Genomic DNA, 113,309 nt, shown 5'->3' with positions numbered 1-113,309 from the left:
GCGGGCTATCTCGGCGGCTGGACCGATCGCATCCTGATGCGGCTGACCGATGTCATGCTGTCGATCCCGGCGCTGCCGCTGGTGCTGGTCATCGCCGGACTGGTGCGGCCGGCGCCGCTGCTGCTGGTGATGATCATCGCCGGGCTGATCTGGACGGCGCCGGCGCGGCTGGTGCGCGCCGAGGTCCGCAGCCTGAAGCAGCGCGACTATATCGCCGCGGCGCGCGTCCTCGGTGCCGGCCCGCTGCGCATCATCGCCCGTCATGTCGTGCCCAACACGCTGGGCGCCGTCGCGGTCTCGGCCACGCTGGCGGTGGGCGGCGCCATCATGCTCGAATCGGCACTGTCGTTTTTGGGCTTCGGCGTCCAGCCGCCGATCCCGACCTGGGGCAATCTCCTCAACAAGGCCGGGCCCTGGCTGGTCAGCGCGCCCTGGCTGTCGATCCCGCCGGGCGTGCTGATCCTCGTCACCATCCTCGCCGTCAACATGGTCGGCGAGGGGCTGCAGCGGCGGCGCTAACCCCGCGCCATCGCCTCCCGCACCAGCCCGATGCGGTCCTGGCCGAAATACATGTCGTCGCCGCCGACATAGAATGTCGGCGTGCCGAAGCCGCCGCGGGCGATGATCTCGTCGGTGTTGGCGCGCAGCCGGGTCTTCAATTCGGGGCTGTCGGCGGCTTCGAGCGTCGCGGCCGGGTCGAGCCCGCCGGCGCTGCACGCCTCCGCCAGCACGCCCGGATCGGCGATGTCGCGGTCCTCGCTCCAGTAGAGCTGGAAGATGCGGCGGGCGACGGGCTCGCAGCTGCCGGCGTCGGCGGCGAGCAGGCAGACCCGCATGGCGCGGGCCGAATTGATCGGGAAGATGCTCGGCGGGAATTTGATGGCGAGGCCCGAGCGGGCGATCCAGTCCTGCATGTCCTTCCAGAAATAGCGGGTCTTGGGCGAGTGGACGGCGGCCCGCGCCTCGTAGACGCTGGGGTTGACGGTGTTGAAGACGCCGCCGACGAGGAATGGCCGGAAACACACGTCGAAGCCATCCTCGCGCGCCGCGACGCACAACGCCTCGAAGCCCAGGTACGTCCAGGGGCTGGAGCAATCGAAGAAGAATTCCACCGCGGCCATGCGCCTCTCCCGGCCCTGCTTGTTCTCGGGCGTTCTGCCGCTACCATGGCAGCATGAACAGGCAGACACGAGCATGAACCGACGCTGGTTGGCGGCCCCCGCCCAGGCGACCGCCGCGACGATGATCGCCCTGCTGCTCATCGCCGCGGCGCCGCTGGCGCCCGCCGACATCGAAACCCAGCTGCGCGGCGCCGCGGCGCTGTACGACAGCGGCAAGGCCGCCGACGCGCTGCCGATCCTCGACGCACTGCTCGCCCAGGCCGAGCTGCCCGCCGACCGCGGTCGCATCCAGCAGCTGCGGTTCTTCGTGCTGGCCCGGATGGACAAGATCCCGGAGGCGCGCGCCGCGATCGAAGTCGCGGTCGCCAACACCGCGACGCCGACGCCGGCGCTGCTGGCGGCGCTGTTCAAGATCCGCGCCTTCATGGGCGATACCGATGCCGCCGCCGAGACGTTGCTGCTGGTCGCCGCCACCGATGCGGCGGCGCTGAACACGCTGCCGTCGGAACTGGTATCGAACGTCATGCGCGCCGTCGGCAAGGACAAGAACCGCGCCTTCGACCTCGATTTCGCGCTGAATGCCGCCGGCTGGCAGCCGACCGATGCCACATTGGGCGATGTCGACTGGCTGCGGGTGCGGCTGGTCGCGGCGCTGGTGGCGCGCGATCGCAGCGGGGAAGCCCGCGCCGTCATCGATGCCATCCTCAACCCGGTGCACCTCGTCCGCATCGGCATCGACCGCCGCTACCAGATGTTCTGGCCGCAGGTCGAAAAACGGCTGGGCCCGGGCGCCGATGTCGCCGACGCCGCCTATCTCGCCGCCACCAAGGCGCGGTTCGACGCGGCGCCGACCTCGCTGATCGCGCGGCTGGGCTATGCCGAGGCGCTGAACGTCGCCTCGCGGGAGCCCGAGGCGATGGCGCTGGCCGATGTCGCGAAGACGCCCGCCGAGCTGGCGGCGCTGACCGAGCGCGAGATCTGGCTTGTCAATCTTCACGCCAGCCTGCTCGCCGACGCCGGCCAGATCGACGCGGCGCTGGCGCGGCTGGCGGCGCTCAACGCCTCGCCCCTTGCCGGGCGGCCGGCGCTGGTCAACACGATGATCAACCAGGCGCTGCTCGCCGCCAGCGTCGACCGGCCGCAGGAGGCGCTGGCCGCCGCCGATGCCGTCGATGCGAAAAAGGGGATGATCAGCAGTTTCGGCGCGCTGTTCATCGCCACCGCGCGCGCCTGTGCACTCTCCCAGCTCGGCAAGGCTTCCGAAGCCGCCATCGTCGCGGCGCCCCTGGTGTCGAAGCCCGACGCCAACGACGACGCCTATCTGGGCGCGATGATCTGCCTCGGCCGCAACGATGCCGCCGCCGCCGCGATCATCCGGCGGCTGGCCGGCGAGGCCACCCGCACCGACATGCTGTTCAATCTGCAGCCGTTCCTGATCAACCGCGACGATACAGTGCGCGACGTGAAGGAACGCGCGGCGCTGCGCGGGCTGAAGGCCCGGCCGGACGTGAAGGCGGCCTATCTGAAGGCCGGGCGCGACATGCCGGCGGCGGTGGCGCCGCCGCGATAGCGTGCCCTAGATGCCGCCGGCGATGACCAGCGCCGCGGCGATAAAGGCGAACAGCGCCTCGAGATAGGAGCGCACGGCGAGCCCGGCGGCGCGCAGCGTCGAGCAGCCGAGGCTGGCGCGGAACTGTTGCGTCTGGATGGCGAGATACCAGCCGGTGGCGGCGACGGCCAAAAGCTCGGCGGCGATGGCGATGGTGCCGGGATGAAGCTTTGCCGTGCTGATGGCGCCCGACAGCAGCAGCGCATAGACGGCGGCAAGATAGCATTGGCCGTTGAACGGCGGCCGCAGGTTCTTGCGGTCGAGCGGCCGGCCGCTGGCGCTGACATAGCGCCAGGCGGCGAACAGCGGCAGCAGCGCGAACAGCACCGACCGCGCGATGATCAGGTTTTCATCGGACGCCGTGATAGCGCGGGCGATGGCGGTGCTGGCGGGGAGCGCATAGGTGCCGAAGGCGAGCTCCAGCCAGTGCAGCAGCGCGATGGTGACGAGGAGGAACAGCGGCGGGCTGAGCGTGTCGGTGTAGCGTTCCTTCAGCGCCTCGGTTTCCTCGTGGTTCGAATAGCGCAGCATCTCCAGCGGGCGGGTGATGACGCGCCACAGCGTCAACGGGTAATAAATCACCCACGACAGCAGCTCGAACAGCAGGTCCTCGAACGATCGCAGCAGCTTGAGGAAGTCCATGGGCGTTTGCTAAGCCGTTTCGGCGGCAAGGCCAAGCGCGGTCTTGCAGACGATTCGCGGCCGGAACCAGTCGATCGGGCGGGTCGTTGAACCCGGTGCTGGACCGGCGAGGAGTGGACGATGCGGATGGCAATGGCCGCGGTGGCGCTGTCGATGACACAGCTTCCGGTGGCGGCGTTGGCCCAGGATACGCCGCCCGGCCTCAAGGATCTGGTCGGCGCGCGGGCCGGCCAGGCTGAAGGCGAGCTCGGCCGCCGCGGCTATGACCTCGTCCGCACCGAGACCGGTGACGATCGCAAATGGACCTACTGGTTCAACGCCACCTATGGCCGTTGCGTGTCGATCGCGACGATGGACGGCCGCTACAATTCGATCGTCGAGACGCCGGTGGCGGATTGCCAGGACGGCGGCGGTGCACCGGCCGACAATCGCGGCGCGGCGCCGCCGGCTTCGGGCGCACGCTATGCGGTCGATGGCCAGCCGGTGGACCTGGGGTTGGTCTGCTATGGCGAGGGGCAGCACCCGTCGCTGGCCAATCGCGACGACTGGGTGTGGAATTCGCGCACCAACCGCTATGATTTCGGCAACCGCGTCGAACTGACGTCGGAGGCTTTCGATGCCTCGGTGACGATGCAGCTATGGGACAATGGCGGCCGCATCCGGCTGCCAAAATCGCTGGTGCCGCCGCTGCATTCGGGCGGCAACGACGGCTGGTGGCCGCTCGACAATGTCGTGGCGACACCCGACCAGATTACCGCCAGCTATCGACTCAACGGCTTGAACAAGCCGCGCGTGGTTGTCGACCGGCGCGCCGGCCGGATTTCGATCACCGGCCTGTCGCCCTATGGTTTTCGCGGCCAGTGCGACCTGATCGACGGCGAAGACCACCGCCGCTTCTGAACGGGCACCGCTATCGTGGCGTCGGGCCCAGCCAGCCCCGGCGCCGGACGGTCTCGGCAACGACGACAAGGACGGCGGCGACGACCAGCACGGCCAGGCCCAGCGGGATCGAGGCGTGGCGGCTGTAGAGGAACACCCAGCCCCAGTTGACGACGACCGCGACCAGCGAGACCCACAGCAGCACCGGCGCCCAGGGCCGCAGCAATGAGAGGCCGAGCGCCCCCACGGCACCGGCGAACACCCCGATGGCAAAGGCCGCGGTGATGGCGGTGGGCATGGCCGGGCCGGGCGGGCCGGTGATGCCGACCTGGGCAAGGTAGCCCGCGATGCCGATGAAGTTCCAGGCGAGGGCGACAAGGGCGATCCACCGGGTCGTGCGACGGGTCAGCATGGTCAGGCTCCCTTCGTTGCCTGCGCCGATCATAGCCGTTTCGCCGCCGACGCGAAACGCGGCCCGGTTCAGGCGAAAACCCGGTCGAAGATCGTGTCGACGTGCTTCAGGTGATAGCCGAGGTCGAACAGGCTTTCGAGCTCGGCACGCGGCAGCAGCGCGGTCACATCGGCATCGGCGAGCAGCAGGTCGAGCAGCTGCAGCTGGCCGTCCGATTCCCAGACCTGCATCGCGTTGCGCTGGACCATGCGATAGCTGTCCTCGCGGCTGGCGCCGGCCTGGGTCAGCGCCAGCAGGATGCGCTGCGAATGGATGAGGCCGCCCATCTTGTTGAGGTTCTTCAGCATGCGTTCGGGGTAGACGAGCAGCTTGTCGATGACGCCGGTCAGCCGGAACAGCGCGAAATCGAGCGTCACCGTCGCGTCGGGGCCGATCATGCGCTCGACGGACGAATGCGAGATATCGCGCTCGTGCCAGAGCGCGACATTTTCCAGCGCCGGGGTGACATAGCCGCGGACGAGGCGGGCGAGGCCGGTCAGGTTCTCGGTCAGCACCGGGTTGCGCTTGTGCGGCATGGCGCTGCTGCCCTTTTGCCCCGGCGCGAAATATTCCTCGGCCTCCAGCACTTCGGTGCGCTGCAGGTGGCGGATTTCGGTGGCGAGGCGCTCGACGCTGCCGGCGACGACGCCCAATGTGGCAAAGAACATCGCGTGGCGGTCGCGCGGGATCACCTGCGTCGACACAGGCTCCACCGCCAGCCCCATTGCCTTGGCGACATGGCTTTCGACATAGGGGTCGATGTTGGCGAAGGTGCCGACGGCGCCGGAGATGGCGCAGGTGGCGATCTCCTCCCGCGCCATGACCAGCCGGGCGCGGCAGCGGGTGAACTCGGCATGGGCCTGTGCGAGTTTCAGCCCGAAGGTCGTCGGCTCGGCGTGGATGCCGTGGCTGCGGCCCATTGTCGGGGTGTGGCGATATTCGAAGGCGCGCTTTTTCAAAGCGACCAGCAGCGCATCGGTGTCGGCGATCAGGATATCGGCGGCCCGCGCCAACTGCACCGACAGGCAGGTGTCGAGCACGTCGGAGCTGGTCATGCCCTGGTGGACGAAGCGCGCTTCCGGCCCGACATGTTCGGCGAGGTTGGTCAGGAAGGCGATGACGTCGTGTTTCGTCTCGCGCTCGATCTCGTCGATGCGGTCGACTTCGAACTTGCCCCGCTCCCAGACCGCTTTGGCCGCATCCCTGGGCACGACGCCGAGTTCCGCCAGCGCGTCCATCGCGTGCGCCTCGATCTCGAACCAGATGCGGAAACGGGTTTCGGGTTCCCAGATGGCAACCATCTCGGGGCGGGAATAGCGTGGGATCATGCGCGCGGCGTTAGCACCGGGGGGGCGTGATGGCAAAGCGGTAGCGCATCGCCCGTCGCGACCCTAAGTCGGGGGAGTGACTCCCCCCGCTTCCGTCCGTGTCGTCGTCTTTCAGCATGGGCTGGGTGCGCTCGACTATGCCGTGCCGCCGGGCCTTGCCCTGGCGCCCGGCGATGCGGTCAGCGTGCCGCTCGGGCCGCGGACGATCACCGGGGTGGTGTGGGACCGCGACCGGCTGGAGGGCCGCGAGGTCGAGGCGAAGCGCCTGCGGCCGGTCACGGCGCGCATCGACATTCCGCCGATCGCCGCGCCGCTGCGCCGGCTGTGCGAATGGGTGGCGGATTATTATGTCGCGCCACTGGCCGGCGTCATCCGCATGGTCTGGCCGTCGGTGGCGTTCCTGGGCGATCGCGAGGTGACCGAATATCGCACCGGCGGCCCCCTGCCCGACCGCATGACCCCGGCGCGGACGCAGGCGCTCGAAAAGCTCGACGGCCGGCAGGGCAGCGTGCGCGACCTGACGCGCATCGCCGACGTGTCCGACGCCGTCATCCGCGGACTGATCGCCGCCGGCACGCTGCAGCCGCTGACCGTCAGCGCCGACCGCGCGCCCGATGTGCCCGACCCCGACCATGCGCCGCCCCGGCTGGAGGCGGCGCAGGCCGAGGCGGCGACCATCATGGCCGACAGCGTGGCAGCGGGCGGCTTTGCGCCGTTCCTGCTCGAAGGCGTCACCGGGTCGGGCAAGACCGAGGTCTATTTCGAGGCGGTGGCGGCGGCATTGCGGACCGGCGGCCAGGCGCTGGTGCTGGTGCCGGAAATCGCGCTGACCGCACCGTGGCTTGCCCGCTTCGCGGTGCGTTTCGGCTGCGCGCCGGTGTCGTGGCATAGCGACCTGAAGGCCAGCGAGCGCCGCGCCGCCTGGGCCACCATCGCCGACGGCCGGGCGAAAGTCGTCGTCGGGGCGCGGTCGGCACTGTTCCTGCCGTTCAAGGATCTGCGCGTCACCATCGTCGACGAAGCGCACGAGACCAGTTTCAAGCAGGAGGAGGGCGTCCACTACCACGCCCGCGACGTGGCGGTGATGCGCGGGCAGGAGGAGGGTGCGACGGTTGTCCTCGCCACCGCCACCCCGGCGATCGAGACCCAGGTGCAGGCCGCCAAGGGCACCTATCGCCACCTGAAGCTGCCGGCGCGCTTCGGCGGGGCGCAGATGCCCGACATCCGGCTCGTCGACCTGCGGCGCACCCCGCCGGCGCGCGGCTCGTGGCTCAGCCCGCCGCTGGTCGCCGGCGTCACCGCGACGCTGGAAAAAGGCGAGCAGGCGCTGCTGTTCCTCAATCGCCGCGGCTATGCCCCGCTGACATTGTGCCGGACCTGCGGCACGCGGATCCAGTGCCCGAACTGCACCGCCTGGATGGTCGAGCACCGCCTGTCGCGCCGCCTCGCCTGCCACCATTGCGGCCACCAGACGCCGGTGCCCGATGCCTGCCCCGAATGCGGGGAGGCCGATTCGCTGGTCGCCTGCGGCCCCGGCGTGGAGCGCATCGCCGAGGAGGTGCGGCGCACCTGGCCGCAGGCGCGGGTGGCGCTGGTCACGTCGGACACGATCAATTCCCCGGCGCGCGCCGCCGAGCTGGTGCGCAGCGTCGATGCGCGTGAGGTCGATGTGCTGATCGGCACGCAGATGGTCACCAAGGGCTATCATTTCCCCGAACTGACGCTGGTCGGCGTCGTCGATGCCGATCTCGGCCTGTCGGGCGGCGACCTGCGCGCTGGCGAACGCACCTTCCAGCAGGTGGCGCAGGTCGCGGGGCGTGCCGGGCGCGGCGCCAAGCCCGGCACGGTGCTGATCCAGACCCACCAGCCCGAGGCGCGGCTGATGCAGGCGCTCGTCGCCGGCGACCCGGCGGCGTTCTACGAGGCGGAGACCGAGGCGCGGCGCGACCTGGGGCTGCCCCCCTTTGGCCGCCTCGCGGCGATCATCGTGTCGAGCGAGGATGCGGCGGCGGCGCTGGCGGCGGCGCGGGCGATCGGTGCCGCGGCACCATCGGCGGAGGGCCTGTCGGTGCTCGGCCCCGCCGCGGCGCCACTCGCCATGCTGCGCGGCCGGCATCGCCAGCGCCTGCTGGTGCAGGCGCGGCGGACGCTGCCGCTGCAGCGCGTACTGCGTGACTGGCTCGGCAGCGTCGCGGTGCCGACCAATGTGCGCGTGGTGATCGACGTCGACCCGTACAGCTTCGTCTGACAGGCCGGGCCGGGTGGTCCCGGCCCCGGCTTCGTCAGGCGGCGACGGTGGTCCGGCGCCGGCGCATGGCGGCCCCGACAAGACCGAAACCGGCGATCAGCATCGCCCAGCTGGCGGGTTCCGGAACCGCTGCGCCGGCCAGGCCACCACTGAAGATGACATCGCTGGAGCTGGTAAAGGTCAGCGCCCCGGCGGTCGTCGCCACGTCGGTGAACTGGTTGAGGGCGAAAACACCTGTGCCGGTCACCGGGCCGAACGCCGCGCCGATGTCGACGGGGCCCGACAGGAAGAAGTCGAACAGGTCGCTGCCGCCGCTGCGCGAGAAGAACACGATCGTGCCGCTGCCGGCGGTGCCGAGGCGCGTGGCGATCGAAAGCGTGCCGGAGCTGCCGCCGATGACGAAGCTCGCCGATACCAGCGGATCGAGCGCGACGGTGCCAGGGCCGATCGGGGCGATATTGGCGGTGTCGCCAACCAGCGTCAGCACGAACGGCGAGGCGTCGAAGCCGACGCCGCCGAGCGAGCCCGAGCCGGTGCCCGAAATCGTATAGGTCTGGATCGCGGCCGCGGCAGGCGCCGAAAAGGCGATGGTCGACATGGTCAGCAATGCGGCGACGGCAATCTTGATCATGGGTTCCCCCTCGACGGCTCGGTTGGATTGCAGGGCGACATGCAAACATCGTACCAATTTGGCTCGCTGCGGAGTTGCCAGCGATTTCAATAATTACAGCGATGGTCCCCCGAAGCGTTGTTACGCATGTGTAAGATTTACCGACACCGGAGCCGCGAAATCCGCTCGCGCAATCGGCATGAACGACAATATTCCCGGCGATCTACAGACGCTGAAGATGCAATATGAAGGACGTCGCCGGGTGCAGGCGCGGCGGCTGGAAACCCGCCTGCATCAGTGCGGCCCCCGACAGGACGGCGCCGTCGCGGAGCGCGTCGAACAGCGGTGATTCGGCGCGCAGGCCCGTCGGCCAGGCCAGCGTTACCCTGTAATCGGCGGCGGCATCGAGGCCGGCGAACCGCAGCGGCACCGGAAAATAGCCGCGCTGTTCCTCGACCATCGTGTACGACAGCAGCGCCTCGCCGCGATCGGCGGCGACGATGGCGAAGGCGTTGACGCCGGCGGCCGTGTCGAGCCGGACGAGGCCACCGCCGTGGATGAGTGCGCGGTGCTGCTTGTGGAGGGCGACGCCGGCGGTGAGGATTGCCGTCTCCTCGGCGTCCATCTCGCGCAGGTCCATCTCCATGCCCATATGGCCGAACAGGGCGGTGGCGACGCGCAGCGCCATCGGCAGCACGCGGCCGCTGATGTGGCAGCGGCGCGGGCCGACATGGCTGCCCATCAGCTCGGCGGGAAAGAAGTGCGAGAAGCCGCGCTGGATGCCGAGGCGATCGATCGAGTCGTTGGAATCGCTCGTCCAGATGCGGTCGGTGCGGGCGAGGATGGCATAGTCGGCGCGGCCGCCGCCCGAGGCGCAGCTTTCGATCTCCACGCCGGGATGCGTGGCGCGCAGGCGGTCGAGGACGTCGTAGAGCCCGAGGACATGCGCCCTGGCACCCGCACGGCCATCGGCACCGCCGGGGTGGCTGATGTCGCGGTTCATGTCCCATTTGAGATAGGCGATCGGGTGATCGCGCAGCAGCGCGTCGACGGCGCCGAACAGATGCTCGCGGACATCGGCACGGCCGAAATCGAGCACCAGCTGGTGGCGGAAATCGAGCTGCGGCGCCGGCGGGGTGGCGAGCACCCAGTCGGGATGGGCGCGGTAAAGGTCGCTGTCGGGATTGACCATCTCGGGCTCGACCCAGAGGCCGAACTCCATGCCGAGGTCGCGGACGTGGGCGATGATCGGGCCGAGGCCATCGGGCCAGACCGCCGGATCGACGGTCCAGTCGCCCAAACCGGCGCGGTCGCTGCGCCGGCCCTTGAACCAGCCGTCGTCGAGGACGAAGCGTTCGGCGCCGACGGCGGCTGCGCGGCTGGCAAGGTCGGCGAGCACGGCGGGATCATGGTCGAAATAGACCGCTTCCCAGCTGTTGTAATGGACCGGGCGGGGCTTGGCGCGGAGGCGGGCGTGTTCGGGCCGGGCGCGCAGGTGGCGGTGGAAGGCCTGCGACAGCCCGGACAGGCCGGCAGCGCTGGCGGCGGCGTAGAGGGTGGGCGAGCCAAGGCTTTCGCCGGTGGCGAGGCGGACTTCGCCGGGCAGCAGCAGCTCCTCCATCATGACGAGGCCGCGGCCGTCGGACAGCGTGTCCACGGCCAGGCGGTGGTTGCCGCTCCAGCCGAGGTGCCAGCCCCAGGCGAGGCCCCGGCTTTCGTTCGCCCCGGCCTCGGCGAGGATGACGCCAGGGAAAGCGTCGTGGCTGGTGCGGCCGCGGCGGTTCTCGCGCAGCCAGGTGCCGATGTGGCGCGGCATCTCCACCGTCTGGAACTCGCCGGCCCAGCGGCCTTCGAAACCGATGATGCGGTCGGCAAGGCCCGGCACCGGCAGCACCGGCGCGGCGAGGTGATCGACCGTCAACGGCAGGTCACCGCGATTGGTCAGCGTCGTCGTCGCCACCAGCACGTCGCTGTCGAGGCGCAGGTCATGGACCAGCGCCAGGCCGTTGGCGGGGTCGACGCTGGTGAAGACGGCGCGATCGGGCGAGGCCTCGACGCCGTCGAGCAGCGCGTAGCTCGCCCAGCCGCGGCCGTCGCGATGCGCCGCCAGCCCCGGCCGGCCGGGCCAGCCCTGCCCCGCCTGCGGCGTCAGCGCCAGCGGTGCCGCAACCCGCGGCGAGGCATTGGCCTCGGCCCGCCCACCGAGCAGCGCCAGCCCGGCCGGGTCGAGCGCCGGCAACAGCGGCCCCCAGTAGAGCACGACCGGCACCCCCGCCGTGGTGTCGATAACAAGCGTGACGGCATCGCCATCGAGGCGGACGAAATCGGGAAATGCCGTTGCCATGCCGAATTCCTTGCGCCGGTGCGCGCCTCGGTCGCCGGGCTACGGGACCGCCGCAGCGCGATCGAGCACCCTTATTGTCTGATAATTGCGGTATAGCGTTGCTGTCGGCTGCTTGTCATCCGCGGTGATGCTGTTGCGCGCCGGCATCGGCGCCGCATCCGAAGCGTCGGGGGCCAGCGCGACCCGGGATCAGGTCGCGTAGTTGGCGATGATCAGCAATGCGCACAGGCTCACCAGCACGACCAGAATAAGGCCATTTTTGCGCGCAGCCGACGATCTGGCGTGCTTGTCCTCGCCGAACAAGCCCTTCAATCGCGCGTCCTTGGGTTCGAGCGAAGACTTCTTGCCGCGATTGAGATCGGCAAGTTTCGACCGACGCGCCTCCTGATAATAATCGCGATCTTCCAGGCTCATTGCATCCCCCCGTTCCCTCGTCCCAGCATATCAGGCCGACAGGCGGCATCAACCCACAAGTAAGGTGCCGCCCGCTCCCTTGAGCCCGACACCTCTGTGCAGATCAATGAGTTATCACTGCAACCCAAGAATCGGCGTGCTCCCGATGCCCCCGCCCTAGCCCGTCACCGCCACGACATTGTCGTCGGAATTGCGGTCGATATACTTGTTGTAGGGGTCGATGCCGGCAAAGGCCGGGCGGCGGCGAGTGACGATGCGAAGGACCTGGCTGCCCGACACGACGGGGCGGCGTTCCATCAGGATGACGTCCTTGGCGGCAAAGGCGCCATATTCGGGTTTCTGGTCGAACAGACCGATGTCGATGGCGTTGGCGAGCGGCGTCGACGTCTCCTTGCCGGTGCCGCTGGCGTAGAACTTCGCCGCATCGACGGTCAGCAGCGTTTCGAAAGTGCCGCTGGGCAGCGCCTTCACCTGCGCCGCCTTGGCCTTCAGGTCGTAGATAGTGATGCGATCGAGCAGGTCGAGCACCAGCTGGCGTTCTTCCGGCGTGCGGGCTAGCCCCAGGAAGCCGTTCACCAGGTCGAGCGAGCGGGCATAGGGCTGGCTTTTGAAACGATATTTGTCGAGCAGCGTGCGCAGCATGGCGTTGACGCGGGTTTCGCCCAGCCGGTCCTGCAGCAGGTACAGGGCCAGCGCGCCCTTGCGATAATGGATGTAGGGCTGGTCCTCGACACGATCGAGCGGCAGTTCCTCGATGCGTTCGGACCCGCGGGCGCGCAAATAGCTGTCGAGCTCGAATTTCAGGAAGCGCCGGATCTTGTCCTCGCCATAGAGCTGCTTCATCACCATCAGCGCCGAATATTGCGCCATGGTTTCGACGAGCATGGTGCCGCCCTGCATGTCAGCGCTGATCAGCTGATGGGCCCAATATTGGTGGCCGACCTCGTGCGCGGTGACATAGGTGACATAGTCGATCTTGTCGGGCGCATTGGTGTCGGCGAGGAAGCCGATGCGTTCCGAATAGGGAATGGTGCCGGCAAAGGCCTGGGCAAAGGTCGCATAGCCCGGGAATTCGATGATGCGGGCATAGTCGAACTGGTACGGCCCGAAGGCGGTGCGGTAATAGCCGAGCGACGCCTTCATCGCCGCCAGCATGCGATCGACGTTATAGCCGTGCTTGGGATCGTGGAACACCGACAGCTTCACCCCATCGGCGTCGGCGCTTTTCTCCGCATAGGCGGCGGACTGGACCGAGAAAAAGGCCAGGATCGGCGCCGGTGACACGAAGCGCGCGGTGCGGCGGCCGCCGGTGGTGGTGTCGGATACCCTGCGGCCGGGCGCCAGCGGGGTCTGCCCGGCGTCGGTGGTGACGGTGATGTCGGCATTCACCCAGTCGGCATCGGCGATATAGTTGCGGCGCTGGGCGGACACGTCCTCGAGCTTCGCCTTGCGCAGTTCGGGCGCCAGGCCGTATTTGCGGCGCTTGACGCGATCGGTGAGCAGGCCGTCGCGGGTCATGCCGATCTGCGGCGCGAACTGCAGGTTGTTGAGGAAGCTGCCGTTCGCCACCAGCTGGGTATCGTCGCCGTTGGCGCGCAGGCCGACGACCTGGCGCCGGGTGCGGAAATCGAGCGTGCCGGCGGCACCGGGCGCCAGCGGCACGGCGAAACGGTAGATGCGGTACTGCATGTCGGCATCATCCATCGCCAGCGTCGCGCCGGGGATGGTGATCGCGGCGATTTCGGTGTCGATGTCGGGCAGGCGCACATGGAGGTCACGCACCGGCGCGCCGGTATCGTTGACGAAGCGGTAGCGGCCGTTTGCCTCCATCCGGCGTTCGGCCGGGAACAGCGCGACGTCGAGCTTGAAATCGGTCGTCGAAGGCTGGCGCAGGGTTTCGTATTTCAGGTACTTCTTCTCGTAATTCGCCATCCGCAACTCGCCATCGTCGCGGGTGCGATAGGTGTTGAGGATGTTCATCTGCCAGAACAGCCAGCCGCCGGTGGCCGCGGCGACGGCGACACCCGCCAGCAGCACGGCGCCGGCGGGGCCCTTCAGCCGGGCCGGCAGCTGGCGCAGGCGCGGGCGCAGCCGGGTTTCGGTGCCGCGCCGCCACAGCAGATGGGCGATGACGGCCAGCACCAGCGCGACGCCGCCCCAATAGAGCCGCAGCCACCAGGCGCGCGCGCCGCCGATCTGGCTGCCGTTCATGTCCGACAGGCGGATGTCGCCGTTGCTGCCGTAATTGTAGAGCGGGTGTTCGAAGCCGATGTTGACGAGGGTGATGGTGCCGACAAGGTAGATCACCATGATCCCCCAGCCGATGTACTTGTTGGGGCTGAGCGCCTGGACGAACACCGACAGGATCGCCAGCAGGATCGTGTCGACCGTCATCGGCAGCAAATACCAGGCGAGATATTGCCCGAGTTCGAGCGCGGTGACGCCGCGGGCCAGCTGGACCGCCATGGCGCCGAGCGCCGAGATCACCACCGTGGCGAACAGCACGCCCGACACGGCGAGCACCTTGGGCACGATATAGGCCCAGTTCGGCAGCGAGGTCGCGTCGATGATCTCGTGCATGCGGCGCTCGCGATCGCGCCACATGACTTCGCCGCCGTAATAGATGGCGATGATGAGCGGGAAGAGCCCGAAGGCGCCGATCAGCGTGCCGATGGTGGCAAAGGTCAGCGGCCGCGCCGGGGTGCCGTAGAGTTCATCGGCAAAGATCAGCCCGCCGAGCGCGTTGAACAATCCGATGAGCAGCAGCACGAGAAAGGCCGGGCTGCGGAACACTAGCCCCATTTCGAAGCGGCTGCGCAGCCACAGCCGCGCCCAGGTCGACGCCGCGGGCCGCAGCGACGGCAGCGTGTCGACACGCAGCGGCGCGACCGCCGCCAGCCTGTCCTGCTGGCGCTGCTGGCGGCGGAGCTGGCGCGACGAGGCGCTGCGTTCGGAAAAACTGAAGCGGGCATGGGCAAAGGCCAGCGCGCCGGCGGTGACGCCGAGCCAGATCAGCCGGTTCCACACCAGAGTGCCGGCAAAGGCCGGCAGATGGGCATTGGATTCGCTGGCGGTGAAATAGCGGGTGGCGTTGCCCAGCGCGCCGAGGCCGAAGGGTTCGATGAAGCCGCCGAGCTCCCGCAGTTCGGGTTTCGACCGGATCACCGTGTTGAGGACAACGTAGAAGACCAAGAAGACAACGACGCCGAGATAGGAATACATCATCGAGCGCGTCATCGTGGCGACGGCAAAGAAGATCGCCGCGGTCAGCAGCAGATTGGGCAGCGCCAGCAGGCCATAGGCGTAGAGATAGTCGCCGAGCCGGTTGGGCCCGAGGGTGTCGGGATCGACCCAGGGCATCAGCGAGCCGACCCAGATCGCCAGCGGCACGGCGAGGAAGGTGATCGCGGCGGCGACAAAGGCGCCGAGGAAGCGCCCCATCAGATAGTCGAACTTGCTGACCCGGGTGGAGCGGACCATCGGCCCGAAGCCGCTTTCGTCGTCGCGGACGATGACATTGGCGACAAAGGCGGTCGTCACGAACATGTAGAACAGGCTCATGATGAGCAGGATCTGGGCGATGGCGACGGGGGCGTTCTTGTGGATGTTGCCGCCGCTGCCGATCTGGATCTGCTCCGTCGTCATGGCGCCGAAGGGCAGCAGGAAGAACAGCCCCGACACCACCCAGAACACCGGGTTGCGGAACTGGTAGCCGAGCTCGAAGCGCGCGATCGGGCCGAACATGGCGGACCCTCAGGCAGTCGCGAGGGTGCGGGCGGTGGCGGCATCGGCGGCGCGGGACCGCGACAACGTGGCGAAATAGACGTCCTCCAGACTGCCGGTGACGGGCGCAAAGCCGTCACCGGGGTCGCTGTCGGCGAGGATGTTGATGATGGTGCGCCCGGCGAACAGGCGGTTCGAGATGACCTTCATCGTCTCGGTATAGCGGGGCAGCTCGTCGCGGGTGATGGTCTTGGCCCAGACGGTGCCGCGCGATGCCTCGATCAGGTCCTGCGGCGCGCCTTCGAGCTGGATGCGGCCGCCGGCGAGCACCGCCATGCGCGGGCACAGGTCGGCGACGTCCTCGACGATATGGGTCGACAGGATGATGACGACATTCTCGCCGATTTCGGCAAGCAGGTTGAGGAAGCGGTTGCGTTCCTCCGGATCGAGGCCGGCGGTCGGTTCGTCGACGATGATGAGCTCGGGGTTGCCGATCAGCGCCTGGGCGATGCCGAAGCGCTGGCGCATGCCGCCCGAAAAGCCGGCGATGGCCTTCTTGCGGACCGACCAGAGGTTGGTCTGGTTGAGCAGCGTCTCGACGGTTTCCTTGCGTTCCCGCGCCGAGGCGACGCCTTTGAGCACCGCCATGTGATCGAGCATGTCATAGGCCGAAACCCGCGGATAGACGCCGAAATCCTGCGGCAGATAGCCGAGCCGTTCGCGCAGCCGGTCGGGGGTGGCGAGGATGTCGATGTCGCCGAAGCGGATGCTGCCCGACGTCGGCGCCTGCAGCGTGGCGACGGTGCGCATCAGCGTCGACTTGCCGGCGCCGTTGGGCCCCAGCAGCCCGAACATCCCCTTGGGCACCGACAGCGACACATCGTCGAGCGCGCGGGTGCCGTTGCCATAGATATGGGTGACGTTGTTCAGCTCGAGCATGCCGGCGGTTCCCCCTGGGACACCCCGACCTTATAGCGAACCGTATTACTTAGCTAGAGCGGCAAGATGGTGCCGTGCGGGGACGCAACGTCGGCAAGATGCCCGACGGGCCTTGCCGGCATTGCGCCCCTGCGGCGGGTGTCAGCGCCGCCAGTGCAGCGTCACCAGCGCGCTGTGAGCGGTGAAATCGCCACCCAGCCGGCCGCGATAGGTGGCGCCGATCCCCCAGCCGCCGCCCAGCGCGACATCGCCGGTAATGCTCGCCTTGACGGCATTGTCGCCGCCGCCGGGCGAGCGCACCAGATAGGCGTTCCCCGGGGCCCCGGCCAGCGCCAGCCGGGTTTCGGTGAAATCCCCGTCGGCGCGATCATAGGCGACACTGACATCGATGCGGCCGCTGCCCGACACCCAGTTGGCAAAGCCGCCGACGCCCCATGACGTCAGGCTGTCGCTGTCGTCGGCGCCGATGATGCCGAGGCTGGCGGCGCCGGTTTCGGCAAAGCCGTCGCGGCTGACCCGGGCGTGGGCGACATTGGCGATCGGGCCGATGCTGAAGCCGGTGCCGACGCCGAAGCCATAGCGCGCCTCGCCGGCGAGCGTGGTGGTCTTGAGCGTATAGCGCGACATCGCGGTGCGGTTGATGGTGTTGACGGCGATCTGCCGCGTCACATCGGCGTCGCCCGACGACCAGGCGAAGCTGCCGGCCAGCGTCAGCCCGGTGCGGCCGGTGCCGATGCGGCCATAGGCGCCGAGATGCCAGCTATCGAGCTCGGCCCGCGAGCGGCGCGCGCCGGACGTGACGTCGCCGCTCGACCAGCCGCCGGCGATGCCGACCAGCGTGCCCGTTGCCGCATCGGCGAAATCGATGCCGCCGGTGATGCCGCGCCGGCTGCCATCGAGGCGGGCGCCGTTGCCGTCGCCCTGCACGCGGCCATCGATGAGGCCGCCCGACAGCCAGGCGCCGAGCGCGAGCCCGGCCGCGCCGCCGGTGCCGCCGCCGGTGGCGCGGACCCGGTTGTGCATGGCGTCGGTGAGAATTTCTCCCTGGTGAACGCCGGCGGCGAGCACCGAGGCGTGGATTTCACCCGACATGGTGTCGAAGCCGGTCAGCGCCTGGTCGGTGGAGGCGAAGACCAGCGCATTGATGACGGTGCGCGTGTCGCCGGTCGCGGTGGCCTCGACCGCATCGAAGACGCCGGCGACCTGACGCTGGTTGAAGGTCCGCGCCACGCTCGCGAAGGCGACGGGGGTTGGTGTGGGGGTGGGGGTGGGGGTCGGCGTTGGCGTTGGCGTTGGCGTTGGCGTTGGCGTTGGAGTGGGGGTTGGCGTCGGCGTCGGAGTGGGAGTCGGGGTCGGAGTTGGCGTCGGTGTCGGGGTCGGAGTGGGTGTGGGTGTCGGAGTGGGCGTCGGCGTCGGCGTTGGAGTCGGTGTCGGCGTGGGCGTCGGTGTCGGCGTGGGCGTCGGCGTCGGCGTGGGCGTGGGCGTCGGCGTCGGCGTCGGAGTAGGTGTCGGCGTCACTGCGCGCGTTGCCGTCAGCTGCACGTCATTGGCATTGTGGACCAGCCCCAATGTCAGGAACGGCAGGTCGACCTCGGACACCCCGGCAAAGGTGCCGGTCACGCCGCCGGTCGCCGACAGGATGGTGAACGACGTGCTGCCGGAAAAGCCCGACTCCGGCGTCACCGACCGGACCACGACGTTGCCGCCGCCGAGCGTCGCCGCCCCGGTCACCGCCACGCGGTCGCTGGTGCCGTTGCCGAGCACATCGACGAGATAGCGGCTGCCCGCCGCGGTCGAGAAGGTGCCCAGCACGTTCGCCGTCGCGATGGTGCCGGTGCCGCCCGGCGACAGGTCGCCGGCCACGCTCAGGTTGCGGATGCTGCCGCCGAGGTTGAACAGCGTCCCCGCGCTCGTCGCCACGTCGACGGCGGCAAGCGTCGCACCCAGGTTGAGCCGGCCTTCGCGCAGTTCATAGCGCGTCGCCAGCGGCGCCGTGCCGTCGATCGTCACCGTCGCGTCGCCGAACTGGGCGATGGTTTCGACATTGCTGACGACGAGGCCGCCGATATCGGGCACGACGATGGTCGCGCCGGCGGCGAGGTTGAGGTTGATGGTGTCGTTGCCGGCGCCGCCGTCGACGCTGTCGATGGCCAGGATGTCGGCCAGCGTCGGCGTCTGGAAGGTCAGCACATCGTCGCCGGCACCCAGCGCCACTGTCCCCGACAGCGTGCCGTTGACGACGGTGACGCTGTCGTTGCCGGCGCCGAAATCGACGTTGCCGACGAGCCGGCTGCCCGCTTCGAAGGCGAGCACGTCGTTGCCGCCGCCAAAGCGCAGGTCGCCGGTGACGACGCTGGCGTTGCGGGCGACAAAGGTCGTCGCGACATCGCCGTCGACGAGCAGCGCCGCGGAGCCTGCCGCCACCGTCACATCGGCGGCATCGATCGTCACGGCCGCCGTCGATGCGGTGCCGGCGACGACGATGGCATTGGAATTGCTGCCGCCGGCGATGACATCGCCCGTCGTCGTGAAGCGCATCACCGAACTGGCGCCGCTGCCGACCAGCCCGACGACATCGGATGCCGCCCCGGTGGTGCGCAGCGTCCCGCTGTTTTCCACCGTCACGTCATCGGCAAAGCTGATGATCGCGGTGCCCTGCGCCAGCGTGATGTCGCCGCTGTTGCGGATCGTCGCGATACCGGGGTTGTCGCCGCTGCCGGCGCCATCGAGGTTGACCGAGATGCCGACCGAATTGATCGTGTTCGATGCCAGCCCGCGGATGGTGCCCGAATTGACCAGCGTGACGTTGACCGTGTCGTCGCGGGTGGCGAAGGCGGTGATGCCCTGGGCGAACAGCGTGCCGAGCTCGATGGCGCCGCTGTTGTCGATGTTCATCGTGTAGTTGCCGTTGGCCGGGGCGCCGCTCGACGACACCGCGATGCCGCGGCTCGATGCGCCCGAGACCGAGGTCAGCGCGGCGTCGTTGTCGACGGTCAGCGTGCCGGTGCGGGCCTGGTTGAGCACCAGGAAGCCGTTGCTGTTGATGGCGTTGGTCATGCGCACCGTGCCGGCGGCGCCGTTGACCACCGTCAGGTCGACGCCCTCGCCGCGGCCTTGCGCGAACAGGCCGTTGTTGTCGGCGCCGCTGATCGCGATGGTGCCGCTGTTCTCGATCCGCGCGAAGGTGCCGGCGCCGCCGGTGTTGCCGGCGGCAAAGTTGGTGATGCCGTGGGTGGCCTGGCCGACGGCATCGATGGCGCCGCTGTTGACGATGGTGGCGCGGCCGCCCGACACCAGCGTGTTGAGCACGATGCCCGACGCGATGCCGGCGAAATCGCTGTCGTTGGTCGCCGCCGCCGGGCGCACGGTGATGGCGCCGCTGTTGGTGATGCGGGTGGTGCCGCCGGCGGCAGCGTGCACGGCGAGGATACCCGCCGTCACGCCGGTGCGTTCGCCGCTGCCGCCGGTGGTGGCGCTCAGCACGCCCGAATTGACGATGGTGATGTCGCCGGTGGCGTCGTTGCTGGCGGCGGCGATGGCAAAGCCGTTCTGGCTGGTCGTCCGCACCGTGACGGCGCCGCGATTGGTGATGCTGGTATTGCTGTCGCCGGTGAACACCGCCGTCTCGATGCCCGCATTGGGCTGGGCGCCGCCATCGGCGGTGATCGTTGCACCGCTGTCGATAGTGGCGTCGAAGCCGTTGCGGACGATGAGGATGATGCCCTGCGCCGGTTCGACGACGCCCAGGTTGTCGAGCGTGCGGATGACGACGCCATCGGCGACGTTGATGGTGACGTCGCGGTCGCTGCGATCGGCGCCGATGCCGAACAGGCCGGGAGGGGCGATGTCGCCGGTGACATTGTTGACGTTGATCGTGCCGACCGACGCATGGCCCTGCGACTGCTGCGATGTCACCCCGCCCGACAGGTTGCCGGTACAGGTGGCGACGCCTGCCACGACCGGGCACGCCGCCGATCCGACGACGACCTGCTGGGTGGCGCCCGGCCCCGCTGCGATGCCGAGTGCCAGCGTCGATGCGCCGACCAGCCAGTTGCGCCGCTGCCGTGTCAGTCCGAAACCGTCGATCATCTGTGTTCCCCGGGGGCCAGCGCCAAGCCGCTGCTGTCCTTCAAAGGCGCGGTCCGCGGGCCAAACGGCTCACGCACATCTGGATTTTTTTGCGTCGGGTTCGTCACGACACGGCTTTACGACTGCCAACAAACGGTTAATTTGGGGAAATGAGCGGAGTCGGGGAGCATGATACGCGGGCCTTGCTGGTCCGCTGGCGGGGTGGGGACATGCACGCCCGCGACGCGCTGTTCGCCGCCTTCTATCCCGACCTGCGCCGATCGGCCGCCGCCATGCTGCGCGGGGAGCGCGGCTGTTCGCTGTCGACGGGCGATCTCGTCCAGGAATCGGTCGCGCGCCTGGTGGCGCTCGATCGGATCGACTGGGCCGATGCCCAGCATTTCAAGGCGCTGTCGGCGACGATGATGCGGCGGGCGCTGCTCGATCACCTGCGTTCGCGCCGCACCAACAAGCGCAAGCACGAGAAGGTCGAGCTGCTCACCGGCGTCGCCCTCGACGATCCCGACTGCGAGATCGAGCGGCTGTCGGCGGCGCTCGACGACCTCGCCCGTATCGACCCCGAACGCGCCGATATCGTCGAGATGCGCTATTTCGGCGGGCTGGAGATCCGCGACATCGCCGCGGTGCTGGGCTGTTCCGAGGCGACGGTGAAACGCCGCTGGGCCTCGGCCCGGCTCTGGTTGCTGGCCGAAATGTCCGACGCCTGATGGCCGACGCGGCGCTCGATGCCCGGGCGCTGCCGCTTCTCGACGCCGCGCTGGCGCTGCCGCCAGATGCCCGCGACGCCTTCATCACCGACGCCACCGGCGATGACCCGGCCCTCGCCGCCCGCCTCCGCCGCCTGCTCGCCGCCAGCGACGAATCGCGCCTGCGCACCGGCTCGGCCGCCGCCGCCGTCACCGACGCGCCGATGCCCGACCGCATCGGCCGCTATCGCATCACCCGGCTGATCGGCGTCGGCGGCATGGGTGCCGTCTATCGCGGCGAACGCGACACCGGCGATTTCGACCATGTCGTCGCCATCAAGCTGATCCGCCCCGGCGCGCTGTCGGATGTCTTCATCGAACGCTTCGCCCGCGAACGCCAGACGCTGGCGCGCCTGTCGCACCCGCACATCGCCCGGCTGTTCGACGGCGGCGAAACCCCGGCCGGCGAGCCCTATATCGTCATGGAACATGTCGACGGCATCCGGCTCGACGAATGGCTGGCATCGGGGCCGTCCATCGCCGCCCGCACCGCGCTGTTCCTCGATGTCTGCAGCGCCGTCGGTTTTGCGCATCAGAACCTCATCATCCATCGCGACCTGACCCCGGCCAACATCCTCGTCGACCGCGACGGCAATGCCCGGCTCATCGATTTCGGCATCGCCCGGCCGCCGCTGGCCACGCCGCCCGACCGGGTGCCGGGCGTCGTCGCGCGCAGCCTGACGCCGGGGTTCGCCGCGCCCGAACGCATCGCCGGCGATCCCGCCACCACCCTGTCCGACGTCTATTCGCTGGGCGTCCTCCTCGCCCTGATGCTGCCCGATGAAAGCGACCGCGGCGACCGCGACCTCGCCGCCATCATCGCCCGCGCCCGTGCCGCAGAGCCTCAGGCGCGCTATGCCAGTGTCGATGCGCTCGCCGCCGATGTCCGCGCCTGGCAGGCCGGCGATGTCGTCGCCGCGCGCAACGGCGGCCGCCGCTACCGCATCGGGCGCTTCGTCGCCCGCCACCGGATCGGGGTTGCCGCCGGCACCGCCGCCGTCGTGCTGCTGGTCGGCGCGCTCGGCACCACGCTCGCCGCCAATGCCCGCGCCGAGACCGCGCGGGTGGAGGCCGAGCAGCGCTTTGCCCAGACCCGCGCCATCGCCAGGTCGCTGCTGTTCGACGCCTATGACGAAGTCGGCAAGGTGCCGGGCAGCGCCGTCGCCCGCGCCCGGCTCGCCGAAACCGGCCAGACCTACCTGCTCGCGCTGGCGGCGCAAAAGGATGCGCCCCGCGACGTCCGCATCGAAACCGGGCTCGGCTTCCTCCGCCTCGCCAAGGTTGTCGGCAACGGCGGCGACAACCAGCTCGGCCGGCTCGAGGACGGCAGCAAGCTCATCGGCCGCGCCGACGCCATCCTCGCGCCGCTGCACCGCGCATATCCCGACGATCCGGCGGTCACCATCGCCTATGCCGACCTGCTCGTCGAACAGACGGCGACGGCGCTTTATACCGACAATGACCCGGCAACCGCGCGCCGCAAGGCGCTGGAGGCGCGGCGGCTGCTTGGTGCCGATCCGGCGCGCAGCGTCGATTCCGCCCGGCTGTATGCGCTGGCCGCGCAGGGGCTGGGCGACAGCTATGCCTGGTCCGACGATTATGCCGCGGCGCGCACCGAATATCGCGCTGCCGAAGCCTTCATCACCGGCCTGCCGCCGGGAATCGCCGACGCGCGCCCGCTGCGCATGGTGCGATCGGCAAACCTGCGCCTGCTGGCCGAGGCCAACCACAAGCTCGGCGACGAGACCGCGGCGCTGGCGGCGGTGAACCAGGCCGTCGCCCTCAACCGCGCGCTGGTCGCGGCCGCGCCCGACGACCCGGCGCTGCCGCGCAAGCTGGCGCTGTCGCTCTGGTATCGCGCCGTCCTGCAGCGTACCGACGATCACCTTGCCGATGCCGCCGCCTCGATCGCCGAAGCGGTTGCCATCGCCCGCGCCCTGCGCCAGCGCAGCAACGGCGACGCCAGCTCGCTGCAGCTTGTCGCCTTTACCGGCGAGGTGCAGGCGCAGGTGCTGATCGACCTCGGCCGCGCTGCCGAGGCCTTTGCCATCTCCGACGAAGTCGTCGCCGCGCATCGCCGCATGGTCACGCTGGCCGGCGACACCGATGGCCCGCGGCGCAGCATGGCGATGGCACTGACGACGGTCGGCGGCAACTTCTACACCGGCGGCGCCCGGGGCCGCGCCTGTGCCGCATGGCAGGAGGCGCTGGCGCTGCTGGAGGGTAATCGCAACCTCGGTGGGGAGGACCGCGCCAAGGCGGTGCCGCGCCTGCGCGCCGGCATCGCCCAGTGCGTCGCCGGGGCGAAGGTCACCGTGTTCGAAGATCTGTGAGTTCGGCGAAGACGACGCATTAAGAAATAGTTCACCCCGCCTGAGCCGTGGCACGGCGTTTGCGCGCCTTAGTCTGCAGGGCCGCATGGTGCGGCGTCGCTGACCAGGGGTGTTCGATGATACGGCAAACTCGCAAGATCGCACGGGGGGCGGCTCTGCCGCTCGTGATGACCATCGCCACATTGGCGCTCGGCAGCGCCGCACAGGCGTCCTATTTCGTCCGGCCGGTGCTCCAGTACAGCGGCGAACGCGTCGACGGCATCATCCAGAACGGCGCCACACAGGCCTCGCAGACCTTCAACGACGGCTATCAGTCGCTGGCGGCGCATGTCGATCTCGCCGACGGCACCATCAAGACCTATCTCGAGATGAACGGTCCCGGCCCCAGCTTCGGCATCGCCACCGGTACCATGGGCGACCGCATCCGCTTCACCGGCGAGACCGGCACCCCGGTGCGCTTTTCCTTCGATTTCGACGGCGTCATCACCGCGGCGCAGGAAACCCTGGGCGGCGCCCCGGCATCGGGGTCGCGCTACATCGGCATCCAGGCGCATTTCGCGGTCTTCGACGCCGCGTCCGGCGCCACCTACAACAACTGGACGCAGTACGATCCCAAGGGCAGCGAGGCGCTGCTCGGCAACGATGTCTCGCTCACCTTCAACTACGATGATCCGGCCTTCACCGAATTCGTCTTCAACAGCGATCTTGGCGGCTGGGTCGATCTCGTCAGCGGCAATTCCTACGACGTCTTTGCCGCCTTCAACCTGATCGTCCGTCCCGGCGACGATGTCGGCCCGGTGACCATGAACTTCCTCAACACCGGCACCATCGGCATCGACGCGCCCGCCGGCGCCAGCTTCACCTCGCATTCCGGCGTCTTCCTGGGCTTCGGCCAGACCCCCGGCGTGACCCCGGGCGTGCCCGAACCCGCCAACTGGGCGCTGCTCATCATCGGTTTCGGCACCATCGGCGCCATGGCACGCCGCCAGCGGGTTCGGGTCGCCGCCTGAACGCGCGCCCGATGGGGACGGCCACGGCGGTCGGGCGGCGGGGGCGTCGCCCGATCGCCGGAGGTCGTTCAGCGGGGCGGGGCCACCATCCGGCCGAGCACCCGCCCCGTGATGTCGAGGGCGCTGTCGTCGACGTTGAGCACATATTCGCGCGCCAGCAGCAGGGAACAGCGCTGCGCCCTTTCCTCCGCCATGATCGCCGGCCCGGCCGCAGTGTTGACCGCCGCGGTCAGCGTCTGGTTGAAGGTTTCGAGCGACGCCGCATCCTGCGCCAGCATGGCATCGAGATTGGCGCGGCGCGCGGCCGTGGCGGCGCGCCGCTCGGTGATGACGCGCGGATCGACCTTGCGCGCGAGCTGATCGGTTTCGGCGGTTTCGCTGTCGATCGCGCCCCGTTCGGCGGTGACCTGGGCCGCCAGCTGCGCGCGCACGCCGCGGAACCGGGCGAGCGCTTCCAGCGCCGGTGGCGATTCGCGCATCAGCCGCGCCTGGCTGAGCACGCAGATCTTGAGCGGCCGGGCGGTCTGGGCCGCCGCCGGCGCGGCCAGCAGCGCGAGCAAAAGGAAACAACCGGGGCCGCGGCCCCGGTTGAGGTTTATGACCCGAAGGGAGATCATCTCCTTATCAGAAGTGGAAGCCGACGCCGGCGTTGTAGGTGGCGTAGCCGCCGGTGGTGTTGAGCGCGACGCCGGCCTTGAAGATCATGTTGTGATCGTCGGTCAGGATGGTCGACAGGCCGAAGGCGAGCGAGACGGCATTGCCGCGGCCGCCGATCGCCGCCCCGGCAAAGCTGCGGCCGGGCTGGATCGCCTGGGGGACGCCGGCGAGGGCCGCGGCGCTGGCGCCGGCCTGGTCGATCCGGCGTGACAGGTCGAAGCCGAGCGCCCCGATGCGGACATCGGTATAGCTGTTCGCCTGCGACAGCGCCGAATTCGACAGCGCCGTCGCCTGGCCCAGGTTGACGGCATCGGTGGCGTTGACGGCGTTGGCGACATTGGTGATCCGCCGTTCGGAGCCGACGCCGCCGACCGACACGACATTGGCAAGGCCGCCGTCGCTCGACCCGGCGCCGAGGGCGACCGAATTGACCCCGCTCGACGTGGCGTTGGTGCCCAGCGCCAGCGAACTTGCACCGCTGGCGACGGCGCCGAAGCCGCCGGCCGTGGCATTGGCCCCCGACGCCACGGCCATCGGCCGGTTGGCGGTATTGTTGCCGCGGAACGGCGCTGCCTGGCCGGCACCGCCGACGGCGCCATCGAGGGCCCCCAGCGCCCCGGCAACCGTCGTGTAGGTGGCGCCCTGGATCGTGTAGCTGGGCGCCGTCGAGACCCCGGTGGCGGTGTCGTAGCCGGCGCCGCCGCCGAGCGCCGCGGCGACCGCCGCCACGCCGTTGCCGGCGTTGGTCGCGGTTGTCTGCGCCGTCGTCACATTGGTATTGGTGGCGAACAGCTGGCTGCCGTTGACGGCGTCGCTGGATGTCGCCGTCACCGCGCCGGCCGACACGCCGGTCACGGTGCGCGTGCCGGCGTTGCCGGTGACATCGACGACGGTGCCGCTGCTGGTCGCCCCGACGGTGATGGGCGCGGTCGGCGTCGCCTGCTGCACAAGGCCGATGGTGCCGTTCGACAGCCCGGCGATGGCGCCGTTGTAGTTGTTGAAGGCGCCCTGGACCGTCGTCGCGGTGGTGCCGCCGACGGTATTGTAAGTCGGTCCGGTGTAGGTGCCGGTGGCGGGGTCGTAAGTGCCGCCGACGACGGTGGCGACGCCGGTGACGCCGCTGTTGGCGTTGGCCGCCGCCGCCGTGGCCGCGGCGACATTGGTGTTGGTGGCGAACAGCTGGCTGCCATTCACCGCCTGGGTCGAATCCGCGGCGACCGTGCCGGCTGCGACATTGCCGAGCAGCTGCGCATTGCCGGGGGCTGCACCCGTCCCGCCGGCGGCGACCAAGGCCAACGTGTCCGCCCCCGGCGCGCGTTGCACCGGCCCGACGGAGCCGTTGTTGATGGTGGTCGTGAGGGACGTGATTGCCGTGGTGTTGTTGGTGACGTTGGTGTTGGTGGCGAACAGCTGCGCGCCGTTGACGGCGTCGCTGGAGCTGGCCGACAAGGTGCCCGCGGCGACATTGGTGACCACCACCGGCCCGGCCGCGCCACCGACAAGGGTGACGCTGTTGATCCGGTTGCCGTCGCCATCCCTGTCATACTGTACCGAATTGCCGGCAACATCGCCGACGGCGGCCAGCTGGCCGACATTGGCGGCATCGGTCGCGGCGACGCCGGCGCTGACGCCCTGGATGGTGCGGGTGCCGGCGGTGCCCGCGACGCTGACGGCCGCGCCGCCCGTCGCCGCGCCAACGGTGATGAGCCCGCTGCCCGGCGCGCCGCCGACCTGCTGGACAAGGCCGAGACTGCCGCCGGACAGGCCGGCGATGGCGCTGTTGTAGTTGTCGAATGCGCCCTGCACCGTGGTCGCGGTCGTCGCGCCGACGGTGTTGTAGGTGGGACCGGTGTAGGTGCGCGTCGCCGGGTCATAGCTGCCGCCGAGCACGCCGGTGACGCCGGTGACGCCCAGATTGGCATTGGCGGCGGCGAGGCTGGCGGCCGCGACATTGGCGTTGGTGGCGAACAGCTGGCTGCCGTTGACCGCCTGCGCCGAGGTGGCATCGAGCACGCCGGCGGCGACATTGCCGATGACGACCGGACCCGCGGCGCCGCCGATCAGCGTGGCGCTGTTCAGCCGGTTGCCGAGGCCATCGACGTCATACTGCACGACGTTGGCGACGCTCGTGCTGATCGCTTCCAGCTGGCCGACGTTGACCGCATCGGTGGTGGCGACGCCGCTGGCGACATTGCCCAGCACCTGGGGCGCGCCGGGCGCGGCGCCGGTGCCGCCGGGTGCCGTCAATGCCAGCGTGTTGGGCGTGGCGGTGCGCTGCACGGTGCCGGCGGTGCCGTTGTTCAGCGCGGTGATGCTGGTGGTCGCACCGGCGATGTTGGTCGTGTTGGTGGCGATGTTCGCCGTATTGGTGGCGATATTGGTGGTGTTCGTCGTCACCTGGGTGTTCGTCGCGAACAGCTGGCTGCCGTTGACCGCCTGGGTCGAGGTGGCATCGAGCGTCCCTGCCGCGACATTGCCGAGGACGACCGGACCCGCGGCGCCGCCGACCAGCGTGGCGCTGTTCAGCCGGTTGCCGAGTCCGTCGAGGTCGTACTGCACCGAATTCGACGCGAGCGCGCCGACCGCGCCGAGCTGGCCGACATTGACAGCATCGGTGGCGGCGACGCCAGCAGCGACACCCGCGACGGTGCGATTACCCGCCGTGCCGGCAACGCTGACGCTGGTGCCGGCGGTTTCGGCGCCGACGGTGATCTGGCCGCTGCCGGGAGCGCCGCCGACCTGGCGGACGAGACCCGTGGTGCCGTTGGTCAGGTTGGTGATGTTCGTCGTATTGCCGGCGACATTGGTGGTGTTGGTCGTCACCTGGCTGTTGGTGGCGAACAGCTGGCTGCCGTTCACCGCATCGGTCGAGCTGGCCCCGAGCGCGCCAGCCGCGACGTTGCCGAGGGATTGGGGGGTGCCCGGGGCGACGCCGCTGCCGCCGACGGCTGTCAACGCGAGCGCGTCAGCCACCGCAGTCCGCTGGACAGTGCCAGCGGTGCCGTTGGTCAGGTTGGTGATGTTTGTCGTGTTGCCGGCGATGTTGGTGGTGTTGGTCGCGATGTTGGTGGTGTTCGTCGTGACCTGGCCGTTGGTGGCGAACAGCTGGCCGCCGTTGACCGCATCGGTGGAGGTGGCGGACAGGGCGGAGGGTGCCACGTTGGTGACGGTGACCGGGCCGGCGGCACCGCCGGCGAGCGTTACCGTGTTGGTGCGGGTGCCGCCGCCGTCGAGATCGTACTGGACGGCGTTGACCGCGGCGCTGCCCACCGCGGCGAGCTGGCTGACATTGACGGCGTCGGTCGGTGCCGAGCCGGCGGCGACATTGGTGATCTGGCGCGCATTGCCGGCGGAGCCCACCGACACTTCGCCCACCGACGTCTGCGGGGCGGCGAGCCCGACGGCGACATAGCCGGCCTGGGCACCGCGGGCGGCGACCGATCCGGCGCCGATGGCGACGCTGTTGGCGGCGGTGACCGAAGCGGCATCGCCGAGCGCGACGCCGGCCGTCGCACCCGCGCCGACGCTGGCCCCGGTGCCGATGGCGACGGCGTTGGTGGCGCTGGCCGCCGTCGTTGCGCTGTTGCCGAAGGCGATCGAGCCGAGTTCGCCGGCGACGGCATCGAGGCCGTTGGCGCCCAGCCCGGTGATGCGATTGCCGCCGATGGCAATGCCGGCCGGCGTGTCGAGCTGATAGGAATCGCTGATCGTGTTGCACTGGCTGCCGGGGCCGATGATCGTGCCGCTGCGATCGAGCACCGACAGGCTGATCGGGTCGCCGGCAGCCGCGGACCCCAGCAGCCCGGTCAGGTTGATGTCGAGCGGCGTGATGATCTCGCCGACGATCGGGATCAGTCCGATCACGCCGAGCGCCGGGTTGACGGTGTTCTGGATGGGACTGACGATCCCGGTCAGCACCGGGCTGAGAATATTGGTAACAACCGATGGCGGCAGGCTGACCCCCGAGCAGGCACTGACCAGTGATGTCGGCTGGGCGGCAAATGCCGGCGTCGATGCGGCAAGGATGGCGCCGGCAATTGCCAGGCCCGATGCACATGACCCAGCGGATAGACGATTGCGGCGACGTCCCGCTTTATTGACAGTCTCAAAGCTTGCGCGAATGCGATCCATAGTAACCCCCCCGAGTTTGATGGCACGTTGCACTAATGCTTCAGCTATGTTCTAGCCGACTATTGTATATATCGAAGGTATAGGTGCCCCGTGTTCGTTCTGTGTTCGTAAACGCCACTTTCGCCACGTTTTTTTCCCAGTCAAGCAGGAATTCTGCTTATGAAACGAAACTATATCGAAGGTTGGTAGACACTGTTGCAGATCGGTAATTTTATGTGTCGCACATGAAGGTTCCGGCCATTTTCTGACCCGACTCGCGCACGGGCAAAGCCTGCCGCCGCGTCGGGACGCGGCGGCAGGGCGATGCGCCGGGATTGTGAAGACCCTTCCCGGGCGGGGAAGAGCCGAGCCGGGCCTAGGCTTTTGGCACGCGGGCGATCATGCGATCGACGACGCCCGGCAGCGCCGCCAGCGGCACGCCGCCGGTTTCGACGAGAGCATCGTTGAAATCCCGCACATCGAACCGGGCGCCCAGCACCGCCTTGGCACGCGTCCGCTGCTTCAGGATCTCGTTGTGGCCGATCTTGTAGCCGCAGGCCTGGCCGGGCGAGGCGCAATAGCGGTCGATCTCGCTGGTGATGGCGCCGCGGTCGCGGCCGGTTTCGGCGACCATCGTGTCGATCGCCTTGTCGCGGCTCCAGCGCATCGCGTGGAGGCCGGTGTCGACGATCAGCCGGACGGCGCGGAAGCGCTGCGCCTGGAGATAACCGAGGCGGCCGAACGGATCGTTTTCATAAAGGCCATATTCGTCGACCAGCTGCTCCGCATACAGCGCCCAGCCTTCGGTGAACGCATTGAAGCCGATCAGCTGCGCCATCGGCGAGACGACCTCGGGATGTTCGGCGAGGAAGGCGCCCTGCCAGGCATGGCCCGGCAGCGCCTCGTGCGCGGTCAGCGAGGCCAGCGTCCATTGCGGCCAGAAGGTCATGTTCTTCAGGTTGATGTAGTAGATTGCCGGGCGTTTCCCGTCCGGGCTGGCAAAGTTCATATAGCCGAGGCTGGCGCCGTCCTGGATGTCGACGGGCACGCGCTTGACCTGGACATCGGCCTTCAAGCCGAGTTTCGACAGCCGCGGCATCAGCGGCCGGATCGCGTCGATGCGGCCCTGGCAATAGGCGAGGACGGCGGCGCGGCCGGCATCGCTGTCGGGCTGCAGGAAACGCGGGTCGAGCGTCAGCGCCGCGGTGCGCTCGCCGACGCTGCCCCTGGTCAGGCCCTGGCCGCGCAGGATCTTGTCCATCTCGGCCTCGATGGCGCGGTTCTGGTCCCAGCCGGTCTTGTGGATTTCGGCGGCCGACAGGCTGGTCGTCGTCTGCGACTTCAGCAGATACTGATAATAGGCCTCGCCCTCCGGCAGCTTCCAGACGCCGGCATCGTCGGTCGCCTTCAGCGCCTTCAGCGCCGCCATCTGGCGATCGAGTGCCGGATAGATCTGGCCGGTGACGGTGGCGGTGGCACGCGCGGTCGGATCGGGCAGGCCGAGCTTTGCGGCACGGGTCGCGATCGCGGTGACGAAGCGCGATTGCGCGGCCGCGACGCCGCGCAGCTGCGCCTGCTGGCCGAGCGCGTTGGCGATGATGAAGGTCGGCGGGATGACGCCCTTGGCGGCATCGGCCTGGATGCGGGCGGTTTCGGCATCGAGGTTGCGGCCGACCTGGTCCAGCCGGCTGAGATAGGCATCGGCGCCGGCGGCATCTTCGACCCGGTGATAGGTGTCGAGGAATTCGGCGGCCTGACTGTAGGTGCCGTTCTGCTGGGTGACAACATAGGGGGTGCCGCCGTTGGTGCCCGAAAAGCCGAAGGGAAAGCGTTCGCCTTCCTTGGCGATGTCGAGCGCCCAGACCGCCGAATCATATTTGTTGATGTCGGCGCCCTGCAGGCCGGAGCGCGGGATGGTGCCGAGCAGCTGGCGCGAGGCCGCATAGACGCGGCGATCCTCGGCCTCGCCGGCGGGCGAGATGTCGCCGAGTTGCGAGGCGAGCCCGGCATTGGCGCCGCGATCCATGCCGAGCAGCGTCGCCTGTTCGGGGCTGCGCTGCAGCAGCCGGTCGGCGATGGTGGTGAACGCGGCGGCCAGCCGCGGATCGCCTGCGGATGGCGCAGTCGCGGCGCGCGCGGCGGCGGGCAGCGCCGCGATGGCGCCGGCGGTGGCGGCGCCCTGCAGCAGCTGGCGGCGCGTGGTGGTATCGATCATCATGAACTCCCCGTTGAAATGGTGATGGGCGTGCCGCCGGGCGGTTCGGTGCCGGCGGGATAGGCGGGCGGCGCGCCGCGCAGGCGCCGGGCGAACAGCAGACGGTCGGCACCCTTGAAGCCGAAGCGCCAGATGATCGCGCAATAGAGCGCCAGCACGATGAACTGGCCCAGCGCCAGCTGGAACCATTCGGGCGTCCGCATGAAGGCGACGCCGAGCAGGAACGCCGGAATGGCGGCGACCAGCATGATCCAGCGCCAGCCCGACACCGGATGGCCGAGGACGCGCGCCAGCAGCCGCGACTTGGCGACCGACAGGAACAGCGCCGAAATGGCGAGGCCGCCGGCCGCGCCGACGCCGCCGTACAGCGGCACCAGCACCAGGCTGGCGCCGAGCTGGATGGCGATGCCGGCCAGCGACCACATCAGATTGGCATTGCGCGCGACATAGATCAGCGCGCCTTCCGCCACCGCGGCCTGGGCGGCGAGCAGTTCCACCGTCAGCAGCACGGCGAGCACCATCGCGCCGCTGGCGAACACCGGCCCGAACAGCCCCATGCCGGCCTTGCCCGACAGGCCGAGCGCCAGGACGACGCCCAGTTGCGCGGCGCCGACCCAGAAGCCGATCTGGCGAACGTGCGAGGCGACCTTGCCGATGTTGCCGGCGGCGAGATTGGTGGTGAGGACGGGCGCCAGGATCGGATCGAACGACGATTTCAGCCGCTGCGGCAGCGAGGCGATCTGCTGGGCGACATAATAGATGCCGACGATCTCGGGGCTGGCGAAGCGGCCGAGGATGAAGATGTCGAGACGCCGCGCGCCCCATTCGGCGATGTCGGCGCCCGCCAGCGGCAGGTTCAATCGTGCCAGCCGCCAGATCCGGCCGGGATCGACCTGCCAGTGCGGTGCAAGGCCGAAGGTGCGGAGCGCCGGCCACAGCGAGGCGATGGCGGCGGCGACCATCGAAAGCAGATAGGCGATGATGAGGCCGTCGCCCTTGAGCATGGTAAAGGCCAGCGCCAGCGCGGCGAGGCTCAGCATCCAGGGCTCCACCAGCGATCGCGCGGTGACCGTGGCGCCGATATTGTGGCGAAAGGCGAGGCCGGCGAGGCTGATGTCGGACAGCACGATGGCGACGATGATCAGCGGGAACAGCCGCATCAGGCCGGTGATCTCGCCACTGGGAAAGACGATGCGGGGCAGCGCGATGAGCACCGCGGCGCCGAGCAGCGCGGCCAGCACCGACACGAGCAGCGCGTCGTACAGCGAGTGCGCCTCGGCATCGCGGCCGGTGCTCGATGCGGCATCGCGAAGGTCGGCAGCGGCGACGCCGCGTTGGGCCATGTCCTCCGCCAGGCCGCGCTTCAGCCCCAGTGTCGCCAGCATCGCCACCAGTTCGACGACCATCGTCGCATAGGCGAAGCGGCCGAGCTCGGTGGCGCCGTACAGGCGACCGGCGATGAACAGGAACGGGAAACGCGCCGCCAGCCGCAGCACATAGCCGAGGAAGCTGGTGCGGCCGCCGCGCGCCAGCTCGGCGGTTTCGGCGGCGGCTTTCGCGTCAGCCGACATGCACCCGCCGGTAGCGGCCGTGCAGGTAGAGCAGCGATTCGCGCTCCGGCGCCTGGCCGAAGCGGGTGACGCGGCCGACGATGATGCGATGGTCGCCGCCGTCGTGATCGGCGTGGAGGGTGCAGGCGAACGCCGCCTTGGCATCGCTCAGGATCGGCAGGCCGTCCCATTCCTCCCAATCGGCATCGGCGAAACGGTCGATGCCTTTTCTGGTGAAGCGGTCGGCGACCGGCTGGCCATCGAGGTCGAGGATGTTGATGGCAAAGCGCCCGGTGGCGCGCAGGGCGGGCAGCGCCGAGGCCGAATTGGCCGGGCAGAACAGCAGCAGCGGCGGTTCCAGCGAGACGCTGGTGAAGCTGTTGGCGGTCAACCCGATGCGGCTGCCATCGGCGGCCCGGCCGGTGACGACGGTGACGCCGGTGGCGAAACAGCCAAAGGCATCGCGCAGCGTGCGGGTGTCGAAGGGAGGATCGGCAAGGTTCATCGCGGCGCACCCCTACGCCATCGCCGCGCAGCGTCAATGCGTGACGAAGTGGCACGGTAATGTTGCCGCGCGACTGTGGCCGCGGTGCCGGGCTGGCCAAGCGCGGGACGGGCTGCGATATATTCGGCCGCATATAACGTATCGAGACCCGATGCTCGCCCGCCTGATCGCCCTGCTGCTGCTGTTCGTCCCCGGGATCGCCGGGGCGGCGCCGCTGCGCGTGCTGGCGGCGAGCAGCATGACGGAGGCGATGGAGGCGATCGCCGATGCCTGGGCCGCCGCCGGCCACCCGCGCCCGGTGCTGGTCCTGGCCGGATCGCCGGCGCTGGCGCGGCAGGTCATCGCCGGGGCGCCGGCGGGGGTGCTGGTCACCGCCGACACGGAATGGATGGACGCGGCGGCAGCGGCCGGTGCGATCGTGGCCGGCAGCCGGCGCAATGTCGCCGGCAACCGGCTGGTGCTGGTGGTGCCGGCCCGGGCGCCGCGTTCCGCCCGGCTGGTGCGCGGTTTCGATCTGGCCGCCTTCGTCGGGCCGGGCCGCTGGACCACCGGCGACCCGCAATCGGTGCCGGTCGGCCGCTATGCCCGGGCGGCGCTGGCCGGCCTCGGCGCCTGGGACCAGGCGGCGCCGCGGCTGGCCAGCGCCGAAAATGTCCGCGCCGCGCTGGCGTTCGTCGAACGCGGCGATGCGGCGGCGGGTATCGTCTATGCCAGCGATGCCCGGGCCTCGCGGCGGGTCGCCGTCGCCGGCGTGTTCCCGGCCGCCAGCCATCCGCCGATCGTCTATCCGGCGGCGCTGGTGGCGGCCGGCGCCGATGCCGAGGCGCGCGGCTTCCTCGCCTTCCTGTCCGGCCCCCGCGCCAGAGCCATCTTCAAATCCCGGGGGTTCACCACGCCATGATGCTCGCGCTGCTGCTGGCCGCCGCCACACCGATCGCAATCGACGCGGCGGCCCGCGCCGGCCTGCCCGCGGCGACCGCAACGCTGACCGCCCACGGCAAGACGAGCAGCTGCACCGGCGTCCGGCTGAGCGACCTCGTCGCCCGCGCCGGGTTGCCGACCGGCGAGGCCGTGCGCGGGCAAGCCTTGGTGACGGTGATCGTCGCCGAAGCCACCGACGGCTATCGCGTCGTCTTCAGCCTGGGCGAGATCGACGCAAAGCTCGGCAACGCCGCCATCATCGTCGCGGACCGCTGCGACGGCCGACCGCTGGCCGCTGCCGACGGGCCGCTGCGGCTGGTGGTGCCGGGGGAGGCGCGGGCGGCGCGATCGGTGCGCGCGCTGGCGCGGCTGCAGGCGGTGGTGGCGGCACCCTGACACCGTGATCGCCGCCCTGACGCCGGCCGAAACCCAGGCGATCCTGGTCAGCCTGAGGGTTGCAGGCGCTGCCACGCTGTGCACCGTGCCGCTGGCCTTTGTGCTCGCCTTCGTGCTGGCGCGGCGGCGCTTTGCCGGCAAGGCGCTCGTCGATGCGCTGGTCAACCTGCCGCTGGTGCTGCCGCCCGTCGTCACCGGCTATCTGCTGCTCATCGCCTTTGGCCGCGACGGCCCGCTCGGCCAGGCGCTGGCCGGCATCGGCGTGTCGGTGCTGTTCCGCTGGACCGGCGCTGCCATCGCCGCCGGGGTGATGGCGCTGCCGCTGATGGTCAGCCCGATGCGGCTGGCGCTGGAGGCGATGGACCGGCGGCTGGAGGCGGCGGCGGCGACGCTCGGCGCCTCGCGAACCCGGGTGTTCGCCACCATCACGCTGCCGCTGGTGCTGCCCGGCATCATCGCCGGCACCGTGCTGGGCTTTGCCAAGGCGCTGGGCGAATTCGGCGCGACGGCGATCTTCGTGTCGGCGATCCCGGGGGAAACCGAAACGCTGCCGCTCGCCATCAACGCCTTCCTGCAGGTGCCGGGGCGCGAAGGTTCGGCGCTGCGGCTGGTGGTGCTCAGCATCGTCATCGCCTTTGCGGCGCTGGTCGCGGCGCAATGGTGGCAGCGGCGGGCGCTGCGGCACCGGTTGTGACCATCGACGTCGCCATCACCATCCGGCGCGGCGATTTCGTCCGCGACATCGCCATTGCCAGCGATGCGCCGGTCACCGCGCTGGTCGGGCCGTCGGGTGGCGGCAAGACCAGCGCGCTGCTCGCCATCGCCGGGCTGGTGCGGCCGCTGGCCGGCCATGTCCGCATCGGCGGCCGCACGCTGTTCGATGCCGCCGCCGGCATCGACGTGCCGGCGCACCGCCGCGACCTGGGCGTGATGTTCCAGGAGGCGCGGCTGTTTCCGCACCTAAGCGTGCGCGCCAACCTGGGCTATGCCCGGCGCGCCGACCCGGCGGCGGTCGCGGCGATGGCCGAACGGCTGGGCATCGCGGCGCTGCTCGATCGCTGGCCGCGCCATCTGTCGGGCGGCGAGACCCGCCGGGTGGCGCTGGGCCGGGCGCTGCTGGCACGGCCGGCGGCGCTGCTGCTCGACGAACCGCTCGCCCATCTCGACGCCGATCGCGCCAAAGCCCTGTTGTTATTGATCGGCGAGGCAGCCCTCGACCTGCCGCTGCTTTACGTGACGCATGACCCCGACGAAGCCATCACACTTGGCGCCCAAGTCGTCACCGTCGAATAGGACGCAGTTGCAGTCCAATTGGTATTTATTGTAACGTCGTTAAGATAATCGCCGGCCACTGTGGCAGGTGACTGCTATGGCGCATTTAACTGTCGTCTTCACGACCGAAAGTTGTTTGAAAAGAGGAACGAATGCGTCTCGCCATCCTGGATGACGATCGGGAAATGTGTGCCGACGTGGCGGCCAGCATGCGCGTCGCCGGTCACGCCTGTTATGAATTCCACAGTGGCGAGGCGCTGCGCCGGGCCTTGCGCCGGGAAAGCTACGACCTGCTGCTGCTCGACTGGGAGGTTCCAGACCTGTCGGGCATCGATCTGCTCGCCTGGGCGCGTTCCACCCTGCCCTCGCCGCCGCCGGTGATCATGATGACCGGGCGGGCGAGCGATGGCGACATCATCCACGGCCTCGACACCGGCGCCGATGATTATGTCACCAAGCCGGTCGACGCCGGCGTGCTGCGGTCGCGGGTGGAGGCGCTGCTGCGCCGCAGCTATGGCCGGGCGACCGCGCCGCGGGTGGAGGCCTTTGGCGACCTTGTCTTCGATCCGATGGCGATGACCGTGACGGTGCGCGGCGAGCCGGTCGAGCTGACCGCGAAGGAGTTCGGCCTGGCGCTGCTGCTGTTCCGCAACCTCAATCGCCCGCTGTCGCGGGCCCACATCATGGAAACCGTGTGGGGCCGCAATCCCGAGATCCCGAGCCGGACGCTCGATGCCCATGTCTCGCAGATCCGCGGCCGCCTGGGCCTGCGGCCGGAACAGGGGCTGAGGCTCGCGTCGGTCTACAGTTTTGGTTATCGTCTCGAACAGGTCGCCGCCGTAACCATGGAAGGCTGAACTTGGGCCCATCGCGCGCCGCTGCCGTCGCGATCCTGATGGCGTCGGCGGGCACGCCGGCGGTGGCCCTGCGCCTGCAACCCGCACCGCTGGCGACGGCCGATGCGCCCGCGGCATTCGGCTATCGCGTCCAGCCCGGCGACACGCTGATCGGCATCGGCAGCCGCGGCCTTGTCGGCCCACGCGACTGGCAGGTGGTGGCGGCGCGCAACCGGGTCGCCGATCCGCGCCGGCTGCCGGTCGGCAAGCGCCTGGCCATCCCCGCCGCGCTGCTGAGGCGCGAACCGCTGACTGCGACCATCGCCGCCTTTTCGGGCCAGGTCGCCATCACGCCCGGCGGGGCGGCCCGGGTGGGGGCGACGGTCGGGGCCGGGACACTGCTGGCCACCGGCCCCAACAGCTTCGTGACGCTGGCATTCGCCGACGGCAGCCGCATTACCCTGCCCTCGCAATCGCAGGTCCGGCTGGCGGTGCTCGAACGCATCGTCCTCGATGGCCGGCTCGAACGCCGCTTCGAACTCCTGTCCGGCCGCGCCGATTTTGCCGTCACGCCGCGCGAACGCGAGGCCGATCGCTTCCTGGTGCGCACCCCGGTCGCCGTCGCCGCCGTGCGCGGTACCGAATTCCGCGTCGCGCACCTGGCGGCCGCCGCCACAACCATCGGCGTCGTCGACGGCAGCGTCGCCGGCCGCCCGGCCGCCGCCCGCGACGATGTCGCGATTCCCGCCGGCAGCGGCGGCGTCCTGCAACGCGACGCGATCCGGTCGGTCCGGCTGCTGCCGGCACCGGCGCTGCTCGATCCCGGCAAGGTCCAGGACGATCCGGCGGTGGTGCTGGCGATGGCTCCCGGCGGCGGCACCCGGCGGCGGGTGCAGCTGGCGCGCGACGCCGGCGCGATCGACATCTTTGCCGAGGCGGAAACCGACGGCGACCGCGTCAGCTTCGATGGCGTCGGCAACGGCACGCTTTATGCCCGCGTCACCGCGATCGATGCCGATGGCGTCGAGGGCCTGGCCGCGACCTGGCAGTTCGAACGCTTCCTGTCGGGACTCGCCACCGAGGCCGGGGCGCTGCCCGGCACGCCGCGGCGCACGCGGTTCCGCTGGCAACCGTCGGGCGAAGGCAGCCGCAGCTATGATTTCGTGCTCGCCCGCGATGCGGCGCTGGCCGACCGGCTGGTCGACGCACCGGCGCTGGCGGGGACGGAGATGACCGTCAGCGGCCTGGCCCCCGGCAGCTGGTACTGGCGGGTGACCGTCACCGCGCGGGATCGCGGCAAGCGCCATGTCAGGGTCTTTCCCGTGCAGACGCTGACCATTGCCCGCTGACACCGGGTCGCGCCGCCTGCGGCCGACACGGCTGTTCGGCGAATGGCTGGCGGTGGGCACGGTGCTCGGCATCCTCGTCACCGGGCTGATCCTGGCCGGCGGCCTGCGGCGGTTCGATCATCTGCTCTACGACCTGGTCATCACCGCACGGCCGCGGCCGCCGCCCGATGCCATCGTCATCATCGGCATCGACGAGGCCAGCCTGGCGCGCATCGGCCCCTGGCCCTGGCCGCGCCGGATCCATGCCGATGCCATCGCCCGGCTGGCGGCGGCGCGGCCGCGGGCGATCGGCTATGACGTGCTGTTCACCGAGGCCGGCCCGGATGATGCAGGACTGGATGATGCCAGGCTCGACGACGCCCTGCGGGCTTCGCCGGTGCCGGTGGTGCTGCCGCTGCAGTTCATGGTGCCGGGTCGCGACGGCCGTGCCCATGACGATGTGCCGCCGGTCGTCGGCCGCGGCGCCGGCAGCGCGGCGCGCGTCGGCCAGTCGACGATCGTGCCCGACGAAGACGGGGTGGTGCGGACGCTGGCGATGGCGGTCGACGGCACGACGCGCTGGCCCCAGGTGGCGGCGCTGCTCGCCGGCGCCGACGTGCCGGTGCCGTTCCGCGCCCGCCCGGCCACCGCGCCGCTGCGCCGCGTCGATGAACGGCTGGTCGGCTTTCGCGGCCCGCCGGGATCGTTCCGTACCCTGTCGTTCGCGGCGCTGCTGGACGGCGAGATCCCGCCCGAATTGCTGCGCGACCGCATCGTGATGATCGGTGCCACCGCGGCCGGGCTCGGCGACCAGTTTTCGACGCCGACGGCAGGCCGCAGCGGTGTCATGGCGGGCGTGGAGATCGAGGCCAGCCTCGTCGCCGACCTGCTGGAGGGGCGGCGACTGCGGCGCGCCGGCGACGGCGCGGCGATCGCGCTGGCGCTGGCGGTGCTGGGGCTCGGCATGGCCGGGCTGTTGCGGCTGCGGCCGGCGGCGGCGGCCATCGCTGGCGCCGTGCTGGTGGCGGTGGTGGTGCTGGGCACGGCGCTGCTGTTCGCGGCAACGGGCCTGTGGGTGGCGCCGGCGGGGGCGCTGGTCGGCGTGCTGCTGGCGCAGCCGTTCTGGGCGTGGCGACGGCTGGCGGCGGTCAACGACTGGATGATGGCGGAACTGGCGGAGCTGGGCGGCGGCAGCGTGCCCCGCGCCGGGCGCAGCGTGGCCGCCGATCCGGTGACGCGGACGACGCAGTTGCTCGCCGCCACCATCGACCGCGTCGATGAACTGCGCGAGATCGCCGATGCCGCCATCCGCGGCCTGCCCGACCCGACGCTGCTGGTGGCGCGCGACGGCAGCATCGCCGCCGCCAACACCGCCGCCGCGGCCTTGTTCGGCGCCCCCGGCCTGGCGGCGGTCGATCGCACCTTTGCCGGCTTGCCGCCGTTCGGCGCCGCGACCCTGGCCGATCCGGCGACGCCTTGGCGCGGCGAGCATCGCGCCGCCGACGGCAGCATCCGCGACATCCGGTCGACGCCGTGGCGCGGCCCCGACGGCACGGCGCTGGGCTGGATCGTGCGCTTTGCCGACATCAGCGCGCTGCGCCGGGCGGAGGCGGCGCGCGAGGAAGCGTTGCAACTGCTGACCCATGACATGCGCGCGCCCCAGGCCTCGATCCTGGCGCTGCTCGACCGCAACCCCGATCTGCCGCCGGCGCTGGCGCGGCGGTTGCGCCATCTCGCCACCCGCACCATCGCGCTGGCCGATGGCTATCTGCAGCTCGCCCGCGCCGAGGCCGGGGACCATGTCATGGCCGAGGTCGATCTCGCCGCCATCACCATCGAGGCCATCGACGAGCTGTGGCCGCAGTCGCAGGCGCGGGCCTTGCGCATCGACGGCAGCGGCCTCGATAGCGAGGCGGTGCTGCGCGGCAACCACCAGCTGCTGCTGCGCGCCATCGTCAACATGATCGGCAATGCGGTGAAGTTCGCGCCGCTGGGCAGCACCGTCACCTGCCGGCTGGCACCCGACGGCGACGACTGGCGGCTCGACATCGTCGATACGGGCCCCGGCATCGCCGCCGATGTGCAGGCGCGGTTGTTCGGGCGGTTCCGGGCCGGGCCCGAGGCGGATGGGGTGGGCCTTGGCCTCGCCTTTGTGCGCAGCGTCGCCACCAGCCATGGCGGCAGCATCGACGTCGTCTCGGCGCCCGGCGCCGGCGCGACCTTTATCTTGCGGGTGCCGCGGTTGGCAGCTGCGCCAGCGCCAGGCCGACCAGCGCGGGCAGGATGACCCGGGCGTCGTCCCGGCCGCCGGCCTGGACGACCTGGATGCGGGCGCCGCCGTCGACCACCAGCGTCAGGCGGTGACGCAGCGGCGGCGCAAAGGGGGCCCAGCCGGTGGCCGGCACGTCATGCCAGGCCCGGCAGCCGCCGGCGGGTTCGGCATCCGTACAGGCGCCGCCGCGGCGCGGCATGATGCCATAGCCGGCGTGAATGATCGTCGGGGCATCCGCTGCATACAGCCCGCGGGCACCCAGCTGGCGCTGGAGCTCGGCCGCCGCCGGCCCGTCGCCGGCCACGGCATAGAGCGGCGGTGGCGGCGTGCCGGCGAGCGTCACCAGCGGCTGCGGCGCCGCGCAGCCGGCAAGTGCGGCGCATCCACCCACAAGGAACAGCGCGAGCTTCACGCCGGCAATGATGCGCCCGAAAGGACATTTCAACAAGCGCAACAACGATCCGCGCAACGATGCGACCCGATGCGGCTTTTGTACTTTGGAATACAGTGAGGAGTTTTTTCGCGTGTCCGAGGCGCTTTGGTACAGCAATCACATGGCGGAGGCGCCGCCGGGGGGCATCGACCGTGCGAGGCTCGCGCTGATCGCCGTCGAACGCTCCCATATGGCGATGGTGATCAGCGACCCCAACCAGCCCGACAATCCGATCATTCTCGCCAATCCGGCCTTTCTGGCGCTGACCGGCTATACCGCCGAGGACATCATCGGCCGAAACTGCCGCTTCATGCAGGGGCCCGACACGTCGCCGGAATCGATCGCCATTATCCGCGATGCGCTGGCACGCGAAATCGACGTCACCGAGGAAATGTTCAACTATCGCAAGGACGGCTCGGCTTTCTGGAACCGGTTGCACATCAGCCCGATCCATGACGACAGCGGCAAGCTGATCTATTTCTTTGCCTCGCAGTGCGATGTCACCAGCCGTCGCCGGGCCGCCGATCTCGAACGCAGCGAGCAGCTGTTGCTGAAGGAGATCGACCATCGCGCCAAGAATGCCCTGGCGCTGGTCCAGGGCATCGTGCGGTTGAGCCGGTCAGACGATGCCCGGCACTATGCGACGGCGGTTCAGGGCCGCGTCCATGCGCTCGCCAATGCCCATACGCTGCTTGCCGTCGGCAACTGGCAGCGGGTGCCGCTCGAGGTGCTGCTGCGTTCCGAACTGGTGGCGTCAGGGGCCGGCCGTGTCGAAATTTCCGGGCCCGAGGTTGCCGTCGACGTGCCGCAGGTCCAGCCGGTGGCGCTCGTCCTTCACGAGATCGTGTCGAATGCTGTCAAGCATGGCTCGCTGTCGTCGCCGACGGGTTTGCTCGATATCCGCTGGCACGCGGATCACGACGGCGTGGCCATCGATTTCGCGGAAACCGGCGGGCCGCCGACATTGCCACCGGCCACCACGGGCTTTGGCCTGTCGATAGCCGAGACGATCGTTTCGAAGCAGCTGAACGGCCGGCTGCAGCTCGACTGGAACGCATCGGGCCTGCACTCGCGGCTGACGATCCCCAATATGGCGATGGCCTGAGCCCGTCAGGCGGTCGTGCCTGCCGTCCGCACGCGCCGCATCGCACCGCCGACGAGGCCGAAACCGGCGATCAGTAATGCCCAGCTGGCCGGTTCGGGGATGGTCGCATTGTAGAGGACGATGCCCGAGACGACATTGGTCTGGATCGTCGCGATCTGTTCGGATGTCAGGTCGTCGCCGAAGCGGGTCAGGAACGTGCCGGTCGAATCGGCAAAGCCGCCGCGATTGACCGGCAGCTGCATGCCCGCCACCGCCAGCACCTGCTGGCCAGTCGTCAGCAGCAGCGGCGACCCCGAGCAGCTGACGGTCGTCAGGCTGAAGCTGGTCTCGCCGCCGGGCAGCGGGCCGCCGCCGGTTGCCACGCCCAGCACACCGGGGGTGCCGCAGGGCGCATAGAAGACGTTGTTGAAGATGTCGTCGGCGGTGACCAGCCCGGTGATCGCCGAACTGTCCCAGATCGCCAGATACTGGCTGTAGATGGCACCGCCGGGGAGGGCGCCGTCGGTGGCATTGGTGCTCGAATCGACGATGTGGAGATCGCCGCTGAGCGAGAAGGGCGTACCGCTGGGGCCGGTGTAGAGATAGGTCTGGAACGCCAGCATGTTGATGTTCAGCCGATCGTTGGCGACCGAGCGCGATTCCCCGCGCAGTTCGGGCAGATCGAAGGCACCGAAGGCGGTGCTGCCGCGGGCATAGGAGCCGCTGCCCAGCGTGAGGTCGCTGTTCGACGTCGCGTTGGCGCCGCCGGTGTTGGTGCGGGTGACGATCGCCTGGCCCGGGCCGGTGCCGTCGCACAGCGCCGTGGCGGCGGTGGCGCTGCAGCTGCGGAACGTGGCCAGCGCCGAGGATCCGAAGGTCTGCGCCGCCGCCGGCATGGCGACCGTCGCGGCAAACATGGTGCCGGCCGCCAGCAAGAACCTGATCATGTCATCCCCCGATGCGTAAAGTTCGTTACGTTAACGAGATCATCACCACCGGGTCAAGCGGCGGCGATGGCCTAGGCCGGATTGGCCCGCAGCCATTCGCGCACCGCCGGGCCGACATCGTCGCGTTCCAGCGCCAGCGCGATATTGGCGGTGATGTGCCCGGCCTTGTCGCCGCAATCGAAGCGGGTGCCCGTAAACGTCAGCGCATGGAACGGCTGCACGCCGATCAGCTCGGCCATCGCATCGGTCAACTGGATCTCGTTGCCGGCACCGCGCTTGCCGGCGGCCAGGATGTGCATCACTTCGGGCTGCAGGATGTAGCGGCCGATGGCGGCGAGCCGCGACGGCGCGGTGCCGGCGGCGGGTTTCTCGACCAGCCCCTTCACTTCGGTGATCTTGCCGTCGACCTTGCCCGGCGTGACGATGCCATAGCGGTTGGTGTGTTCGTCCGGCACCTCGAGCACCGAGATGATGTTGCCGCCCAGCCGCTGATAGGCATCGTGCATCTCGGCCAGCGCCGGCGCCTTGGGCGACCAGAGCAGCTCATCGGGCAGCAGCACGGCAAAGGCATCGTCGCCGGTGATGTGGCGCGCGCACCAGACGGCATGGCCCAGGCCCGCCGGCTCCTGCTGGCGGACATAGGCGATGCGGCCCGGCTCGAGCTGGGTGGTTTCCAGCACCGCCAGTTCGGCGGTCTTGCCCTTGGCCTTCAGGCTGGCGACGAGTTCGCCGGCGACGTCGAAATACTCTTCCAGCGCGCCCTTGCCGCGCGCCGTCACGAACACCAGCCGCTCGATGCCGGCGGCGAGCGCTTCATCGACGGCATATTGCAGCAGCGGCTTGTCGACGACAGGCAGCAGTTCCTTGGGTACCGCCTTGGTCGCAGGGAGGAAGCGCGTACCCTGGCCGCCGACCGGGAATACGGCGGTCTTCACCGGTTTGAATGTCATGTGTCAGCCTTGTTCAACGTCGATGATCGTCTCTGGCGACAAAAACCTGCCAAACGCTTATCGGTTTCACCGCCGCAACATCACAGCCCGCGTTAAAGCCAGGGCGCCAGCGCATCGAGCGCCAGCATCGCCGCCGGCTGGTTGCGTTCCGACACGATCGCCCAGCGGTCACCGCTGACCATCACCTCGGGCACCAGCGGCCGCGAATTATAGGTGCTGGCCATCGTTGCGCCATAGGCGCCGGCGGTCATGAACGCGATGCGATCGCCGGCGCCGACAGGCTCCATCTCGCGATCATCGGCAAAGGTGTCGCCGCTTTCGCAGACCGGGCCGACGACCGTCGCCGTCATGCGCCCGGCAACCGGCCGCAGCGCGCGGATGTCGTGCCAGGCGCCATAGAGCGACGGGCGCAGGAGGTCGTTCATGCCGGCATCGGTGACGACGAAGGTCTTGGTCGTGCCTTCCTTGACCAGGATGACGCCCGCCACCATCACGCCGGCGTTGCCGACGATCATGCGGCCGGGCTCGAACATCAGCCGGCAGTTCCAGCCCTTAGTGGCCCGCGCCACCATTGCCGCATAGACCGCCGGTTCGGGCGGCGCCGGCTGGTCGGCGCGATAGGGCACGCCGAGCCCGCCGCCGACATCGATGCGATCGACGGGATGCCCGGCGGCGCGCAGCCCGGCGGCGAGTTCGCCCAAGCGGCCGATGCAGGATTCGATCGGCGACAGGTCGGTCAGCTGGCTGCCGATATGGGCGGCGACGCCGATGGGGTTGAGGCTGGCATGGCCGGCGGCGGTCACGAAGGCGGCGTGGCAGCGCTCGATCGGGATGCCGAACTTGCTGTCCTGGCCACCAGTGGAAATCTTGGCATGGGTGCCGGGGTTGACCGCGGGGTTGACGCGGATCGCCATGTCGACGCGCACGCCGCGCGTCGCCGCGACCGCCGCCAGCATGCCGATCTCGGCCTCCGACTCCACGTTGAACTGCAGGATGCCGGCGTCGATGCCCGCCGCCATCTCGTGCGGCTGCTTGCCGACGCCCGAAAACACGATGCGGTTCGCCGGCACCCCGGCGGCGAGCGCGCGGGCGAGTTCGCCGCCCGACACGACATCGGCGCCGGCGCCCATCCGCGCCAGCGTCGCCAGCACCGACAAATTGGGATTGGCCTTGACCGCAAAGGCCACCAGCGGGTTGCCGTCGCCGAGCCCCGCCACGGCATCGGCAAAGACCCGGTAATGGCGTTCGATGGTGGCCGTCGAATAGCAGTAGAAAGGCGTGCCGACCTCGGCCGCCAGCGTTTCCAGGCTGACGCCTTCGGCATGCATGACGCCGTCGCGAATGTCGAAATGGTCCATGGCGGAAGCCTTATTGCGGCGGCGGCAGGTTGAAACGATCGTCGGGGCGCTGGTCGGCGTTGCGCACCGGATCATCGACGCGCTGCGGCGCCGATTGCGTCGGCAGCTTCAACATGTCCGCGGGGGTTTTGGGGCGGACCGTCTCGGCCGCCTGCAGCGGTGCCGGGCGCGGCGGCACCGGCGTCAGCTCGCCCTGCTTGCCGCAGGCGGCGAGCAGCAGCAGCAGCGCGATGAGGGCAAGACGTTTCACAGGATCTCCCTCGCCGCGGCGATGGCGGCACGGACGTTGGCCGGCGCAGTACCGCCGAAGCTGGTGCGGCTGGCGACCGATGCCTCGACCGACAGCACGTCGCGCACCGCCGGCGTGATGCGCGCGTCGATAGCGGCAAGCTCGGCATCCGACAGCCCGTCGAGCATGACGCCGCGCGCCTCCGCCGCCTTCACCGCACGGCCGGTGATGTCGTGCGCCTGGCGAAACGGCACGCCGGCCTCGCGGACCAGCCAGTCGGCGAGATCGGTGGCGGTCGAATAGCCGCTGGCAGCGGCGGCGCGCATGCGATCGGCGTTGAAGGTCAGGCTTTCGACCATGCCGGTCATCGCGACGACACAAAGCGTCAAGGTGTCATGGGCGGCAAAGACCGGCGGCTTGTCGTCCTGCATGTCCTTGGAATAGGCCAGCGGCAGGCCCTTCATGATGATGGCGAGCTGCTGGAAGGCGCCGAGCAGTGCCCCCGACTTGGCGCGCACCAGCTCGGCGGCATCGGGGTTGCGCTTTTGCGGCATGATCGACGATCCCGTCGACCAGGCGTCGGGCAGCGTCACGAAACCATAGGGCTGCGACGCCCAGACGATGATTTCCTCCGCCAGCCGCGACAGATGCAGCCCGGCCATCGCCGCCGCCGACAGGTAATCGAGCGCGAAATCGCGGTCCGACACCGAATCGAGGCTGTTCGCCGTCGGCCGGGCAAAGCCCAGCGCGGCCGCGGTGGCATGGCGATCGATGGCAAAGCCGGTGCCGGCCAGCGCCGCCGCGCCCAGCGGGCATTCGTTCATCCGCGTCGCCGCATCGGCGAAGCGCGAGCGGTCGCGCGTCACCATGGCGACATAGGCCATCAGGTGATGGCCGAGCGTCACCGGCTGCGCGACCTGGAGATGGGTGAAGCCCGGCATGATGGTGGCGGCGTGCTCCTCCGCCCGCGCCAGCAGCGCGGTCAGCAGTGCCTTGAGGCCGGCGTCGATCTCCGCACAGGCGCCGCGCACCCAGAGCCGGAAATCGGTGGCGACCTGGTCGTTGCGCGAGCGCGCGGTGTGCAGCCGGCCGGCGGCGGGACCGATCAGTTCGGCAAGTCGGGTCTCCACCGTCATGTGGATGTCTTCGAGCGCGATATCCTCGGGCACGCCGTCCTGGGCGTATTCGGCGGCGATGGTGTCGAGGCCCGCCAGGATGGCGGCGACGTCGCCGGCCTCGACGATGCCTTGCGCGCCCAGCATCGTGACATGCGCGCGGCTGCCGGCGAGGTCCTGTTGCCACAGCCGCTTGTCGGTGCCGATGGAGGCGTTTATCTCACGCATCACCGCCGCCGGGCCCGCCCCGAAACGGCCACCCCAAAGAGGATTGGATGAAGCGATGGGATCCGAAATCGCGAGGCTCCTGCTGGTCGGCGGGGCGATGACGATCGTCACGGCCTGCGATGGCGGCGATAAGGGAAACACGGCGGCCCCGCAAGCGAGCGCGATGTACGGCGCCGCCAGTGCGGCCACCGCGACCGCCGCGAAGGCCGCCCCGATCAACAGCATCGACCGCAGCTTTGCCGGCACCCCGGCGCCCGCGGTCGCCTTCGAGCGCAAGCCCGGTGCGAAGACCAGCATGGCGGCGTTCCGCGGCAAGCGCGTGCTGGTCAACCTCTGGGCGACCTGGTGCGCGCCGTGCATCGCCGAGATGCCGGCGCTCGACACGCTGGCGGCGGCAAAGGCCGGCAAGCTCGTCATCCTGCCGATCAGCCAGGACATGGAGGGCTGGCAGGCGGTCAACGGCTTCTTCAAGCCTGGCAAGTTCAGGACGCTGCAGCCGATGCTCGACCAGCCCGGCAGCTATGCCGAGGCGTTGAAGGCGCGCGGCCTGCCGATTTCGGTGCTGTACGACGAAAAGGGCCGCGAGCTATGGCGCGTGGCCGGCACGCTGAAATGGAATTCGCCGGAGGTGATGGCGGCAGTCGGTTAGCGGTAGCGCTGCTCCGCCTCGATCCAGACGCCGGAGCCGACACGAGCCCGGGTCGGCGCGATAGTCGGATCGCGGCTGCCGGGCGCGGTGGCGCGGGCGGCCAGGACAGCGGGAAGCGGATTGGATAGAGAGCCTTCGAAATTGCCGCTGGTGTACCAGAATGTCGCCGGTCGGGTGGCCACATAGCCCGCCGACACCAGCAGCAGCGCCGCCATCGCCGCCATGCCGGCGGCCTGGCGGCGGCCGAACAGGACGGCCGGATCGATCTGGCGCAGCGCCACCAGCATCAGCCACCAGAGTCCTGGCCAGAGTTCGCACGAGTAGCGCACAAAGACAGTCCCATAGGCGAGTTGCAGCATCGCCGGAATGGCGAGCATGGCGCCGACCAGCCGGATGGTGCGCGCCGGCGCCGGCGGGCGACGCAGCAGCGCCCACAGGCCGGCGCCGGCGATCAGCAGGGCCAGCGGCGTGTAGACGAGGTAGCGGAACGGGTGCGACAGGGTGCGCACCGTGCCGCCGCCCAGCGCCTCGATCAGCGGCTCGCGCCAGTGCGGGCCACCGACCATGAAATAGACGAAATTGGGAATTATGCGGACCGGGGAGAACTGCTGTTCGTCGAGGCTGATCATCCGCGCGTCGCGCGGCACGATCGCCGAAAACCCCCAAGCGTCGACCGACCAGCCCGTCGTCAGATGGCCTGATCGCGCATAGGCCAGCGCCAGATAGCCGCAGCCGGCGAGGAACATGATGAACAGCGGCAGCACGGCAGCGCGCACGGCGGCGCCCAGCGCCGGCCCGCGGGCGCGGCGCCATTCGGCGAGATCGGGCAGCAACAGCACAAGCGTCACCGCATACAGGCCGATGGCATAGGTCTGCCGGGTGTAGACCCCGAGGCCGGCGAGCACGGCATAGGCCATCAGCCGCGCGCCGCGCGGGGCGCGGCCGACGACCAGCAGGTCGTAGACGAGCAGGGCAAAGAACACCGACGACACCATATGGGCGGCCGAATAAGGCTGGTAGTACAGGTCGGGGTTGGGCAGCAGCAGCATCGCCGCGGAGCCGAACCAGAGGATGATGCTGAGCGCGACGGTGACAAAGCGGTCGATGAAGGCGGTGCGGCCATGGACGGCGGCAACGCGCAGGATCGTCCATTGCATCGCGAACTGGCCGACCAGCAGCATGAACAGGCTGACCAGCCGCGACACGGGCACTTCGCGCAGGTCGAGGAACGGCATCAGCGGAATCCGCAGCAGCGCCGGGATTATCCCGTAATACATGTAGACCTTGCCGCCGATATACACGCCCTCGGCGGCGATGGCTTCGGCGGGAATGTCCTGGCGGCCGTCTGCCAGCGCCAGCGCGAGGTAATTGTACGCCTGCCAGGCATAGACCGGCCCGAAGAGATCGAAGGTGCCGCGCGTGATGATCGCCAGATAGGCGATGGCCGGCACGACAAAGGCCAGCAGGGGCACCAACCAGCGACGGGTGGTCACGCGATGCCCCTGGGTGCGTCCTTGAAGACGAAGCGCCGGATGGTCACGAACTTGATGACGAAGGCGAGGCCGATGACGATGAACTGCGCCACGAAATAGCGCAGGCCAAGGGCGAACAGCCCCAGGAACGCCAGATATTCGGCGCCGCGAAACATCAGGCTGGTCATCGCGAAACGACCGAGCGCCGCCGATGCGCTGCCGGCATTGCGGAACACGAACAGGCGCATGCAGACGAAATTGACGACGAACACCACCCCGAAGGCGATGGCGACGGCCAGCCGCGGCTCGACGCCGAAGCGTTCGTGCAGCAGGATCGGCAAGCCCAGCGACAGGCCGGCGCTGAGCACCGACAGCATGCCATAGCGCAGGAATTCACCCAGCCCCTTGCGACTGCGCATCAGATTGCCGGTTTCCGCATCACGGCCATCAGGCTGAGCCCGTCGGGCAGCGGCAGGTAATCCGCCAGCCGGACGACACCGAGGCCGAGATTGATCATTCGCAGCTGCCACGGCGGAAAACTGCGCGAGAAATTGGTCTCGCGGCGCTTCCGCATCCGGTAGGCGAGGCCGCCGAGCCGGTTGATCGAGGCGCTGTGGACAAGCTCCAGGCCGGTCGCCGCGGCAAGATCCGCCAAGTGGCTGGCATCATAGCGGCGATAATGGCCCGACGCCTTGTCCATCGCGCAATAGCGGCTGCTGTCGGCCGGCACCTTGATCAGCAGGTGGCCGCCCGGATTGAGGAAGCCGGCGGCCGTGGCGAGAAAGGCGCGATCATCGGCGAAATGTTCGAGCACATCCATCATCAGGATGGCATCGGCGCGGGTGGCGCCGAGTTCGGGCCAGTCGGTCGACATGAGGTCGGCCTGCAACGTCTCGACCTTTGGCAACCTGCGCTCGCGAATGCCCTGCAGCAGCGCCGGGTCATGATCGACGGCGATGATGCGGGTCGCGTGGTCGACGACGAACGGCAGGCCCCAGCCGGCGCCACAGCCAAGCTCCACCACCGTGCCGTGCAGCCAGCGCGCGAAATGCCCATAGGTCCAGCCATAGTAGTTCGGCAGCAGCCGCATCGGCTGCTGGATGGTGTGGAACGTGCGGTTGACCGCCGTCAGTGCTGCGGCGTCGGTCATGGCCGCTCCTCCAGGGTCGTCACAGGCTTTTCGTGGCGCAGCAGGGCGTCGCCCAACCGGCCGAAATCGCGATCGGCGACCAGCATCGAATGGAAACCATGCTGGTCGAGTTCGATACGCCGCATCTTTTCGAGCGTCACCTCGAGCAATTGCCGGTTCTTGCCGATTAGGTCGGCGATCAGCCCCATCAGCACCGTCACGATGCCGATGACGAGGAAGATGCCGCCGAGTACGACCGACTGAATCTTGCCCTCGCCTTGGCCGATCATGAACAGGATCAGGAAGCGCACCAGCGGCACGAGGCCGATGGCGAGGAACAGCAGCCCCAGCGCCAGGAACGCCCGCAACGGCTTGTACATCGCGTACATGCGCATCATCGTCGTGCCCTGACGACCGATGAATGTCCACATGCTCTTGAACAGCCGCGAATCGCGGGTCTTTTCGTTGGTGCGGATCGGCACCCAGCCGACCGCCATGTTCTTGCGCCCGGCCTGGACCAGCATGTCGACCGAAAAGCTGTAGCTGGTCATGATGTTGAGCCGCAGCGCCGCATCGCGCGAGATGGCGCGATAGCCGCTGACGGCGTCGCGCACCTCGATGCGCGCGAACCGCCCGGCAACGACGCTGCCCCAACGCTGGAACCGGCGTTTCATCGGCGAAAAATGCGGAATCTTGTCGGTTTCGCGGTCGCCGACGACGATGTCGTATTCGCCCGCGACGATGGGCGCTATCAGCTTGGGCATGTCGGCGCCCTCATACTGGTTGTCGCCGTCGGTCGTGACGATGATGTCGGCGCCGAGCCGCAGGCAGACATCGAGGCCGCGGCGGAAACTCGCCCCCAATCCCATGTTGGCCTTGTTGACGAGGATGTGTTCGACACCATGGGCGCGCGCCACCTCGACGGTGCCGTCGGTCGAGCCGTCATCGATAACGAAGATCTCCACCGAACTGACGCCCGGCATGCGGCGCGGTATCGCTGCCAGTGTCGCTGGCAGCGTCAGTTCCTCATTGAAACAGGGGATCTGGACAATAACTCGCACGCAAATTCCCAATACTGTGAAGGCCGGGGCACCGCCACACTAACGGCGTTTCGCCGGGCTGGGAATTGAAAACCACGCGCCGCCTGCGCCGCGCGCGGCCTTTATCCAAATATCAGTGGTTCATCGCGTCGAAGAAATCCCTGTTCGTTACGGAGTCCTTCATTTTGTCGATAAGGAACTCGACCGCATCGACAGTGCCCATCTGCATGAGAATACGGCGCAAAACCCACATCTTGGACAATGTTGCCTTGTCGACCAGCAGTTCTTCCTTGCGGGTGCCCGACTTGCCGATATCGATGGCCGGGAACACGCGCTTGTCGGCGATCTTGCGGTCCAGCACGATTTCGCTGTTGCCGGTGCCCTTGAACTCTTCGAAAATCACCTCGTCCATGCGGCTGCCGGTATCGATCAGCGCCGTCGAGATGATGGTCAGCGAGCCGCCTTCCTCGATGTTGCGCGCCGCACCGAAAAAGCGCTTGGGCCGCTGCAGCGCATTGGCGTCGACACCGCCGGTCAGCACCTTGCCCGACGAAGGCACCACGGTGTTGTAGGCACGGCCGAGGCGGGTGATGTTGTCGAGCAGGATGACGACGTCGCGCTTGTGCTCGACCAGCCGCTTGGCCTTTTCGATGACCATCTCGGCGATCTGGACGTGGCGGGTGGCGGGCTCGTCAAAGGTCGAGGAAATCACCTCCCCCTTCACCGTGCGCTGCATGTCGGTGACTTCCTCGGGCCGCTCGTCGATCAGCAGCACGATCAGGAAGATTTCGGGATGATTGGCAGAAATCGACCGCGCGATGTTCTGCATCATCATCGTCTTGCCGACCCGCGGCGGCGCCACGATCAGGCAGCGCTGGCCCTTGCCGAGCGGTGCGACGATATCGATGATCCGGCCGGTCTTGTCCTTGATCGTCGGGTCGTTGTTGTCGAGGTTGAGCTTTTCATCCGGATACAGCGGCGTCAGATTGTCGAAGTTGACACGGTGACGAACGACGTCCGGATCGTCGAAATTGATCGCGGTGATGCGCACCAGGCCGAAATAGCGCTCGCCATCCTTGGGACTGCGAATCTCGCCCTCGACCGTGTCGCCGGTGCGAAGCCCGAACTTGCGCACCAGCTGCGGCGTCACATAGACGTCGTCGGGCCCGGCGAGATAGTTGCTGTCGGCCGAGCGCAGGAAGCCAAAGCCGTCGGGCATGACCTCGATGGTGCCGGTGCCGGTGATTTCATTGCCCGCCTCGGCGGTCGCCTTCAGAATGGCGAAGATGATATCCTGCTTGCGCAGCGTCGAAGCGTTCTCGATGCCGATTTCCTCGGCCATCACCACCAGCTCGGCGGGGGTTTTGCGCTTCAGATCGTGAAGATGCATGGGGGTCTTTTCATTGAAGGAGTCCGGGCGCTGTCGGAGCGGTTTGGCTGACGATGGCGGGACTGGAAAGGCCGATCGCCAGGACGGGATCGGTAACGTTCAGATAAGCCCGCCGGCGTTACGGGTCAAGGGACCGCAGCGCCTCCGGCGGCCGGACCTGAGGCCCGGACCCGACTGTTTCACGCTCGACTTACCGCTATCTTTCTACGGCCGGTATAATTCTCGGGGAGAATAGTAGCTTCGGCGACAGGCAGGCCGTTCAACTCGGTCGCCGGCAACGATCGTTTGGGGCCACTTACGTTCGAGCGAAACCGCCATGATGGAAAACGCCACATGGCGCGCTATCTTGCGGAGCGCAATCGCTGCTGGAACGCTCGGAAAGAGCGTGACGGGCAGCGCCAGGCTGACGTGATAACCGCGGGGATTGGCAAATGGGTGACCTACAATGACGTTATCGCCTGATTGACAAGGCAAACCACCAGCATATTGAGTCACTTAACTGCTGTTGACTAAACTGCTGATTCGATTAGATATTATTCATGGACAGCACATATAACCTCAGCGGCGGGTTTAAGCCGACTATGAAGCGATTTGCCGATTTAGGCGGCCCGGATTTCTTCCCTACGCCATCTTGGGCAACGCACGCCCTGATCGACAACGAGTCCTTCAAAGGTGAGATTTGGGAAAGCGCTTGCGGTAACGGCGCAATGTCGGACGTTCTTGAAGTGACGGGACAACCGGTGGTCAGTTCCGATCTCTACGATCGCGGCTACGGCGAAGCGGGCATGGATTTTCTGGACACCGCCCGCCGATCCGACAACGTTGTTACAAACCCTCCCTACAATGCGGCGGAAGGCTTTGTTCGTTCCGGCTTGAAGGCGGCGAACCGCAAATTCGCGCTTCTGCTTCGGCTTGCATTCTTGGAAGGTTCCAACCGCCAGCGGACGATCTTCACCGATGCGCCTCCGTCGCGTGTGTGGGTCTTTAGCGAGCGGATAACCTTCTACCCTGCTGGCGCTGTACAGCAGGGTAGCGGAACGACAGCTTATGCGTGGTTTGTTTGGGACAAGGACGCTCCAAGCAATACCGAACTTAAGTGGTTCAAGCCGGGCTACAAGGCCCGTTATTCGTCCGGCACCTGAGCCAGGAACCCCCGACCTAGATCGGTGATGCTAATCGACTCGCCGTGCTCGTGGTATTGTGCGTATCCTTTCGTGAACATACTTGTGCCAGTTGTACGGTGTGAAATTAGGTTCCGCACTTTCTGGCTAAAGTAGCTGTCTTGGCGGCCTTCAAGGATTTCGGCGTCTTGGCCGTCCGGGGCGAACTCGTCGGTCAGGATTTCGATCAGGCGCGTGGTGGTGATTTCACCCCCCGCCGCTTCTGCTGCGCGAAGGGCCGGGATGATAAGGTCGCGCTCTCTAATTCGAACTGACATAAATCTTCACTCCTGCTGCCTGATATGCTAGAAAAATGTGCCCCCGACCGGTTGCACCGGCACTGGCCGTAGCCCACCGAGCGCGTAGTTCGGCGTGTCTGCTTTCCACCACGGGGGCACAGAGTGTCCAAAATGGGTTTTGCCCACCGGGTCGATGAGAGTCCTACCTCTCTCGATCCGGCCTGACCCTCAGGCATTTCCCAACGCGCAAGTCAGTGTCTCGCGGCGCGCGGGCTATCTAGAAGGTGGCGGCACTGGTTCCTCCATGGCTAACAAGTCGGTAATAATTCAAACCGGCGATTGGAACAAGTGGATTATTCCAGACGCGTTGACGTTTCTATCCAGACGCTCTAGATGTCCCCTGTCAACAGGAGGTGGCACATGGCAGACCGCAGTCCGAACTTTCCGCAAATCTCGCTCGCGGAAGCGATCGACAACATCCGGCTCGTTTACCAAAAGGAGGGGCGGTCAAAAATGCCCCGCCTCTCAGCGCTTAAGCCGCTGGGCTACACTAGCATCAATGGTCGTTCGCTGGGCATATTGGCCGCCTTGCGTGCATACGGGCTAATTGACGGGCGTGGCGATGACGTGCGTGTCAGCGAGGACGCGATCACGATTTTGAATGCGCCTCTCGATAACCCCGACCGCTCAGAGGCTCTTGTGCGCGCTTTTGAGGGGCCGTCTGCTTTTGCCCTGTTGCGGGCAAAGGGGGAGGCAAGCCCGGACACTTTGCGTTGGCATCTGATCAAGTCCAACTTTCGGGATGACGCTGCGGATAAGTTATTGAAGGTATATCTCGACAGCAAGGAGCTTGTAAACGCGCAAGCAGCGGCGTATAATTTCGCTCACTCGGAAGAGGTGGCGGACGGCCCCAAGCAAGGCTTCAATCCGTCCCTGAATGATATGATGAACCAAGTTATGCCCTTTTCGGGCTGGACAAAGCCGAAAGTTGAACCGTCTGCCCAGGAGGTGGCCGAGCATACAGGATTAGCCATGGGCGTGCATGAACGTGTTCTTCAGTCGGGGATGCTCTCAAAGCATGCGAGCTATCGAGTGATCGTTTCGGGTCCGGTTGGCGAGGCCGAGATCGACCGACTGCTAAAGAAACTGGAGATGGACAAAGAGATTTTAGCTGACGCCGCTGCCGAGCCCAGCACTTGGGCCGAAGAAGACATTGTCGGGTGAGCGACGAAAGCCCGATAGGCTTAAGCGCAAAAGCCCGCGTCATGCCCTAACGAGTGGCGCGGGCCATGGCCTACATAGCGATCGCAGCCGCCATGTCGGGCTGTTTTACATGCTTAGGCTGAGTAACGACAAAGAATTGTATGATTATAAGTGACGAGGCCCAAAGCAGGCTGCGGGATGCGCTATCGCCGGCCTCAGGCCCGGCCGTCGGAGGCCCTTCGCCAACCCCTCGTCCGCGCCCTCCCCTGTCCTACACGCCTGTTTTCGGATAGGTTTTTTTCGATCAGCGAGTCGCCGGGTTCCAAGATATATCTTGCAACGGCCGACAGTGCGAAGTGAGTGACTTTCGAGACTTTCGTTGGATTTGCGGCGAAGGCTGGACGGCAAAAGGGGCGAGGCGATGCCAGTGGCGGCGACCGGGGATTATGACGACGGCAACATCTTTGCCCGCATCTTGCGCGGCGAGATTCCGTCGCAGCGTATTTACGAGGACGCGTTTGCCGTGGCGTTCCACGACATCAATCCGCAGGCGCCGGTGCATGTGCTGGTGATCCCCCGCGGACCTTATATCAGCTGGGCGGATTTTTCGGCCAGGGCCACGGACGCGGAGATCGCCGGGTTCGTGCGCGCCGTCGGCCAGGTGGCGCGCGACCTGGGGCTGGAGGAGCCGGGCTATCGGCTGCTCGCCAATGCCGGGGTCCATGCCCATCAGGAGGTGCCGCACCTGCACGTCCATATCTTTGGCGGGCGGCAGATGGGGGCGATGCTGCCGCGCTAGCCCCTAAGACGTTGAATGGGCTTCGCCCATGCGGCGGATGGCGGCGATCTTGGCGTGCAGCGCGCTCCAGTCGTCGGCGGCGGCGATCGGGGCCCAGATCGCCTCGACCTCGTCGATGAGCATCGTGCAGGGTTCGGCGTCGGACCAGTATTCGTGGCTCGGCGGGGGGCCGGCATAGGCGGGGACGATGGCGCGGAAGGCGGCAAAGGCGTCGCCGTCATAGATGGCATCGGCGGGTGAGGCGCCGCGTCGGGTGCCGCCGCGCCAGTCGAACCAGAAGCGATCGGGGTTCATACGGCTGGTGGTCAGCGCGGTTTCGATGGCGCGGACAAGGCCGGTGTCGTCGGGACCGGAGGCGACGCCGAGGCGGGCGAGCATCGCGGTGACCAGCGCCGCCTGGTAGCGATCGGGGAAGGCCTCCAGCGCCGGGCGCAGTTCCTCCAGCGGGGCGATCAGGCGGAGGGCGCCGGCGAGTTGAAAGGCGTTCCACTGCAGCGCCTCGGCCTGGCGGCCGAAGCTGTAGAGGCCGTGATGGTCGAAATAGGCGGCGGTGAAATCGGGGTCCCACGCCGGGGCGAAGCGCCAGGGGCCATAGTCGAAGGATTCGCCGGTTATGTTGATATTGTCGGTGTTGAGCACGCCATGGACGAAGCCCGCCACCATGAACTGCGCCGCCAGCCGGCTGCCGGTGGTGACGACATGATCGAGCAGCGCCGCCGCCGGCGAGGGGCCGCTGGCGTCCGGCGCGAAATGGCGCAGCGCATAGCCGACCAGCCGGTTGAGGGCGTCGGCATCCTGGAGATAGGCCTGGCGCTGGAAACTGCCGTAGCGGACATGGCTGTGATTGAGCCGGACGAGCACGGCGCCGCGGGTGGGCGAGGGTTCGTCGCTCCGCTGCAGTTCCTCCCCTGTCTCGATGACGGAAAATGTCCGGGATGTCAGGAGGCCGAGCGCCTCCAGCATTTCGGTGGCGAGGATTTCGCGGACGGCGCCCTTCAGCGTCAGGCGGCCGTCGCCGGCGCGGCTCCACGGCGTCTGGCCGCTACCCTTGGTGCCGAGGTCCATCAGCCGGCCGCGATCGTCGAAGCCTTGGGCAAACAGGAAGCCGCGGCCGTCACCGAGATCGGGATTATAGGTGCGGAACTGGTGGCCGTGATAGCGCAGCGCCAGCGGCGTTTCGAGGCTGCCGGGCAGCGGCTGGAACCGCCCGAAATGCGCCAGCCACTCGGCGTCGGACAGCCCGTCGAGGCCGATCTCCGCCGCGGCGCGATCGTTGCGGAAGCGCAGGATGGTCTGCGGAAAGGCGGCCGGGCGAACGGGATCGTAGAATTCGGGACCGAGCTCGAGAATCGTCGTCGCCGGGTGGAATTCGCTCACCCGGGACGAACGGTCAGGCCGTGGGATAGTTGCAGGCGGCGCGGACGAAGCGGACGGTCTCGCGCTCGACCCGGGCGGCGTCCTCGGGGGACGTCGCGGTCAGGATACGCTCGATCGCGTCGCCGACGATATGGTGGGTGAACGAGGCGGCAATCTCGATATCAACGTCCGTAATGCCGCGCCTGGCCATGGCGAGGGTCATCTGGCGGTGGATCCATTCGGTCGTCGTCGCCTTGGCGGCGTGGTAGAACGGCTCCGCCTCCGGGTTCTTGACCATCGCCGGCTTGCCGACTTCGCACTCGCTGCCGGTGATGCCTTCCCACAAATTGCTGGTGCGGCAGAATTCGAACACGCGGGGGATGATGATGCCGGGTTCCAGGTCCTCCAGCTTGTCGTCGCCCTGCATTGCCTCGATCATGGTCTGGCCATAGCGGGCACCCAGTTCGGCGAGCAGCGCCTTCTTGGAGCCGAAATGATAGAAGATCGACCCTTCCGAGACATCGGCTTCCCGAGCGATGTCGGCGGTGCCGGTGGCGGAAAATCCCTTGGTCGAGAACAGCATGTTGGCGGCGGTCAGCACGCGCTGCTTGGTTTCGGCGGGATCGTAGCGCCGGGCACGAGCGTCGATGCGCGTGTCGGCGCGGGTGCCGGCCTTCCCGGCCTTGCCTGAATCAACGATGCGTGAATCGATTGCGCGCGTTGCCACTGCCGATGATCTTCCTTATCCCCCCCGGGAGGCATGCTTATAGCGCGCCAGCTGAGTCTGAGTCAAAACATCACTCGAGCGGGCGGGAGGCGCGTGTTGGGCCGGACAGCAACATCGCCCGCGACCGCCCCCGAATGGATCGACGGCTATTACTGGTCCGATGACGGCCTGCGGCTGCACTGGCGCGAGCTGCCCGCCGGCCCCGACGTGCCCGCCGATCGCCCGGCGCTGCTGTGCATCCCGGGCCTCACCCGCACCACCGCCGATTTCGAAGCGCTCGGCGCGCGCCATGGCGGCCGCTGGCGCGTCATCGCCGTCGACCTGCGTGGCCGCGGCGATTCGGCCTGGCCGCGCGATTCGCTCAGCTATGTGCCGCTGTCCTACCTCCATGATCTCGGCCTGTTGATCGCCGCGGCCGGCATCGATCGCTTCATCGCCATCGGATCGTCGGTCGGCGGCGTGCTGGCGATGCTGCTGACCATCGGCCATCGCGCCCGCATCGCCGGCGCCATCCTCAACGACATCGGCCCGGTCATCGAGCCCGACGGGCTGCGCCGGATGCGCGCCAATGTCGGGCGCCAGGCCAACTGGCCGACCTGGGTCCATGCGGCGCGCGACCTGGCGGCGCGCAATGCCGACATCTATCCCGGCTGGACGCTGCGCGACTGGCTGGGCTTTGCCAAGCGGCTGTGCAAGTTGAACCCGGCGGGGCGCATCGTCTTCGATTACGACCCACGCATCGCCGAGGCGTTCCGCCTGCCCAATGGCGATGCCGGCGCCGACCTGTGGACCGCCTTCGACGCGCTGCAGGGCGTGCCGGTGCTCAGCCTGCGCGGCGCCTTGTCGGATGTGCTGAGCCGGGAGACGCAGGCCGAGATGGCGCGGCGACTGCCGGAGATGACAGTGGTGAACGTGCCCGGCGTCGGCCATGCTCCGACTCTGGACGAGCCGGTGGCCGGCAAGGCCGTCGACGCCTGGCTGGACCGGGTACTGAGGGGAGAGACGACATGACGGATCGTAATGTCTGGCGGCTGGCGCGGCGCCCGGTCGGCGATATCGCCGACGGCGACCTGGTTTACGGCGCGGAGGCGCTGCCGGCGCTGGCCGACGGCCAGTTTTCGCTGCGCGTCACCTATCTGTCGCTCGATCCGACCAACCGCATCTGGATGAGCGACCAGGAACAGTACATGCCGCCGGTCGAGGTCGGCGCCCCGATGCGCGGCGGCGTCTGCGGTCGCGTCGTCGAAAGCCGCAAGGACGGGGTCAACCCTGGCGACCTTTATGCCGGCCTTGGCGAATGGGCCGATGTGATGGTCACCGACGGCACCGGGCTGAGCCGGCTGCCGGAGATTCCGGGCGTGCCCCTGGCCGCTGCCTTCGGCACGCTCGGCCTCGTCGGCCCGACCGCCTATTTCGGGCTGATGGACATCGGCCAGCCCAAGCCGGGCGAGACGCTGGTGGTGTCGGCCGCGGCCGGCGGCGTCGGGCAGATCGTCGGGCAGATCGGCAAGATCAAGGGACTGCGCGTCATCGGCATCGCCGGCGGCAAGGCGAAATGCGACTATGTCGTCGACGAACTCGGCTTCGATGCCTGCATCGACTATAAATCGCAGGACGTCGGCGCCGAGCTCGACCGGCTGGCGCCCGATGGCATCGACATCAATTTCGAACATGTCGGCGGCGACATCATGGTGCAGGTGCTGAAGCGCATGAAGCTGTTCGGCCGCGTCGCGCTGTGCGGCATGATCAGCAGCTACAACGCCACCGAGGCATCGGAGCCGCCGGGGTTCTGGACGATGATCCTGATGCGCCGGCTGACCATCCGCGGTTTCATCGTCACCGATTTCGCCAGCCGTTTCGCCGAATCCGGCCAGGCGATGCTCGGCTGGATGCTGGAGGGCAGGCTGAAGACCCGGCAGGACATCCGCCCCGGGCTGGAGAATGCCGCCACCGCGGTGAAGGACCTTTATACCGGCGGCAATTTCGGCAAGCTGCTGGTGGAGGTGACGCCGCCCTGACGGGCCGGCGAGCGCCGAGCATAAACCGCCGGACGGTGCGCGTTTACCATATGTTAGGATTGCGTTTATCACAGGCTTTGGTTACGAGTCGGTAACAACCGACCGTTACTTCGCCTGAGGAAACCATTCATGTCCCGCCTTCTCGCCGCGCTTGCCGTCGCCCTGCCGATTATCGCCAGCCCCGCCACGGCGGCTACTTGGACCTTCGGTGGCGCCAACGCCACGCTGGCGTCGTTGACGAAGACCGTCGCCGGCGAAGCGACGCTGACCGTCGTGGCCCGTGGCTTCACCGCGGCGCCATCGACGCTGACCAACATCTCCCAGCTGTCGACGCTGCGCACCATCGATCGGATTTCGTCGAGCATCGGCGTCGTCGGCGGTGCCAACACCCAGCTCGATACCAACGCCACGTCGGGCCAGCCGCGCGAAGCCTTCATCATCACCTCGGATCGGCTGCTCAGCCTGACCGGCATCAGGCTGTCGGTGGTCGATCTCAATGACACGATGCAGCTTTACGGCGTCGGCGCCGGTGGCGCTCTGGTGTCTCTCGGCTTCGGCGGCACCATCGCCGGCGGCCTCGACGGCCTTGCCACCGCCGTCAACACCGGCACCATCTCCGCCAATGTCGGCGGCACCTCGGCGCTGACCTTCAACACGCCGCTCAGCCGCTTCCAGCAATATGTGCTGACCACCCGCGCCGGCGGCGATGTGCTATTCAACGGCGACTTCGGCCAGGGCTACCGCCTCGACACGATCTCCGCCGCCGTCGTGCCGGAACCTGCCAGCTGGGCGTTGCTGATCGCCGGCTTCGGCCTCGTCGGCGCCATGCAGCGCCGCCGCCGGACGGCCGTCGCGCGCATCGCTGCCTAGGTCCAGGTCCCGAACGGCAGCAGCGCGGCATAGTCGGGCAGCGCCTTGCCCGGCAGCCGAGCCCCTTCGCGCAAGCAATAGGCATCGGCGACGATGCAGGCCTGCTGCTCGATGCCATAGCGGCGGAACGGCTTGCCCGGCGCCAGCACATAGCCGTACCGCGCCAGCGGCGGCCGCCGCAGGATCAGGTTAACCCCCTGCTGGCGCTGCCAGACATGAGTCATCTCGTGGATGAAATGCGCCCGCATGCCGAGCGGCTGGGCGGCATAGTCGGCACACCAGTTATAGCCGTTGGGGTGGCACCAAATATGGCCGTCGGGCGCCATCGTCACCCACCAGGGGTGAAACATCCAGAATTTTGCATTGCGGATGGTGACGGCGTCGAGATCGAGGCTGTTGCCGAATACCGATGCCGCCAGCGCGCGTTCGGCCGCCGTCAGCGGCCGAATGCGCGGCCGAGGGTCAGGACCTGCTAAATCCATGGCCCGGCACGCTTCGAGGCAGCCCACCACGAGTGAGTGAGCGCAGTGGCGCACCTTTCAGGTGCGTCCAAGCGAAGCGAGCGCTGTGGCGGGCTGCCTCGAAGCGCCCGTTGGGTGAGGCAGAGTGGCAAAATGGCGTCGTCGAACGCGCTTGCCGGGGGCGAAGCCCCGCCTGCGCACGCTCTCCTAGCCATTTTGCCGCTCTGCCTCATGACGGGCCATGGATTTAACAGGTCCTGACCCTAGTGTCCGGCATGAGCCGCATCGCCGACAGGCTGGACCTTGGCGGTCACGGTCACCTTTTTCCCGCTGCCGAACGCCAGCGTGATCGGCAGCGTCTTGATCGGGGCGGACAGGCCAAAGATCATCAGGTGATTGCCGCCGGGCGCAAAACTCACCGCCGCCCCGGCCGGCACCGGCACGGCGTCGAGCTTGGCCATCGACATGATCCCGCCGGCCATTGTCATGCTGTGCATCTCGATGCGCGCGCCGGGCGCCGTCGCGCCGATCAGCCGGTCGGGCTGGCCGCCGCCGGTGATGGTCAGATACCCTGCCGATGGCCGCCCCGGCACCGGGTTGAGGCGCACCGTCGCCGCGGTCGCGCGTGGTGCCGTCTTGTCCCAGGCTTCCTTCACCGGCGCCGTCGTCGTCGCCTGCCGGGCCGGTGCCGCAAGGCCGGGAGCGGCAAAGGCCAGCAGGGCATAGGCGATGGGGGTGCGCATGGACGGGCCTTTGTGATCGAGGAGCGTTTCGGCCTGGCATTTAGGAAGCCCGCCGGCCGATGTCATCGGCTTGCGTTACAATCTCCGCATACCTAAATGCGCCACCACTATTGAACGGGCCTGCACGGCCATTATTTGACAGCAGGGCATCAACACCAGGGACGATGGACGGCGCCGCTTCGGGGTGCCATCGCACGGGCCCGAACAAAGGACGGAACGAACATCATGGCAAAAGTCATCGGTATCGACCTCGGCACCACCAACAGCTGCGTCGCGGTCATGGAAGGGTCGGCCCCCAAGGTCGTGGAGAATGCCGAAGGCGCGCGCACGACGCCGTCGCAGGTCGCCTTCACCAAGGATGGGGAGCGCCTCGTCGGCCAGCCGGCCAAGCGCCAGGCGGTGACCAATCCCGAGAATACCGTATTCGCGGTCAAGCGCCTGATCGGTCGCGGCTTCAACGATCCGATGACCCAGAAGGACATGGCGCTCGTTCCGTACAAGATCGTCAAGGGCGGCAATGGCGACGCCTGGGTTCAGGCCGGCGGCCAGGATTATTCGCCCTCGCAGGTTTCCGCCTTCATCCTTCAGAAGATGAAGGAAACCGCCGAGGCGTATTTGGGCGAGACCGTCACCCAGGCCGTCATCACCGTGCCTGCCTACTTCAACGACGCCCAGCGCCAGGCCACCAAGGACGCCGGCAAGATCGCCGGCCTCGAAGTTCTGCGCATCATCAACGAGCCGACCGCCGCGGCGCTGGCCTATGGCCTCGACAAGCGCAACGATGCCAAGACCGTCGCCGTCTATGACCTTGGCGGCGGCACCTTCGACGTGTCCGTGCTTGAACTGGGTGATGGCGTCTTCGAAGTGAAGTCGACGTCGGGCGATACCTTCCTGGGCGGTGAGGATTTCGACGCCAAGCTGGTCGAATTCCTGTCGTCGGACTTCAAGAAGGCCGAAGGCATCGACCTGACCAAGGACAAGCTGGCCCTGCAGCGCCTGAAGGAAGGCGCCGAAAAGGCCAAGATCGAGCTGTCGTCGTCGGCCTCGACCGAGGTCAATTTGCCGTTCATCACGGCCGACGCCACGGGGCCGAAGCACCTCGTCAAGACGATCACCCGCACCGACCTCGAAAAGCTGGTCCTCGACCTCATCGAGCGCACCCGCAAGCCGTGCCTCGATGCGATCAAGGAAGCCGGCGTCAAGGCCAGCGACATCGACGAAGTCATCCTCGTCGGCGGCATGACCCGCATGCCGCGCGTCCGCCAGTTCGTGAAGGAACTGTTCGGCAAGGAGCCCAACACCTCGGTCAACCCCGATGAAGTCGTTGCCATGGGCGCCGCCATCCAGGCCGGCGTGCTGCAGGGCGATGTCAAGGACGTGCTGCTGCTCGATGTCACCCCGCTGAGCCTCGGCATCGAGACGCTGGGCGGCGTGTTCACCCGCATGATCGACCGCAACACGACGATCCCGACCAAGAAGTCGCAGACCTATTCGACCGCCGACGACAACCAGTCGGCCGTGACGATCCGCGTCTTCCAGGGTGAGCGCGAGATGGCGGCGGACAACAAGATGCTCGGCCAGTTCGACCTGGTCGGCATTCCGGCGGCACCGCGCGGCATCCCGCAGATCGAGGTCACCTTCGACATCGACGCCAACGGCCTCGTCAGCGTCAATGCCAAGGACAAGGGCACCGGCAAGGAGCAGCAGATCCGCATCCAGCCGTCGGGTGGCCTGTCCAAGGACGACATCGAGCAGATGGTCAAGGACGCCGAGAAGTTCGCCGAGGAAGACAAAAAGCGCCGCGCCGTCGCCGAGGCCCGTAACCAGGCCGACTCGCTGATCCATTCGACCGAGCGCCAGCTCGCCGAACATGGTGACAAGGTCGGCGCCGATGTGAAGGCCGAGATCGAGACGGCGGTTGCCGACCTGAAGGGCATCCTCGACGGCGGCGACCCCGACGCGCTGACGACGAAGACGACGACGCTGTCGAATGCCGCGATGAAGCTGGGCGAGGCGATCTATTCCGCCGAACAAGCCAAGGCGGCATCGCCCGAGGCGGAAGCGCCGAAGGACGACAATGTCGTCGACGCCGAATTCTCGGATGTCGAGGACGACAAGAAGTGATCTAACTCCCCTCCCGCGTGCGGGAGGGGTCGGGGGTGGGGAGTCCGTCAGGGTGGGGTATCGCGCTTTCCGAAGCGCTCCCCCACTCCAGCCCCTCCCGCAGCCGAAGGCGACGCCTTCGTCAACCGGGAGGGGAGCAGATTGGCAAGATGAGCACCGAAATCGATTATTACGAGCTGCTGGAATGCCAGCGCGGCGCCGATGAATCGACGCTGAAATCCTCGTATCGCCGGCTGGCGATGAAGTGGCACCCGGACAAGAACCCGGGTGACGCCGCAGCCGAGCAGCGCTTCAAGGCGATCAGCGAAGCCTATGACGTGCTGAAGGACCCGCAGAAGCGCGCGGCGTACGACCGCTACGGCCATGCTGCTTTCACCAGCCAAGGCGGCGGCGGCGGTGGCTTCGGCGGCGCCCAGGACTTCGGCGGCTTTTCCGACATCTTCGAAAACATTTTCGGCGAATTCATGGGCGGTGGGCGCCAGCAGCGCGGCCGCGGTGGTGCGACGCGCGGCCAGGACCTGCGCTACGACCTCGAGATGACGCTCGAGGAGGCGTTCACCGGCAAGGAAGCGACGCTGACCATCGAGGTTGCCGCCGCCTGCGAGCCCTGCGCCGGCAGCGGCGCCAAGCCCGGCACTTCGGCCCGCACCTGCTCGACCTGCGGCGGCCAGGGCCGCGTCGCCATGCGCCAGGGCCTGTTCGCCGTCGAACGGACCTGCCCCGCCTGCCAGGGCACCGGCCAGGTCATCGCCGACCCGTGCGACACCTGCCACGGCGCCGGCCGCGTCGAAAAACAGAAGACGATGAACGTCAACGTGCCGCGTGGCGTCGATGACGGCACCCGCATCCGCGTCGCCGGCGAAGGCGAGGCCGGATCGCGCGGCGGCCCGGCCGGCGACCTGTACATCTTCGTCCATCTGAAGGCGCACAAGCTGTTCAAGCGCGAGGGCACCACGCTGTTCGCCGTCGCGCCGATCTGCTTCACCACGGCAGCGCTTGGCGGCGAGATCGAGGTTCCCGCTCTCGACAAGGAGGCCGCCGTCGTCCGCATCCCGCACGGCACCCAGACCGGCAAGCAATTCCGCGTGCGCGGCCGCGGCATGCCGGCGCTGAACGGCGGCGCCGCCGGTGGCGGCTTTGGCGACCTGGTTGTCCAGGTCGAGGTCGAGACGCCGGTCAAGCTGACCAAGCGCCAGCGCGAGCTGCTGGAGGAATTCCAGACGCTGGAGGCAGAAGAGGGCGGCAAGAACAACCCCCGCCAGTCCGGGTTCTTCGACAAGCTCAAGGACGCCTGGAACGAACTCACCGACTGATACCCTCTCCCGCCTGCGGGAGAGGCGAGAGACGGCGAAGCCGACCCGGGTGAGGGTGGTGTCCTGGCGTCTGTGCGAGGCAGCACCCTCACCCGCCGCGCTGGCGCGTGAGTCGCCTCTCCGCAAGCGGGAGAGGGGTGACCTCCTCGCCCATCTGTGCCAAAGCGCGCCCTTCAAATTTCCGGAGCCAAAGATGATCGACGCCGAATGGTGGGACTATGACGATGCCGACGAACTCGCCGAGGCTGTGGCCGGCGATGTCGGCTTCATCGTCGAACAGGCTCTGGAGGCGCGCGGCCGCGCCATCGTGGCCTTCCCGGGCGGCGAGACGCCGAAGCCGGCGCTGGAGCTGCTCGCCGCGCGCAAGCTCGAATGGGCCGACGTGACGATCGTGCCGACCGACGACCGGCTGGTGGCACCGACCGACCCGCGTTCCAACGTCGGCATGCTGGCCCGCATGTTCCTGCCGAAAAAGGCGCGGGTCGTGCCGCTCAGCGCCGGCGAGACCGATCCCCAGGCGGCAGGCCGCGCGGCCGACGAGCGCCTCGCCGATCTCGAATGGCCGCTCGACCTTGCCTGGCTCGGCGTCGGCGCCGACGGCCATGTCGCGTCGATCTTCCCCGGCCCCGATTACGACGGCGCGCTGAACGGCCCCAAGGTGCGCCGCGCCATGGGCGTCCGCCCCGATCCGATGCCGGCCAACATGCCGGTCAACCGGGTCACGCTGACCAAGTCGGCGCTGGTCTCCGCCCGCGTCGTGACGCTGGTGCTGACCGGCAAGGACAAGCGCAAGCTCGTCGAAAAGGCCATCAAGGACGGCGCCGCGAGCAACCTGCCGATCGGGCGGCTGCTCGCCGACCTCGACATGGACATCGACATCCACTGGTGCGCGTGAGGCCCTAACTGCCCTTCACGAGATGGTGGGCGATCAGGCTTTCCGCGCAGTCGACGATGGTTTCTTCCTCCGGCCGCGGTGTCCAGCCGAGCACGGCCCTGGCGTGTGCCGAGGTGCATTCGCGGACCTTGCCGAGTTCGGGCACGACCATGCGGACCGTGGGGTCGAATCGCGCCGCGATGCGCAGCAGCCAGTCGGGCAGGCCGCGCGTCGGGACGTGCTTGGCCTTGTCGCCGAGCCGGATCTTCAGCACGTCGGCGACGTCACGCATCCACATGAACTTGCCGGCGGCGATGAAGCGCTCGTTGTTCATGCCCGGCGCGGTCATGGCGCGAACATGCAGGTCGGCGACGTCGCGGACATCGACCACGGCGAAACCCAGCCGCGGCAGGCCCGGCAGGGCACCGTCGAGGAGCTTCTTCACCACCTCCAGCGAGGGCGAAAAGTCGCCGCCGAGCACCGGCCCCAGCACCGCCGACGGGTTGATGGTGACGAACTCCATGCCGATGCCATAGCGCGCCATAAAGTCGCGCGCCGCCCGCTCGGCAAAGGTCTTCGACCGGATATAGGCATAAGTGTCGGGGTTGGTCGGGTCGGTCCAATGGCTTTCGTCGAACACCGGCCGCGGCTCCGGATGGCCATAGGCGATCGCTGCCATCGACGACGTCATGACGACCCGCTTGACCCCGGCGCCCTTGGCCGCGGCGAGCGCGCGGAGGGCACCCTCACGCGCCGGGCGGATCAGGTCCTGCTCGTCCTTCGGCTCGCGATCGGGGATCGGCGAGGCGATATGCTGGACATAGTCGCAGCCGGCGACGGCCTCTTCCCAGCCGTCGTCGCGCGACAGGTCGGCGGCGAACAGCTGCAGGTCGGGCGCGCCGAGCGAGGCTCGCACGGCATCGGCGCGGGCGAGATTGCGGATCGTGCCGCGCACTGTCCAGCCGTCAGTTAAAAGCTGTTTAATGATGAAACCGGCGATATAACCGGATGCGCCCGTAACGAGCACCACGCCCTTGGACATATTCACCCCCGAAATTTCACGCTGGCGACACCTCCCAGCGTCTGGTATCAGGATGACAAATGGCGTCTGAACTGTCAACCGATGTCGAGCGCCGTTATGCGGTAGTGGCCGCCGCGCTCAAGGCATTCTCGCGCTTCGGCTACCGGCGCACCGCCATGGCCGACATCGCCGCCGAGGCCGGGGTCTCGCGACCGTCGCTCTACCTCGTCTTTGCCAACAAGGTGGCGGTGTTCCGCGCCCTGATCGACGTGCTGTTGTCGGGCGCGATGTCGGGTGCCGAGGCGGCCTGGCCCGACGGCATGGCGCCCGGCGAGGGCCTGGCCGCGGCGATCCTCGCCAAGGACCTGCCGATCCATCAGCTGTTCGCCGCAACCCCACACGCCGCCGAGATCCTCGCCGAGGCGGAAGCGCTCGCCGGCGACCTGCACCGCGATGTCGCCGTCCGCTTTGCCAGGCTGGTCGCCGACCGCCTCGGCGCCGCCGGGGACGCCGATGCCGAAGCCACCGCCCGTCTGGTCGCCAACGCCGCCAATGGCCTGAAGCACGCCGGGCTGGACGAGGCGACCTATGTCGGCGATGTCCGCCGTCTTGCGGCAATGGTGGCCGCCAGCCTGGCCGGTGGCAACGCCCCGCATTGAGGTCGGCGTTGCAGGCGGAGGATTCCATACACGGCGCGACGCCGGACGGCATGCCGTCCGCGCCGCCGATGATCGTGCCCGCGGCGTTCGCCGCCATCGTTTTCGCTGGTCTGTGTTTCCAGCAGCAGTTGTTCCACGACGGCGATACCGGCTGGCACCTCGCCACCGGCCGGCTGATTCTGGCCACGGGCACCGTGCCGGTCACCGACCCGTTCAGCTTCACGCGGCCGGGAGCACCCTGGGTCACCCATGAATGGCTCGCCGAGGTGGCGATGCAACTCGCCTTCCGGACGGGCGGCTGGGCCGGGCTTGCCGTGCTGTCCAGTGCCGCGGCGGCCGGCCTGTGCCTCGTTCTGGGACGCGAATTCAGCCGTTGGCTGCCGCCGACGCGGGCCTTGATCGCGATGCTGCTGGTGGCGATCGTGCTGGCGCCCTTTGTGCTGGCGCGCCCGCACCTGCTCGCCTGGCCGATCCTCGCCGCCTGGACGCTGCTGCTCATGCGCGCCAGCGAGGCCGGCCGCGCGCCGCCCCTTGCCGCCGCCGTCATCATGCTTGTGTGGGCAAACATGCACGGCAGCTTCCTGCTCGGCCTGGTCCTGATCGGGCCATTCGCGCTGGAGGCCGTGCTGGCCGCAGCGCGGCGCGGCGCCATGCTTGCCGGCTGGGCGTCCTTCGGCATCGCGGCGACCATCGCCGCGATGGTCACCCCGAACGGCCTCGAGGGCCTGCTGTTTCCGTTGCAGGTCAGCGGCATGTCGACGCTTCACCTGATCATCGAATGGCGGCCGACCTCGCTGGTGCGCGACCTCACCTTCACGATCCCGCTCGCGCTGACGGTCGGCGTGCTGCTGTGGAACCGCGTGCGGCTTTCGCCGGTCAGGACGGTGCTGCTGCTGGTGCTGGTCTGGATGGCGTTCGCGCATGTCCGGCACCAGGCGGTGCTGGGCATCGTCGGGTCATTGCTGCTGATCCGGCCGATCGCCGCGCGTCTGGGCGGCGCGCCCCCGGCGGCGACGCCTGCCGCGCGCCCGCTCTCCATCGCCGTGCTGGCCGGCGTCGTCGCCGTGCTGGCGGCGCGGCTGGCACTGCCGATGCCGCGGACAGACAGCATCAACAACCCGGCCGCGGCGATCGCCGCCGTCTCGCCGGCGCTGCGCCGCGCCGCGGTCTTCAACGAATACAACTTCGGCGGCAGCCTGATCTTTGCCGGGATCCGACCCTTCATCGACGGCCGGGCCGACATGTATGGCGACGACTTCGTCCGCGATTTCGACCGGGCCGCGAATGGCGACAGCGCGGCCTTTGCCGCCGCCGCCCGCCGCTGGGACATTCGCTGGGCGATCCTGCAGCCGGAATCGCCGCTGGTTGCCGGGTTGCAGGCCGCCGGCTGGCGGCGCATTCATGCCGATCGCTGGGCCGTGGTCTATGAAGCCGTCGGGAATCAGCCGGAGACTCCCGCCGCCGATGGATAAGTTGCCGATCTTTCTCGATGTCGCGGGTCGCGACGTGATCGTCGTCGGCGATGGCGAGGCGGCGGCGGCCAAGGCGCGGCTGGTAACGGCGGCCGGGGGCCGCGTCACCGACGAAGCCGCCACGCAGCCGATCCTGGCGTTCGTCGCGCTCGACGACGAGGACGCGGCCCGGGCCGCGGCGGCGCGGCTGCGGGCGCGGGGCCTGCTCGTCAACGTCGTCGACCGGCCGGCGCTGTCGGATTTCCTGATGGGCGCGATCATCGACCGGTCGCCCGTCGTCGTCGCCGTGTCGACCGGCGGCGCCACGGCGAGCCTGTCGCGGGCGCTGCGCGGCCGGCTGGAGGCACTGCTGCCGGCATCGCTGGGGCCCTTGGCTGCCGCGATCGGCGCGGCGCGGACTGCGGCGAGCGCAGCACATCCCGGCGTATCGGACCGGCGCCGGCTGTGGGAACGGGCGCTGGCCGAAGGCGCGCCGCTCGATCCGCTGCGCACGATCGACGATACCGGGGCGGCGGTGGCGACGGCAATCGCCGGCGGCTCGGCGGCGGTGACCGAGGTGCGGACGATCATCGTCGCCGGCGCCGATCCGGGGGAATTGACGCTCAACCAGCTCGCCGCGCTCGGCCGTTGCGACACGCTGGTCGTCGATGGTGCCGTACCGTCGGCGATCGTCGACCGGGCCCGGCGCGACGCGGTGCGACTGGCCGCGCTGCCCGATCCGGCGCCGGAAGGGCTGACGGTGATACTGCGTCAGGCCAGCAGTTCGGTATCCCAGTAGAGATAGTCGCGCCAGGTATCGTGGAGATAGTGCGGCGGGAACGCCCGGCCGTTTTCCTGCAACTGGTAGGTCGCCGGCTGGAACGGCCGCTGGCGCAGCGCCATGTGCGCCTCCGCCGGGGTGCGGCCGCCCTTCTTGAGGTTGCACGGCGCACAGGCGGTGGTGACATTCTCCCAGGTGGTGCGGCCGCCATAGGCGCGCGGCACGACGTGATCGAACGTCAGGTCGTTCGGCGCACCGCAATATTGGCAGGCGAAGCGATCGCGCAGGAACAGGTTGAACCGGGTGAAGGCCGGGTGGGTCGCCGGGCGCACATATTGGCGCAAGGCGATGACGCTCGGGATCTTCATCTCGAAGCTGGGGGAGCGGATGACCCGGTCATATTCGGCGATGATGTCGACGCGCTCGAGGAACGCCGCCTTGATCGCCGTCTGCCACGGCCACAGCGACAGCGGATAATAGGACAGGGGGGTGTAGTCGGCATTGAGCACGAGTGCCGGGCACGCATCGGGTGGCGACAGGACATTGGGGTGATACATGCGCGCGCCCGCTCCCTCGTTGCCGGGGATGGCCGTCCGCAACCACTGGGCCCTGTCGCACAGGTGCTTGCGCACCCAAGGCCGCTTGCGGGCGGCCGATCCGTGGTTGGCGCCTTCTACAACACTTCGTGTGGCAGGCAAATGACAATACATGATGTTGTGCTGCGCAGCGCCGCGGCGCGCGTGCCGCGCGCCGACAGGCGCAAGCACGGCCGGCGGGGCGTTCGGCCACGCCGAACGAACCCGTCCGACGGCGCGGACTTTGCCCGCGTCCCCTTCCTTGGCTAGTCTGACAACAATGTACGTCACCCGTTTCGCCCCCTCCCCAACCGGCCCGCTGCACCTCGGCAACGCGCTGTCGGCCTATACCGGCTGGACCCGCGCCCGGAATAACGGCGGCACGTTCCTGCTCCGCATCGAGGACATCGACACCAGCCGCTGCCGCCCCGAACACGAGGCCGCCGCCCGCGCCGACCTGGCCTGGCTCGGTCTCGACTGGGACGGGACGGTGCTGCGCCAGTCCGAACGCGGCGCCGTCTATGCCTGGGCCATCGCGCGATTGCGGGTGATGGGCCTCGAATATCCCTGTTTCTGCAGCCGCGCCGACATCGCCGCCGCCGCCAGCGCGCCGCATGGCCCCGACGGCCCCATCTACCCCGGCACCTGCCGCCACCTGTCCGACACGGAACGCAGCCGCCGCATGGCCGGCGAAGCCTTTGCCTGGCGGCTCGACGTTGCCGCCGCCCTGGCCATCACCGGACCATTGACGTGGCATGACAGCGAGGCCGGGCCGGTGCACGCCGATCCGGCGGCCGGTGGCGATGTCGTCGTCGGCCGCAAGGCGATCGGCGTCAGCTACCATCTCGCCGTCGTCGTCGACGATGCGGCGCAGAGCGTCACCGAGGTCGTGCGCGGTGCCGACCTGTTCGAGGCGACCCATGTCCAGCGGCTGCTGCAGGCGCTGCTCGGCCTGCCGACGCCGAGCTATCACCACCACCCGCTGCTCACCGACAGCGAGGGCCGGCGGCTGGCCAAGCGCGACGGCGCGCCGACGCTCGCCGCGCTGCGCGCCGCCGGCGTGGATCCGGCCGCGGTCCGGTCGGCGCTGGATGCGGCCCGCGCGGCCCCTGCGACGCCATGGCGGCTTGGCGAATTTGGGCTGCCATCCCACCTCTGACCACAGGCAGCGCTTGCACGCACATCGCAACCGTGCGAGCGAACCCGCTGCCGACAAAGGATCGTCCAATGCAGGCCATGCTCATCATCTTCATGGTGGTCGCCGCCCTCGCCACCCTGGGCGTCCTCGCCCGCGGCATCATCATCATGGCGCGCGGCAAGGACATTACCGGCAAGCAGTCCAACAAGATGATGAGCTACCGCGTCGCCTTCCAGGCGCTGGCGATCGTCTTCATCGTCATCCTGTTCCTGATCAACCGGCAGGGCTAGAACCCGCCATGGTCAAGCTCAACCGCATCTACACCCGCACCGGCGACGACGGCACCACGGGCCTTGTCGATGGCTCGCGCCGGTCCAAGGCCGATCCGCGGCTGCACGTCGTCGGCGCCGTCGACGAGGTCAACGCCGCGATCGGCATGGCGCGGCTGCATGCATCACCGCCGACGGCGCTGGCGCTCGGGCGCATCCAGAACGACCTGTTCGACCTCGGCGCCGACCTGGCGACCCCCGACGGCATCGACGGCGCGCTGCGCATCGTGCCGGCGCAGGTCGACTGGCTGGAGGCGCGCATCGATGCCGCCAACGATGCGCTGGCGCCGCTGACCAGCTTCATCCTGCCCGCCGGAACCCCGGCGGCGACGGCGCTGCACTTGGCGCGCACCATCACCCGGCGGGCCGAGCGTGACGGCGTAGCGGCGATCGCCGCCGGCGAGACCCTTGGTCACACCGCGATGCAATATTTGAACCGTTTGTCCGATTATCTGTTTGTCCTCAGCCGGGTGGAAAATTCCGCCACCGGCGATGTGCTGTGGGTGCCCGGCGCGAACCGGTAAGGCGGCGCCGGCAAGCGGGAGACGGCCGATGACATTGATCGCCACGACGCGATCTGCCGACCCGCTGCTCGTGCAGTTCGGCGCCGTGCGGTCGCTGGCGGTCAGCCTGGCGGACCCCTTGTCCGATGCCGATGCCAGTGCCCAGTCGATGCCCGACGCCTCGCCGGCGAAATGGCACCTGGCGCACACCAGCTGGTTTCTCGAAACCTTCATCCTGACCGGTCGCCCGGGCTATCGGCTGTTCGACGATCGCTTCAACTATCTGTTCAACAGCTATTACGAGGCCGTCGGCGCGCGCCATGCCCGCGACCGCCGCGGGCTGATCACGCGGCCCAGCCTCGAGGACGTGCTGGCCTATCGGGCCCATGTCGACGCCGGCATGGACCGCGCCTGGAATAGCTTCGACGCGGCGACGCGCACGCTGATCGAGCTTGGCCTCAACCACGAGCAGCAGCACCAGGAGCTGTTGCTGACCGACATCCTCGACCTGTTCGCGGCAAACCCCATGGAGCCGGCGCTGTTTCCGCCGTCCGAAGTGCCGGCCGCCCGCCAGGGCGATGGCTGGACCGCGCACGCCGGCGGCATCCACCGCATCGGCCATACTGGCACCGGCTTTCATTTCGATTGCGAAGGCCCGGTGCATGACGTGCTGATCCGGCCGTTCGCGCTCGCCGACCGGCTGGTCAGCAACGGCGACTGGGCGGCCTTCATCGCCGGTGGCGGCTATGCCGATCCGGCGCTGTGGCTGTCCGACGGCTGGGCCTGGGTGCAGAAAAATGCCATCGCCGCACCGCTGCGCTGGCGGCACGGCGATGACGGCTGGACGAGCTTCACCCTGTCCGGGCGTCGCCCCGTCGATCCCGCGGCACCGGTGACGCATATCAGTTTCTACGAGGCCGATGCCTTTGCCAGCTGGGCGGGGGCGCGCCTGCCGACCGAGGCGGAATGGGAGGTCGCGGCGGCGAGCGAGGACGCGTCCGCCGGCAACCAGCTCGATCGCTCCGGGCCGGTGCAGCCGCTGGGCAGTGCCGGTTTGTTCGGCGATTGCTGGCAATGGACGGCCTCGGCGTTCCTGCCCTACCCCGGCTTTCGCCCGGCCGAAGGCGCGGTCGGCGAGTACAACGGCAAGTTCATGAACGGCCAGATGGTGCTGAAAGGCGCCAGCTGCGCCACGCCGCGCGGCAGTTCGCGCGCCAGCGTGCGCAATTTCTTCTACCCGCACATGCGCTGGCAATTCAGCGGGCTGCGACTGGCAAAGGACGCTTGATCATGGCCCGGCCCCTCCTCGTCCACGACGACGCCCGCGATTTCGCCGATGCCGTGCTGGCGGGCCTCGCTCAGCCGCAAAAGGTCATCCCGGCGCGCTTTTTCTACGATCGCGCCGGCTCCGAGCTGTTCGAGGCGATCACCGAGCTGCCCGAATATTACCCGACGCGCACCGAGATCGGCATCCTCGAGAGCCACGCCGCCGACATCGCCGCGACCGTCGGCCCGGGCCGGGCGGTGATCGAATTCGGCTCCGGCAGTTCGATGAAGACACCGCTGCTGCTGCGCGCCATCGCGCCCGCCGCCTATGTGCCGGTCGATATCTCGGCGGAATTCCTGCAGGCGTCGGCAGCGGCGCTGGCCGCCGATTTCCCCGGCCTGGTGGTGCTGCCGGTGGCCGCCGATTTTACCGCGCCGTTCAAGCTGCCGGGTGGCATCGCGGCGCTACCGCGGCTCGGCTTTTTCCCGGGGTCGACGCTCGGCAACCTGGCGCCGATCGCGGCGATCGATCTGCTGCGCGGCTTTGCCACCACGCTGGGCAACGGCAGCTGGCTGGTCATCGGCCTCGACCTTGCACCCGGCCCCGGCAAGTCACGCGCGACGCTGGAGGCGGCCTATGACGATGCGCAAGGGGTAACGGCGGCGTTCAACTGCAACCTGCTCCACCGCATCAACCGCGAGCTCGACGGCACCGTACAGACGCAGGATTTCACTCATCGCGCCGTCTGGAATGACGTTCTCGGCCGGATCGAGATGCACCTGGTGGCCGCATGCGACACCGGCTTCATGGCGGCCGGGCAACATTTCAGCCTGGCCGCCGGCGAGCATATCCACACCGAAAACAGCTACAAATGGACCCTGCCCGAAGCCCGGCTGATGGCGCGTGCCTCGGGCTGGGTGCCGGTCGCCGACTGGACCGACGCCGACGGCCGCTTCAGCCTCAACCTGTGGCAGCGCGACGACGGCCGGATGCAGCCCTAGAAGCGCAGCGCCGCCCGCACCAGCAGCCGCGGCCGCACGTCCTCCGCCGCCGCCGGATCGGCGATGCGATCGCGGTCGATCGACGTCGCCGTCGCGCTGACCCCGAGCGTCAACGGCCCGCGCACGTGATCGACGTCCAGCCGGACATCCGTGTAATCCCCCCCCGGCCGCAACCGGTTCGAACGCCCGGTGCCATCCGACGTCCCCATCGACCGCCCGGCCCCCGCGGCCACTGTCCAGGGCGTGCCCGGAATGCCGACCGCAGCCCGCGCGCCGAGATAGACATTGCTGCCGCCGATCGCTCCCTGCGCCGGTGCCCAGGCCGCCTGCATGCCCAGTTGCGCCGGGCCCAGCCCGAAACTCGCCCCGGCGCGCAGTTCGGCATAATCGAGGGGCCCGCTGCCGCCGGCGAAACCGTGCCCGACGACATCGGTCCACAGCTGCCACGGCCCGCTCCGCGTCGTCAGGCGCAGCGCCGCATCGGCGGCGGCGTCGGCGCCACCATGACGGCGGCTGCCGCGCAGTGTCGCGGCACCGATCTCGGCCGACAATGGCCCGGCGATCGGCACCGAGGCATAGGCTTCCAGCGCCGCGCGCCCGTCGCTCCAACCGATGCCGCGGCGTCGCAGGTCGCTGGACGCTTCGATATCGAACGTCGCCGCAGCCGCCGGGAAGGCCGTGGCCAACAGTGCGCCGGCGACAGCCAGCCCGGCTTTTGTCACTGGCCGCCGCTGGGCGATACGGTCTCGAGCTCGGCACGCAGATCCTGCTGGTCCCGCGCGGCAACCATTTCGATATGGCTGCGGATATCCGGCGCCAGCGCCGCGATGTCGCGATCGATGGCGCGGCGGCCGCTGATGCAGTCGCCCGGGCGGCTGCCCTTCATGGTCCTGGTCGGTGCCAGCGTGCGCACGACGCCGGCCCCGGCCAATCGGCGCTCGACGGCGATCTCCGCCTTCCAGGTACAGCGCATCGTGCCCATGCGGGTGCCGGCCGCCGTGCCGATCTGGCGCGTCGTGACCACCGGTCGCGCCTCATAGGTGGCGGCGATCGCGCTGCCGGGCCGGGCCGGCACGCTGTGCACGATGGGGGCGGGGGTGCCTTGCGCGAGAAGCGCGGCGGTTAGGTATGCAAGCGACATCATCTGCTCCTTTTCGATTATGTCGATCGGGTTGCTGATGTGCGGAACGCGCAACATTGCCGAGCCGCTGCACCAGTCACCCGATGCGGTCCGACATCACGATCATCATTGATCGCCAGAGGGGCCCGGCCCGCCCTGTCGAAATAGGCGACCGGCCTGTTCATTCAAGAGCTGCGGCACCCATGCGGTTGACTGGCGCCGCCCCACGTTGCAAGGCGTTCGGGTACAAACAGCCTTGGGAAGTGACGCACATGAAGGTCCTCGTGCCCGTCAAGCGGGTCGTCGATTACAACGTCAAGGTCAGGGTCAAGTCCGACCAGACCGGCGTTGAGCTCGCCAACGTCAAGATGAGCATGAACCCCTTCGACGAAATCGCCGTCGAGGAAGCCATCCGCCTGAAGGAAAAAGGCGTCGCGACCGAGATCATCGTGGTGTCGATCGGCGTCACCCAGTCGACCGAGACGCTGCGCACCGCGCTGGCAATGGGCGCCGACCGCGGTATCCTCGTCACCACCGACGTCACCACCGAATCATTGGCCGTCGCCAAGATCCTCGCCGCCATCGCCAGGGAAGAGGCACCCGGCCTGATCATCCTCGGCAAGCAGGCGATCGACGACGATGCCAACCAGACCGGCCAGATGCTGGCCGGCCTGCTCGGCTGGCCGCAGGGCACGTTCGCGTCAAAGGTCACCGTCGAGGGCGAGACCGTCCATGTCGCCCGCGAAGTCGATGGCGGCGCCGAAACCGTCGGCCTGAAGCTGCCGGCGATCGTCACCACCGACCTGCGCCTCAACGAACCGCGCTACGCGTCGCTGCCCAACATCATGAAGGCCAAGTCGAAGCCGATCGCGCAGAAGACGCCCGCCGACTATGGCGTCGACCCGACGCCGCGGCTGACCGTCCTCAAGGTCGTCGAGCCCGGCAAGCGCCAGGCCGGCATCAAGGTCAAGACCGTCGACGAGCTCGTCGAGAAACTGAAGACCATCGGAGCCGTGCAATGAGCAGCCTCGTTCTCGCCGAACACGACAATGTCGACCTGAAGGACGCGACGCTCGCGACCGTCACCGCCGCCGCCGCATTGGGCGGTGATGTTCATATCCTCGTCGCCGGCAAGGGCGCGCAGGGCGTCGCCGATGCCGCCGCGAAGATCGCCGGCGTGTCGAAGGTGCTGCTCGCCGACGACGCCACCTATGAAAACGCCCTCGCCGAAAACCTGGCGCCGCTGATCACCGGGCTGATGGCGAACTATGACGCTTTCGTTGCGCCGGCCACCACCCGCGGCAAGAATATCGCGCCGCGTGTCGCCGCCGCGCTCGATGTCGCGCAGATTTCGGAAATCCTGTCGGTCGAAAGCGCCGACACCTTCACCCGGCCGATCTATGCCGGCAACGCCATCGCGACGGTGCAGTCGTCGGATGCCAAGAAGGTCATCACCGTCCGCGGCACCGCCTTTGCCAAGGCGGCGGCCACCGGCGGTTCGGCGACGATCGAGACCGTCGGCAGCGCCGGCGATGCGGGCCTGTCGACCTTCGAGGGCGCCGAACTGACCAAGTCGGCCCGGCCGGATCTGACCGCCGCCAAGATCATCGTGTCGGGCGGCCGCGCGCTGGGCTCGTCGGAGAAGTTCCACGAGTTCATCGATCCGCTCGCCGACAAGCTGGGTGCCGCCGTCGGCGCCAGCCGCGCCGCCGTCGATGCGGGTTACGCCCCCAACGACTATCAGGTCGGCCAGACCGGCAAGATCGTCGCGCCCGAGCTGTACCTGGCGGTCGGCATCTCCGGCGCCATCCAGCACCTGGCGGGCATGAAGGACAGCAAGATCATCGTCGCCATCAACAAGGACGAGGAAGCGCCGATCTTCCAGGTCGCCGATGTCGGCTTGGTCGGCGACCTTTTCACCATCCTGCCGGAACTGACCAGCAAGCTCTGACATCCGCTAAATGCTTGCCTGAGGCCCATCGCGTCATCCCGACGCGATGGGCCTTTCGCATGCGTGCGTCTCGCGCTGCGACCTGGCGCCGCGCAACTTGCCGGCGCAACGAGCGTTTGGTTGCCGTGGGGCCTGGATGACGAAGGAGACAACCATGACTCGTGCAATGATTATCGCCGCGGCGACGCTCGCGGCCTTTACCACCACCGCCGCTGCCGATGCGAGGCCCGCAAAGCGTGCCAAGAGCACGGCATCCTCGTCGCAGCGGGAAGCAACAAAGGCGCTCAACCAGCAGCAGCTGGCGGCGTTGAATACCGGGTCGTCGATGTCGGGCGCCGCCATGTCGACCGGCAGCGCCGGCAGCTCGGGGATGAGCGACAGCACCGGTATGACGGGCAGCACGTCCACCGGTACGACGGGCAGCATGTCCAGCCCCGACGCGACGGGTACGCCGAACAACAGCGGCATGTCGACCACCGCGCCGGCCACCGACCCGGCATCGCCGTCGTCGCAGCCGATGAGCCCGACGCCGCCGCAGGGTACCATGGCCCCGACGACGCCGCCCCAGTAAGCTGAACGGGGCGCGTTAGGCCCTTACGGCCAGACACGTCGACGCATCGCCGCCGGGCCTATCGCCCGGCGGCGTTGTTGCGTTGTTCAATCGAGAGCCATGCCGATCCGGTCGGCAATGGCCCGATGCACATTCGCCAGTGCGATCTCGTTGGCACCAAAGATGATCGGCGTCATCGGATCGGCAGCGGCCATGTTGGTCCAGCCGTTGGCGGCAATGACATAATCCTCGGTGGAAACCACCCGCGCCGTGGCATCGAAGGCGAATTCGCATTCGGCGCGGTGCTGGTCCGACTGCACCCCGGTCGGCGCGTAGACCGCAAATTTCGTCACCATTTCGCCCGGCGTTTTGCCGGGGAACAGCCGGAAGATCTGGGTAAAGCCTTTGCCCGGTTCGATCGATCCGATGAACAATATCGTGTTGGGGAACAGGTAATGCACCCCGCCGTAATCGACCTCGGGCCACTCGCTTTCCGGCAGTGACGCCAGCGCCAGCGCCGTCTTGTCGGGGAAGCCAACGCGGTGGTGCGGCCCGAATTTGTCATAGACGCACATGTCGTTGAAATGCGTCTGCCCGATCGTCGAGGCGTGCAGCGTGGCGAAGTGATAGCCCTCGCCATAGGTATCGAGCGCGAATTTCCAGTTGGACGCGGCGCGCATCTCGCCGGCTTTCACCGGCTCCGCCTTGCCGAGCTCGAGCTGTGCCAGTTCGGGCAAAAAGCTGCCGAGATGATCCTCGATCATCACCGGTGTCGCCCCGGCGCGCGGCTGGACGAAGATGATCCCGTGCCATTCGGTACACGCCACCGGCACCAGGCCGAGATCCGCCTTGGCATGGCCTGCGAAGCCCCGCGCCCCCGGGAGGCCGACCAGCGCGCCGGCAAGGTCGAACGTCCAGGCATGGAACGGGCAGGTCAACCGCGCCGAGGAGGTGCAATCGGTCGCCAGCTTGGCGCCCCGGTGGGTGCACATGTTGAGAAAGGCGCGCGCGACGCCGTCCTTGCCGCGCAGGATCACGATGGGAACGCCGGTTTCCTCGAACAGCAGGCGATCGCCGGGGTTCGGCATGTCGTTCGACAGGCCGGCGACCAGGGGCACATCGCCGCCGAACAGGTGCCGCTGCTCGGCCGCGAAGCGTACGGGATCGGTGTAGGTGCCGGCACGATTGACGAACGGCCCGGGGGCCATGTCGGTGGTGCCGGCTGCGGCATGGGCGGCCGACCGCCGCTGGATCGCGCGGGCCTGCTGGCGGCGGCGCGCCGCCCAGTTCAAGCCCGGATCGGCATCGGCCATCAAAGTTCTCCCGCCAGATATTTGTCGAGCGTCGCGTGGAAGTGCCGGATGCGGCTTTCCTGGTAGTTGCCGAGCTCGACCCGGTCGTTGGCGGAGGATTTCAGCCCCTCCTGCACATAGGGCAGGTTCGCCATGTCCTGGTCGAAGACGCTGCCGAGCGCACCCCATTCGGTGACCGTCGCCCACGGTTCGTCCTCCCCGAGGAACCGCATCTCGGCGGCGCGCGGCCGCGGCCCGCCGGCGGGTTTGCGGAACAGCATCCGCACCTCCATCAGCGTTGCGTCCTGGTCCGCCCACGGTCGCCAGCGATACATGATGGCGGGGCCGAAGCCGCCCCAGGGGGCGATGTTGGGAAAGACATTATATGTCCAGGCGTCCAGCACTTCGCTGTCGGTGGCGTCGGACGCGTCATAGCCGAGTTCCGTCAGGTTCTCGGCGCGGTTCTTGTCGGCCAGTCCCGATCGCGCCGTCTGGCCAGGGGCAAGCTGCATCGGCGCCATGCCCTTCATCCGCGATCCCGCGGCGAACGCCTCGACGGGGCGCGAATCGGCGTCGAACAGCTCGGCGACGCCCGGGCCCGGACAACGGGCCGGCGGTTGCAGCGCGTCGCGATCGGCCATGCGATTCCTCCTGTGGAACCGCAGTATATGCCTCATAGCCCGCCGCGCGACCGGACGTTTTGGCGAGCCCCTATGCGGCCCGCACCAGCGTGCCGATGCCGCGCCGGGTGAAGATTTCCAGCAGCATGGCATGGCCGATGCGCCCGTCGAGGATGACCGCCGCATCGACGCCGGCGTTGACCGCGGCAACGCAGGTTTCGAGCTTGGGGATCATGCCGCCGGTGATCGTGCCGTCGGCGACCAGCGCGGCGACGCCGGCGGGGGTCAGGTCGCTCTGCAGGCTGCCGTCCTTGCCCAGCACGCCGGCGACATCGGTGAGCAGGAAAAACCGCGACGCCCCCAGCGCCGCGGCGATCGCCCCGGCCATGGTATCGGCGTTGATATTGTAGGTGTGGCCATCCGCGCCGACGGCAACCGGCGCGATCACCGGCACGATGCCGGCGGCGAGCAGCGTGTCGATGATGGCGCGGTCGACGCTTTCGGGTTCACCGACGAAACCCAGGTCGACGACCTGTTCGATGGCGCTGCCCGGGTCGCGGGTGGTGCGCTCCACCTTCACGGCGCGCACCAGGCCCGCATCCTTGCCCGAAATGCCCGCGGCGCGGCCGCCGGCGCGTTCGATCCAGGCGACGAGTTCCTTGTTGATCGATCCGGCGAGCACCATTTCCGCCACCTGCGCCGTTTCTGCATCAGTGACGCGCAGGCCATCGACGAAGCGGCTTTCGATGCCCAGCCGCTTCAGCATCGCGCCGATCTGCGGGCCGCCGCCATGAACGACGACGGGCAGGATGCCGATCGCCTTCAACAGCACGATATCCTCGGCGAAATCCTGCGCCAGCGCCGCGTCACCCATGGCATGGCCGCCATATTTGACGACGAAGATCTTGCCGGCATAGCGCTGCAGATAAGGCAACGCCTCGATCAGCGTCTCCGTCTTGGCGAGCATTTCGGGATCGGGGGCGTGCGACATGGTCGCGTCTATAGGGGTCAGCAGCGGCGATGACGACAGGATATTCGGGCGGCGGATCACGCAGCCGGGGGAAGGTGGAGCACCAGGTTGCCGCCGACCGGGACGGCGCCCCAGCGAACGGTCAGCTCGCCGAGCCGGGAGCGGATCGCTGCCAGTGTCGCCGCTGTCAGGTCGAGCGCTGCATCGCCGCGCGCGTCACAGGTGGTGCGATAGAGCGCGATGAATTCGGCATCGGGGACCGGGCCGCTCCAGGCCTCGGCCTGCACCGTCTCGACGAGGCGCTCGACGGCGCGGGCGTGGGGATCGTCGGCGCCGGCCTGGAAGCTGCTGTCGCCGCCGGCCGCGATGCCACCGAGAAAGCCCAGGCTCTCGACCTCAGCCTCCACCGCGAAATGCACCATGTCGTGGGGCACGATGCCCTGTTTCGGGCAGGCGATCGCCGGCTGCGCCCCGGCGGCGGTGACGATGTCGAGGCGGTCGTACTTGCCGCTGCCCTTGGTGAAGGTGAGGTGCATGGCGGCGCCATATCATGGTGACAGCGCCGGGCACCAGAGGCGGCGCCGGGCGTTCAGCATGGCACGGATACCGCATCCGCCTGGCCCGCGCTGCCCTATGCCGACTGGCAGGACAGCGCCGCGACCCTGCAATTGTGGACGCAGGTCGTCGGCAAGGTGCGGCTGGCGCTGACGCCCTGGTTGAACCACGGCTGGCAGGTCGCGCTGTACGTGACGGCGCGCGGCATCGGCACCGGGCCGATCCCCGCCGGCGACGACGTGATCGACATGGAGTTCGATTTCCTGGCGCACGACCTGGTCTGCCGGACAAGCCGTGGCCAGATCGCCAAGGTGGCGCTGCGGCCGCGGTCGGTGGCCGATTTCTACACCGATCTGATGGCGCAGCTGGCAACGCTGGGCGTCACCGTTGCCATCGACACGATGCCCAACGAGGTCGCCGACCCGATCGCGTTCCCTGACGACCATATCCACGCATCCTACGACGCCGTGGCGGTCGAGCGCTTCTGGCGTGCGCTGCTGCGCATCGACAGCGTGTTCAAACTGTTCCGCAGCGGCTTTCTCGGCAAGGCCAGCCCGGTGCACCTGTTCTGGGGCAGTTTCGATCTTGCCGTGACGCGCTTTTCGGGCCGGCCGGCGCCGCTGCATCCCGGCGGCGTGCCCGGCCTGCCCGACCGGGTGACGCCGGAGGCCTATTCCCACGAAGTCAGCAGCGCCGGCTTCTGGGCGGGCAGCGCGGCATTTCCGGAAGCCGCCTTCTATTCCTATGCCTATCCGGCACCGGCGGGTTTCGGCGACCGGCCGATGCCGGCCGGCGCGCGCTTCGACGCGGCCATGGGGGAATATATCCTGCCCTATGAAGCGGTGCGCATGGCGCCGGACCCGCAGGCGCTGCTGCTTGCCTTCCTCGACGCGACCTATGCGGCCGCGGCCGATCTCGGCAGCTGGGACCGCACCGCGCTCGAATACGCCCCGGGCGTGCCCGGCGTACCGCGCGCGATCCCGGGCGACACGTCGACCTAGGCGGCGGCTTCCACCCGGTGCAGCGCGCACTGGCCCCAAATGTCGCTCAGGGCGCGAACGAGGCGATCGATGTCGTCGTCGCTGTGGACCGGACCCGGCGTGATGCGCAGCCGCTCGGTGCCGACCGGCACGGTCGGATAGTTGATCGGCTGGACATAGATGCCGTGGTTTTCCATCAGCCAGTCGCTGATCATCTTGGCTTTCTTGGCGTCGCCGACCATGACCGGGATGATGTGGCTGGGGTTCTCGATCTGCGGAATGCCCATGGCGCGCAGCGCGGCGCGGACCTTGGCAACCCGCTCCTGCTGGCGCTTGCGCTCGAACGGGCTGGCCTTCAGGTGGCGGACGCTGGCGAGCGCCCCGGCGGCGATCGCCGGCGGCAGCGCGGTGGTGAAGATGAAGCCCGAAGCAAAGCTGCGGACGAAATCGCACATCGCCTTGGATCCGGCGATATAGCCGCCGACGACGCCGAACGCCTTGCCCAGCGTGCCCTCGATGACCGTCAGACGGTCCATCAGGCCTTCGCGCTCGGCGACGCCGCCGCCCCGCGGGCCGTACATGCCGACGGCATGGACTTCGTCGATATAGGTCATCGCGCCATGCTTTTCGCAGACCTCGATGATCTCCTTGATGGGGGCGATGTCGCCGTCCATCGAATAGACGCTTTCGAAGGCGACGAGCTTGGGCCGGCCCGGTTCGACCGAGGCGAGCAGCCGGTCGAGGTCGGCGACGTCGTTGTGCTTGAACTTCAGGCATTCGGCGCGGCTGTGGCGGATGCCCTCGATCATCGAGGCATGGTTCAGCGCGTCGGACAGCACGACGCAATTGGGCAGCTTCGATGCCAGCGTGCCGAGCGCCGCCCAGTTCGAGACATAGCCCGAGGTGAACAGCAGCGCGTCTTCCTTACCGTGCAGGTCGGCAAGCTCGATCTCGAGCTGGCGATGGGCGTGCATGGTGCCCGAGATATTGCGGGTGCCGCCCGCGCCCGCACCGGAACGATCGAGTTCCTCGTGCATGGCATCGATGACATCGGGGTGCTGGCCCATGCCGAGATAATCGTTGGAGCACCAGACGGTCACCTCCTGGGTGCCGTTCTCGAGATGCCGGGTAGCGCGCGGGTACGACCCCCGCTGGCGCTGGAGTTCGGCGAAGACGCGGTAGTTTCCGCGTTCCTTCAGGCCGTCTAGAGCAGCCTGGAAGTGGGCTTCATAATCCATTTATATCTCCCCGAACCCTTATTGCCCTGCAGTTTCAAGGGCGGCAAGCCCATTCACGCGCCCGCTCATGCCGGTATGACCGGTTGGTTCGGCCTCCCGCGGATCAACCATTTGGCGATGATTCGCAACAGGTACATCCCCCTGCGACGCCATCGCCCAGCGGAACAGCGCCGTGTCCTGCCACGGCACGACAAGGAAACCATGCTCGATGAAGGCCAGCACGACCAGTGCAAAGGCCAGCGCATAGCCGGTGGCGAGGCCATCTTCCGCCGCCAGGGCGGCGGTGCCGAGCCAGGCGGCCAGTATCGAGATCAGCGTCAGGCTGAGCACGAAGAAACCGCTGGCCGGCCGGATGCGGAAATAGCTGGCGAGATAGCGCATGTGATCGGGCATCATCTCGGTCGACAGGTGCGGCACGCCGGCAAAGATGTTGAACTTGGCCGACAGGCGCATGACGAACAGCAGCACGAAGGTCAGCGTCGCGGTCTGGTTGGGCTGGCCCCAGGTCGCGGCGGCGATAACCAGCACGGTCAGGAACATCGCGACCTCGTGATGGATCAGCGTCGCCGCGGCGAGCCGGAATCGCCGCCAGCCGCGCGCATCGGGCGGGCACGGCAGCCGGTTGGGGCCGGTGACAAAGCCCATCAGGAAGCTCAATTCATGCCAGCCCCACAGCACCAGCGCACAGGCAAAGGCCGCGTATGCCGCGGCGCTGCCGGTCATCGGCGCCGTGGCGATGATCCCCGCCATGGCAAAGCCGCTGGCGACGGTGGCGCCGACGAGGCTTGCCGGCCAGGTCGTCGCCGGCAGGCGGTCGAGCCACAGCACGAACCCGGTGGCGACGAACCACAGCACGGTCGCGAACAGCAGGGGCAAGGCGAGCGCGGACAAGCTGATTACCAGGCGGGCTGGAGCCGGATGGTGGCGGGCAGCGCGGTCGCCTGCGTCGGCTGGGTATAGAGCCGCAGGAAGGTGACGCCGGCGGCCAGTGTCAGCCCATAGCGCTTCAGCGTGCCGCCGATGCCGCCCTGCGCGCGTGCCGCCTCGATGCCGACCGAGATCCCGCGCATCTTTTCAAGCAGCGCGCGGAACCGCGGCGCATCGGTGTCGAGCGCCAGCGGGAAGACCTGGGCGGTGATCTGGGTGGTGATGTTGAACACCTTGAACCCATATTCGGTCGGATCGATGCCGAACGCCTCGTACAGCGCCGGACGGTTGTGATCGCGGACGTACATGGTGGTGTAGACGGCGACGAGGAAGAAGCGGATCCACAGCTTGTTGTAGCCGCTGAGCAGCTTGGGATCGGCGCGCATCAGCAGGGCAAAGGCCTCGCCGTGGCGGAACTCGTCGTTGCACCATTCCTCGAACCATTTGAAGATCGGGTGGAAACGCATTTCCGGATGGCGCTCGAGGTGGCGGAAGATGGTGATGTAGCGCGCATAGCCGATCTTTTCCGACAGATAGGTCGCGTAATAGATGAATTTCGGGCGGAAATAGGTGTATTTCTTGGTCTTGGTGAGAAAGCCGAGGTCAATGCCGATCCCGGCGTCCTTCAGGCTGTCGTTGATGAAGCCGGCGTGGCGCGATTCATCGCGGGCCATCAGCTTGAACAGCGCCTTGGCATCGGGATTCTTCATGCGCTTGGCGATTTCGGCATAAAGGATGCAGCCCGAAAATTCGGACGTCATCGACGAAACCAGGAAATCGGTGAATTCGCGGCGCAGTTCGGGATCGAGGCGATCGATGGCGCCGTCGAATTCCGGGGTGCGCTTGAAGTGCCGCTTGTTGGGGTCGGCGGTCATCTCGGCGATCAGCGCGTCCCATTCGGCGCGCACCGGGGTCACGTCGATACGCTCCATCGCGTCGTAATCGGTGGTGTAGAACCGCGGGCTGAGGACCGTATCCTCGGTCGCGATCGCCATCGCGTCGTCTTTGGTGATCGGCGTATGCGCGTTCATCGCACCTTCTCCGAGCTGAATGTGATTTCGTACAGTTCCGTCAGGTCGAACTGCGCCCGCAGCCGCGTCCACCATTGCGCCACAAGACCGGCGCGCGAAACCGTAGCACGACGTCGCAGCGTGATCGATTCGCCGAACGGGATGCGCACCGGCGCACCATGCACCCGGACCTGGTCGCCGGGGCCGATGGCGACATCGCCGTCGAGCTCGACATGGGCATGCAACGCCTCGGCGGTGTGTTCCACCGCGATCGTGCAGCCGGTTTCCCAGCTTTCCCGGGTGAACAGCCGGGTCATGCCGGCCCGCCGTCCGCCGCCACTTCGCCGGGCCTGGCCGCGCGCCCGACGCTGGTGTTGTCGGTCGGCCGGGCAGGCCCGCGCTCGGCGAGCTTCACGGTGCTTTCGACGATCCGCGTGCCCGGCACCAGCAGCTGGGCAAAGGCGGCGCGATTGGTGGTGCCGAAGCTGCCGAGCTCGATGATGCGGCCGGTCGAGCCGTCCTTCAGCGTCAGCGCACCATCGGACCATTGCGTCACGGTGACGGCACCATCGCGCGGCACCTCGTGGAGCATGCGTTCGCGCATCAGGCCGCGCATCACGCCGCGGATGAAGCCGCTGTTGGAGCCGGGCTCGAGCACCAGCGCGACCTGTTTGGTCTGCGCATCGCTCGCGATCAGCGCGCCGTCCTTGCGATCGGCGAAGACGAAATCGCGCGTCTTGACGACGGCCACCTGCTGTTCGGCGCGGATCTGCGGTGCGGTTTCCCGCGCCGGCAGCACGCCCAGGCGCACGCCGAAGACGATGACGAGGGTGATGCCGACGATACCGCCGGCCGCCCACAGCACGCCCGCCGGAAATTTCTCGTCCTGGAAATGGCTCATGCCGCCACCCCGATCGGCTGCGCGTCGCTCGGTGTCGGCACTGCGGCGGCAACGGGGCGATGCCTTGCCGGATCGGCCTTGGCCAGCGTTTCGGCGAGCAGCGGCACCAGCGCATCGGGCACGGCGCGCAGCATCGGCTGCGGCGTACCGACCTTCCAGGGCCGCACATGCGGCCACATCTGCAGCCAGCCGAGCGGGAAACGGCCGTGCATCTTCAAGGCGATATCGGCGTGGCCGAGGCCGGCCGGCTTAAGGTCGGCGCTTTCGACCAGCGCCAGCGGCAGGTTCACGCATTTCGGCAGCGCCATGCCGAAGCGCATGACGATGCGCTTGTTGGTGAGCGTGTAGACGGTGCTGCGCGCCTGCAGCCAGGCGAGGCCGACGAGCAGCCCGAGGCCAAGCGCCGCGACGCCGACGGTGATCGCGGCACCGAGCAGCCCGGTACCGCCGGCAACGAACGCCAGCATGGCCACGAAAGCGAACCAGACAGCGACGAGGCGCGTGTGGAACACGCTCCGCGCCAGCCCCTGCCAGGCCGGCGAACCCTGCCAGACGATCGCCTCGTCCTTCGGCAGGTCGCCCGGCAGGCCTTTTACCGGCTCGATCTCATGTTCCATCATCACAGCAGCGGCTCCGATCGCGCCGGCGTCGCCCAGAGATAGCCGGCGCCGAAATAGGCCTGGATCTTGTCTTCCTCGAGCAGGGTGATCTGGTCGTTCGACGCCAGTCGCGGCACGCCCGCGAACTGCGCCCCGGTGACGGCATCGACATGGACACGGCGCGACGACAGGCGGACCACCTGCATCGGCACGATGGCGGTGCCGCCCTCGGTCAACGCGACCTCGAGATAGCGGACGACATGTTCCGACCGGTCGACCCAGATGTCGCGCACGGTGCCGGCGATGACATCGTCGAGCCCGGTCACCGGCAGGCCGCGCGGATCGGTGTCGCGCGCCTCGGTGATGATATGTTCGGCGATGCGCATCGGCACGATCCGCGGTTCGTTGTGCATGTCCACATCGGGCCGATCGGCGCGCAGCGCGTAGGCGGCGGGACCAAGGCCCGAGCTGAGCAGGTCACCGACGACATCGAGCGGTTCGCCCGACGTGCGGCGCGGCAGCACATTGGTCGGCATCGCGTCGCGCGGCACCGCCTCGGGCGAATAGATGCCGCGGTCGAACGGCAGCTTGAAGAACTTCGGCTTGCTGAAATCGAGCCGGCCGACATCGTCCCCGACCTGGCCGGTCAGGTCATGCTCGAGCGGATAGCCCTCGCGGCGGCTTTCGCGGTTCAGGTACCAGACCAGGCAGAGGAAGAAGCCGAAGAACAGGTAGAAGACCAGCTCCGCAACGTCGAGCCCTCCCACGATGATGACATTGGACATTGCTTGTCTCCCCTCAGGTTGGGAATTCGGTCAGGCCGAAACGGGCGCGGTGGGAAACGTCCGGGGTCCGCCGCGCCAGCGGGCCAAGGGCGATAAGGGTGGCGAACAGCAACGCGATCTCGATGTGCCAGACGAAACTGTAGCCGCTGGCGGCATCGACAAAGCCTTCGCCCAGCCGGCCCGACATGGCAAGCGCATCGAAACCGTCGCGCAGCGAGCCCGACAGCAGGATGGCGACGCCGGCGGCACTCGCCTGCACCGACCCCCAGGCGCCGAGCGCCAGGCCCGATTTGCCGGCGATGGCAAGATTCATGCACGAGATCAGCGTGCCGACGGCGAACAACCCGCCGCCGAGCCCGATGCCGAAGGTGCCGACCCCCAGCACGGCGGCCGAATGCAGCGGCGCCGACAGGACGACGGTGGCAAAGGCCATGACCCCGACCAGCACGCCATAGCCGGCGACGCGATAGGGATCGGCGTGCAGCCGGCCATCGAGATTGTCGAGCGCGCGGGCGGCGAAGGCGAAGCCGGCGATCATGCCCGCCGACCACAGCGCCGACAGTGCCGTCGTCTGCCCGACGCTGAGCCCGAGGACATGGCCACCATAGGGTTCGAGCAGGATATCCTGCATGGCAAAGCCGGCGGCGCCGAGACCGAGCGCGACGAGCAGCCGGCGCGTCCGGGCCGGCGCGACGAACGCCGCCCATTCGGCCGAGAAATCGGCATCGGGGTCACGGCGCGTGCCGCCGAAGACCCGGGCTTCCTGTTTCCACAGCGCGACCACGTTGATGAGGACGGTCAGCACGGCGGTGCCCTGGATGACCGCGACCAGCCGGGTCGGTTCGAAATCGGCGAGCAGGCGGCCGAGCACCAGCGAGCTGACGAACATGCCGGCGAGGAACATCACATAGAGCAGCCCGACGACCCGCGGCCGCTTTTCCTCGGTCGACAGGTCGGTGGCCAGCGCCAGGCCGGCGGTCTGCGCCGTCGCCATGCCGGCGCCGACGAACAGGAAGGCGAGGCAGGCGCCGGCGACGCCAAGGCCGGGGCCGCCGATGGCGCCCTTTCCGGTCATCAGCAGCAGCGCGAACGGCATCAGCGCCAGACCGCCGAACTGCATCATCGTGCCGAACCAGATATAGGGCACCCGCTTCCAGCCGAGCACCGAGACATGATTGTCGGATTTGTGCCCGATCAGCGCCCGCGCCGGGGCGAACAGCAGCGGGATCGCGACCATGACGGCCACAAGCGCCGCCGGCACGCCGAGTTCGACGATCATCACGCGGTTGAGGGTGAAGTTGATCAGCACGAACGCCATGCCCACCGACACCTGGAACAGCGACAGCCGCAGCAGGCGCGACAGCGGCAGGTCGACACTGGCGGCATCGGCGAACGGCAGGAACTTGGTGCCCAGCCGCATCCACAGGCCGGCACCCTTTTCGGGCAGGCGCAAGGCAGCGCGGCCGATCATGCCGTCAGCACCTCCTGGGCATGGCTGGTGTAGAAACCGCGGCTGACGCGCTGGTCACGGCCCATGCGCGCCGCGGGCAGCGCCCGGCTGAAGCGCGAACGTAGATTGTCATGGCTGACCGGAATGATCGACGGCGAGCGGTCGGATTTCGGAAAGAACTGCCCCACCGCCCGCGCCGTGCGCAGCAGCGGCGTCCCCGGCGCAAAGGTGAAGATCAGGCTTTTGCGCGCGCGTTCCGCCAGCCCGGCGGCGGCGGTGGCGATCTGGTCGGCCTCGTAATGGATCAGCACATCCATCGAGACGATATGGTCGAAAGTGCCCAGCCGTGGGTCGAGCATGTCGCCGGACAGGAACTGCACCTTGCCATGAACATCCCTGGGCGCCCGCTCGACGGCGATCGAGATCAGCTGCGGCGACACGTCGATGCCGACGACATCGGCCCCGCGCCGCGCCGCTTCGATGGCCAGCGCGCCCGTCCCGCAACCGGCGTCGAGGATCCGCCGCCCGGTCAGGTCCTGCGGCAGCCATGACAACAGCATGTTGCGCATGTCCTCGCGGCCGGCGCGGACGGTGGCGCGGATCTTCGACACCGGCGCATCGCTAGTCAGCGCCGTCCAGGCATCGAACGCCGTGCGGTCGAAATATTCCTCCAGCCGGACGCGCTTGGCGTCCCAGCCGGGGCTCATGGTCGAGGCGGCCGCCTTGCTCATTCGAAGCCGAGGAACTCGAAGATGTCGCGGTCCTTCATCGGATTGGCTTCGAGCGGCCGGGTGCCGGCCCAGAGCGTCGCCGCCAGGCGCTTGTACTCGTTGCAGACGGCCTCGATCTCGGGCGTCGAATCCATTTCGAAGATCGTGCATTTCTTCAGCCGGGAGCGCCGGATGGCGTCGAGATCGGGAAAATGCGCCAGCGTCTCAAGGCCGGTGGCGGCGCAGAAACGGTCGATCTCGTCGGTCTGGGCCGAACGGTTGGCGATGACGCCGGCCATGCGGACTTCATAGTTCTTGGATTTGGCCTTGATGGCGGCAACGATGCGATTCATCGCGAAGATGCTGTCGAAATCATTGGCGGCGACGACCAGCGCGCGATCGGCGTGCTGCAGCGGCGCTGCGAATCCACCACACACGACATCGCCGAGCACGTCGAAGATGACGACGTCGGTTTCCTCGAGCAGGTGATGCTGCTTCAACAGCTTGACCGTCTGGCCGACGACATAGCCGCCGCAGCCGGTACCGGCCGGCGGACCACCCGCCTCGACGCACATGACGCCGTTATAGCCCTCGAACATGTAATCCTCGGGCCGCAGTTCCTCATGGTGGAACTCGACGGTTTCGAGGACGTCGATGACCGTCGGCATCAGCTTCTTGGTCAGCGTGAAGGTCGAATCATGCTTGGGGTCGCAGCCGATCTGCAGCACCCGCTTGCCGAGCAGCGAGAAGGCCGCGGACAGGTTCGACGATGTCGTCGACTTGCCGATGCCGCCCTTGCCATAGACGGCGAACACCTTGGCGTTGCCGATCTTCATGTTCGGGTCGAGGCTGACCTGCAGGCTGCCTTCGCCATCGGGCGGGGTGACCTTGGGCCGTTCGAGATCCAGCAATCCCATAATCTTACCTCAAGCCGCCTGTTGCACGCCGCCGGATATCCCTTCCAGGATATCCTCCGCCGCGTCGGTCGCCGCATAGAGCGCTGCCAGGGTGGCAGCGTCCGGCGACCAGTAGTTGCGTTCCGATGCCTCGATCAGCCGGTTGGCGACCTTGGCGGCAGCGCGCGGGTTCATCTCGGCGATGCGGTTGCGCATCGTTTCGTCGAGAACATAGGCCTCGGTGATGCGCTGGTATACCCAGGGATCGACCTCGCCGGTCGTCGCCGACCAGCCCATCGTCGTCGTCACCGCCGCCTCGATCTGGCGCACGCCCTCGTAACCGTGGCGCAGCAGGCCTTCCTGCCACACCGGGTTGAGGATACGGGTGCGGGTTTCGAGCGCGACCTGTTCGTTGAGCGAGCGCACCTTGCCGGCCCCTTGCGTCTGGTCGCCGATGTAGACGGGCGCCGATTCGCCGCCCTTGGCACGCGTAATGGCGCGGCTGATGCCGCCCAATGTGTCGACATACTGGTCGATCGCGGTGATGCCCAGTTCAACCGATTCAAGGTTCTGATAGGCGCAATCGACGGTCTTCAGCGCCGATGCCAGCAGCCCGGCCTGGCGGACGGGCTCGCCCTTTACGCCATAGGCAAAGCCCTTTTGCCGCTCGTAGCAGTCGGCGAGTTCGTTGGGGTCGGTCCAGCCGCTCGAATCGATCAGCAAATTGACGTTGGCGCCATAGGCCCCTTCGGCATTGGAATAGACCCGCAGCGCCGCGGTTTCGAGGTCGCAGCCATGTTCGGCGGCATGCGCCAGGCTGTGCCTGCGGACGAAGTTCATCGTCGTCGGCTCGTCGGCCTCGGCGGCGAGCAGCGCCGCCTGCGCCAGCATCCGCGTCTGCAGCGGCAGCAGGTCGCGGAACACGCCCGACAAAGTGACGACGACATCGATGCGCGGCCGGCCAAGCTCGGCCAGACTGATCAGCTCGGCACCGGCGAGGCGGTTATAGCTGTCGAAGCGCGGCCGGGCGCCGATCAGCGCCAGCGCCTGGGCCAGCTGCGCGCCTTCGGATTTCAGATTATCGGTGCCCCACAGCACCATCGCGACGGTTTCGGGGATATGCCCCGAATCGGCGAGGCTGCGGTCGACGATGCGCTGGGCCTGGGCGAAACCGTCGCGGACAGCGAAGGCCGACGGCAGCCGGAACGGATCGAAGCCATGAATGTTGCGGCCGGTCGGCAGGATCTCAGGGGACCGCAGCAGGTCTCCACCTGAAACCGGCCGGACATAGTTGCCGGCAAGGGCATGGACGAGGCCGTCGAGTTCGTGATTGGTCGCCAGGGCATCGTTCAGCGCCACGAGATCGCGCAACAGCGGCGAATCCGGGTTGATGGAGCCATCAAGGATTTTTGCGATGGTTTCCGCCGAAACCGGCACGTCGCGGGTCGTCGCCACCGCCGCCAGCATGTCGGCGCGTTCCTCCGGCGTTGCCGCGCGGCCCGCGACATGCAGCCCCTGCGGGATCAATTCGCGTTCGATTTCATAGAGGTTGGCCGCCAAAGCCGGCACGTCGCTGCCGTCGAGATCGAGCGCCGCCGCCTGTTCGGCGATGATTTCGCCCAGCGGCGCCAGTTCATCGCTGCCCGGATCGGCGCTGCGCCAGCGTTCGACGGTCGCCTTCAGGTCGGCAAGGCCCTTGTAGATGCCCGAATTGGTCAGCGCCGGGGTCAGATAGCTGACCAGGGTCGCCGCCGAACGCCGCTTGGCGAGCACGCCTTCCGACGGATTGTTGGCGGCATAGAGATAGATGTTGGGCAGATCGCCGATCAGGCGCTCCGGCCAGCACTTCGCGGTCAGCCCGGTCTGCTTGCCGGGCATGAATTCCAGGCTGCCATGGGTGCCGAAATGCAGCACGGCATGGGCCTGGAAATCGTTGCGAAGCCAGCGGTAGAAGGCCATGAAGGCATGGGTCGGTGCAAAACGGCCCTCGAACAGCAGCCGCATCGGGTCGCCTTCATAGCCGAGCGCGGGCTGGATGCCGACGAAGACGTTGCCGAACTGCGCGCCGAGGATGAAGACATTCTGCCCGTCGGTCTGGAACTTGCCTGGCGCGGGGCCCCATTCGGCCTCGATTTCGGCAAGGAATGGCTCGTTGGCGACGATGGTTTCCGCCGGAACCTTGGCATGGACATTGGCTTCCATGCCGTGGCGCTGGGCATTGCCCTGCAGAATGCGGCTGCGCACCTCGTCGGCGGTGGCCGGCACGTCGACGTCATAGCCCTCGGCGTGCAGGCGCTTCAGCGTTTCGTGCAGCGATTCGAACACCGCGAGGAACTGCGCGGTGCCGGCGGCGCCACCATTGGGCGGGAAATTGAACAGCACGACGCCGATCTTGCGCTGCGCTGCCTCGACGCGGCGCAGGTCGACCAGCTTGACCATGCGCGCCGCCAGTGCCTCGGCGCGTTCCGGGCAGGCCTGCATGGCACGGACCTGGCCACCGGTGGCCCAGGTGCAGCCACGTTCGCAGCCGGTGCAGGCGGCATCGGTGCCATCCGAACGCCCGCCGAAAACCATCGGCGTGGTGCCGCCGTCGAGCTCGGGAATGGCGATCATGATCGTCGATTCGAGCGGCAGCAGCCCCTGGCGATTGGCGCCCCAGCCCTGCAGCGACTGGAACTCGACCGGATGGGCGGCGATGTACGGGCGATCGAGGCGTGCCAGTATCTCTTCCGCGGCCGTGGAGTCGTTATAGGCGGGGCCACCGACCAGGCTGAAACCGGTCAGGTTGATGACGGCATCGACCGTCGCGACGCCGTCCTGCATGAACAGCGTCTCGATCACCGGGCGCGCATCGAGACCGCCGGCGAACGCCGGGATGACGTTGAGGCCGCGGGCTTCGAGCGCCCGGATGACGCCGTCATAATGGTTGGCGTCGTTGCCGAGCACATAGGAGCGCAGCAGCACCAGGCCGACGGTGCCGGCATCGGGTTTCCGCGCCGGCAGATCGGCGAGTTTCTCGCTCATCCGGTGCGGCAGATCGGGGTGATAGATGCCGACATCGGGATAATCGCGCGGCAGATCGGCCTTGAAACTGCCGCGCAGCGACGCCCGCGGCCCGGCGGCATATCGATCGACCAACGCCCGCACCATGGCAAAGGCATTGTCATCGGACCCGGCCAGCCAATACTGCAGCGTCAGGAAATAGGCGCGCACGTCCTGCGCCGTCCCCGGCACCCATTTCAGCAGCTTGGGCAGCCGCCGCAGCACCGCCATCTGGGCGGCGCCGCTGTTCGGCGCGCCTTCCTTCGACGAGCCGCGCAGCTTTTTCAGCCACCCCAAGGGCCCTTTCGGCGGCGCATCCATGCGGTAGTCGCCCATACGCGTCATCTTGACGATCTCGCTGGCCGACATGATGCCGATCATCGCGTCACAGGCCTCGCGGCGGGCCTCCAGCGCCGGCTTGATGGCGCGGATCTGGTCCTCGAGGAAGATCATCGAGGTCAGGATGATGTCACCCCGGGCAATATCGGCCCGCGCGGCGGCCAGCTTGGCCTCGTCTTCCCAGTCGGCAGCGGCATGGAAACCGATGCTGACGCCGGGCTGTTCGGCGGTGAAACGCGCCCGGGCGCGCTGGATGGCCCCCGACAGGTGGTTGTCGAGCGTGATGATCACCACCCGGACTTCGGGCGCGCCGTGCGTCGGGGGGGTGTCAGCGCGCATAATGGGCCTTGGCCTCGTACAGCGTTTCAACGGTGATGGCGGTGACGCCCTTTTCGTTGGCGTAGCGTTCGGTGTTCCGCTTGGCCTTGCCACGGACAAAGAACGGGATCTTCATCAGCTCGCGCTCGGCGTCGGGCTGCCAGCCTTCGGCCTCTGCGACTACGGGCGCGATTTCGATCGGTTCTTCAATGGTTTCCAGCTTGATGGCGTGACCGCCGCCGTGGCCGAGATGGCTCGGACCATTGGCGTCCGAAAACTCAAAATCGTCGCGGAACATGGTGAGCAGGTGCTCCTCCAGCCCCATCACCAACGGATGGACCCAGGTGTCGAAGATCACGTTCGCGCCTTCGAAACCCATCTGCGGGCTGTGGCGCGCCGGGAAATCCTGGACATGGACGGGGGCGGAGATGACCGCACAGGGCAGCCTCAGCCGCTTGGCGATGTGGCGCTCCATCTGGGTGCCGAGCACCAGCTCGCAATTGGCGGCGGCGATGGCATCCTCGACGACGAGATAATCGTCGGTGATCAGCGGCTCGACGCCATATTTGGCGGCCGCGGTGCGAATATCGCGCGCGAATTCACGGTTGTAGCAGCCGAGCCCGACGACCTCGAAGCCGAGTTCCTCGGATGCGATGCGCGCCGCGGCGACGGCATGGGTCGCATCACCGAAGATGAAGACCCGCTTGCCGGTGAGATAGGTCGAATCGACCGAGCGCGACCACCAGGGCATGCGGCCTGCATCGGGGTCGACAGGCGCCTCGATGCCGGCAATCGCGCAGACCTCGGCGATGAATTCGCGGGTGGCGTTGACGCCGATCGGGATGGTTTTCGTATATTTCTGGCCAAAGGTCTTTTCGAGCCAGCGCGCCGCCTCATGGGCGATTTCGGGATAGAGCACGACGTTGAAATCCGCCTCGCCCAGCCCGGTGATGGCCGACGGCGTCGACCCCATCGGCGCGCAGACATGGATATCGATACCAAGGCTATTCAACAGCTTGGTCACCTCGACGATATCGTCGCGATGGCGGAAGCCCAGCGCCGTGGGCCCGAGCAGGTTGGCGCGCAGCCGGCGGCCGTCCCGCGCCGGCGCCTTGCGGCCCTTGTCGGCAAGCTGCCGCACGATCTGGTAGAAGGTCTCCGCAGCGCCCCAATTTTCCTTGTGGGAATAGCTCGGCAGATCGAGCGCGATGATCGGGCACGGCAGGCCCATGGTCAGCGCGAGGCCGGCGGGATCGTCCTGGATCAGCTCGGCGGTGCACGACGCGCCGACAATCATCGCCTCGGGCTGAAAACGCTCATAGGCGTCGCGCGCCGATTTCTGGAACAATTCGGCGGTATCGGTGCCGAGATCGCGCGCCTGGAAGGTCGTATAGGTCACCGGCGGCCGCTCGCCGCGGCGCTCGATCATCGTGAACAGCAGGTCGGCATAGGTGTCGCCCTGCGGCGCGTGCAGCACATAGTGCAGCCCCTTCATGCCGGTGGCGACGCGCATCGCCCCGACATGCGGCGGGCCTTCATATGTCCAGACGGTCAATTGCACCGGGTCACACCATCAACTTGTCGCGGCGGACGAGCGGCCGCGCAAAGAGTTCGGCGAGATCCCCCGCCTGTTCAAAGCCATGGACCGGCGAGAACACCAGCTCGATCGCCCACTTCGTCGAGAGGCCCTCGCGCTCCAGCGGATTGGCGAGGCCGAGACCACAGACCGTCAGGTCGGGACGCGCGGCGCGGACCCGGTCGAGCTGCTTGTCGACATCCTGGCCTTCGGAAATCTGGGTGCCGGCGGGCAGCGCCGCGAGATCGTCGGCAAGATGGCCCCGGTGCAGGTAAGGCGTGCCGACCTCGACGATCGTCATGCCCAGTTCGGCGGCAAGGAAGCGTGCCAGCGGCACCTCGAGCTGCGAATCGGGCATGAAGAAGATCGATTTGCCCTGGAGCCGCTCGGCATGGCGGGCCAGCGCGCGCTTGGCGCGTTCGCGGCCCGGCGCGACGACGCTGCGGAAATGCATCTCGTCGATGCCGAATTCGGTGGCGGCGGCGTGCAGCCAGGCCGTGGTGCCCTCGGCACCGAAGGGGAACATCGCCGGCAGATGGACGGCGCCGCGTGTCTCCAGCGCCCGCGCGGTGTCGCCGAGGAACGGCTGGGCGAGCAGGAAACGCGTCCCCGGGCCGACGCCGGGCAGGTCCTTGGCCCGGCGCGGCGGCAGCGTGTCGACACGCTTGATGCCGAGCTCGGCGAACAGGCGGCGGAACTGGTCCTCGACGATGTCGGGCAGCGCGCCGACGATGAGCAGCTGGTCGGCCGCTTCCTCGCGCATTTCGGGGACGAGCGCCGCAAGGCAGGCGTCTTCCCCCTGCGTGAACGTCGTTTCGATGCCGCTGCCCGAATAGTTGAGGATGCGGACATTGGGCGCATGGGTAACGTTCAGCCGCTCGGCGGCGCGGCTCAGGTCGAGCTTGATGACTTCGCTGGGGCAGGAGCCGACGAGGAACAGCAGCTTGATCTCCGGCCGGCGCGCCAGCAGGCGATGGACGACCTTGTCGAGTTCCTCATTGGCGTCGGCAAGGCCGGCCAGGTCGCGCTCCTCGATGATCGCGGTGCCGAACCGCGGCTCGGCAAAGACCATGACGCCCGCGGCCGATTGCAGCAGATGGGCACAGGTGCGGCTGCCGACGACCAGGAAAAACGCATCCTGGACCTTCCTGTGCAGCCAGACGATGCCGGTCAGTCCGCAGAAAACTTCGCGTTGCCCGCGCTCGCGCAAGACCGGCGGCGAGTCGATCCGGGCGGCGGGAGCCAGCGCCACGGTCATGCGGCCACCGCCGTTGCCGTTTCGGAATTTGTGTCGCCGGCGACCTGCAGCCGCGCCATGCGCAGCTTCCAGATGAACTGGCCGGCGTTGACGACATAGGTGGCATAGGCCGCGAGCGCGAGCAGCATCAGTTGCCGATCATCGAGCCAGCCGCCGAACAACGCCACCAGATAGGCAGTGTGCAGCGCGATCACCAGCATCGAGAAGACATCCTCCCAATAGAAGGACGGCGCGAACAAATAGCGGCCGAAGACGACTTTCTCCCAGATCGCGCCGGTGATCATGATGGTGTAGAGCGCCATTGTCTTGACGACGACCGACCAGATGGCGGCGTCGTGATGTTCGCCGGTGCGCAAGTAATTGACGACAAGGTACAGGCTGACGCCGAAGATCAGGAACTGCACAGGCGCCAGCACGCCCTGCACCAGCGTCCAGGGCGACGCGTCGCGGCGGGCACGTTCCTCGGCCGTATATAACGGCCGATTTCCCTGCTTCGTCACTGCCTTGTTCACTTGCGTGGTCACGCCGTCACTCCCCTACCATCGAAACCTACCACCCCCCGGAAGAGTGTCAACCTGACTTTACGTCAAAAAGATTTGACATATCATTGTGCAGCGCACACTCATGGTCTTGCAGCCAAGGAAGCGGGTCGATAGCCTTGCGACATGGGGATTCAGCATTTCGGCAGCAGCCGAACACTCAGGGCCAGTCGCACGATGTGGCGGGTCGTGACATGACGTCGATGCTCGACATCGTTGCAGAGGCGCGCATTGCCGCCAGCCGCGGCTGGGACCGTGCCCGGCGCGCCGCCTTTCGAACGCGCGAGGGCGCCAGCCCCGATGCCCTTGCCCGTGTCATCGAATCCGACATCATCCCGCGCCTGCTGCTTGCCCATGGCAACCCCGGGATGCCGATGCCGATCGTCGCCATGCCGAACGCCGGCATTCCCGACGGCTATGCCGACCAGTTCGCCGCCGCGACCCTGACCGAGGAAGTGGCACCGCTGCTCGCCCGCGTCGAGGCGCTGATGGCCAATGGCGTCAGCGTGGAAACCGCCTATCTGCATCTGCTGGCGCCCGCCGCTCGCCGACTCGGCAGCTGGTGGGACGAGGATGCCTGCGATTTCGTCGACGTGACGATGGGGCTGTGGCGGCTGCAGGAGATCGTCCACGCGTTGTCGGCGCTGCTGCCCGGCATTGCGCCGATCGAGGGCGTCGACCGCCGCGCCCTGTTCGCCCCGGCTCCAGGCGAACAGCATGGCTTCGGCGCCATCATCGTGGAGGAATTTTTCCGCCGCGCCGGCTGGCAGACCTGGAGCGCCCCGGCGCTCGATGAGGACGAACTGGTGGCGCTTGCCGCCGGCCGCTCGTTCGACATCATCGGCATCACCGTCAGCGTCGAACGCCATGCCGCCCCGCTGGCGCGCACGATCGGCGCCATTCGCCGCGCGTCGCGCAATCCGGCCGTGCTGGTGCTCGTCGGGGGCCGTGTCTTCACCGAACAGCCGGCATTGGCGACCGAGATCGGCGCCGACGGCACCGCCGCTGACGGACAGCTGGCGGTCACCCTCGCCGAAACACTGCTCACCCGGCGGCTCGCGGCCGGCACATCTGTTGCGCGGGACACGTTGTAATTTCTGGCTTCGATATCCACCTGCGATAATTCGCGACAGCACAGGAGATGGCCCGCACCAACCATGGACGCGCGCACGGCCACACACCGGCACCGCACGACGGAAACGTTGTCGGGAGGCCTTGCCGCCCTGCCGGCGGATGTCGCCACCCAGGCGCTGGCGGCGGCGTGTGACATCACCCTGGTGATCGACGGCAAGGGCATCATCCGTGATGTCAGCATCGGTGGTGACGAGCTTTCCGGGCACGGCTTCGACGAATGGGTCGATCGGCCCTGGGCCGATACGGTGGCGCCCGAGAACCGCGGCAAGATCGATGAGATGCTGGCGGGCGGCGGTGTCCCCGGGCGCTGGCGCCAGGTCAATCACGAGACACCTTCCGGCGACCTGCCTGTCCGCTATCTGGCGATGCCGAGCGGCCGTGATGGCGGCTTCGTTGCCATTGGGCGCGATGTGCGGGCAACCGCTGCCATGCAGCAGCGGCTGTTGCGGGCCCAGCAGGCGATGGAGCGCGACTCGCTGCGCCTGCGCCAGCTCGAGGCGCGGTACCGCCTGCTGTTCGACAGTGCACCCGAAGCGATTATCGTCATCGATGCCACCAGCCGGCGCCTGCTGGAGGCCAATCCGGCGGCCCGCCGTATCGCCGGCCTGGGCGCCGGCCCGCTCGATTCGTCACCCTTTACCGCAATCATCCATCCCGACGATCGCGATGCGGCAATCGCCCTTGTCGGCGCCGCGGCAGCCGCCGAACAGCGCCACCCCGGCCGGCTGCGGCTTGCGGATGGCCAGCCGGCGCGCGTATCGGCGACGTTGTACCGGCAGGATCGCGGCAACGCCTTGCTGGTGCGTATGGTCCCACTGTCGACGCCCGGTATCTCCGTATCCGACCGGCCGCTCGATGAGGTGCTGGAGCGGATGCCCGATGCCTTTGTGCTTACCGACGGCACGCTGAACATTCTCGCCGCCAACGGCGCATTTCTCGACCTGGTCCAGCAGCCGCGCCGCGACGATGTCCGCGGCCGGGCGCTGACGACGTTCCTTGGCCGGCCAGGTATCGACGTCGCGCTGCTCGAATCGCAGCTGCGCGAGCATGGCAGCGTGCGCGGCTTTGCAACGGTGGTGCACGGCAGTGGCGGATCCGAAGCCGAAGTCGAGGTGTCGGCGGTGACAACCGAAGACGCCGGCGCGGTCCGCCACGGCTTAAGCCTGCGGGTCGTCGGCCGCCCGCCCGTGGTCGTGGCCGATGACCGGCAGGTGCCACGATCGGTCGAGCAGTTGACTGAGCTGGTCGGGCGGGTTTCGCTGAAGGAAATCGTCCGCGAATCGACCGATCTCATCGAGCGTCTGTGCATCGAGGCGGCGCTTACCTACACGTCGGACAACCGCGCTTCGGCCGCCGAGATCCTCGGCCTATCGCGGCAGAGCCTTTATTCGAAGCTCCACCGTCATGGACTTGGGAACCTGTCGGACAACGACTAGCGCGGACGGCATATTTGCCGCCTTTCTGTCGCCCAATTTCGTTGACGCCTCTTTGTGTCAAGTCTAGCTTACACTCATGGACGGGGTGACACTTCCGATCGAACAGCGGCGCGTGCCGCGGCCCCGTGACGTGCTCGAGCTGCTGAAACCGGTAACCTGGTTTCCGCCGATGTGGGCGTTTATGTGCGGGGTCGTGTCGTCGGGGGTGCCGCTGGCCGACCGCTGGGGGTTCCTTGCCGCCGGCATGCTGCTGGCCGGGCCGCTGGTGTGCGGCAACAGCCAGGCGATCAACGACTGGTTCGATCGGCACGTCGATGCAATCAATGAACCGCAGCGGCCGATCCCGTCGGGTCGTATTCCCGGGCGCTGGGGGCTGTACATCGCCATTGCCGGCACGATCGTCTCCTTGATCGTCGGTTGGGCGATCAATCCGGTGGTCGGCGCGGCGACGGTGCTCGGCGTGTTTCTCGCCTGGATCTACAGCGCGCCGCCGATCCGCGCCAAGGCCAATGGCTGGTGGGGTCCAGGGGTCTGTGCCGCCGCCTATGAGGGGTTGACCTGGTTTACCGGCGCCGCGGTCATGGTCGGCGGCCTGCCCGACGGCCGCATCCTCGCCGTGCTGGCGCTATATGCCGCCGGCGCCCATGGCATCATGGTCCTCAACGATTTCAAGGCGGTCGAAGGCGACCGCGTCAGCAATGTGCGGTCGTTGCCGGTCATCCTCGGCGAGCGCCGGGCGGCGCTGGTCGCGTGTTTCACCATGGCGGTGCCGCAACTCGTGGTCGCGCTGCTGCTGGCGAACTGGGGGGCGATCTTTCCGTCGGCGCTGGTCATGCTGTCGATCGCCTGCCAGTTCCTGCTGATGCAGAAGCTGCTGGCGGACCCGGCGAAACACGCACCCTTCTACAACGCCACCGGCACCTCGCTCTATGTGCTCGGCATGCTGGTCGCGGCCTTCGGGTTGCGGGGGCTGGCCGGGTGACGCGGGCGCCGCTGTCATGGCTCGGCATCGCCCGACTCGGGCTGGTGCAGAGCGCCATCGGCGCGGTGGTCATGCTGGCGACATCGCTGCTCAACCGGGTCATGGTCGTCGAATATGCCCAGGCGGCGACACTGCCCGCCGGGCTGGTGGCGTTTCACTACGCCGTCCAGCTGAGCCGGCCGAAATGGGGCCATGGCTCCGATATCGGCTGGCGGCGGACACCGTGGATCATCGGCGGCATGGGCGTGCTGGCGCTGGGCGGTGTGCTGGCGACCCAGGCGACGCTGATGCTGCACGGCCCGCTGATGCCGGCGCTGGCGCTAGCGATCCTCGCCTATGCCATGATCGGCGGCGGGGTCGGCGCCGCCGGCACTTCGTTGCTGGCGCTGCTGGCGACGCGGACGGCGGAGGCGCGGCGCCCGGCGGCAGCATCACTGACCTGGATCATGATGATCCTCGGTATCGTCGTCACCGCGGGTGTCGCGGGACGCCTGCTCGAGCCCTATTCGCCGGAACGCCTGCTGCAGGTCGCGATCGGCGTGGCAGGTGGCGCCTTCGTCCTGGCCTGCCTCGGCGTCGCCGGCATCGAGGGACAAGCCGCGCCGGCCCCCGAGTCGCGGGCCCCACCTGTGGCGTTCGGCGAGGCGCTGCGCGGTATCTGGGACGATCCGGTCACCCGTCTGTTCAGCCTGTTCGTCTTCGTCGCGATGCTCGCCTATGCAACGCAGGACTTGATCCTCGAACCCTTTGCCGGGCTGGTGTTCGGCCTCACGCCCGGCCAGTCGACGTCGCTGTCGGGTGTCCAGCACCAGGGTGTGCTGCTCGGGATGATCCTCGTCGGGGTGGCCGGCCATGGCTTTGGCGGCCGTGCCGGGCTGAAGCTGAAACGCTGGATCGTCGGCGGCTGCATCGGCTCGGCGCTGGCCCTGGCGGCGCTCGCCATGGCAGCGACGGCCGGGCCCGGCTGGCCGCTGGCGCCGACGGTGTTCGGCCTCGGTTTTGCCAATGGCGTGTTCGCAGTGGCGGCGATCGGCTCGATGCTCGAACTCGCCGGCCGCGGCGGTGCCGGGCATGAGGGTATTCGCATGGGGCTGTGGGGCGCCGCCCAGGCCGCGGCCTTTGGCCTCGGCGGCTTTTTCGGCGCCAGCGCGGTCGATGTCGGCCGCCGGTTGTTCGGCGCCGATGGCCCCGCCTTTGAAACCGTATTCGCCGTCGAGGCGGTGATGTTCCTGGGTGCTGCGCTGATCGCGTCGCGCCTCAACGACAACAGCAGAGCCAGCATCCAGAGGGAGGCCATCGCATGACCGAGACATTCGACGCCATCGTGGTGGGCGGCGGCCCATCGGGCGCCACCGCCGCCGACGACTTGGCGCGCGCCGGCCACAAGGTGCTGCTGCTCGATCGCGCCGGGCGCATCAAGCCCTGCGGCGGCGCCGTGCCGCCGCGCCTGCTCAAGGATTTCGAGGTGCCGCTCGACCAGCTGTGCGCGCGCGCCACCTCGGCCCGGATGATCGCGCCGTCGCACATGGCGGTCGACATGCCGGTCGGCGACGGTTTCGTCGGCCTCGTCGATCGCGAAGTGTTCGACGAATGGCTGCGGGTCCGCGCGACGGCCAACGGCGCGACGCGGATCGACGGCACGTTCGAGGAGCTGGAGCGCGACACCGATGGCACTGCGGTCATCGCCTATCGTCCCAAGGGCGCCGAGCGCGGCAGCGAGCCGGTACGGGTGCGCGGACGGGTCGTCATCGGCTGCGACGGCGGCAACTCGGGTGTCGCCCGCGCCTCGCTGCCCGTGGAGGACAAGCCGCGGTTCGTTTCGGCTTACCATGAAGTCATCGAATCGCCGCCGGAGGGCTTTCGCGGCTTCGAAGGCGGGCGTTGCGACATCTATTACCAGGGCAATCTGTCCCCCGACTTCTACGCCTGGATCTTCCCGCACGGCGACAAGACCAGCGTCGGCGTCGGCAGCGCGGTCAAGGGCTTCGCCATGCGCGACGCGGTGGCCCGGCTGCGCGAACAGACCGGCCTCGATGCCTTCAAGACGATCCGCGTCGAGGGTGCACCGATCCCGCTGAAGCCCCGCAAGCGCTGGGACAACGGCAAGGACGTCATCGTCGCCGGTGACGCCGCCGGCGTCGTGGCGCCGGCATCGGGGGAAGGCATCTATTACGCGATGACCGCCGGGCGGCTGGCCGCCGAATCGGCCGGCGAATTCCTGCGCACCGGCAATGCTGCGGCGCTGAAGACCGCTCGAAAGAAGTTCATGAAGGCGCATGGCCAGGTCTTCATGGTGCTCGGGATCATGCAGTGGTTCTGGTATCGCAGCGACAACATGCGCGAGCGTTTCGTCAAGCTGTGCCGCGATCCCGATATCCAGCAGCTGACGTGGGAATCCTACATGAACAAGGAGCTCGTCCGCAAAAAGCCGATGGCCCATGTCAAGATTTTCCTGAAGGATACCGGCCAGTTGCTCGGCGCATTGTTTTCCGGAAAATCCAAGGAAGGCGCGAGTGCCCGCCCCTGAGCTGTCGATGATGATAAAGCGGCCGGCATGAACGCCGGTCGCTGGTTCCTGCCCGCCTCTGTCGCCGCGGTCACCACATCGCTGATCGCGACGCTGGGGGCGACGATCACCGTGCTGGGGCCATGGTACCAGGGCCTGAGGCAGCCAAGCTGGGCGCCGCCCGACATCGCCTTCGGGCCAGCCTGGACGCTGATCTTCGGCCTCTGCGCCATCGCCGCAGTGACCGCCTGGATGGCGGCGCCGACGCGTGACAGCGCCAACAACCTGATCGGCCTGTTCGCGATCAACGGGTTTCTCAACCTGTTGTGGAGCTTTCTGTTTTTTCGCGCCCAGCGGCCCGACCTGGCCGGCTGGGAAGTCTGGATCCTGTGGGCATCGATCGCGACGCTCATCGTCGCCTGCGGCCGCGTTTCACGTACCGCCGCCTGGCTGCTGGTGCCCTATCTGTTGTGGGTCACCTTTGCCGGGCTGCTGAATGCAGCGGTCGTAGTGCTGAACCGGCCGTTCACATGATGGGGGCGGGGGAGCTTCCCCCGCCCCTGATCCTCAGGCCTTGGTCTTCAAGAACGCGATGACGTCGGCGCGATCCTGCGGCTTCTTCAGGCCGGCAAAGGCCATGTAGGTGCCGGGGATGACCTTTTGCGGGGCCTCGAGATAGGTGAACAGCTGCTCGTCGGTCCAGGTAAAGCCGCTGTTCTTGTTGGCGGGCGAATATTTGAAGTTTTCGATGCTGCCGGCCTTGCGGCCGACGACGCCCCACAGCGAGGGGCCGACGCGGTTCACGCCCTTTTCGACGACGTGGCAGGTCTTGCACTGGCCAAAAACCTGCTCGCCCTTGGTGGCATCGCCGGTCAGCGACGCCAGCGTCACGCCTGCCGCCGGGGTAGCGGGCGCAGCGGCAGTCTCGGTGGCCGGCACTGCGGCCGGCGCTGTCGCTTCGGGCGCTGCGGCGGGTGCGGTTGTTTCGGCGGTGGTGGTCGATGTCGTCGTCGATGTGGACGTATCGCCACCGCAAGCGGCAACGCCGGTCAGAATTGCGGCGCTCAGCAGCAGGCGCGCGAACGGTACAGACGACATGATTTCGGTCTCCCTCGAGTTTGTCCCTAGCCTACACCTTGTAGCCCGGTTCGGTTCCCTGCGGCAACGATCGGCAGGCCGCTTGTCACCGTGCCGATGGGAGACCGGTCCGTCCGCGAGGCGGCCACGGTCCGGCCAAAACGCTTTTGGCGGATATTTACAATATTTTCGAATCGGCTGCTCCTAAACCGCTCCTGCGACCCGAAGGGAGCGTCTCAGCGGCAAACCTGCTGCTGCCACGCATCCTTTAACTTAACGGCCCGGAGCGGAAGCATCTGTTCCGGGCCGCTTTTTTCGCACGGCGGAAAAGCGGGCCGCGATCGTTCACCGAGCAGGTTGAATTTGGTCAACAGGTTTGTAACCATAACATGGTTAGGTCGGTCACGTTGTGGCGTGAGGGGGTAAGTCGCGTGGTCAGCATCCGTTATTTCACCCCGGCCGCGCCACTGCGCCGGTACCTCTCATCATACTATTGGTTCGAATCGAATGATGCGGTTTTCAGCGACCTCATGCGCGCCGAATTGCCGCAGATCCGCATCGTAACCTGCGGCAAGCCGACCAACACGTTCATCAACGGCCATAGCCGCACGCCGGGCCCGGTGCATGTCCAGGGCCCCACGACAGGATCGGCCAAATATTCCTCGGTCGGCCCGCTGCAGCTGTTCGGCGTCGGCGTGCTGCCCGAAGGCTGGTCGACCCTGATCGGGGAGCCTGCGGACCGCTATGCCGATGATGTCGTCGATCTGTCGGGCGTCGTCGGGCCCGCCGCCGACACGGTGTTCGGCGACATGCTGATGGCCCGCAGCGATGCCGAGCGTGTCGCTGCCGCCGATCGCTTTTTCCTCGGCCTGCTGGCCCATGCCCATGCCACGCCGCGCTGGTTCACCGCGCTGACCGACGACTGGCTAACGAGTTCGCCCAATCCCGATGTCGACACGCTGATCGAAAAATCCGGTATGTCGGCGCGGTCCGTCGAACGGCTGGCCAAGCGTATCTATGGCGCCTCGCCCAAGATGCTGTCGCGCAAGTACCGGACGCTCAACGCCGCTGTCCGGCTCGGCAATGGCGAGGCCAGGGGATGGGCCGACCTGGCCGACCATGCCTATTACGACCAGCCGCATTTCATCCGGGAATTCAAGCAGTTCGTCGGGATGACGCCAAGCCGGTTCATGATCGAGGCGGCACCCCTGATGCGCCTGACAATCGTGCGCCGGACCCTGATGCCCGAAATGCACAAGCTGGCGCGTTATAGCTAGGTCGCCGGGAGAACGCTTCACCGCAATTGCGCGTTGACACCGCCGCCACCCGCCCCACATAAGCCGGACCATATTCATCCGCTTTAAGGGCTCCCGCGTGATCCGCCTGACCAACCTAGCCGATTATGCCGTGGTCGTGATGACCGCGGCGGCGCGTGCACCCGAGGCGCGGCTGTCAGCGGCGCGCGTTGCCGAGACGACATCGATCCCGGTGCCGACCGTCGCCAAGCTGATGGGAACATTGGCCCGCGCCGACTTGCTGCTGGCCTCGCGCGGGGTCGCCGGGGGCTTTACCCTGGCGCGACCGGCCGAAATGATCAGCGTTGCCGCCATTGTGGAGGCCGTCGACGGCCCGATTTCACTGACCAGCTGTGTGTCGGGCGAGACCGGCGATTGCGCCATCGAGGGCCGCTGCGGCGTCCGCGGCCATTGGGGCCCGATCAACCAGGCGGTGCGCGCCGCGCTCGAGGCGGTGACGCTGGCAGACCTGCTGCGCCCTGCGGCGGCAGCGCGACTTGCGCCGGCGGAAATCGTTGGCGAGGTGGTGGCATGACCGACAATATCGACTTCGCACCCCCCGGACAGGATGCCGAGGCGCGTGCCGCCGTCGCCGACCTGGCAACCTACAAATGGGGTTTCGCCTCCGATATCGAGTCCGAGATGGCGCCCAAGGGCCTGTCCGAGGACACTGTGCGCTATATTTCGGCGAAGAAATCCGAGCCGCAATGGCTGCTCGACTGGCGGCTGAAGGCCTATCGCAAGTGGTTGACGATGGAATCGCCGGACTGGGCCAAGCTCGACATCGCGCCGATCGATTATCAGGACGCCTATTATTATGCGGCGCCCAAGGCGAAATCGACGATCGGATCGCTCGACGAGCTCGATCCGGAGATCCGGCGCACCTATGAAAAGCTGGGGATTCCGATCGCCGAGCAGGAAATGCTGGCGGGTGTCGAGGGTTCGCGGCGCATTGCCGTGGACGCGGTGTTCGATTCGGTCAGCGTCGCGACGACCTTCCGGGCCGAGCTGGAGCGCGCCGGCGTCATCTTCCGGTCGATTTCGGAGGCGGTGAAGGAGTATCCCGACCTCGTCCGCAAATGGCTCGGCAGCGTCGTGCCGCAGCACGACAACTATTTCGCCTGCCTGAACAGTGCGGTGTTTTCGGACGGGACGTTCGTCTACATTCCCGAAGGCGTGCGCTGCCCGATGGAATTGAGCACCTATTTCCGCATCAATGCCGCCAACACCGGCCAATTCGAGCGCACGCTGATCATCGCCGACAAGGGTTCGCACGTCAGTTATCTCGAAGGCTGCACGGCGCCGATGCGCGACGAGAACCAGCTGCACGCCGCTGTGGTCGAGCTGGTGGCGATGGACGATGCCGAGATCAAGTACTCGACCGTGCAGAACTGGTACCCGGGCGATGCCAATGGCCTCGGCGGCATCTATAATTTCGTGACCAAGCGCGCCAATTGCCTCGGCAAGCGCAGCAAAGTCAGCTGGACCCAGGTCGAAACCGGCAGTGCCATCACCTGGAAATACCCGTCCTGCGTGCTGTCAGGCGAGGATTCGGTGGGCGAATTCTATTCGGTCGCGGTGACCAACAATCGCCAGCAGGCCGATACCGGCACCAAGATGATCCATCTCGGCAAGGGCACGCGCTCGACGATCGTCAGCAAGGGCATTTCGGCGGGCCGTAGCCAAGGCACCTATCGCGGCCTGGTGCGTGTCGCCGCGTCGGCAGAGGGCGCGCGCAACCATACCCAGTGCGACAGCCTGCTGCTCGGGTCCGAATGCGGCGCGCACACGGTTCCCTATATCGAGGTCCGTAACCCGTCGGCGATCATCGAGCATGAGGCGACGACGTCGAAGATCAGCGACGACCAGCTGTTCTACGCCCAGTCGCGCGGGCTGGATGCCGAGGCGGCGGTCGCGTTGATCGTCAACGGTTTCTGCAAGGAAGTGCTGCAGCAGCTGCCGATGGAGTTTGCCGTCGAGGCGCAAAAGCTGCTCGGCATCAGCCTCGAGGGGTCGGTGGGATGAAAACCGGCCTCATTTTCGCGCTTCTAGCCCTCGCCGCCTGCTCGCCGCCGGCGCAGCGCGCGTCGACGGAGGGCGAAGCGCAGCAGAAAAGACTTGATCGCGCGACCAAGGAATATTCGGACTGCATCACCCGTGGCGCGAAGGAAATCGACGTCAAAGCCGACGCCGCCGGCACGCTGGGCGACCGGGTTGTCCTCGCCTGCAAGCCGCTGCGCAATGCGCTGATGGCCGATGTCATCGCGTTTCACCAGATCGGCCATCCGAAATTCAGCATCGACCGGTCGAAGGCGGTTGCCGAAGCGTCGATCGCCACCATCGAGGACGATTTGCGCCAGCAGACCGTCGTCACGATCGTCAACCGCCAGACCGCATCCGAGGCGCCGCCCGCTGCCGGGACCGTCCCTGCGCCAGCTCCTGCAAAGGCCGATTAGTGCTCAAGATCGACAATCTTCACGCCGAAATCGACGGCAAGACCATCCTCAACGGCCTGACGCTGAGCGTCGGCGCCGGTGAGGTTCATGCCATCATGGGACCGAACGGCGCCGGCAAGTCGACTTTGTCGTACGTGCTCGCCGGCCGCGCCGGCTATGAGGTCACCGCCGGCAGCGTTACCTTCGACGGCCAGGACCTGCTGGCGCTGGCGCCGCACGAGCGCGCCGCCGCCGGCGTGTTCCTGGGGTTGCAATATCCGGTCGAAATCCCCGGCGTTTCGAACCTGATGTTCCTGCGCAGCGCACTCAATGCCCAGCGGACGCTGCGCGGCGAGGCCGAAGCCAGCGGTGCCGAGTTCATGAAGCTGGCGAAAGCCGCCGCGGCCGACCTCGGCCTGCCCTATGACATGCTGAAACGCAGCGTGAACCAGGGCTTTTCGGGCGGCGAGAAGAAGCGCAACGAGATGGTCCAGATGGCGGTGCTGCAACCGAAGCTGGCGGTTCTCGACGAAACCGACAGCGGCCTCGACATCGACGCGCTGCGCGTCGTGTCGGATGGCATCAATCGCATGCGTTCGCCGGCCCGTGCGACGCTGCTGATCACCCATTACCAGCGGCTGCTCGACTATGTGGTGCCCGATTTCGTCCATGTTCTTGTCGCCGGCCGCATCGTCCGCACCGGCGGACCCGAGCTGGCGCACACACTGGAGCGCGACGGCTATGTGAGCATTGCCGCATGACAGCGCTCGCGGCCACTACGCCGCCGCCGACGCGCAGGCAGGAGGAGTGGCGTTACAGCGACATTGCCGCCGTCGCGCGCGCTTGGCCGGTAATGGACGAGGTCATCGAGGTAACCGACGGCGGCAGCGAACGCCGCGTTATCCTGCAGCTGGGGCAGCCCGGCGGTGAACAAATCCGGCATTTGACCATCCAACTTGGTGTCGAAGCACGGATGAGCCTGCATCTGGTCGTCGGCGGCAGCGACTATGGCCGCATCGCCGTCGACGTGGAAATGCAGGCCGGCGCGGCGTTCGAGCTGGGCGGCGTCATCATCGCCAAGGGCAGCCAGACACTGGAGATCGTCACCACGGTCCGCCATCTCGGCCCCGGTGCCACCAGCCGGCAGATTGTCCGCTGCGTTGCCGGTGATACCGCCACCGCCACCTATCTCGGCAAGGTCGCGGTCGCCCGCGCCGGCCAGCAGACCGATGCGGCGCAAAGCTTCAAGGCGCTGCTGCTCGACCGCGGCGCCACCGCCAATGCCAAGCCGGAGCTCGAGATCTTCGCCGATGACGTCAAATGCGCCCATGGCGCGACTGTCGGCGAGCTCGATCGCAACGCGCTGTTCTACCTCGAAAGCCGCGGCATTCCGCCGGTGGAGGCCCGCGCGCTGCTGACCCGCGCCTTCCTGTCGGACGCGCTCGCCGGCATTGCCGACGACGCTGCGCGCGACGTGGCTGAAGCCCGGGTGACGGGATTGCTCGCATGAACGCCCATGTTCCACCTCCGGCGCGGCACGCGCATCGCGACGATTTCCCCGGCCTGGCCGGCAACTGGGCCTATCTTGACACCGCCGCGACCGCGCAAAAGCCGCAGATGGTGATCGACGCCATCGCCCGCGCCTATGGCGTCGACTATGCCACCGTTCATCGCGGCGTCTATGAACGCTCCGCCACCATGACGATGCGCTTCGAGGAGGCGCGCGAAAAGGTTGCCCGATTCATCGGCGCGACATCACCCAGCGAGGTGATCTTCGTCCGCGGCGCCACCGAGGGCATCAATCTCGTCGCGCAAAGCTGGGGCCAGCGGCTGCAGCCTGGCGACCGCATCCTGCTGACGCAGTTGGAGCATCACAGCAATATCGTGCCGTGGCAGCTGCTGCGCGACCGCGTCGGCATCGAGATCGACGTGGCGCCGCTGACCGCCGATGGCCGCATCGACGAGGACGCGCTCGAAGCGCTGCTGACCGAGCGGACGAAGCTGGTCAGCATCGCCCATGTCTCCAATGTGCTCGGCGGTGTCGCCGATGTCGCGCGGATCGCCCGCGCCGCGCATGGTGTCGGCGCGCTGCTCATGGTCGATGGCTGCCAGGCGGCACCGCGGCTGAAGCTCGACGTGCAGGCGCTGGGCGCCGACTTCTACGTGTTTTCGGGGCACAAGCTTTATGGTCCGACCGGCATCGGCGTGCTGTGGGGGCGTGCCGAGCTGCTCGAATCGATGCCGCCCTGGCAGGGTGGTGGCGCCATGATCGAGACAGTCAGCTTCGAGCGCACCACCTATGCGCCGCCGCCGCAGCGATTCGAGGCCGGCACCCCGCACATCACCGGCGTCATGGGCCTCGCCGCGGCCATCGATTATGTCGAATCGATCGGTCTCGACGCCATCCACGCCCATGAGGCGGTACTGGTCGCCGCCGCCCGTCAGGCGCTCGGCCGCATCAATTCGGTGACATTGTTCGGGCCAGAGGACAGCGCCGGCATCCTGTCCTTCGCCATCGAGGGGGTGCATCCCCATGACATCGGCACCATATTGGATGAAAGTGGCGTTGCCATTCGCGCCGGGCACCATTGTGCCCAGCCGCTGATGGCGACACTCGGCGTGCCGGCGACGGCGCGGGCGAGCTTCGGCATCTACAACGATCTTGACGATGTCACGCGGCTGGCTGCCGGCATCGAGCGGGTGACACGCATATTTGGAACTTCGGGAACAGGCGCATGACCGAACGCACATTCGAGATCGAGGAAGTCGGCGAGGCCGCGCCGGTGCCCAAGGCGCCGCCGCTGCGCGCGATGGAGGCGCGCAACCCAGACTATCTGGAAGGTTTCCTGAACAAGCCGACGCCGGTCGAGGTGGCGGATGCCCCCGGCGGCACGATCGTTGACGACGTCGTCGCGGCGCTGCGCCAGATCTTCGATCCCGAAATCCCGGTGAACATCTATGACTTGGGGCTGATCTACAATGTCGAGGTCGCCGACGGTCATGGTGTCGTCACCATGACGCTGACGACGCCGCACTGCCCGGTTGCCGAGACCATGCCCGGCGAAGTCGAGATGCGGGTGATGAGCGTGCCGGGCATCGCATCGGCCGAGGTCAACCTGGTCTGGGATCCGGCCTGGGACCCCGGCAAGATGAGCGACGAGGCCAAGCTCGAGATGGGAATGTTGTGATGGAAGCGACTACCCTGCGCCGCCCGCGACCGGCCCCGATCACGGTGACCGAAAACGCCGCGCGCCGCATTGCCGAGATCATCGCCAGGGCACCGCAGCCCGCTGCCGGTGTCCGCCTGACGACACCCAAGCGCGGCTGCTCGGGCCTTGCCTACAGCCTCGACTATGTCACCGAGGCCAAGCCCGGCGACGAGGCGGTGGCCACCGAGGGCGGCACCTTGTTCATCGACGGCGGCAGCCTGATGTACCTGATCGGCAGCCGCATGGACTGGAAAGAAGACGATTTCGCCGCCGGCTTCGTCTTCGAGAACCCCAATTCCAAGGGCAGTTGCGGTTGCGGCGAGAGCTTTACCGTATAACGGTCGGGGGGGGCGGGGGGGCGCCCCCCCCCCGGAATGTGAGCGCGCGCGGCGCCCCAGCTTTTGAACATAGTGGGCGGGGCGGAA

The 113,309-nt window shown here is 68.0% G+C and carries 106 protein-coding genes and 1 pseudogene (1 of these 107 running past the window's edge); 54 read left to right on the top strand and 53 right to left on the bottom strand.

All coding sequences use genetic code 11. The features are described 5' to 3' along the window. Positions 1-519 carry the 3' portion of an ABC transporter permease gene (locus tag ACP7AI_RS11870; protein WP_426167581.1) on the top strand. It extends 291 nt beyond the left edge of the window, so only the last 519 of its 810 coding nucleotides appear in the window; its start codon lies off the left edge, out of view; it ends in the stop codon at positions 517-519. Here the strand turns inward: ACP7AI_RS11870 and ACP7AI_RS11865 are convergent. Continuing rightward, complete coding sequence (locus ACP7AI_RS11865) at positions 516-1,121, bottom strand: 2-hydroxychromene-2-carboxylate isomerase (protein ID WP_426167579.1); 606 nt, start codon at positions 1,119-1,121, stop codon at positions 516-518. The two genes, ACP7AI_RS11870 and ACP7AI_RS11865, sit on opposite strands and share 4 nt — an antisense overlap. A 73-nt stretch (positions 1,122-1,194) precedes the next feature. Here ACP7AI_RS11865 and ACP7AI_RS11860 point away from each other — a divergent pair, with 73 nt between their 5' ends. Further along, the gene (locus ACP7AI_RS11860; RefSeq protein WP_426167578.1) at positions 1,195-2,691 is read left to right on the top strand and encodes a hypothetical protein; all 1,497 of its coding nucleotides are present in this window, start codon (positions 1,195-1,197) and stop codon (positions 2,689-2,691) included. Positions 2,692-2,697: 6 nt separating this feature from the next. Here ACP7AI_RS11860 and ACP7AI_RS11855 read toward each other — a convergent pair whose 3' ends face one another. Further along, complete coding sequence (locus tag ACP7AI_RS11855; protein WP_426167576.1) at positions 2,698-3,372, bottom strand: hypothetical protein; 675 nt, start codon at positions 3,370-3,372, stop codon at positions 2,698-2,700. 120 nt (positions 3,373-3,492) lie between these two features. On the opposite strand from ACP7AI_RS11855, the gene ACP7AI_RS11850 reads away from it, so the two are divergent. Next, a complete protein-coding gene (locus ACP7AI_RS11850) occupies positions 3,493-4,272 on the top strand; it encodes a hypothetical protein (protein WP_426167574.1) in 780 nt (259 codons plus the stop codon). 10 nt (positions 4,273-4,282) lie between these two features. Here ACP7AI_RS11850 and ACP7AI_RS11845 read toward each other — a convergent pair whose 3' ends face one another. Next, a complete protein-coding gene (locus tag ACP7AI_RS11845; RefSeq protein WP_426167572.1) occupies positions 4,283-4,663 on the bottom strand; it encodes a hypothetical protein in 381 nt (126 codons plus the stop codon). A 68-nt stretch (positions 4,664-4,731) separates the two neighbouring features. Further along, complete coding sequence (purB, locus tag ACP7AI_RS11840) at positions 4,732-6,030, bottom strand: adenylosuccinate lyase (RefSeq protein WP_426167570.1); 1,299 nt, start codon at positions 6,028-6,030, stop codon at positions 4,732-4,734. 76 nt (positions 6,031-6,106) lie between these two features. Here purB and ACP7AI_RS11835 point away from each other — a divergent pair, with 76 nt between their 5' ends. Then, positions 6,107-8,278 (top strand): primosomal protein N', encoded by a 2,172-nt coding sequence (locus ACP7AI_RS11835; RefSeq protein ID WP_426167568.1) that lies wholly within the window; start codon positions 6,107-6,109, stop codon positions 8,276-8,278. A gap of 34 nt (positions 8,279-8,312) precedes the next feature. On the opposite strand, the gene ACP7AI_RS11830 is transcribed toward ACP7AI_RS11835, so the two are convergent. The 6 genes from ACP7AI_RS11830 to ACP7AI_RS11805 form a co-directional block, all read right to left on the bottom strand. Next, a complete protein-coding gene (locus ACP7AI_RS11830; RefSeq protein ID WP_426167566.1) occupies positions 8,313-8,909 on the bottom strand; it encodes a PEPxxWA-CTERM sorting domain-containing protein in 597 nt (198 codons plus the stop codon). A gap of 202 nt (positions 8,910-9,111) precedes the next feature. Continuing rightward, entirely contained in the window at positions 9,112-11,232 is a 2,121-nt protein-coding gene (locus ACP7AI_RS11825; RefSeq protein WP_426167564.1) for an alpha-galactosidase, read from the bottom strand. A 189-nt stretch (positions 11,233-11,421) separates the two neighbouring features. After that, positions 11,422-11,646, bottom strand: coding sequence for a hypothetical protein (locus ACP7AI_RS11820; RefSeq protein ID WP_426167562.1), 225 nt, complete (start codon positions 11,644-11,646; stop codon positions 11,422-11,424). Between the two features lie 156 nt (positions 11,647-11,802). After that, entirely contained in the window at positions 11,803-15,390 is a 3,588-nt protein-coding gene (locus tag ACP7AI_RS11815) for an ABC transporter permease/M1 family aminopeptidase (protein ID WP_426167560.1), read from the bottom strand. Positions 15,391-15,399: 9 nt separating this feature from the next. Then, positions 15,400-16,308, bottom strand: a complete 909-nt coding sequence (locus tag ACP7AI_RS11810; protein WP_426167558.1) for an ABC transporter ATP-binding protein — start codon at positions 16,306-16,308, stop codon at positions 15,400-15,402. 141 nt (positions 16,309-16,449) lie between these two features. Beyond that, positions 16,450-20,397, bottom strand: a complete 3,948-nt coding sequence (locus tag ACP7AI_RS11805) for an autotransporter outer membrane beta-barrel domain-containing protein (protein ID WP_426167556.1) — start codon at positions 20,395-20,397, stop codon at positions 16,450-16,452. Positions 20,398-20,546: 149 nt separating this feature from the next. On the opposite strand from ACP7AI_RS11805, the gene ACP7AI_RS11800 reads away from it, so the two are divergent. From ACP7AI_RS11800 to ACP7AI_RS11790, 3 genes are all read left to right on the top strand, one after another. Beyond that, positions 20,547-21,104 (top strand): ECF-type sigma factor, encoded by a 558-nt coding sequence (locus tag ACP7AI_RS11800; RefSeq protein ID WP_426167554.1) that lies wholly within the window; start codon positions 20,547-20,549, stop codon positions 21,102-21,104. Further along, positions 21,104-23,476 (top strand): protein kinase domain-containing protein, encoded by a 2,373-nt coding sequence (locus ACP7AI_RS11795; protein ID WP_426167552.1) that lies wholly within the window; start codon positions 21,104-21,106, stop codon positions 23,474-23,476. Before ACP7AI_RS11800 ends, ACP7AI_RS11795 begins: the two co-directional genes overlap by 1 nt. Before the next feature lie 167 nt (positions 23,477-23,643). After that, a complete protein-coding gene (locus ACP7AI_RS11790) occupies positions 23,644-24,486 on the top strand; it encodes a PEPxxWA-CTERM sorting domain-containing protein (RefSeq protein ID WP_426167550.1) in 843 nt (280 codons plus the stop codon). 68 nt (positions 24,487-24,554) lie between these two features. Here ACP7AI_RS11790 and ACP7AI_RS11785 read toward each other — a convergent pair whose 3' ends face one another. The 5 genes from ACP7AI_RS11785 to ACP7AI_RS11765 form a co-directional block, all read right to left on the bottom strand. Beyond that, positions 24,555-25,103 (bottom strand): OmpH family outer membrane protein, encoded by a 549-nt coding sequence (locus ACP7AI_RS11785; RefSeq protein WP_426167548.1) that lies wholly within the window; start codon positions 25,101-25,103, stop codon positions 24,555-24,557. Between the two features lie 7 nt (positions 25,104-25,110). Further along, entirely contained in the window at positions 25,111-29,061 is a 3,951-nt protein-coding gene (locus ACP7AI_RS11780) for a beta strand repeat-containing protein (protein WP_426167546.1), read from the bottom strand. 568 nt (positions 29,062-29,629) lie between these two features. Continuing rightward, positions 29,630-31,468: a DUF885 domain-containing protein gene (locus ACP7AI_RS11775; RefSeq protein ID WP_426167544.1), complete on the bottom strand. Its 1,839-nt coding sequence runs from the start codon at positions 31,466-31,468 to the stop codon at positions 29,630-29,632. Continuing rightward, positions 31,468-33,039, bottom strand: coding sequence for a lipopolysaccharide biosynthesis protein (locus tag ACP7AI_RS11770; protein WP_426167542.1), 1,572 nt, complete (start codon positions 33,037-33,039; stop codon positions 31,468-31,470). The genes ACP7AI_RS11775 and ACP7AI_RS11770 overlap by 1 nt, the downstream gene beginning before the upstream one ends. Further along, positions 33,029-33,523: a flavin reductase family protein gene (locus ACP7AI_RS11765; protein WP_426167540.1), complete on the bottom strand. Its 495-nt coding sequence runs from the start codon at positions 33,521-33,523 to the stop codon at positions 33,029-33,031. Before ACP7AI_RS11765 ends, ACP7AI_RS11770 begins: the two co-directional genes overlap by 11 nt. A gap of 151 nt (positions 33,524-33,674) precedes the next feature. On the opposite strand from ACP7AI_RS11765, the gene modA reads away from it, so the two are divergent. The 7 genes from modA (at position 33,675) to ACP7AI_RS11730 (ending at position 40,563) form a co-directional block, all read left to right on the top strand. Next, positions 33,675-34,424, top strand: a complete 750-nt coding sequence (modA, locus tag ACP7AI_RS11760; protein ID WP_426167538.1) for a molybdate ABC transporter substrate-binding protein — start codon at positions 33,675-33,677, stop codon at positions 34,422-34,424. Beyond that, positions 34,421-34,840 (top strand): molybdopterin-dependent oxidoreductase, encoded by a 420-nt coding sequence (locus ACP7AI_RS11755; RefSeq protein WP_426167536.1) that lies wholly within the window; start codon positions 34,421-34,423, stop codon positions 34,838-34,840. Before modA ends, ACP7AI_RS11755 begins: the two co-directional genes overlap by 4 nt. 7 nt (positions 34,841-34,847) lie before the next feature. Next, positions 34,848-35,534: a molybdate ABC transporter permease subunit gene (modB, locus tag ACP7AI_RS11750; protein WP_426168338.1), complete on the top strand. Its 687-nt coding sequence runs from the start codon at positions 34,848-34,850 to the stop codon at positions 35,532-35,534. Then, positions 35,531-36,133, top strand: a complete 603-nt coding sequence (locus tag ACP7AI_RS11745; protein ID WP_426167534.1) for an ATP-binding cassette domain-containing protein — start codon at positions 35,531-35,533, stop codon at positions 36,131-36,133. The genes modB and ACP7AI_RS11745 overlap by 4 nt, the downstream gene beginning before the upstream one ends. A 131-nt stretch (positions 36,134-36,264) precedes the next feature. Further along, positions 36,265-36,969: a response regulator transcription factor gene (locus ACP7AI_RS11740; RefSeq protein WP_426167532.1), complete on the top strand. Its 705-nt coding sequence runs from the start codon at positions 36,265-36,267 to the stop codon at positions 36,967-36,969. Between the two features lie 2 nt (positions 36,970-36,971). After that, a complete protein-coding gene (locus ACP7AI_RS11735; protein ID WP_426167530.1) occupies positions 36,972-38,297 on the top strand; it encodes a FecR domain-containing protein in 1,326 nt (441 codons plus the stop codon). Next, positions 38,287-40,563, top strand: a complete 2,277-nt coding sequence (locus ACP7AI_RS11730; RefSeq protein WP_426167528.1) for a CHASE2 domain-containing protein — start codon at positions 38,287-38,289, stop codon at positions 40,561-40,563. The genes ACP7AI_RS11735 and ACP7AI_RS11730 overlap by 11 nt, the downstream gene beginning before the upstream one ends. Here ACP7AI_RS11730 and ACP7AI_RS11725 read toward each other — a convergent pair. Then, on the bottom strand, positions 40,499-40,960 hold the full coding sequence (locus ACP7AI_RS11725) for a hypothetical protein (protein WP_426167526.1): 462 nt from the start codon (positions 40,958-40,960) through the stop codon (positions 40,499-40,501). The two genes, ACP7AI_RS11730 and ACP7AI_RS11725, sit on opposite strands and share 65 nt — an antisense overlap. Before the next feature lie 112 nt (positions 40,961-41,072). Between ACP7AI_RS11725 and ACP7AI_RS11720 the strand changes: the two genes are divergently transcribed. Continuing rightward, complete coding sequence (locus ACP7AI_RS11720; RefSeq protein WP_426167524.1) at positions 41,073-42,086, top strand: PAS domain-containing protein; 1,014 nt, start codon at positions 41,073-41,075, stop codon at positions 42,084-42,086. 5 nt (positions 42,087-42,091) lie between these two features. On the opposite strand, the pseudogene ACP7AI_RS11715 reads toward ACP7AI_RS11720, so the two are convergent. The 5 genes and pseudogenes from ACP7AI_RS11715 to argH form a co-directional block, all read right to left on the bottom strand. Further along, positions 42,092-42,193 (bottom strand): annotated as a pseudogene (locus ACP7AI_RS11715) (PEPxxWA-CTERM sorting domain-containing protein); the annotation flags it as partial. 890 nt (positions 42,194-43,083) lie between these two features. Beyond that, on the bottom strand, positions 43,084-43,962 hold the full coding sequence (locus ACP7AI_RS11710; RefSeq protein WP_426167522.1) for a UTP--glucose-1-phosphate uridylyltransferase: 879 nt from the start codon (positions 43,960-43,962) through the stop codon (positions 43,084-43,086). A 92-nt stretch (positions 43,963-44,054) separates the two neighbouring features. Beyond that, on the bottom strand, positions 44,055-45,320 hold the full coding sequence (lysA, locus tag ACP7AI_RS11705) for a diaminopimelate decarboxylase (RefSeq protein ID WP_426167520.1): 1,266 nt from the start codon (positions 45,318-45,320) through the stop codon (positions 44,055-44,057). A gap of 10 nt (positions 45,321-45,330) precedes the next feature. Beyond that, positions 45,331-45,570 carry a hypothetical protein gene (locus ACP7AI_RS11700; RefSeq protein ID WP_426167518.1) on the bottom strand — a complete coding sequence of 80 codons (240 nt, stop codon included), beginning with the start codon at positions 45,568-45,570 and terminating at the stop codon, positions 45,331-45,333. Then, positions 45,567-46,949, bottom strand: a complete 1,383-nt coding sequence (argH, locus tag ACP7AI_RS11695) for an argininosuccinate lyase (protein WP_426168336.1) — start codon at positions 46,947-46,949, stop codon at positions 45,567-45,569. Before argH ends, ACP7AI_RS11700 begins: the two co-directional genes overlap by 4 nt. Here argH and ACP7AI_RS11690 point away from each other — a divergent pair. Beyond that, positions 46,948-47,541, top strand: a complete 594-nt coding sequence (locus ACP7AI_RS11690) for a TlpA family protein disulfide reductase (protein WP_426167516.1) — start codon at positions 46,948-46,950, stop codon at positions 47,539-47,541. The two genes, argH and ACP7AI_RS11690, sit on opposite strands and share 2 nt — an antisense overlap. On the opposite strand, the gene ACP7AI_RS11685 is transcribed toward ACP7AI_RS11690, so the two are convergent. From ACP7AI_RS11685 to rho, 5 genes are all read right to left on the bottom strand, one after another. Beyond that, positions 47,538-49,034, bottom strand: a complete 1,497-nt coding sequence (locus ACP7AI_RS11685; RefSeq protein WP_426167514.1) for a hypothetical protein — start codon at positions 49,032-49,034, stop codon at positions 47,538-47,540. The two genes, ACP7AI_RS11690 and ACP7AI_RS11685, sit on opposite strands and share 4 nt — an antisense overlap. Continuing rightward, entirely contained in the window at positions 49,031-49,432 is a 402-nt protein-coding gene (locus tag ACP7AI_RS11680) for a GtrA family protein (RefSeq protein WP_426167512.1), read from the bottom strand. The genes ACP7AI_RS11685 and ACP7AI_RS11680 overlap by 4 nt, the downstream gene beginning before the upstream one ends. Continuing rightward, positions 49,432-50,163, bottom strand: coding sequence for a class I SAM-dependent methyltransferase (locus ACP7AI_RS11675; protein ID WP_426167510.1), 732 nt, complete (start codon positions 50,161-50,163; stop codon positions 49,432-49,434). Before ACP7AI_RS11675 ends, ACP7AI_RS11680 begins: the two co-directional genes overlap by 1 nt. Next, the gene (locus ACP7AI_RS11670) at positions 50,160-51,203 is read right to left on the bottom strand and encodes a glycosyltransferase family 2 protein (protein WP_426167508.1); all 1,044 of its coding nucleotides are present in this window, start codon (positions 51,201-51,203) and stop codon (positions 50,160-50,162) included. The genes ACP7AI_RS11675 and ACP7AI_RS11670 overlap by 4 nt, the downstream gene beginning before the upstream one ends. A gap of 112 nt (positions 51,204-51,315) precedes the next feature. Beyond that, positions 51,316-52,572 (bottom strand): transcription termination factor Rho, encoded by a 1,257-nt coding sequence (rho, locus tag ACP7AI_RS11665; RefSeq protein WP_426167506.1) that lies wholly within the window; start codon positions 52,570-52,572, stop codon positions 51,316-51,318. Between the two features lie 333 nt (positions 52,573-52,905). Between rho and ACP7AI_RS11660 the strand changes: the two genes are divergently transcribed. The 5 genes from ACP7AI_RS11660 (at position 52,906) to ACP7AI_RS11640 (ending at position 55,973) form a co-directional block, all read left to right on the top strand. After that, positions 52,906-53,034 (top strand): hypothetical protein, encoded by a 129-nt coding sequence (locus ACP7AI_RS11660; RefSeq protein ID WP_426167504.1) that lies wholly within the window; start codon positions 52,906-52,908, stop codon positions 53,032-53,034. Positions 53,035-53,111: 77 nt separating this feature from the next. After that, complete coding sequence (locus tag ACP7AI_RS11655) at positions 53,112-53,714, top strand: hypothetical protein (protein ID WP_426167502.1); 603 nt, start codon at positions 53,112-53,114, stop codon at positions 53,712-53,714. A gap of 140 nt (positions 53,715-53,854) precedes the next feature. Then, positions 53,855-54,007, top strand: coding sequence for a hypothetical protein (locus ACP7AI_RS11650; RefSeq protein ID WP_426167500.1), 153 nt, complete (start codon positions 53,855-53,857; stop codon positions 54,005-54,007). A gap of 384 nt (positions 54,008-54,391) precedes the next feature. Continuing rightward, a complete protein-coding gene (locus ACP7AI_RS11645) occupies positions 54,392-55,195 on the top strand; it encodes a hypothetical protein (protein WP_426167499.1) in 804 nt (267 codons plus the stop codon). 400 nt (positions 55,196-55,595) lie between these two features. Continuing rightward, the gene (locus ACP7AI_RS11640) at positions 55,596-55,973 is read left to right on the top strand and encodes a histidine triad nucleotide-binding protein (protein WP_426167497.1); all 378 of its coding nucleotides are present in this window, start codon (positions 55,596-55,598) and stop codon (positions 55,971-55,973) included. A gap of 3 nt (positions 55,974-55,976) precedes the next feature. Here ACP7AI_RS11640 and ACP7AI_RS11635 read toward each other — a convergent pair whose 3' ends face one another. Together ACP7AI_RS11635 and ACP7AI_RS11630 are read right to left on the bottom strand one after the other, a co-directional pair. Then, positions 55,977-57,350, bottom strand: a complete 1,374-nt coding sequence (locus ACP7AI_RS11635; protein ID WP_426167495.1) for a protein adenylyltransferase SelO family protein — start codon at positions 57,348-57,350, stop codon at positions 55,977-55,979. A gap of 13 nt (positions 57,351-57,363) precedes the next feature. After that, positions 57,364-58,056, bottom strand: coding sequence for a TetR/AcrR family transcriptional regulator (locus ACP7AI_RS11630; RefSeq protein WP_426167493.1), 693 nt, complete (start codon positions 58,054-58,056; stop codon positions 57,364-57,366). 96 nt (positions 58,057-58,152) lie between these two features. Here ACP7AI_RS11630 and ACP7AI_RS11625 point away from each other — a divergent pair, with 96 nt between their 5' ends. The 3 genes from ACP7AI_RS11625 (at position 58,153) to ACP7AI_RS11615 (ending at position 60,944) form a co-directional block, all read left to right on the top strand. Then, positions 58,153-59,067: an alpha/beta fold hydrolase gene (locus ACP7AI_RS11625; RefSeq protein WP_426167491.1), complete on the top strand. Its 915-nt coding sequence runs from the start codon at positions 58,153-58,155 to the stop codon at positions 59,065-59,067. Then, positions 59,064-60,074 carry an NADP-dependent oxidoreductase gene (locus ACP7AI_RS11620; protein WP_426167489.1) on the top strand — a complete coding sequence of 337 codons (1,011 nt, stop codon included), beginning with the start codon at positions 59,064-59,066 and terminating at the stop codon, positions 60,072-60,074. Before ACP7AI_RS11625 ends, ACP7AI_RS11620 begins: the two co-directional genes overlap by 4 nt. A 129-nt stretch (positions 60,075-60,203) precedes the next feature. Next, positions 60,204-60,944 carry a PEPxxWA-CTERM sorting domain-containing protein gene (locus ACP7AI_RS11615; protein WP_426167487.1) on the top strand — a complete coding sequence of 247 codons (741 nt, stop codon included), beginning with the start codon at positions 60,204-60,206 and terminating at the stop codon, positions 60,942-60,944. Here ACP7AI_RS11615 and ACP7AI_RS11610 read toward each other — a convergent pair. Both ACP7AI_RS11610 and ACP7AI_RS11605 read right to left on the bottom strand, forming a co-directional pair. Beyond that, a complete protein-coding gene (locus ACP7AI_RS11610; protein ID WP_426167485.1) occupies positions 60,941-61,426 on the bottom strand; it encodes a vgr related protein in 486 nt (161 codons plus the stop codon). The genes ACP7AI_RS11615 and ACP7AI_RS11610 overlap by 4 nt on opposite strands. A gap of 242 nt (positions 61,427-61,668) precedes the next feature. Then, a complete protein-coding gene (locus ACP7AI_RS11605) occupies positions 61,669-62,148 on the bottom strand; it encodes a copper chaperone PCu(A)C (RefSeq protein WP_426167483.1) in 480 nt (159 codons plus the stop codon). Between the two features lie 225 nt (positions 62,149-62,373). On the opposite strand from ACP7AI_RS11605, the gene dnaK reads away from it, so the two are divergent. From dnaK to pgl, 3 genes are all read left to right on the top strand, one after another. Further along, a complete protein-coding gene (gene dnaK, locus ACP7AI_RS11600) occupies positions 62,374-64,272 on the top strand; it encodes a molecular chaperone DnaK (protein WP_426167481.1) in 1,899 nt (632 codons plus the stop codon). Positions 64,273-64,421: 149 nt separating this feature from the next. After that, complete coding sequence (gene dnaJ / locus ACP7AI_RS11595) at positions 64,422-65,585, top strand: molecular chaperone DnaJ (RefSeq protein WP_426167479.1); 1,164 nt, start codon at positions 64,422-64,424, stop codon at positions 65,583-65,585. A 193-nt stretch (positions 65,586-65,778) separates the two neighbouring features. Then, positions 65,779-66,480, top strand: coding sequence for a 6-phosphogluconolactonase (gene pgl, locus ACP7AI_RS11590; RefSeq protein ID WP_426167477.1), 702 nt, complete (start codon positions 65,779-65,781; stop codon positions 66,478-66,480). Positions 66,481-66,484: 4 nt separating this feature from the next. Here pgl and ACP7AI_RS11585 read toward each other — a convergent pair whose 3' ends face one another. Continuing rightward, on the bottom strand, positions 66,485-67,501 hold the full coding sequence (locus tag ACP7AI_RS11585; protein ID WP_426168333.1) for an SDR family oxidoreductase: 1,017 nt from the start codon (positions 67,499-67,501) through the stop codon (positions 66,485-66,487). Positions 67,502-67,560: 59 nt separating this feature from the next. Here ACP7AI_RS11585 and ACP7AI_RS11580 point away from each other — a divergent pair, with 59 nt between their 5' ends. Genes ACP7AI_RS11580 through ACP7AI_RS11570 form a run of 3 tightly spaced genes read left to right on the top strand, consistent with a single transcriptional unit; the run spans position 67,561 to position 70,389 of the window. Next, positions 67,561-68,139 carry a helix-turn-helix domain-containing protein gene (locus ACP7AI_RS11580; RefSeq protein ID WP_426167475.1) on the top strand — a complete coding sequence of 193 codons (579 nt, stop codon included), beginning with the start codon at positions 67,561-67,563 and terminating at the stop codon, positions 68,137-68,139. A 50-nt stretch (positions 68,140-68,189) separates the two neighbouring features. After that, on the top strand, positions 68,190-69,611 hold the full coding sequence (locus ACP7AI_RS11575) for a hypothetical protein (RefSeq protein ID WP_426167473.1): 1,422 nt from the start codon (positions 68,190-68,192) through the stop codon (positions 69,609-69,611). Then, positions 69,604-70,389: a precorrin-2 dehydrogenase/sirohydrochlorin ferrochelatase family protein gene (locus tag ACP7AI_RS11570; RefSeq protein WP_426167471.1), complete on the top strand. Its 786-nt coding sequence runs from the start codon at positions 69,604-69,606 to the stop codon at positions 70,387-70,389. The genes ACP7AI_RS11575 and ACP7AI_RS11570 overlap by 8 nt, the downstream gene beginning before the upstream one ends. On the opposite strand, the gene ACP7AI_RS11565 is transcribed toward ACP7AI_RS11570, so the two are convergent. Continuing rightward, a complete protein-coding gene (locus tag ACP7AI_RS11565; RefSeq protein ID WP_426168331.1) occupies positions 70,362-70,928 on the bottom strand; it encodes an HNH endonuclease in 567 nt (188 codons plus the stop codon). The two genes, ACP7AI_RS11570 and ACP7AI_RS11565, sit on opposite strands and share 28 nt — an antisense overlap. A 298-nt stretch (positions 70,929-71,226) precedes the next feature. Between ACP7AI_RS11565 and gluQRS the strand changes: the two genes are divergently transcribed. The 5 genes from gluQRS (at position 71,227) to egtD (ending at position 75,184) form a co-directional block, all read left to right on the top strand. After that, on the top strand, positions 71,227-72,105 hold the full coding sequence (gene gluQRS / locus ACP7AI_RS11560) for a tRNA glutamyl-Q(34) synthetase GluQRS (protein ID WP_426167469.1): 879 nt from the start codon (positions 71,227-71,229) through the stop codon (positions 72,103-72,105). 68 nt (positions 72,106-72,173) lie between these two features. Continuing rightward, entirely contained in the window at positions 72,174-72,374 is a 201-nt protein-coding gene (locus ACP7AI_RS11555; RefSeq protein WP_426167467.1) for a twin transmembrane helix small protein, read from the top strand. Positions 72,375-72,382: 8 nt separating this feature from the next. Then, the gene (locus ACP7AI_RS11550; protein ID WP_426167465.1) at positions 72,383-72,937 is read left to right on the top strand and encodes a cob(I)yrinic acid a,c-diamide adenosyltransferase; all 555 of its coding nucleotides are present in this window, start codon (positions 72,383-72,385) and stop codon (positions 72,935-72,937) included. A 28-nt stretch (positions 72,938-72,965) separates the two neighbouring features. Continuing rightward, positions 72,966-74,204: an ergothioneine biosynthesis protein EgtB gene (gene egtB / locus ACP7AI_RS11545; RefSeq protein WP_426167463.1), complete on the top strand. Its 1,239-nt coding sequence runs from the start codon at positions 72,966-72,968 to the stop codon at positions 74,202-74,204. A gap of 2 nt (positions 74,205-74,206) precedes the next feature. Beyond that, complete coding sequence (egtD, locus tag ACP7AI_RS11540) at positions 74,207-75,184, top strand: L-histidine N(alpha)-methyltransferase (RefSeq protein WP_426167461.1); 978 nt, start codon at positions 74,207-74,209, stop codon at positions 75,182-75,184. On the opposite strand, the gene ACP7AI_RS11535 is transcribed toward egtD, so the two are convergent. Both ACP7AI_RS11535 and ACP7AI_RS11530 read right to left on the bottom strand, forming a co-directional pair. After that, positions 75,181-75,870, bottom strand: a complete 690-nt coding sequence (locus ACP7AI_RS11535) for a TorF family putative porin (RefSeq protein ID WP_426167459.1) — start codon at positions 75,868-75,870, stop codon at positions 75,181-75,183. The two genes, egtD and ACP7AI_RS11535, sit on opposite strands and share 4 nt — an antisense overlap. A 32-nt stretch (positions 75,871-75,902) precedes the next feature. Then, on the bottom strand, positions 75,903-76,325 hold the full coding sequence (locus tag ACP7AI_RS11530) for a hypothetical protein (protein ID WP_426167457.1): 423 nt from the start codon (positions 76,323-76,325) through the stop codon (positions 75,903-75,905). Between the two features lie 251 nt (positions 76,326-76,576). On the opposite strand from ACP7AI_RS11530, the gene ACP7AI_RS11525 reads away from it, so the two are divergent. The 3 genes from ACP7AI_RS11525 (at position 76,577) to ACP7AI_RS11515 (ending at position 78,826) form a co-directional block, all read left to right on the top strand. Further along, positions 76,577-77,326, top strand: coding sequence for an electron transfer flavoprotein subunit beta/FixA family protein (locus ACP7AI_RS11525; protein ID WP_426167455.1), 750 nt, complete (start codon positions 76,577-76,579; stop codon positions 77,324-77,326). Beyond that, positions 77,323-78,255 carry an electron transfer flavoprotein subunit alpha/FixB family protein gene (locus ACP7AI_RS11520; protein ID WP_426167453.1) on the top strand — a complete coding sequence of 311 codons (933 nt, stop codon included), beginning with the start codon at positions 77,323-77,325 and terminating at the stop codon, positions 78,253-78,255. Before ACP7AI_RS11525 ends, ACP7AI_RS11520 begins: the two co-directional genes overlap by 4 nt. Before the next feature lie 154 nt (positions 78,256-78,409). Continuing rightward, positions 78,410-78,826, top strand: coding sequence for a hypothetical protein (locus ACP7AI_RS11515; protein WP_426167451.1), 417 nt, complete (start codon positions 78,410-78,412; stop codon positions 78,824-78,826). A gap of 86 nt (positions 78,827-78,912) precedes the next feature. On the opposite strand, the gene ACP7AI_RS11510 is transcribed toward ACP7AI_RS11515, so the two are convergent. The 4 genes from ACP7AI_RS11510 to ACP7AI_RS11495 all read right to left on the bottom strand — a co-directional run bounded on the left by ACP7AI_RS11510 (position 78,913) and on the right by ACP7AI_RS11495 (position 82,223). After that, entirely contained in the window at positions 78,913-80,118 is a 1,206-nt protein-coding gene (locus tag ACP7AI_RS11510) for an aromatic ring-hydroxylating oxygenase subunit alpha (protein WP_426167449.1), read from the bottom strand. Further along, complete coding sequence (locus ACP7AI_RS11505) at positions 80,118-80,738, bottom strand: SRPBCC family protein (protein ID WP_426167447.1); 621 nt, start codon at positions 80,736-80,738, stop codon at positions 80,118-80,120. Before ACP7AI_RS11505 ends, ACP7AI_RS11510 begins: the two co-directional genes overlap by 1 nt. A 70-nt stretch (positions 80,739-80,808) precedes the next feature. Beyond that, on the bottom strand, positions 80,809-81,708 hold the full coding sequence (gene argB, locus ACP7AI_RS11500) for an acetylglutamate kinase (RefSeq protein ID WP_426168329.1): 900 nt from the start codon (positions 81,706-81,708) through the stop codon (positions 80,809-80,811). A gap of 56 nt (positions 81,709-81,764) precedes the next feature. Then, complete coding sequence (locus tag ACP7AI_RS11495) at positions 81,765-82,223, bottom strand: hypothetical protein (RefSeq protein WP_426167445.1); 459 nt, start codon at positions 82,221-82,223, stop codon at positions 81,765-81,767. Positions 82,224-82,313: 90 nt separating this feature from the next. Here ACP7AI_RS11495 and ACP7AI_RS11490 point away from each other — a divergent pair, with 90 nt between their 5' ends. After that, entirely contained in the window at positions 82,314-83,243 is a 930-nt protein-coding gene (locus tag ACP7AI_RS11490) for a DUF5996 family protein (protein ID WP_426168327.1), read from the top strand. Here the strand turns inward: ACP7AI_RS11490 and hemA are convergent. The 14 genes from hemA to bchF are packed head-to-tail and all read right to left on the bottom strand — an operon-like array spanning position 83,240 to position 98,795. Beyond that, positions 83,240-84,460 (bottom strand): 5-aminolevulinate synthase, encoded by a 1,221-nt coding sequence (gene hemA / locus ACP7AI_RS11485; protein WP_426167443.1) that lies wholly within the window; start codon positions 84,458-84,460, stop codon positions 83,240-83,242. The two genes, ACP7AI_RS11490 and hemA, sit on opposite strands and share 4 nt — an antisense overlap. 18 nt (positions 84,461-84,478) lie before the next feature. Continuing rightward, a complete protein-coding gene (gene puhE / locus ACP7AI_RS11480; RefSeq protein WP_426167441.1) occupies positions 84,479-85,351 on the bottom strand; it encodes a putative photosynthetic complex assembly protein PuhE in 873 nt (290 codons plus the stop codon). A gap of 5 nt (positions 85,352-85,356) precedes the next feature. Further along, on the bottom strand, positions 85,357-86,418 hold the full coding sequence (gene acsF, locus ACP7AI_RS11475) for a magnesium-protoporphyrin IX monomethyl ester (oxidative) cyclase (protein ID WP_426167439.1): 1,062 nt from the start codon (positions 86,416-86,418) through the stop codon (positions 85,357-85,359). After that, on the bottom strand, positions 86,415-86,714 hold the full coding sequence (locus ACP7AI_RS11470) for a hypothetical protein (protein ID WP_426167437.1): 300 nt from the start codon (positions 86,712-86,714) through the stop codon (positions 86,415-86,417). Before ACP7AI_RS11470 ends, acsF begins: the two co-directional genes overlap by 4 nt. After that, positions 86,711-87,298, bottom strand: coding sequence for a photosynthetic complex assembly protein PuhC (gene puhC, locus ACP7AI_RS11465; RefSeq protein WP_426167435.1), 588 nt, complete (start codon positions 87,296-87,298; stop codon positions 86,711-86,713). Before puhC ends, ACP7AI_RS11470 begins: the two co-directional genes overlap by 4 nt. After that, the gene (gene puhB, locus ACP7AI_RS11460) at positions 87,295-87,918 is read right to left on the bottom strand and encodes a photosynthetic complex putative assembly protein PuhB (protein WP_426168325.1); all 624 of its coding nucleotides are present in this window, start codon (positions 87,916-87,918) and stop codon (positions 87,295-87,297) included. The genes puhC and puhB overlap by 4 nt, the downstream gene beginning before the upstream one ends. Then, positions 87,918-88,682, bottom strand: coding sequence for a photosynthetic reaction center subunit H (puhA, locus tag ACP7AI_RS11455; RefSeq protein WP_426167433.1), 765 nt, complete (start codon positions 88,680-88,682; stop codon positions 87,918-87,920). The genes puhB and puhA overlap by 1 nt, the downstream gene beginning before the upstream one ends. Before the next feature lie 13 nt (positions 88,683-88,695). Beyond that, positions 88,696-90,153 (bottom strand): BCD family MFS transporter, encoded by a 1,458-nt coding sequence (locus tag ACP7AI_RS11450; RefSeq protein ID WP_426167432.1) that lies wholly within the window; start codon positions 90,151-90,153, stop codon positions 88,696-88,698. Next, positions 90,150-90,839 carry a magnesium protoporphyrin IX methyltransferase gene (gene bchM, locus ACP7AI_RS11445; protein WP_426167430.1) on the bottom strand — a complete coding sequence of 230 codons (690 nt, stop codon included), beginning with the start codon at positions 90,837-90,839 and terminating at the stop codon, positions 90,150-90,152. The genes ACP7AI_RS11450 and bchM overlap by 4 nt, the downstream gene beginning before the upstream one ends. A gap of 20 nt (positions 90,840-90,859) precedes the next feature. Beyond that, positions 90,860-91,759 (bottom strand): ferredoxin:protochlorophyllide reductase (ATP-dependent) iron-sulfur ATP-binding protein, encoded by a 900-nt coding sequence (gene bchL / locus ACP7AI_RS11440; protein ID WP_426167428.1) that lies wholly within the window; start codon positions 91,757-91,759, stop codon positions 90,860-90,862. 9 nt (positions 91,760-91,768) lie between these two features. Further along, positions 91,769-95,458, bottom strand: a complete 3,690-nt coding sequence (locus ACP7AI_RS11435) for a magnesium chelatase subunit H (RefSeq protein ID WP_426167426.1) — start codon at positions 95,456-95,458, stop codon at positions 91,769-91,771. Then, positions 95,448-96,998, bottom strand: a complete 1,551-nt coding sequence (bchB, locus tag ACP7AI_RS11430) for a ferredoxin:protochlorophyllide reductase (ATP-dependent) subunit B (RefSeq protein WP_426167424.1) — start codon at positions 96,996-96,998, stop codon at positions 95,448-95,450. Before bchB ends, ACP7AI_RS11435 begins: the two co-directional genes overlap by 11 nt. Positions 96,999-97,002: 4 nt before the next feature. After that, positions 97,003-98,271: a ferredoxin:protochlorophyllide reductase (ATP-dependent) subunit N gene (locus ACP7AI_RS11425; protein ID WP_426167422.1), complete on the bottom strand. Its 1,269-nt coding sequence runs from the start codon at positions 98,269-98,271 to the stop codon at positions 97,003-97,005. After that, positions 98,268-98,795 carry a 2-vinyl bacteriochlorophyllide hydratase gene (gene bchF, locus ACP7AI_RS11420; protein WP_426167420.1) on the bottom strand — a complete coding sequence of 176 codons (528 nt, stop codon included), beginning with the start codon at positions 98,793-98,795 and terminating at the stop codon, positions 98,268-98,270. Before bchF ends, ACP7AI_RS11425 begins: the two co-directional genes overlap by 4 nt. A 209-nt stretch (positions 98,796-99,004) precedes the next feature. Here bchF and ACP7AI_RS11415 point away from each other — a divergent pair, with 209 nt between their 5' ends. The 6 genes from ACP7AI_RS11415 (at position 99,005) to ACP7AI_RS11390 (ending at position 105,402) form a co-directional block, all read left to right on the top strand. Then, positions 99,005-99,904, top strand: a complete 900-nt coding sequence (locus tag ACP7AI_RS11415) for a cobalamin B12-binding domain-containing protein (protein ID WP_426167418.1) — start codon at positions 99,005-99,007, stop codon at positions 99,902-99,904. A 63-nt stretch (positions 99,905-99,967) separates the two neighbouring features. Next, positions 99,968-101,380: a transcriptional regulator PpsR gene (gene ppsR / locus ACP7AI_RS11410; RefSeq protein WP_426167416.1), complete on the top strand. Its 1,413-nt coding sequence runs from the start codon at positions 99,968-99,970 to the stop codon at positions 101,378-101,380. 76 nt (positions 101,381-101,456) lie between these two features. Continuing rightward, entirely contained in the window at positions 101,457-102,362 is a 906-nt protein-coding gene (gene chlG, locus ACP7AI_RS11405; RefSeq protein WP_426167414.1) for a chlorophyll synthase ChlG, read from the top strand. Then, positions 102,359-103,666 carry a BCD family MFS transporter gene (locus ACP7AI_RS11400; protein WP_426167412.1) on the top strand — a complete coding sequence of 436 codons (1,308 nt, stop codon included), beginning with the start codon at positions 102,359-102,361 and terminating at the stop codon, positions 103,664-103,666. Before chlG ends, ACP7AI_RS11400 begins: the two co-directional genes overlap by 4 nt. Next, positions 103,663-104,889 (top strand): geranylgeranyl diphosphate reductase, encoded by a 1,227-nt coding sequence (locus tag ACP7AI_RS11395; RefSeq protein WP_426167410.1) that lies wholly within the window; start codon positions 103,663-103,665, stop codon positions 104,887-104,889. The genes ACP7AI_RS11400 and ACP7AI_RS11395 overlap by 4 nt, the downstream gene beginning before the upstream one ends. A 27-nt stretch (positions 104,890-104,916) precedes the next feature. Then, positions 104,917-105,402: a TspO/MBR family protein gene (locus ACP7AI_RS11390; protein WP_426167408.1), complete on the top strand. Its 486-nt coding sequence runs from the start codon at positions 104,917-104,919 to the stop codon at positions 105,400-105,402. Positions 105,403-105,435: 33 nt separating this feature from the next. Here the strand turns inward: ACP7AI_RS11390 and ACP7AI_RS11385 are convergent, their stop codons facing one another. Continuing rightward, the gene (locus ACP7AI_RS11385; protein ID WP_426167406.1) at positions 105,436-105,966 is read right to left on the bottom strand and encodes a c-type cytochrome; all 531 of its coding nucleotides are present in this window, start codon (positions 105,964-105,966) and stop codon (positions 105,436-105,438) included. A gap of 410 nt (positions 105,967-106,376) precedes the next feature. Between ACP7AI_RS11385 and ACP7AI_RS11380 the strand changes: the two genes are divergently transcribed. The 9 genes from ACP7AI_RS11380 to ACP7AI_RS11340 all read left to right on the top strand — a co-directional run bounded on the left by ACP7AI_RS11380 (position 106,377) and on the right by ACP7AI_RS11340 (position 113,222). Continuing rightward, the gene (locus tag ACP7AI_RS11380) at positions 106,377-107,222 is read left to right on the top strand and encodes an AraC family transcriptional regulator (protein WP_426167404.1); all 846 of its coding nucleotides are present in this window, start codon (positions 106,377-106,379) and stop codon (positions 107,220-107,222) included. 97 nt (positions 107,223-107,319) lie between these two features. Then, the gene (locus ACP7AI_RS11375; protein WP_426167402.1) at positions 107,320-107,775 is read left to right on the top strand and encodes an SUF system Fe-S cluster assembly regulator; all 456 of its coding nucleotides are present in this window, start codon (positions 107,320-107,322) and stop codon (positions 107,773-107,775) included. Next, positions 107,772-109,265, top strand: coding sequence for a Fe-S cluster assembly protein SufB (gene sufB, locus ACP7AI_RS11370; RefSeq protein ID WP_426167400.1), 1,494 nt, complete (start codon positions 107,772-107,774; stop codon positions 109,263-109,265). The genes ACP7AI_RS11375 and sufB overlap by 4 nt, the downstream gene beginning before the upstream one ends. After that, positions 109,262-109,696: a hypothetical protein gene (locus ACP7AI_RS11365; protein ID WP_426167398.1), complete on the top strand. Its 435-nt coding sequence runs from the start codon at positions 109,262-109,264 to the stop codon at positions 109,694-109,696. The genes sufB and ACP7AI_RS11365 overlap by 4 nt, the downstream gene beginning before the upstream one ends. Continuing rightward, entirely contained in the window at positions 109,696-110,436 is a 741-nt protein-coding gene (gene sufC, locus ACP7AI_RS11360; protein ID WP_426167396.1) for a Fe-S cluster assembly ATPase SufC, read from the top strand. The genes ACP7AI_RS11365 and sufC overlap by 1 nt, the downstream gene beginning before the upstream one ends. Next, positions 110,433-111,185: a SufD family Fe-S cluster assembly protein gene (locus ACP7AI_RS11355; protein WP_426167394.1), complete on the top strand. Its 753-nt coding sequence runs from the start codon at positions 110,433-110,435 to the stop codon at positions 111,183-111,185. Before sufC ends, ACP7AI_RS11355 begins: the two co-directional genes overlap by 4 nt. Beyond that, positions 111,182-112,414, top strand: coding sequence for an aminotransferase class V-fold PLP-dependent enzyme (locus tag ACP7AI_RS11350; RefSeq protein ID WP_426167392.1), 1,233 nt, complete (start codon positions 111,182-111,184; stop codon positions 112,412-112,414). The genes ACP7AI_RS11355 and ACP7AI_RS11350 overlap by 4 nt, the downstream gene beginning before the upstream one ends. After that, on the top strand, positions 112,411-112,863 hold the full coding sequence (locus ACP7AI_RS11345; protein ID WP_426167390.1) for a DUF59 domain-containing protein: 453 nt from the start codon (positions 112,411-112,413) through the stop codon (positions 112,861-112,863). The genes ACP7AI_RS11350 and ACP7AI_RS11345 overlap by 4 nt, the downstream gene beginning before the upstream one ends. After that, a complete protein-coding gene (locus ACP7AI_RS11340; protein WP_426167388.1) occupies positions 112,863-113,222 on the top strand; it encodes a HesB/IscA family protein in 360 nt (119 codons plus the stop codon). Before ACP7AI_RS11345 ends, ACP7AI_RS11340 begins: the two co-directional genes overlap by 1 nt. Positions 113,223-113,309: the final 87 nt, after the last annotated feature.

Origin of the sequence: Sandarakinorhabdus sp. DWP1-3-1, assembly GCF_049896705.1 — a bacterium.
In the GTDB taxonomy this organism is placed as follows: Bacteria; Pseudomonadota; Alphaproteobacteria; order Sphingomonadales; family Sphingomonadaceae; genus Sandarakinorhabdus.
This window is presented reverse-complemented; position numbering and strand designations above follow the sequence as displayed.

Bases quoted from the DNA above. Each gene is read 5' to 3' on its own strand.
- ACP7AI_RS11865 (WP_426167579.1), bottom strand. From the start codon at position 1,121: ATGGCCGCGGTGGAATTCTTCTTCGATTGCTCCAGCCCCTGGACGTAC.
- ACP7AI_RS11860 (WP_426167578.1), top strand. From the start codon at position 1,195: ATGAACCGACGCTGGTTGGCGGCCCCCGCCCAGGCGACCGCCGCGACG.
- ACP7AI_RS11855 (WP_426167576.1), bottom strand. From the start codon at position 3,372: ATGGACTTCCTCAAGCTGCTGCGATCGTTCGAGGACCTGCTGTTCGAG.
- ACP7AI_RS11850 (WP_426167574.1), top strand. From the start codon at position 3,493: ATGCGGATGGCAATGGCCGCGGTGGCGCTGTCGATGACACAGCTTCCG.
- ACP7AI_RS11845 (WP_426167572.1), bottom strand. From the start codon at position 4,663: ATGCTGACCCGTCGCACGACCCGGTGGATCGCCCTTGTCGCCCTCGCC.
- purB (WP_426167570.1), bottom strand. From the start codon at position 6,030: ATGATCCCACGCTATTCCCGCCCCGAGATGGTTGCCATCTGGGAACCC.
- ACP7AI_RS11830 (WP_426167566.1), bottom strand. From the start codon at position 8,909: ATGATCAAGATTGCCGTCGCCGCATTGCTGACCATGTCGACCATCGCC.
- ACP7AI_RS11825 (WP_426167564.1), bottom strand. From the start codon at position 11,232: ATGGCAACGGCATTTCCCGATTTCGTCCGCCTCGATGGCGATGCCGTC.
- ACP7AI_RS11820 (WP_426167562.1), bottom strand. From the start codon at position 11,646: ATGAGCCTGGAAGATCGCGATTATTATCAGGAGGCGCGTCGGTCGAAA.
- ACP7AI_RS11815 (WP_426167560.1), bottom strand. From the start codon at position 15,390: ATGTTCGGCCCGATCGCGCGCTTCGAGCTCGGCTACCAGTTCCGCAAC.
- ACP7AI_RS11810 (WP_426167558.1), bottom strand. From the start codon at position 16,308: ATGCTCGAGCTGAACAACGTCACCCATATCTATGGCAACGGCACCCGC.
- ACP7AI_RS11805 (WP_426167556.1), bottom strand. From the start codon at position 20,397: ATGATCGACGGTTTCGGACTGACACGGCAGCGGCGCAACTGGCTGGTC.
- ACP7AI_RS11800 (WP_426167554.1), top strand. From the start codon at position 20,547: ATGAGCGGAGTCGGGGAGCATGATACGCGGGCCTTGCTGGTCCGCTGG.
- ACP7AI_RS11795 (WP_426167552.1), top strand. From the start codon at position 21,104: ATGGCCGACGCGGCGCTCGATGCCCGGGCGCTGCCGCTTCTCGACGCC.
- ACP7AI_RS11790 (WP_426167550.1), top strand. From the start codon at position 23,644: ATGACCATCGCCACATTGGCGCTCGGCAGCGCCGCACAGGCGTCCTAT.
- ACP7AI_RS11785 (WP_426167548.1), bottom strand. From the start codon at position 25,103: ATGATCTCCCTTCGGGTCATAAACCTCAACCGGGGCCGCGGCCCCGGT.
- ACP7AI_RS11775 (WP_426167544.1), bottom strand. From the start codon at position 31,468: ATGATCGATACCACCACGCGCCGCCAGCTGCTGCAGGGCGCCGCCACC.
- ACP7AI_RS11770 (WP_426167542.1), bottom strand. From the start codon at position 33,039: ATGTCGGCTGACGCGAAAGCCGCCGCCGAAACCGCCGAGCTGGCGCGC.
- ACP7AI_RS11765 (WP_426167540.1), bottom strand. From the start codon at position 33,523: ATGAACCTTGCCGATCCTCCCTTCGACACCCGCACGCTGCGCGATGCC.
- modA (WP_426167538.1), top strand. From the start codon at position 33,675: ATGCTCGCCCGCCTGATCGCCCTGCTGCTGCTGTTCGTCCCCGGGATC.
- ACP7AI_RS11755 (WP_426167536.1), top strand. From the start codon at position 34,421: ATGATGCTCGCGCTGCTGCTGGCCGCCGCCACACCGATCGCAATCGAC.
- ACP7AI_RS11740 (WP_426167532.1), top strand. From the start codon at position 36,265: ATGCGTCTCGCCATCCTGGATGACGATCGGGAAATGTGTGCCGACGTG.
- ACP7AI_RS11710 (WP_426167522.1), bottom strand. From the start codon at position 43,962: ATGACATTCAAACCGGTGAAGACCGCCGTATTCCCGGTCGGCGGCCAG.
- lysA (WP_426167520.1), bottom strand. From the start codon at position 45,320: ATGGACCATTTCGACATTCGCGACGGCGTCATGCATGCCGAAGGCGTC.
- ACP7AI_RS11690 (WP_426167516.1), top strand. From the start codon at position 46,948: ATGGGATCCGAAATCGCGAGGCTCCTGCTGGTCGGCGGGGCGATGACG.
- ACP7AI_RS11680 (WP_426167512.1), bottom strand. From the start codon at position 49,432: ATGCGCAGTCGCAAGGGGCTGGGTGAATTCCTGCGCTATGGCATGCTG.
- ACP7AI_RS11675 (WP_426167510.1), bottom strand. From the start codon at position 50,163: ATGACCGACGCCGCAGCACTGACGGCGGTCAACCGCACGTTCCACACC.
- rho (WP_426167506.1), bottom strand. From the start codon at position 52,572: ATGCATCTTCACGATCTGAAGCGCAAAACCCCCGCCGAGCTGGTGGTG.
- ACP7AI_RS11660 (WP_426167504.1), top strand. From the start codon at position 52,906: ATGGCGCGCTATCTTGCGGAGCGCAATCGCTGCTGGAACGCTCGGAAA.
- ACP7AI_RS11655 (WP_426167502.1), top strand. From the start codon at position 53,112: ATGGACAGCACATATAACCTCAGCGGCGGGTTTAAGCCGACTATGAAG.
- ACP7AI_RS11645 (WP_426167499.1), top strand. From the start codon at position 54,392: ATGGCAGACCGCAGTCCGAACTTTCCGCAAATCTCGCTCGCGGAAGCG.
- ACP7AI_RS11640 (WP_426167497.1), top strand. From the start codon at position 55,596: ATGCCAGTGGCGGCGACCGGGGATTATGACGACGGCAACATCTTTGCC.
- ACP7AI_RS11620 (WP_426167489.1), top strand. From the start codon at position 59,064: ATGACGGATCGTAATGTCTGGCGGCTGGCGCGGCGCCCGGTCGGCGAT.
- ACP7AI_RS11615 (WP_426167487.1), top strand. From the start codon at position 60,204: ATGTCCCGCCTTCTCGCCGCGCTTGCCGTCGCCCTGCCGATTATCGCC.
- ACP7AI_RS11610 (WP_426167485.1), bottom strand. From the start codon at position 61,426: ATGGATTTAGCAGGTCCTGACCCTCGGCCGCGCATTCGGCCGCTGACG.
- ACP7AI_RS11605 (WP_426167483.1), bottom strand. From the start codon at position 62,148: ATGCGCACCCCCATCGCCTATGCCCTGCTGGCCTTTGCCGCTCCCGGC.
- dnaK (WP_426167481.1), top strand. From the start codon at position 62,374: ATGGCAAAAGTCATCGGTATCGACCTCGGCACCACCAACAGCTGCGTC.
- dnaJ (WP_426167479.1), top strand. From the start codon at position 64,422: ATGAGCACCGAAATCGATTATTACGAGCTGCTGGAATGCCAGCGCGGC.
- pgl (WP_426167477.1), top strand. From the start codon at position 65,779: ATGATCGACGCCGAATGGTGGGACTATGACGATGCCGACGAACTCGCC.
- ACP7AI_RS11585 (WP_426168333.1), bottom strand. From the start codon at position 67,501: ATGTCCAAGGGCGTGGTGCTCGTTACGGGCGCATCCGGTTATATCGCC.
- ACP7AI_RS11580 (WP_426167475.1), top strand. From the start codon at position 67,561: ATGGCGTCTGAACTGTCAACCGATGTCGAGCGCCGTTATGCGGTAGTG.
- ACP7AI_RS11575 (WP_426167473.1), top strand. From the start codon at position 68,190: ATGCCGTCCGCGCCGCCGATGATCGTGCCCGCGGCGTTCGCCGCCATC.
- ACP7AI_RS11570 (WP_426167471.1), top strand. From the start codon at position 69,604: ATGGATAAGTTGCCGATCTTTCTCGATGTCGCGGGTCGCGACGTGATC.
- ACP7AI_RS11565 (WP_426168331.1), bottom strand. From the start codon at position 70,928: ATGTATCACCCCAATGTCCTGTCGCCACCCGATGCGTGCCCGGCACTC.
- gluQRS (WP_426167469.1), top strand. From the start codon at position 71,227: ATGTACGTCACCCGTTTCGCCCCCTCCCCAACCGGCCCGCTGCACCTC.
- ACP7AI_RS11555 (WP_426167467.1), top strand. From the start codon at position 72,174: ATGCAGGCCATGCTCATCATCTTCATGGTGGTCGCCGCCCTCGCCACC.
- ACP7AI_RS11550 (WP_426167465.1), top strand. From the start codon at position 72,383: ATGGTCAAGCTCAACCGCATCTACACCCGCACCGGCGACGACGGCACC.
- egtB (WP_426167463.1), top strand. From the start codon at position 72,966: ATGACATTGATCGCCACGACGCGATCTGCCGACCCGCTGCTCGTGCAG.
- egtD (WP_426167461.1), top strand. From the start codon at position 74,207: ATGGCCCGGCCCCTCCTCGTCCACGACGACGCCCGCGATTTCGCCGAT.
- ACP7AI_RS11530 (WP_426167457.1), bottom strand. From the start codon at position 76,325: ATGTCGCTTGCATACCTAACCGCCGCGCTTCTCGCGCAAGGCACCCCC.
- ACP7AI_RS11525 (WP_426167455.1), top strand. From the start codon at position 76,577: ATGAAGGTCCTCGTGCCCGTCAAGCGGGTCGTCGATTACAACGTCAAG.
- ACP7AI_RS11520 (WP_426167453.1), top strand. From the start codon at position 77,323: ATGAGCAGCCTCGTTCTCGCCGAACACGACAATGTCGACCTGAAGGAC.
- ACP7AI_RS11515 (WP_426167451.1), top strand. From the start codon at position 78,410: ATGACTCGTGCAATGATTATCGCCGCGGCGACGCTCGCGGCCTTTACC.
- ACP7AI_RS11510 (WP_426167449.1), bottom strand. From the start codon at position 80,118: ATGGCCGATGCCGATCCGGGCTTGAACTGGGCGGCGCGCCGCCGCCAG.
- ACP7AI_RS11505 (WP_426167447.1), bottom strand. From the start codon at position 80,738: ATGGCCGATCGCGACGCGCTGCAACCGCCGGCCCGTTGTCCGGGCCCG.
- argB (WP_426168329.1), bottom strand. From the start codon at position 81,708: ATGTCGCACGCCCCCGATCCCGAAATGCTCGCCAAGACGGAGACGCTG.
- ACP7AI_RS11495 (WP_426167445.1), bottom strand. From the start codon at position 82,223: ATGCACCTCACCTTCACCAAGGGCAGCGGCAAGTACGACCGCCTCGAC.
- hemA (WP_426167443.1), bottom strand. From the start codon at position 84,460: ATGGATTATGAAGCCCACTTCCAGGCTGCTCTAGACGGCCTGAAGGAA.
- acsF (WP_426167439.1), bottom strand. From the start codon at position 86,418: ATGAACGCGCATACGCCGATCACCAAAGACGACGCGATGGCGATCGCG.
- ACP7AI_RS11470 (WP_426167437.1), bottom strand. From the start codon at position 86,714: ATGACCCGGCTGTTCACCCGGGAAAGCTGGGAAACCGGCTGCACGATC.
- puhC (WP_426167435.1), bottom strand. From the start codon at position 87,298: ATGAGCCATTTCCAGGACGAGAAATTTCCGGCGGGCGTGCTGTGGGCG.
- puhB (WP_426168325.1), bottom strand. From the start codon at position 87,918: ATGATGGAACATGAGATCGAGCCGGTAAAAGGCCTGCCGGGCGACCTG.
- puhA (WP_426167433.1), bottom strand. From the start codon at position 88,682: ATGTCCAATGTCATCATCGTGGGAGGGCTCGACGTTGCGGAGCTGGTC.
- ACP7AI_RS11450 (WP_426167432.1), bottom strand. From the start codon at position 90,153: ATGATCGGCCGCGCTGCCTTGCGCCTGCCCGAAAAGGGTGCCGGCCTG.
- bchM (WP_426167430.1), bottom strand. From the start codon at position 90,839: ATGAGCCCCGGCTGGGACGCCAAGCGCGTCCGGCTGGAGGAATATTTC.
- bchL (WP_426167428.1), bottom strand. From the start codon at position 91,759: ATGGGATTGCTGGATCTCGAACGGCCCAAGGTCACCCCGCCCGATGGC.
- ACP7AI_RS11435 (WP_426167426.1), bottom strand. From the start codon at position 95,458: ATGCGCGCTGACACCCCCCCGACGCACGGCGCGCCCGAAGTCCGGGTG.
- ACP7AI_RS11425 (WP_426167422.1), bottom strand. From the start codon at position 98,271: ATGACCGTGGCGCTGGCTCCCGCCGCCCGGATCGACTCGCCGCCGGTC.
- ACP7AI_RS11415 (WP_426167418.1), top strand. From the start codon at position 99,005: ATGACGTCGATGCTCGACATCGTTGCAGAGGCGCGCATTGCCGCCAGC.
- ppsR (WP_426167416.1), top strand. From the start codon at position 99,968: ATGGACGCGCGCACGGCCACACACCGGCACCGCACGACGGAAACGTTG.
- chlG (WP_426167414.1), top strand. From the start codon at position 101,457: ATGGACGGGGTGACACTTCCGATCGAACAGCGGCGCGTGCCGCGGCCC.
- ACP7AI_RS11395 (WP_426167410.1), top strand. From the start codon at position 103,663: ATGACCGAGACATTCGACGCCATCGTGGTGGGCGGCGGCCCATCGGGC.
- ACP7AI_RS11390 (WP_426167408.1), top strand. From the start codon at position 104,917: ATGAACGCCGGTCGCTGGTTCCTGCCCGCCTCTGTCGCCGCGGTCACC.
- ACP7AI_RS11385 (WP_426167406.1), bottom strand. From the start codon at position 105,966: ATGTCGTCTGTACCGTTCGCGCGCCTGCTGCTGAGCGCCGCAATTCTG.
- sufB (WP_426167400.1), top strand. From the start codon at position 107,772: ATGACCGACAATATCGACTTCGCACCCCCCGGACAGGATGCCGAGGCG.
- ACP7AI_RS11365 (WP_426167398.1), top strand. From the start codon at position 109,262: ATGAAAACCGGCCTCATTTTCGCGCTTCTAGCCCTCGCCGCCTGCTCG.
- ACP7AI_RS11355 (WP_426167394.1), top strand. From the start codon at position 110,433: ATGACAGCGCTCGCGGCCACTACGCCGCCGCCGACGCGCAGGCAGGAG.
- ACP7AI_RS11350 (WP_426167392.1), top strand. From the start codon at position 111,182: ATGAACGCCCATGTTCCACCTCCGGCGCGGCACGCGCATCGCGACGAT.
- ACP7AI_RS11345 (WP_426167390.1), top strand. From the start codon at position 112,411: ATGACCGAACGCACATTCGAGATCGAGGAAGTCGGCGAGGCCGCGCCG.
- ACP7AI_RS11340 (WP_426167388.1), top strand. From the start codon at position 112,863: ATGGAAGCGACTACCCTGCGCCGCCCGCGACCGGCCCCGATCACGGTG.